The sequence below is a fragment of the Vibrio sp. Vb0304 genome (assembly GCF_033338995.1).
GTDB lineage: Bacteria > Pseudomonadota > Gammaproteobacteria > Enterobacterales > Vibrionaceae > Vibrio > Vibrio alginolyticus.
In genome coordinates this window covers 1-86,125 of the sequence record NZ_JAWOTT010000016.1, presented here as the reverse complement: position 1 = coordinate 86,125, position 86,125 = coordinate 1, and the positions used below count along the sequence as shown (strand labels likewise).

General features: G+C 44.0%; 77 protein-coding genes, 5 pseudogenes and 1 riboswitch. Of the genes and pseudogenes, 50 read left to right on the top strand and 32 right to left on the bottom strand.

Annotated features, from left to right (window positions below):
- Positions 1 to 763: 763 nt before the first annotated feature.
- The 4 genes from R7P35_RS17600 to hemC are packed head-to-tail and all read right to left on the bottom strand — an operon-like array spanning position 764 to position 4,843.
- Positions 764 to 1,945, bottom strand: a complete 1,182-nt coding sequence (locus tag R7P35_RS17600; RefSeq protein ID WP_042523916.1) for a heme biosynthesis protein HemY — start codon at positions 1,943 to 1,945, stop codon at positions 764 to 766.
- Positions 1,945 to 3,156, bottom strand: a complete 1,212-nt coding sequence (locus R7P35_RS17595; protein WP_005378751.1) for a uroporphyrinogen-III C-methyltransferase — start codon at positions 3,154 to 3,156, stop codon at positions 1,945 to 1,947. The genes R7P35_RS17600 and R7P35_RS17595 overlap by 1 nt, the downstream gene beginning before the upstream one ends.
- 17 nt (positions 3,157 to 3,173) lie before the next feature.
- Positions 3,174 to 3,902 carry a uroporphyrinogen-III synthase gene (locus R7P35_RS17590; protein ID WP_042523918.1) on the bottom strand — a complete coding sequence of 243 codons (729 nt, stop codon included), beginning with the start codon at positions 3,900 to 3,902 and terminating at the stop codon, positions 3,174 to 3,176.
- Positions 3,903 to 3,904: 2 nt separating this feature from the next.
- Positions 3,905 to 4,843, bottom strand: a complete 939-nt coding sequence (gene hemC / locus R7P35_RS17585) for a hydroxymethylbilane synthase (RefSeq protein ID WP_033907277.1) — start codon at positions 4,841 to 4,843, stop codon at positions 3,905 to 3,907.
- 346 nt (positions 4,844 to 5,189) lie between these two features.
- Between hemC and R7P35_RS17580 the strand changes: the two genes are divergently transcribed.
- Entirely contained in the window at positions 5,190 to 7,718 is a 2,529-nt protein-coding gene (locus R7P35_RS17580; protein ID WP_042523920.1) for a class I adenylate cyclase, read from the top strand.
- 69 nt (positions 7,719 to 7,787) lie between these two features.
- On the opposite strand, the gene cyaY is transcribed toward R7P35_RS17580, so the two are convergent.
- A complete protein-coding gene (gene cyaY / locus R7P35_RS17575) occupies positions 7,788 to 8,102 on the bottom strand; it encodes an iron donor protein CyaY (RefSeq protein ID WP_042523922.1) in 315 nt (104 codons plus the stop codon).
- A gap of 74 nt (positions 8,103 to 8,176) precedes the next feature.
- On the opposite strand from cyaY, the gene lptM reads away from it, so the two are divergent.
- The 7 genes from lptM to R7P35_RS17540 all read left to right on the top strand — a co-directional run bounded on the left by lptM (position 8,177) and on the right by R7P35_RS17540 (position 15,422).
- On the top strand, positions 8,177 to 8,293 hold the full coding sequence (lptM, locus tag R7P35_RS26590; RefSeq protein WP_005378746.1) for an LPS translocon maturation chaperone LptM: 117 nt from the start codon (positions 8,177 to 8,179) through the stop codon (positions 8,291 to 8,293).
- A 61-nt stretch (positions 8,294 to 8,354) separates the two neighbouring features.
- Entirely contained in the window at positions 8,355 to 9,608 is a 1,254-nt protein-coding gene (gene lysA / locus R7P35_RS17565) for a diaminopimelate decarboxylase (RefSeq protein WP_005378745.1), read from the top strand.
- Positions 9,609 to 9,618: 10 nt separating this feature from the next.
- Positions 9,619 to 10,449: a diaminopimelate epimerase gene (dapF, locus tag R7P35_RS17560; RefSeq protein WP_005378744.1), complete on the top strand. Its 831-nt coding sequence runs from the start codon at positions 9,619 to 9,621 to the stop codon at positions 10,447 to 10,449.
- Positions 10,443 to 11,174, top strand: a complete 732-nt coding sequence (locus R7P35_RS17555) for a DUF484 family protein (RefSeq protein WP_025768160.1) — start codon at positions 10,443 to 10,445, stop codon at positions 11,172 to 11,174. Before dapF ends, R7P35_RS17555 begins: the two co-directional genes overlap by 7 nt.
- Positions 11,140 to 12,072, top strand: a complete 933-nt coding sequence (gene xerC / locus R7P35_RS17550; protein WP_005378742.1) for a tyrosine recombinase XerC — start codon at positions 11,140 to 11,142, stop codon at positions 12,070 to 12,072. Before R7P35_RS17555 ends, xerC begins: the two co-directional genes overlap by 35 nt.
- A gap of 8 nt (positions 12,073 to 12,080) precedes the next feature.
- A complete protein-coding gene (gene yigB / locus R7P35_RS17545; RefSeq protein ID WP_005378741.1) occupies positions 12,081 to 12,797 on the top strand; it encodes a 5-amino-6-(5-phospho-D-ribitylamino)uracil phosphatase YigB in 717 nt (238 codons plus the stop codon).
- Between the two features lie 138 nt (positions 12,798 to 12,935).
- A complete protein-coding gene (locus R7P35_RS17540; RefSeq protein ID WP_042523924.1) occupies positions 12,936 to 15,422 on the top strand; it encodes an EAL domain-containing protein in 2,487 nt (828 codons plus the stop codon).
- An 83-nt stretch (positions 15,423 to 15,505) separates the two neighbouring features.
- Here the strand turns inward: R7P35_RS17540 and R7P35_RS17535 are convergent, their stop codons facing one another.
- Together R7P35_RS17535 and R7P35_RS17530 are read right to left on the bottom strand one after the other, a co-directional pair.
- Positions 15,506 to 16,102, bottom strand: a complete 597-nt coding sequence (locus tag R7P35_RS17535; protein ID WP_042523926.1) for a tRNA-uridine aminocarboxypropyltransferase — start codon at positions 16,100 to 16,102, stop codon at positions 15,506 to 15,508.
- A complete protein-coding gene (locus R7P35_RS17530) occupies positions 16,102 to 17,652 on the bottom strand; it encodes a hypothetical protein (protein WP_318092412.1) in 1,551 nt (516 codons plus the stop codon). Before R7P35_RS17530 ends, R7P35_RS17535 begins: the two co-directional genes overlap by 1 nt.
- A 47-nt stretch (positions 17,653 to 17,699) precedes the next feature.
- Between R7P35_RS17530 and R7P35_RS17525 the strand changes: the two genes are divergently transcribed.
- Positions 17,700 to 18,170, top strand: coding sequence for an EVE domain-containing protein (locus R7P35_RS17525; RefSeq protein WP_318092410.1), 471 nt, complete (start codon positions 17,700 to 17,702; stop codon positions 18,168 to 18,170).
- A gap of 50 nt (positions 18,171 to 18,220) precedes the next feature.
- Here R7P35_RS17525 and R7P35_RS17520 read toward each other — a convergent pair whose 3' ends face one another.
- Together R7P35_RS17520 and R7P35_RS17515 are read right to left on the bottom strand one after the other, a co-directional pair.
- Complete coding sequence (locus R7P35_RS17520) at positions 18,221 to 19,045, bottom strand: Cof-type HAD-IIB family hydrolase (RefSeq protein WP_053350823.1); 825 nt, start codon at positions 19,043 to 19,045, stop codon at positions 18,221 to 18,223.
- 244 nt (positions 19,046 to 19,289) lie between these two features.
- Positions 19,290 to 20,300, bottom strand: a complete 1,011-nt coding sequence (locus tag R7P35_RS17515; protein WP_005378733.1) for an alpha/beta fold hydrolase — start codon at positions 20,298 to 20,300, stop codon at positions 19,290 to 19,292.
- A 65-nt stretch (positions 20,301 to 20,365) separates the two neighbouring features.
- Between R7P35_RS17515 and rhtB the strand changes: the two genes are divergently transcribed.
- The 7 genes from rhtB to R7P35_RS17480 all read left to right on the top strand — a co-directional run bounded on the left by rhtB (position 20,366) and on the right by R7P35_RS17480 (position 27,041).
- A complete protein-coding gene (gene rhtB, locus R7P35_RS17510; protein ID WP_222716965.1) occupies positions 20,366 to 20,983 on the top strand; it encodes a homoserine/homoserine lactone efflux protein in 618 nt (205 codons plus the stop codon).
- A 24-nt stretch (positions 20,984 to 21,007) separates the two neighbouring features.
- Complete coding sequence (locus R7P35_RS17505) at positions 21,008 to 22,231, top strand: EAL and HDOD domain-containing protein (protein ID WP_318092407.1); 1,224 nt, start codon at positions 21,008 to 21,010, stop codon at positions 22,229 to 22,231.
- A 154-nt stretch (positions 22,232 to 22,385) separates the two neighbouring features.
- Positions 22,386 to 22,721, top strand: coding sequence for a metalloregulator ArsR/SmtB family transcription factor (locus R7P35_RS17500; protein ID WP_005378730.1), 336 nt, complete (start codon positions 22,386 to 22,388; stop codon positions 22,719 to 22,721).
- Positions 22,722 to 22,763: 42 nt separating this feature from the next.
- Positions 22,764 to 23,765, top strand: a complete 1,002-nt coding sequence (locus tag R7P35_RS17495) for an ArsJ-associated glyceraldehyde-3-phosphate dehydrogenase (protein ID WP_005383630.1) — start codon at positions 22,764 to 22,766, stop codon at positions 23,763 to 23,765.
- 12 nt (positions 23,766 to 23,777) lie between these two features.
- Complete coding sequence (locus tag R7P35_RS17490) at positions 23,778 to 24,272, top strand: cyclin-dependent kinase inhibitor 3 family protein (protein WP_005383629.1); 495 nt, start codon at positions 23,778 to 23,780, stop codon at positions 24,270 to 24,272.
- A 254-nt stretch (positions 24,273 to 24,526) separates the two neighbouring features.
- A complete protein-coding gene (gene arsJ, locus R7P35_RS17485; RefSeq protein WP_054579686.1) occupies positions 24,527 to 25,744 on the top strand; it encodes an organoarsenical effux MFS transporter ArsJ in 1,218 nt (405 codons plus the stop codon).
- A gap of 283 nt (positions 25,745 to 26,027) precedes the next feature.
- Positions 26,028 to 27,041: an acyltransferase gene (locus R7P35_RS17480; RefSeq protein WP_017636080.1), complete on the top strand. Its 1,014-nt coding sequence runs from the start codon at positions 26,028 to 26,030 to the stop codon at positions 27,039 to 27,041.
- Here the strand turns inward: R7P35_RS17480 and R7P35_RS17475 are convergent.
- Entirely contained in the window at positions 27,038 to 27,367 is a 330-nt protein-coding gene (locus R7P35_RS17475; RefSeq protein ID WP_005389668.1) for a DUF2500 domain-containing protein, read from the bottom strand. The genes R7P35_RS17480 and R7P35_RS17475 overlap by 4 nt on opposite strands.
- Positions 27,368 to 27,694: 327 nt before the next feature.
- Between R7P35_RS17475 and R7P35_RS17470 the strand changes: the two genes are divergently transcribed.
- From R7P35_RS17470 to R7P35_RS17455, 4 genes are all read left to right on the top strand, one after another.
- Positions 27,695 to 28,063, top strand: a complete 369-nt coding sequence (locus R7P35_RS17470) for a hypothetical protein (RefSeq protein WP_005378717.1) — start codon at positions 27,695 to 27,697, stop codon at positions 28,061 to 28,063.
- Between the two features lie 1,081 nt (positions 28,064 to 29,144).
- Positions 29,145 to 29,765 (top strand): lysoplasmalogenase, encoded by a 621-nt coding sequence (locus R7P35_RS17465; RefSeq protein WP_005389670.1) that lies wholly within the window; start codon positions 29,145 to 29,147, stop codon positions 29,763 to 29,765.
- 69 nt (positions 29,766 to 29,834) lie between these two features.
- Positions 29,835 to 30,056, top strand: coding sequence for a YecH family metal-binding protein (locus R7P35_RS17460; protein ID WP_005378711.1), 222 nt, complete (start codon positions 29,835 to 29,837; stop codon positions 30,054 to 30,056).
- Between the two features lie 106 nt (positions 30,057 to 30,162).
- Positions 30,163 to 30,747, top strand: a complete 585-nt coding sequence (locus R7P35_RS17455) for a YhgN family NAAT transporter (RefSeq protein WP_005389671.1) — start codon at positions 30,163 to 30,165, stop codon at positions 30,745 to 30,747.
- A gap of 57 nt (positions 30,748 to 30,804) precedes the next feature.
- Here the strand turns inward: R7P35_RS17455 and R7P35_RS17450 are convergent, their stop codons facing one another.
- Both R7P35_RS17450 and rsmD read right to left on the bottom strand, forming a co-directional pair.
- The gene (locus tag R7P35_RS17450; protein WP_005378704.1) at positions 30,805 to 31,071 is read right to left on the bottom strand and encodes a DUF1145 domain-containing protein; all 267 of its coding nucleotides are present in this window, start codon (positions 31,069 to 31,071) and stop codon (positions 30,805 to 30,807) included.
- Positions 31,072 to 31,096: 25 nt separating this feature from the next.
- Positions 31,097 to 31,696 carry a 16S rRNA (guanine(966)-N(2))-methyltransferase RsmD gene (rsmD, locus tag R7P35_RS17445; RefSeq protein ID WP_005378702.1) on the bottom strand — a complete coding sequence of 200 codons (600 nt, stop codon included), beginning with the start codon at positions 31,694 to 31,696 and terminating at the stop codon, positions 31,097 to 31,099.
- A 230-nt stretch (positions 31,697 to 31,926) separates the two neighbouring features.
- Between rsmD and ftsY the strand changes: the two genes are divergently transcribed.
- The 6 genes from ftsY (at position 31,927) to glpG (ending at position 37,510) form a co-directional block, all read left to right on the top strand.
- Positions 31,927 to 33,165 (top strand): signal recognition particle-docking protein FtsY, encoded by a 1,239-nt coding sequence (gene ftsY, locus R7P35_RS17440; RefSeq protein WP_086047095.1) that lies wholly within the window; start codon positions 31,927 to 31,929, stop codon positions 33,163 to 33,165.
- 22 nt (positions 33,166 to 33,187) lie between these two features.
- A complete protein-coding gene (ftsE, locus tag R7P35_RS17435; protein WP_005378697.1) occupies positions 33,188 to 33,862 on the top strand; it encodes a cell division ATP-binding protein FtsE in 675 nt (224 codons plus the stop codon).
- Positions 33,852 to 34,820, top strand: a complete 969-nt coding sequence (gene ftsX / locus R7P35_RS17430; protein WP_005378695.1) for a permease-like cell division protein FtsX — start codon at positions 33,852 to 33,854, stop codon at positions 34,818 to 34,820. Before ftsE ends, ftsX begins: the two co-directional genes overlap by 11 nt.
- A 176-nt stretch (positions 34,821 to 34,996) precedes the next feature.
- Positions 34,997 to 35,854 carry an RNA polymerase sigma factor RpoH gene (gene rpoH / locus R7P35_RS17425; RefSeq protein WP_005378693.1) on the top strand — a complete coding sequence of 286 codons (858 nt, stop codon included), beginning with the start codon at positions 34,997 to 34,999 and terminating at the stop codon, positions 35,852 to 35,854.
- A 493-nt stretch (positions 35,855 to 36,347) separates the two neighbouring features.
- Positions 36,348 to 36,668: a thiosulfate sulfurtransferase GlpE gene (glpE, locus tag R7P35_RS17420; RefSeq protein WP_005378691.1), complete on the top strand. Its 321-nt coding sequence runs from the start codon at positions 36,348 to 36,350 to the stop codon at positions 36,666 to 36,668.
- On the top strand, positions 36,668 to 37,510 hold the full coding sequence (gene glpG, locus R7P35_RS17415; protein ID WP_025768168.1) for a rhomboid family intramembrane serine protease GlpG: 843 nt from the start codon (positions 36,668 to 36,670) through the stop codon (positions 37,508 to 37,510). The genes glpE and glpG overlap by 1 nt, the downstream gene beginning before the upstream one ends.
- Positions 37,511 to 37,573: 63 nt before the next feature.
- On the opposite strand, the gene R7P35_RS17410 is transcribed toward glpG, so the two are convergent.
- Entirely contained in the window at positions 37,574 to 37,984 is a 411-nt protein-coding gene (locus R7P35_RS17410) for a flagellar basal body-associated protein FliL (RefSeq protein ID WP_005378687.1), read from the bottom strand.
- A gap of 161 nt (positions 37,985 to 38,145) precedes the next feature.
- On the opposite strand from R7P35_RS17410, the gene R7P35_RS17405 reads away from it, so the two are divergent.
- Together R7P35_RS17405 and ubiA are read left to right on the top strand one after the other, a co-directional pair.
- Positions 38,146 to 38,685, top strand: coding sequence for a chorismate lyase (locus R7P35_RS17405; protein WP_005378686.1), 540 nt, complete (start codon positions 38,146 to 38,148; stop codon positions 38,683 to 38,685).
- Positions 38,686 to 39,540, top strand: a complete 855-nt coding sequence (ubiA, locus tag R7P35_RS17400) for a 4-hydroxybenzoate octaprenyltransferase (protein WP_005378684.1) — start codon at positions 38,686 to 38,688, stop codon at positions 39,538 to 39,540. It begins immediately after the preceding gene.
- 64 nt (positions 39,541 to 39,604) lie between these two features.
- On the opposite strand, the gene plsB is transcribed toward ubiA, so the two are convergent.
- Entirely contained in the window at positions 39,605 to 42,031 is a 2,427-nt protein-coding gene (gene plsB / locus R7P35_RS17395) for a glycerol-3-phosphate 1-O-acyltransferase PlsB (RefSeq protein ID WP_005389683.1), read from the bottom strand.
- Between the two features lie 368 nt (positions 42,032 to 42,399).
- On the opposite strand from plsB, the gene lexA reads away from it, so the two are divergent.
- The 3 genes from lexA (at position 42,400) to dinF (ending at position 45,414) form a co-directional block, all read left to right on the top strand.
- Positions 42,400 to 43,020 carry a transcriptional repressor LexA gene (gene lexA, locus R7P35_RS17390; protein WP_005378682.1) on the top strand — a complete coding sequence of 207 codons (621 nt, stop codon included), beginning with the start codon at positions 42,400 to 42,402 and terminating at the stop codon, positions 43,018 to 43,020.
- Positions 43,021 to 43,214: 194 nt separating this feature from the next.
- On the top strand, positions 43,215 to 44,009 hold the full coding sequence (locus tag R7P35_RS17385; protein WP_025768172.1) for a class I SAM-dependent methyltransferase: 795 nt from the start codon (positions 43,215 to 43,217) through the stop codon (positions 44,007 to 44,009).
- A gap of 55 nt (positions 44,010 to 44,064) precedes the next feature.
- The gene (dinF, locus tag R7P35_RS17380; RefSeq protein WP_031781357.1) at positions 44,065 to 45,414 is read left to right on the top strand and encodes an MATE family efflux transporter DinF; all 1,350 of its coding nucleotides are present in this window, start codon (positions 44,065 to 44,067) and stop codon (positions 45,412 to 45,414) included.
- Positions 45,415 to 45,471: 57 nt separating this feature from the next.
- Here the strand turns inward: dinF and sthA are convergent, their stop codons facing one another.
- Positions 45,472 to 46,902 carry a Si-specific NAD(P)(+) transhydrogenase gene (gene sthA, locus R7P35_RS17375; protein ID WP_005389689.1) on the bottom strand — a complete coding sequence of 477 codons (1,431 nt, stop codon included), beginning with the start codon at positions 46,900 to 46,902 and terminating at the stop codon, positions 45,472 to 45,474.
- A 263-nt stretch (positions 46,903 to 47,165) separates the two neighbouring features.
- On the opposite strand from sthA, the gene fabR reads away from it, so the two are divergent.
- The 4 genes from fabR to R7P35_RS17355 all read left to right on the top strand — a co-directional run bounded on the left by fabR (position 47,166) and on the right by R7P35_RS17355 (position 51,066).
- Entirely contained in the window at positions 47,166 to 47,807 is a 642-nt protein-coding gene (fabR, locus tag R7P35_RS17370; protein WP_005378632.1) for an HTH-type transcriptional repressor FabR, read from the top strand.
- Positions 47,807 to 48,172 carry a YijD family membrane protein gene (locus R7P35_RS17365; RefSeq protein ID WP_005378634.1) on the top strand — a complete coding sequence of 122 codons (366 nt, stop codon included), beginning with the start codon at positions 47,807 to 47,809 and terminating at the stop codon, positions 48,170 to 48,172. The genes fabR and R7P35_RS17365 overlap by 1 nt, the downstream gene beginning before the upstream one ends.
- A gap of 282 nt (positions 48,173 to 48,454) precedes the next feature.
- Positions 48,455 to 49,732: a tyrosine-type recombinase/integrase gene (locus R7P35_RS17360; protein WP_213905041.1), complete on the top strand. Its 1,278-nt coding sequence runs from the start codon at positions 48,455 to 48,457 to the stop codon at positions 49,730 to 49,732.
- Positions 49,733 to 50,160: 428 nt separating this feature from the next.
- Entirely contained in the window at positions 50,161 to 51,066 is a 906-nt protein-coding gene (locus tag R7P35_RS17355; RefSeq protein WP_213905042.1) for a GGDEF domain-containing protein, read from the top strand.
- A 469-nt stretch (positions 51,067 to 51,535) separates the two neighbouring features.
- On the opposite strand, the gene R7P35_RS17350 is transcribed toward R7P35_RS17355, so the two are convergent.
- Together R7P35_RS17350 and R7P35_RS17345 are read right to left on the bottom strand one after the other, a co-directional pair.
- Positions 51,536 to 53,071, bottom strand: coding sequence for a bifunctional diguanylate cyclase/phosphodiesterase (locus tag R7P35_RS17350; RefSeq protein ID WP_318092403.1), 1,536 nt, complete (start codon positions 53,069 to 53,071; stop codon positions 51,536 to 51,538).
- Positions 53,072 to 53,600: 529 nt separating this feature from the next.
- Positions 53,601 to 54,633, bottom strand: a pseudogene (locus R7P35_RS17345) (IS630 family transposase).
- A 474-nt stretch (positions 54,634 to 55,107) separates the two neighbouring features.
- Between R7P35_RS17345 and R7P35_RS17340 the strand changes: the two are divergent.
- The gene (locus R7P35_RS17340; RefSeq protein WP_318092401.1) at positions 55,108 to 57,408 is read left to right on the top strand and encodes a starch-binding protein; all 2,301 of its coding nucleotides are present in this window, start codon (positions 55,108 to 55,110) and stop codon (positions 57,406 to 57,408) included.
- A gap of 129 nt (positions 57,409 to 57,537) precedes the next feature.
- Here R7P35_RS17340 and R7P35_RS17335 read toward each other — a convergent pair.
- The 4 genes and pseudogenes from R7P35_RS17335 to R7P35_RS17320 form a co-directional block, all read right to left on the bottom strand.
- A pseudogene (locus R7P35_RS17335) lies at positions 57,538 to 58,248 on the bottom strand (IS1634 family transposase); the annotation flags it as partial.
- Positions 58,249 to 58,802: 554 nt separating this feature from the next.
- Positions 58,803 to 60,398, bottom strand: a complete 1,596-nt coding sequence (gene tnpC, locus R7P35_RS17330; protein ID WP_268206429.1) for an IS66 family transposase — start codon at positions 60,396 to 60,398, stop codon at positions 58,803 to 58,805.
- A 115-nt stretch (positions 60,399 to 60,513) separates the two neighbouring features.
- Positions 60,514 to 60,840, bottom strand: a complete 327-nt coding sequence (gene tnpB, locus R7P35_RS17325; RefSeq protein WP_188046902.1) for an IS66 family insertion sequence element accessory protein TnpB — start codon at positions 60,838 to 60,840, stop codon at positions 60,514 to 60,516.
- The gene (locus R7P35_RS17320; protein WP_213905044.1) at positions 60,837 to 61,214 is read right to left on the bottom strand and encodes a hypothetical protein; all 378 of its coding nucleotides are present in this window, start codon (positions 61,212 to 61,214) and stop codon (positions 60,837 to 60,839) included. The genes tnpB and R7P35_RS17320 overlap by 4 nt, the downstream gene beginning before the upstream one ends.
- A gap of 273 nt (positions 61,215 to 61,487) precedes the next feature.
- On the opposite strand from R7P35_RS17320, the gene R7P35_RS17315 reads away from it, so the two are divergent.
- Entirely contained in the window at positions 61,488 to 63,548 is a 2,061-nt protein-coding gene (locus R7P35_RS17315) for a BCCT family transporter (RefSeq protein WP_213905045.1), read from the top strand.
- A gap of 192 nt (positions 63,549 to 63,740) precedes the next feature.
- Here R7P35_RS17315 and R7P35_RS17310 read toward each other — a convergent pair.
- Positions 63,741 to 63,974 (bottom strand): annotated as a pseudogene (locus R7P35_RS17310) (hypothetical protein); the annotation flags it as partial.
- 845 nt (positions 63,975 to 64,819) lie between these two features.
- On the opposite strand from R7P35_RS17310, the gene R7P35_RS17305 reads away from it, so the two are divergent.
- On the top strand, positions 64,820 to 65,305 hold the full coding sequence (locus R7P35_RS17305; protein WP_213905046.1) for a hypothetical protein: 486 nt from the start codon (positions 64,820 to 64,822) through the stop codon (positions 65,303 to 65,305).
- 321 nt (positions 65,306 to 65,626) lie between these two features.
- Here R7P35_RS17305 and R7P35_RS17300 read toward each other — a convergent pair.
- Positions 65,627 to 66,493, bottom strand: a pseudogene (locus R7P35_RS17300) (IS1634 family transposase); the annotation flags it as partial.
- Positions 66,494 to 66,625: 132 nt separating this feature from the next.
- On the opposite strand from R7P35_RS17300, the pseudogene R7P35_RS17295 reads away from it, so the two are divergent.
- A pseudogene (locus R7P35_RS17295) lies at positions 66,626 to 66,967 on the top strand (type I restriction enzyme endonuclease domain-containing protein); the annotation flags it as partial.
- Between the two features lie 114 nt (positions 66,968 to 67,081).
- Here R7P35_RS17295 and R7P35_RS17290 read toward each other — a convergent pair.
- The 4 genes from R7P35_RS17290 to R7P35_RS17275 all read right to left on the bottom strand — a co-directional run bounded on the left by R7P35_RS17290 (position 67,082) and on the right by R7P35_RS17275 (position 71,701).
- Complete coding sequence (locus R7P35_RS17290) at positions 67,082 to 68,212, bottom strand: hypothetical protein (RefSeq protein ID WP_213905047.1); 1,131 nt, start codon at positions 68,210 to 68,212, stop codon at positions 67,082 to 67,084.
- Between the two features lies 1 nt (position 68,213).
- Positions 68,214 to 69,641, bottom strand: coding sequence for a DUF6844 domain-containing protein (locus tag R7P35_RS17285; RefSeq protein WP_213905048.1), 1,428 nt, complete (start codon positions 69,639 to 69,641; stop codon positions 68,214 to 68,216).
- Positions 69,642 to 69,707: 66 nt separating this feature from the next.
- Positions 69,708 to 70,310 carry a penicillin-binding protein activator LpoB gene (lpoB, locus tag R7P35_RS17280; protein WP_005393740.1) on the bottom strand — a complete coding sequence of 201 codons (603 nt, stop codon included), beginning with the start codon at positions 70,308 to 70,310 and terminating at the stop codon, positions 69,708 to 69,710.
- Positions 70,311 to 70,318: 8 nt separating this feature from the next.
- Positions 70,319 to 71,701 carry a COG3014 family protein gene (locus tag R7P35_RS17275; protein ID WP_250158402.1) on the bottom strand — a complete coding sequence of 461 codons (1,383 nt, stop codon included), beginning with the start codon at positions 71,699 to 71,701 and terminating at the stop codon, positions 70,319 to 70,321.
- A gap of 343 nt (positions 71,702 to 72,044) precedes the next feature.
- Here R7P35_RS17275 and radC point away from each other — a divergent pair, with 343 nt between their 5' ends.
- Genes radC through R7P35_RS17260 form a run of 3 tightly spaced genes read left to right on the top strand, consistent with a single transcriptional unit; the run spans position 72,045 to position 73,428 of the window.
- Positions 72,045 to 72,512 carry a RadC family protein gene (radC, locus tag R7P35_RS17270; protein ID WP_025575953.1) on the top strand — a complete coding sequence of 156 codons (468 nt, stop codon included), beginning with the start codon at positions 72,045 to 72,047 and terminating at the stop codon, positions 72,510 to 72,512.
- On the top strand, positions 72,509 to 72,958 hold the full coding sequence (locus tag R7P35_RS17265; RefSeq protein WP_213905049.1) for a DUF2787 family protein: 450 nt from the start codon (positions 72,509 to 72,511) through the stop codon (positions 72,956 to 72,958). Before radC ends, R7P35_RS17265 begins: the two co-directional genes overlap by 4 nt.
- A gap of 38 nt (positions 72,959 to 72,996) precedes the next feature.
- Positions 72,997 to 73,428 (top strand): DUF2787 domain-containing protein, encoded by a 432-nt coding sequence (locus R7P35_RS17260; RefSeq protein ID WP_140279178.1) that lies wholly within the window; start codon positions 72,997 to 72,999, stop codon positions 73,426 to 73,428.
- Positions 73,429 to 73,486: 58 nt separating this feature from the next.
- Here R7P35_RS17260 and R7P35_RS17255 read toward each other — a convergent pair whose 3' ends face one another.
- Entirely contained in the window at positions 73,487 to 73,696 is a 210-nt protein-coding gene (locus tag R7P35_RS17255; RefSeq protein WP_213905050.1) for a helix-turn-helix transcriptional regulator, read from the bottom strand.
- 77 nt (positions 73,697 to 73,773) lie between these two features.
- Between R7P35_RS17255 and R7P35_RS17250 the strand changes: the two genes are divergently transcribed.
- Both R7P35_RS17250 and R7P35_RS17245 read left to right on the top strand, forming a co-directional pair.
- Positions 73,774 to 74,763 carry a GTPase family protein gene (locus R7P35_RS17250; RefSeq protein WP_140089486.1) on the top strand — a complete coding sequence of 330 codons (990 nt, stop codon included), beginning with the start codon at positions 73,774 to 73,776 and terminating at the stop codon, positions 74,761 to 74,763.
- A gap of 110 nt (positions 74,764 to 74,873) precedes the next feature.
- Entirely contained in the window at positions 74,874 to 75,320 is a 447-nt protein-coding gene (locus tag R7P35_RS17245; RefSeq protein WP_213905051.1) for a hypothetical protein, read from the top strand.
- A 40-nt stretch (positions 75,321 to 75,360) separates the two neighbouring features.
- On the opposite strand, the gene R7P35_RS17240 is transcribed toward R7P35_RS17245, so the two are convergent.
- Positions 75,361 to 76,005, bottom strand: coding sequence for an inovirus Gp2 family protein (locus R7P35_RS17240; RefSeq protein ID WP_318092400.1), 645 nt, complete (start codon positions 76,003 to 76,005; stop codon positions 75,361 to 75,363).
- A gap of 182 nt (positions 76,006 to 76,187) precedes the next feature.
- Positions 76,188 to 77,204: a hypothetical protein gene (locus tag R7P35_RS17235; protein ID WP_318092398.1), complete on the bottom strand. Its 1,017-nt coding sequence runs from the start codon at positions 77,202 to 77,204 to the stop codon at positions 76,188 to 76,190.
- A 144-nt stretch (positions 77,205 to 77,348) separates the two neighbouring features.
- Here R7P35_RS17235 and R7P35_RS17230 point away from each other — a divergent pair, with 144 nt between their 5' ends.
- The 3 genes from R7P35_RS17230 to R7P35_RS17220 all read left to right on the top strand — a co-directional run bounded on the left by R7P35_RS17230 (position 77,349) and on the right by R7P35_RS17220 (position 80,036).
- Positions 77,349 to 78,020, top strand: coding sequence for a hypothetical protein (locus R7P35_RS17230; RefSeq protein WP_213905054.1), 672 nt, complete (start codon positions 77,349 to 77,351; stop codon positions 78,018 to 78,020).
- A 328-nt stretch (positions 78,021 to 78,348) separates the two neighbouring features.
- A complete protein-coding gene (locus R7P35_RS17225; protein ID WP_005378671.1) occupies positions 78,349 to 78,816 on the top strand; it encodes a Panacea domain-containing protein in 468 nt (155 codons plus the stop codon).
- Complete coding sequence (locus R7P35_RS17220) at positions 78,813 to 80,036, top strand: RelA/SpoT domain-containing protein (RefSeq protein WP_213905055.1); 1,224 nt, start codon at positions 78,813 to 78,815, stop codon at positions 80,034 to 80,036. Before R7P35_RS17225 ends, R7P35_RS17220 begins: the two co-directional genes overlap by 4 nt.
- A gap of 192 nt (positions 80,037 to 80,228) precedes the next feature.
- Here R7P35_RS17220 and trmA read toward each other — a convergent pair whose 3' ends face one another.
- Positions 80,229 to 81,338, bottom strand: coding sequence for a tRNA (uridine(54)-C5)-methyltransferase TrmA (gene trmA / locus R7P35_RS17215; RefSeq protein ID WP_213905056.1), 1,110 nt, complete (start codon positions 81,336 to 81,338; stop codon positions 80,229 to 80,231).
- A gap of 184 nt (positions 81,339 to 81,522) precedes the next feature.
- Positions 81,523 to 81,723, top strand: a riboswitch (cobalamin riboswitch).
- Between the two features lie 55 nt (positions 81,724 to 81,778).
- Here trmA and btuB point away from each other — a divergent pair.
- The 3 genes from btuB to murI are packed head-to-tail and all read left to right on the top strand — an operon-like array spanning position 81,779 to position 85,201.
- Entirely contained in the window at positions 81,779 to 83,614 is a 1,836-nt protein-coding gene (gene btuB / locus R7P35_RS17210) for a TonB-dependent vitamin B12 receptor (protein ID WP_213905057.1), read from the top strand.
- A gap of 59 nt (positions 83,615 to 83,673) precedes the next feature.
- Positions 83,674 to 84,366, top strand: a complete 693-nt coding sequence (locus R7P35_RS17205) for an ATPase (protein WP_005378675.1) — start codon at positions 83,674 to 83,676, stop codon at positions 84,364 to 84,366.
- Between the two features lie 31 nt (positions 84,367 to 84,397).
- Positions 84,398 to 85,201 carry a glutamate racemase gene (gene murI / locus R7P35_RS17200; protein WP_064354402.1) on the top strand — a complete coding sequence of 268 codons (804 nt, stop codon included), beginning with the start codon at positions 84,398 to 84,400 and terminating at the stop codon, positions 85,199 to 85,201.
- On the opposite strand, the gene R7P35_RS17195 is transcribed toward murI, so the two are convergent.
- Positions 85,164 to 85,619, bottom strand: a complete 456-nt coding sequence (locus R7P35_RS17195) for an RNA-binding protein (RefSeq protein ID WP_017636066.1) — start codon at positions 85,617 to 85,619, stop codon at positions 85,164 to 85,166. The two genes, murI and R7P35_RS17195, sit on opposite strands and share 38 nt — an antisense overlap.
- Positions 85,620 to 86,125 lie beyond the last annotated feature (506 nt).

Below are 86,125 nucleotides of genomic sequence, written 5' to 3'. Positions count from 1 at the left end.
GGTTGAAAGCACCGGTCTTGAAAACCGGCATACGTTAATAGCGTATCTAGGGTTCAAATCCCTATCTCTCCGCCACTATTAAGAAGCCTCGCTAGAAATAGCGAGGCTTTTTTCATTTCCGCACATCTTTATTACTCTATCTGTGCTTGCCAAAAATCAATTCCATATGCGATCTACTTTTGGACTAAGTAATATCGGTATCGGTATCGGTATCGGTATTGGTTGTGACGTTTTGATTTTTGCTAAGAAGTGCAGTTGCTTCTAAAGCTGTTCATCCTCATCACTGCATGCTGTCCCGATAAGGTTGTTGGAGATGCTTTGTTAAGGTGTTGAACCATCTATTGCCTTATCGTTCTCTTAAAGCACTACCATTGCTTCTCTAGCCCATTTTACCGGATAGACCGAACAAATAAGCATACTCAAATAGCCACTGTTTCACTGATGTATCTTTTTGTTTTACTCAGTCTAGCGACGCGTGTGCTCTATTGCCTAAATCTAGCTACGTCTTAAAACCATACATCAACAGGCTAAAGTTACGTATTCCTGCATCTTTTAAAATTGTTTTGGATTCTGCTGGAATGACAGGATCAGAGTAGTCAAAAGAGAAGAGGAAAGTGAAACGATAGTGAGTTGCTAGGAAGTTGAGAACTACTTGGGAGCCAATGAATTGGATAAACATATTGATGACTAAGGACTGAAGGGTTAATAGCAGGCAATAAAAAAGCCGACAGGTAAGCTGTCGGCTTGGTTAGGTCATCTTAAGTTAGTCATTCTGTACGAGCGTGAGAGCTTTACGAGAGACTTCGTGAGCAGCTTTGGTTAGATTTTGCTTCTCTAGTGTGTCTGCTAGGAATGCATAGTCAGAGACGTCAGAGCGAAGCTTTAAGGCGATCTCAAAGTGATCCTGGGCTTCTTGCCACTTCTCTTGACGGAAATAGAAGTGCGCTAATGCGCTATGGGCAGCGGCGTTATCCGGTTCTTTCTTCACTACTCCCTCTAAGAAGACCACGACAGGGTGGGTATCTGGCAGATTTAGATCTGGCAGTAGTTGATAAAGCTCTGGGGCTGGTTGTTTTTTTAATGCTTCTTTTAGCACGGTAAAGGCTTCTGCATCAGCTTTTCGTGTGATGAGTTCTCGAGCAAAACAGGCAACGAGGTGTGTGTCTTGTTTCACTTTACGTGAGAGACTATTCCAATGGGAGATTAGCCCTTCGCTACCTTGTTGTTGCGCTACTTCATGGAGTAAGCCGCACTGCGCCTTTTGAATCAGCTCTGCATGTTCTTCTTCCGTGATGAGTTTTGCTTTGGTTAGTTGTGGCAAGAGGTCAATAAGAGGTTGCCACAACTTTAGCTGCATGTACGTTGTTTTCAGCAAGTTCAATACAATAGAGTTACTCGCATACTGACTTTTTAACGATTGCAAGGTATCGAAAGCGGACTCGAACTCGTTGTCGCGGATAAATTGTTTCGCTCGAGTCAGTTCTACTGCGAGATGGGCGTTCTCTTGTTGGCTCGCTAGCTCTAGATAGTGATCTCGTTTTGCTTTATCACCTTGGCCTTGTGCGGCTTCAGACGCAACCAAGTAGCAAAGCAGCGGCATATCGTGATGATTTGCCCAGCGAGTTACTTTCTTCTCAGCACCTTTCCAGTCACCTTCTAGAAGTTTAATAATGCCTTCATTGGTGTATCGGCGGGAATGGCGCATTTTGCGAACACTGAAGTAGTTCCATGTTGTAGAACTAGCATAAACTAACTTCTTAATCAGGTACTCAAGCAGAAAAAGACCTGCGAGTGCAGCGATAACGAAAACCACTAATGTCGTTACGCTCATCTCGATCGTTTTCTCGGCAATGGAGATGAGTACATAGCCTTGCTGACCAGAAAACTGGGTGCCAACAAATAGTCCTGCGCCTAGTACAACAAATAGGAAAATAAGACGAAACATTACTTATCCTCCATGCCTGTCATCGTTGTGACTTCACGACGTAGGCGTTCACGGATGACATCTGATAGTTGAGACTGACTTTGCAGTTTTGTTGGGTATTCCACTTGAATATTTTGCTGACTTAGTAGGTTAACCGTTTTGTTGAACTCTTTAACAGAATTATCGTCTTGGTTGAAGAAAGCTAATGCCCATTTGTCTGCTGTTTTTAGAGACGTGGTGTAAATTTCACCTTGCTCTTGGTACACCGCTTTTATTGCCGTTTCCAATTTGGCTTTGATGTTTTCTTTCAGGTAAAAGTGTTGCTCAGGAGAAAGCAGTGGAATGACGTTACCATCGCGCGTGCGGAAGGTAATGAAGTTTTCTGAAAAGTCCTTCAAAGAGGTCATTAAGTTATCTTGCCAGTTTGCGATATCTTCAGACACTTCAGTGTTTTCTACGGCTTCAGCTTCAGGTAGCAGTGCATTGGCGAGAGGGAGCTTGTCTACTTGCTGTTGTAGGGCAGTTAAGCGTAGTACCAATCCATCACGGTCAATCAGCGGGATAGTGCGAAGTTTGGTGATATCGTTCGCCATTGCTTTACGTAGTTTGACGAGGCTAGGGTCATTCAGTGCTGCAATGCGTTGGTCTGCACTTTCCATCAGTTGAGTCGCGCTTTCTACATCGTGCTCTAAGAACAATTTACGACCAGCTAATTTGACAAGGTAATCGGCTTCCGCTAATAGCCAGTCGTTTGGTCGACGACCTTTCACATCGGCAACGGCGAGCTGTAAGCTTTCAATGCTCTTCTGTTGCTGTCCAAGTACCACTTCCGCTTTGTGTGTCACGGTTGTTGCTTTCTCGATGGTTTCTTCTTGTACCCGGCTGAGTTCTTGCTTCATGGAAGCTTGAGTGCTTTCTAGCTGACTTTTTAGTTGGGCGATCTGCGCTTGGTAATCGGCTTGCTGTTGATGCAGCTTGTACGCGAGGCCACCGCCAAAAATAATCGATAAGATGATAGCGACCGTGCCTAGTTTGACACCGCGTTTGCCTTGTTTTTCTTCAAACTCGACTTTGGTTGGTTCTGCTGTTTTTGGGGGCTCGGCCGCTTGTGGTTGCTCTTTTTTAAGGTCCGCATCCTGCTGCGATGTGGTTTTTTCGACTAGCGGTGCCGATGAGGTTTCTTCGGAAAGGTTTTTATCGTTATTTTTTTGGTCGTTATTTTTACTTGTCATGCCTATATCCTGTGTAGCTAGGGCTGGAGAGCCGCCAGTAATTCTTGGTTGGATGCGCTTCCCGTGCATCTCACGCGAGTGAACCCCCTTTGAATTGCGATGTCAGCGATACGCTGACTGGGGATATACAACTCTTGTTGATTAAGCCAAGTCAATTGCTCCGACGTCAATTGGCTGCACAAATAATCCAGTTGTTCACCACTGGTGACAACAATCTGGTTAATTTGTAGGTTTTTCCATAGTGAGACACAGCTTACTGGATCGAATGGGATGAATTCTCTCTTGTAAGTCTCACTATAGTGAACTTTTGCGCCACGTCTCACCAATGCATCTTTGATCAGCTCTCTTCCGCCGTTACCACGAAGGATAAGAACTTGTTGTTGTGCCACATTGTTGAGCTCTGGTAGTCGCAATAAGTGTTCACTATCACTGACTTGGGGATAGTGTACTTTCTGTTGGGTACATTTGCTTAAATAGTGTGCTGTTTTTTGACCAACGGCAAGGTAAATAGCTTGTTTCGACCATGACATCCCGTTGCTGGCTAAGATTTGCTGTGCACATTGCACTGCATGTCGACTAACAGCGATAACAATTTGAGCTTGATGTAGATGTTTAGAGAGGTGCGTGTCCGTGAGATCGGCGACAATGTCGATCAGAGGATGGTGATATGCGGAAATGCCGTGCCTTTCGAGCAGAGAGCAAAGCGCGTTGCCTTGCTCTCCCGGCCGAGTGACCAACACTGCCATGGTTATTCGTGATCTGCGTACAGCTTAGTTAGGATTTCACGAGCGCCGTTATCTAGCAGCTCATTGGCTAGCTGCACTCCTAATGCTTCGCCGTCTTTACGATGGCCACGAATTTCACCACGCACAATTTCGCTGCCATCTGGTTCGCCAACTAATGCGCGTAGCCAAATGTTGTCGCCGTCTAGCAGGGCATAGCTGCCGATAGGTACCTGACAGCCGCCTTCTAGCGTAAGGTTCATTGCGCGCTCACACAAAACGCGGTCTACGGTGTCTTGGTGGTTAAGTGGCTCAAGCAGCTTAAGCAGTCTTTCATCGTCAAGGCGGCACTCAATACCGACAGCACCTTGCCCTACCGCTGGTAGTGATTGCTCTGGTTCGATAAAGCTACGAATGCGCTCTTCAAGCTTCAATCGTTTGAGGCCAGCCGCAGCAAGAATGATTGCATCATACTCACCCGCATCTAACTTACCAAGGCGAGTGCCCACATTACCGCGAAGCTCTTTGATGATGATGTCCGGACGATATTCTTTCAGTTGGCATTGACGGCGCAAACTGCAAGTACCAACCACGGCACCTTGAGGGAGCTCATCAATGTGGCTATAGGTATTAGAGACGAAGGCATCACGAGGATCTTCACGCTCACAAATGGTCACGAGGCCAAGGCCTTCTGGGAAATCGACGGGTACGTCTTTCATTGAGTGAACGGCGAGGTCTGCACGTCCTTCTAGCATCGCGACTTCAAGCTCTTTTACGAACAAGCCTTTGCCGCCAACTTTTGCTAGTGGTGTATCTAAAATCACGTCACCTTTGGTCACCATGGTTACTAACTCGACTTCCAAGCCTGGGTGAGCGGCTTGAAGGGCGTCTTTAACAAAGTAAGCTTGCCATAAAGCAAGAGGGCTTTTTCGAGTTGCAATGCGAATCGGTGTGGATTGTGTCATGATTTTCTCAATGCTGTTTGGATTTGGGTTTATCCTACCATTCTCATCAAGAAATGCTTACTGTTAGTTCGTTATCTCTGAAGGCTATGAATGGAATTACATGACGTTATGAAAATAGTGTGACTGGATTCTCAATTAGACTAAGGACTATTATTAGTAATAGGTAATAAGAGCGACACTACCGCGCGATTAATTTTGTGACTAAAGTATGGTTTTGTATCCAGAGTGATACGCGGGCGTGAAGCTTTACCCGCACCAATAAAAGTGTTAAATTGATCACGTTTTTAAGCCATTTTGGTTTAAAACGTCAGCAGATTTTCGTGATTGTTCAACCAAGGAATTCCCCTTGCAGGCTTACACCCAAAAAATCATCCAGCGACTAGATAATTTGAATCAGCAGCGAGTTGATCGCGCGCTGGCGCTTATGGATTCGCAAAGCCAGCAAGTCTTCCATTTGATTCCTGCCTTGTTGAACTACAACCATCCTGTAATTCCTGGCTATTATGATGCCGATGTCCCGTTTGGTGTGCATGGGCTTGAACTAAATAGCATTCAGCAACAATTCATAGATGATATTCAACTTGCCATTGGTCAGCCGCTCAAGACGGTAGAAAAGCCCGCTATATTGGGTTTATACACCATGGGCAGTACCTCCTCGATTGGTCAAAGTACTTCCAGTGATTTGGATATTTGGGTGTGTATCTCGCCCGATATGGATTGTGACGAACGCGAGTTATTGACCAATAAATGCTTACTCATCACGGATTGGGCACAAAGCAAAGGCGTGGAAGCGAACTTTTTCTTAATGGATAAAGAGCGCTTTAGAAGCAATCATTCTGAGGAGATGACAGGTGATAACTGTGGTTCATCTCAGCACTTACTTTTGCTAGATGAATTCTATCGTAGTGCGGTGCGTATTGCCGGACAGCGTTTGTTATGGCAAATCGTGCCGCCAGAAATGGAAGAGTGTTACGACGAGTACGTTTCTCAACTGTGCAGTGATGGTTACATCGACTGTAGTGAATGGATCGACTTTGGTAAATTGAACTGCATTCCTGCTGAAGAATACTTCGGCTCGAACTTGTGGCAGTTATACAAAAGCATCGACTCTCCCTACAAATCGGTATTAAAAGCCATCTTGCTAGAAGCTTACTCGTGGGAATACCCGCATACTCAATTGTTAAGTATCGACACTAAGCGTCGTTTCTTTGCCCATGAGCCTGACCTCTATGGCATGGATGCGTACTACTTAATGTTGGAAAAAGTAACCCGTTACCTAGAGCGAATTCAAGACGATACACGTTTGGATTTGGTGCGTCGCTGTTTCTATCTCAAAACCCATGAAAAACTATCTCGTGAGCCGAATATTGGCTCAGTAGCTTGGCGTCGTGAAGCACTGAGCGATATGATTGCAAAATGGAATTGGGATGCCAGTGTCGTTGCAGAGCTCGATGACCGCCGTAATTGGAAGGTTGAACAAGTAAAGGTGGTACATCATGCATTGCTGGATGCGTTGATGCAAAGCTACCGTAACTTGATTCAATTTGCGCGTCGTAACGACATCACTTCTGCTATCAGTCCGCAAGACATCAGTATTTTGGCCCGTAAACTCTACGCGGCTTTTGAAGTATTGCCGGGCAAAGTAACGTTACTAAACCCACAGATTTCACCTGATCTGCACGAGCCTGACTTGAGCTTTATCGAAGTGAAAAAAGGGGGGGTAAACAAGTCTGGTTGGTACCTCTATAAACAACCGCTTATTGCGCACCGCATTTTGGGGCAACCATATCTAGAGCATCATGAATACTTGAGTAAGTTGGTTGCTTGGGCATTCTTCAATGGCTTGATCACTGAATCGACTCGTTTACATGCCGTGGTACGTGAAGCGCAGCTAGATATTGATAAGTTTTACCAAATGGTGAGTGACTTACGAAATACTTTTGCGTTGCGTAAGCGTCGTCCATCTATGCAGGCGCTAGCGAGTCCTTGTGAAATAAGCCAGCTTGCGATGTTCATCAACTTCGAAAATGATCCGACGTCTGAACTTTCTGGTCGTTCGCTGAAAGTGGATGTTAAGAACACCGATATTTTTAGCTTTGGTCCAGAACATAAAAATTTAGTCGGCAGTGTTGACCTTGTTTACCGTAACTCTTGGCATGAAGTGCGTACGCTGCATTTCAAAGGGGAAACGGCGATGCTGGATGCACTGAAAACCATTTTGGGCAAAATGCACCAAGATGCGTTGCCACCAGAATCAGTGGATGTGTTCTGCTATGCGAAGAACATGCGTGGTGTGATGCGTAATATGGTTTACCAGCTTTTAGCTGAATGTATCGACTTACGCTTGAAACCAGTAGAGCAAGAGAAACGTCGCCGCTTTAAAGCGATGCGTCTTGGTAACCAGACTTATGGGTTGTTCTTTGAACGTCGTGGTGTGTCGGTGCAGAAGCTAGAAAATTCCATCGATTTCTACCGCAGCATTTCCACTAACAAACTCAAAGGCTCGCCGCTGTTAATGCTCGATCGTGAGCAAGAATATCAAATGCCTGAGGCGGTGGATGGGTTTGCCAGTGAAGGTCTAGTGCAGTTCTTCTTTGAAGATAACGAAGATGGCTTCAATATTTATGTGTTGGATGAGTCAAATCAAGTGGAAGTGTATCACCAATTTAGTGGCTCCAAAGATGAAATGATTTCGTCTGTAAACAGTTTCTACACGTCGGTAAAAGACGATAGTCGCGTCGCGTCGAAGTTTATTAACTTTAACCTGCCTCAGTACTATCAAATTATTCACCCTGAAGAGGGGAATGCGTATATCATTCCTTACCGTAATGACGGTTGTTCACCGAGTCGCCCGACCAAAACTGTGAATGCGTAATTAAACCCGTATCAATAAACAAAAAGAGCACTTCGGTGCTCTTTTTGTTTTGGTGACGATTGACCAGAATTATGCCCAATCAATGGTTTCGCCTGCGTGCTTTTCACACTCTTGCTTCACCATTTCAAATAGCTCCATACCCGTTTTTGAGCAGGTCCATTTACCTTCAATAAGCTTGAAGTGGAAACCACCAGATTTGGACGCTAGCCAGATCTCATGCATCGGCTCTTGGCGATTAATGATGATTTGGCTGCGGTCTTCAAATTCCAATGTCATTACGTTGCCAGTGACTTCGTAATCAATGTCTGCGCCTGAATCATCGATGGATTCTTCGATGATTTGCATCTGCGCATCCACCAGTTGATGAAATTCAGTATCGTTCATCCGTCTATCCTATTGCTTTTCCTGAGTGTGGTGCGATTATAGGGGGCATTGATTCAATAATCACGATATGCGAAATGAAAAAATTAGTTACTGTGTTGTTTGTGATGGTTGCCGCGACCTTAGCGGGGTGTGGTCAGTCTGGCTCACTATACATTCCAGATGACACTCAACAGAATGAGCAATCACAATAAATAACCGCACCTTAGGGTGAAATTAGGGTTCAGCAGTCGAATAAAATAAGGGAAGCGAATTTTGGATTACTTCAACTATCAGGATGATGGCCAGCTTTGGGCCGAAGACGTCCCACTTCAAGCTCTTGCAGAGCAATATGGCACTCCTCTTTACGTATATTCTCGAGCCACGCTAGAGCGCCATTGGAAGGCGTTTGATAGTGCTGTGGGTCAGCATCCTCACCTGGTTTGCTACGCGGTGAAAGCCAACTCAAACTTAGGCGTATTGAACACGCTAGCGCGTTTGGGATCGGGTTTTGACATCGTGTCGGGTGGTGAACTTGAGCGTGTGATTGCCGCAGGCGGTGATCCGAAAAAAGTCGTTTTCTCTGGTGTTGGTAAAACACCGGCAGAGATGAAGCGCGCTCTTGAGCTAGGTATCAAATGTTTCAACGTTGAATCTGAGCCAGAGCTAGAACGTTTGAACAAGGTTGCGGGTGAGCTTGGTGTGATTGCGCCAATTTCTCTGCGTATCAATCCAGATGTCGACGCGAAAACACACCCTTACATTTCGACTGGTCTTCGCGACAATAAATTCGGCATTGCGTTTGATCGTGCGCCAGATGTTTATAAATTCGCGCAAAGCCTGCCGAACTTGAATGTGCAAGGCATCGACTGCCACATTGGTTCTCAGCTGACCAATATAGACCCATTTATCGACGCGACAGACCGTTTATTGGCCCTGATTGATGATTTAAAAGCGCAGGGCATTAACATTCGTCACCTTGACGTCGGCGGTGGTTTGGGTGTGGTCTATCGTGATGAATTACCACCTCAGCCTTCTGATTACGCCAAAGCGTTACTAGGCCGTCTTGAAAATCACCAAGACTTGGAGCTGATCTTTGAGCCAGGCCGTGCAATTGCTGCGAACGCAGGTATATTGCTAACGCGTGTTGAGTTTTTAAAACATACTGAGCATAAAAACTTTGCGATTATCGACGCTGCAATGAACGACTTGATGCGTCCTGCGCTATACCAAGCATGGCAAGATATTGTGCCAGTTTCACCGCGAAAGGGTGAAGCTCAGACTTACGACTTGGTTGGTCCTATTTGTGAAACCGGCGACTTCTTGGGTAAAGATCGCGCACTCGTTTTGCAAGAAGGTGATCTACTCGCGGTTCGTTCAGCAGGTGCCTATGGTTTTGTGATGTCTTCGAACTACAATACTCGTACCCGAGCAGCAGAAGTGATGGTGGACGGTAAACAAAGCCACTTAGTTCGCCAGCGTGAGGAGCTGACCAGTTTGTGGCAGCTGGAACAGATTCTACCGGAGTAACACACAACAAATGCATTTCCACTTTTCCAAAATGCACGGTTTGGGCAACGACTTCATGGTCGTCGACTGTATTACCCAGAACGTGTTTTTCTCGCAAGACCTGATCCGCCGCTTGGCGGATCGTCATACTGGCGTTGGTTTTGACCAATTGCTTGTGGTAGAGGCCCCTTACGACCCTGAAACCGACTTCCATTATCGGATTTTTAATGCCGATGGTAGTGAAGTTGAACAGTGTGGTAACGGTGCACGCTGTTTTGCCCGCTTTGTTCGCTTGAAGGGACTGACCAATAAATACAGCATCAGCGTGAGCACCAAGAAAGGAAAGATGATTCTCAACATCGAAGATGATGGGGAAGTGACGGTCAACATGGGCGTACCAGAGTTTGAACCGAACAAAATTCCTTTCAAAGCGAAGCAAAAAGAGAAAACTTACATCATGCGAGCAGGCGACAATACCTTGTTTTGTGGTGCTGTGAGCATGGGTAACCCGCACGTAGTGACCGTGGTCGACGATGTGGATACGGCAGAAGTGGAAACTCTCGGTCCGCTGCTCGAGTCGCATGAGCGTTTCCCAGAGCGCGTCAACGCTGGCTTTATGCAGGTGATGAGTCGTGACCATATTCGTCTTCGAGTTTACGAGCGAGGCGCAGGAGAGACACAAGCTTGTGGTAGTGGTGCATGCGCGGCAGTCGCGGTTGGGATTCTGCAGGGCTTGTTGGATGAAAACGTTAAGGTTTCTCTACCTGGTGGTGAATTGCGAATTGCATGGCAAGGCCCTGGCAAGCCGTTGTTTATGACCGGACCTACAACGCATGTATTTGATGGTCAATTATCTTGCTAGTTGAAGAAAAAGGAAACGGTTTGTCTCAAGTAGAAGCAGATGCCTTAACGGCTGAAGTAGTGGCAGAGTACCTCAAAGATCATCCAGACTTTTTTGTGCAACGTCCGGAGCTTGTGGATCGTTTATCTTTCCCACACTCAGACTTAGGCGCGGTATCTTTGGTACACATCCAAATGAATCGCCAACGTCAGCGCATTGAAGAGTTAGAGGAAGAGATCACTACACTAATGTCGCTTGCGGCGAACAATGATCGCACCTTTTACGAATTTATGGATTTGCAGGGGCAGATTCTAAAGTGTGGTGACTTTAAACAAGTCATTCATTCTATCGAAGAGAAAGCCAAAACATTGGGCTTACGTGCGTTTGTTCGATTGTTTAGTCAATGCGACGCATCGATTCAATTGAGTAAGGAAAGTTATCAACGCTTTGCGACCACTCACTTAAATGGCAAAGATGCGTACTTAGGACGTCTTCGCAAAGTGGATCGTGAAGCTTTGTTTGGCAACATGGAAGTGCCGGAAATGGGGTCCTATGTGGTACTGCCGCTCGTGAAACAGCAAACACTGGGCGTGCTTGCTTTTTCTAGTGAAGATGGCGGCCATTTTCAGCCAGATATGGATACCTTGTTTTTGCGTCACCTATCATTAGTAGTGGCACATCTCGCTCAAACACTGGTATGGCAAAGTTACGATGACGACAACTCCCAACACTCCTCTGCCAAATAGTCTGCAAAAGCCTCTTGAGCGCTTCTATGAATTCTTACGAAGCGAAAAGGGGCTTAGCCTACATACTCAGCGCAATTACAAACAGCAGCTAGAAACTATGGCGCAGCACTTAGCTGAAATGGGGCTCAAAGATTGGTCTCAAGTGGATGCTGGTTGGGTGCGCCAATTAGCAGGTAAGGGCATGCGAGAAGGCATGAAAGCCAGCAGTTTGGCAACGCGACTCTCATCGCTACGTAGCTTTTTCGATTTCCTTATTCTGCGTGGCGAGATGTCGGCTAACCCAGCCAAAGGGGTTTCAGCACCTCGCAAAAAACGCCCGTTGCCCAAAAACCTCGATGTTGACGAAGTGAGCCAATTACTTGAAGTCAACGAGGACGACCCGTTGGCTGTGCGCGATCGCGCCATGATGGAGCTGATGTACGGCGCCGGTTTACGTTTGGCTGAGTTGGTGGGTGTGGATGTACGTGATGTACAACTGCGTAGTGGTGAGCTTCGTGTTATTGGTAAAGGCGATAAAGAACGTAAAGTGCCGTTCTCTGGGATGGCAACCGAGTGGGTCGGGAAGTGGTTACGCGTTCGTGGTGATTTAGCCGCTCCAGGTGAGCCCGCCTTGTTTGTATCTAAGCTTGGAACGCGTATTTCGCATCGTAGCGTGCAAAAGCGCATGGCTGAATGGGGGCAGAAACAGTCTGTCGCAAGCCATATTAGTCCGCATAAATTGCGTCACTCATTTGCGACACATATGCTCGAATCAAGCAATAACTTACGTGCGGTGCAGGAGCTTTTAGGGCACGAGAACATTTCGACGACCCAAATCTACACGCACTTGGATTTCCAACATTTGGCGCAAGCCTACGACCAAGCCCATCCACGCGCACGTAAAAAGAACGGGGAGTGAGCCGAAGTATGAAATTTTATCGCCGTATCGAGCCTATTAAGGCAATGACCTTTGACCTAGATGATACCCTCTATGACAACTATCCTGTGATCGTTCGCATGGAGCGTGAGTTGCTATCTTGGCTCAAGCACCATCATCCAGCGGTTGCTCATATGAACAAAGCGGATTGGTTTGCTCTCAAGCAGCGTGTTGTGCAGCAACAACCCGAGCTGAAGAGCGATGTCACTTTATGGCGTTTAGTGCAACTTCAGCAAGCCTTCTCCCAAGTAGGCTACGACGAAGACGCAGCACATGCCGCCGCGAAAGCCGCAGTAGACGTTGCGTTGGACTGGCGTAGCCGTTTTGAAGTGCCGCAGCAAAGCCTCGATGTACTGGAGGAACTCGCGCAGCACATCCCGTTGGTAGCAATCACCAACGGTAATGTGGATTTAGACCGCATCGGTCTTACGCCTTATTTCCAACAGGTACTTAAAGCAGGACCAGATGGATTGGCGAAACCCGCAACCGATATGTTTACTAAAGCGAAGCGATTCTTGGATATTCCTGCGGAGAATATTCTGCATGTCGGTGATCATCTAACCACGGATGTGCATGGTGCAAAGTTGGCTGGTTTTGCAGCCTGTTGGTTTAATGATATGAATAAAAATGTCATTAACCATTCAAAAACACGTACTTTACCTGATATTGAAATCAATAGTTTGCAGCCGTTACTCACACTTTTTTAATTGCTTTCGCATTAATCCATTCTAATCTCATTTTGTGTCTAGAAAAGCAGCGCAAAGCCACGTAAATTATTCTCTATTAAATAAAAATAGTAACGCCACACGTCGTGGTGAAGATAGTGTTACGGCAGTGGTAGGTCCATGCGAGCTTTTTCAAAACTGGTTCACGATGTCAGTCAACTGAATGACTTTTTAGTCACTTTTCCGACTTCCTCAGATAAACAATATTTAGTACAAATATTGTCGACGCAATCGCGCGAAATTACGACCACACTTGCAGACGCCGTTTTGTCGTCGCTGCCGAATGCTCATGTTATGGGGCATAGTACGCGTAATGTGATTCTGGAAGGGGAGATATTTACCTCTGGTTGCCTAGTGAGTGTGATTGAATTTGAGCAAACCACGCTGACTTCTGCGGTACAAACATACTCTTACTCCCCTGACATTGATGGCGGGGAACTCAAGCGCTCTCTTCTAATGCAGCATAATTCACAGGTGATCCTCAGCTTTGCTGTGCAAATTGAACGACGTGACTATCCCTTGTTTCAAACCTTCGCCAGTGAAGAAGTAGTGATTTCTGGAGGGTTGGCGCAGAGTATTGACGATGGCTGCTGGGTGCTATATCAAAACCGAGTTTACGATAACGCTGTGGTTGCCGTAGCTTTGCACAGTGATACTTTGAAGCTATGGACTGATGCGTATTCGGAATGGAACCCGATTGGCATGCCACACAAAGTCACTCATGCAAAAGGAACGCGCTTGTATTGTTTAGGTGAGAAGAAAGCGCTGGACGTATACAAGCGTTACTTGGCGGATGGCCATGACGTGACGCTGAGTCAACTGCTCAGCTTTCCATTGTATCGAGAAAGCTTAGGGCGAAAGGAAGTTTGTACGGTAACGGAGCTACACGCTGATGGCAGTATGAGCTTCGACAGGCCCTGGTGTCTTGGTGACGAAGTGCAATTTTGCTATAACCATCCCTCGTTAACGCTCGAGCAAGTGCGGCATGGTGTGGTTGAGTTAGCCATGCACCAACCTGAAGTCGTGATGATTTTTAACTGCGCGTCACGGTTAGACTTTATTGACAGCAGCGACGAAGTCCAAGCCTTCAAAGATATTGCGACGACGTTTGGTAGTTACTGTATGGGGGAACTGCATGGTGGTATTGGTCAGCCCGAAATTCTCCATCACAGCCTGACGTATTTAGCGATGCGAGAGGGAGACGAAGTGCAAACATTGAACTTGCCTAAGTCGCCCGTTAGCTCCTCTATTTCACCGCTGTTTAGCTTGATTCGAAATGCGATCGGCGATCTCAACCATATGAACGCGCATATGGGATATCAACTCGATCGCCAAACGCGCAAGTTACAAGAAAGCTATCGACGCGACAGTCGCACGGGATTACAAAACCGGGTCGCATTGCAAGAGCGGCTGAGTAACATCGATTTGGATGAGCATTTGTTGACTCTAAAGCTACTTAACTTTAGTCATATCAACGAAAAATACGGCTACCGAGTGGGAGATCAATTACTCAAAGATCTCTCAATGCACTTTACGAATCGACTACGAAAGCGTTTCGGCATGCCAACGGCTTTGCAGCTTTATAGTATTGGGGTTGGTGAATGGGCGTTCATATTTAAAGCTGATCAAAGCAGCGAGACCATCAAACAGCACTTTACGCGTTTTGCTGACGCGGTAGAACAAACTAATTTTGAGCCAATTGGCCTACGTGAAATAGATTATCTTTCTATCTCGCTATGCGGCGGCTTAGTGAGTCGTCGAGACTTTCCATCCGCTTCAGTAGATGAGCTCTTACTCAAAGGCATCGAAGCGAGGCGCTCCGGTGTACGCAGTAATACCCATATCTGTAATGCGAAAGATATTGAAGTCAGTGAGGATGTGCGTAAAGAGCAACTTGGATGGCTAAGTTGCGTCAGTAGAGCCATTCTCAAACAGAATATCATCACTTATAGCCAACCTATTGTGCATGCGAGTAGCCACAAATTGGCAAGCCAAGAATGTTTGGTTCGTATTCTGGAAGCCGATGGAACGGTGATTGCGCCAGGACGTTTTCTGCCAATTATCTCTGATACGCATCTTTACACTCGACTAAGTCGGCACATGATTCATTCTACGTTGCATTATATGCGAGATAAGCAAGGTGACTTTTCTATAAACTTATCGCCGCAAGATTTGCTCAGTGATAAAACTTTAATGCTTTTAGAGCATGAAATTAGCCAGCTAAATGACCCAAGGCGAATTGGTTTAGAAGTGCTGGAATCTGAGCAGATCAAAGACTACGGCCGAATGATAGAAGTGTGCAGTCATTTTAGAAGCTTAGGGGCGCGTATCATTGTTGATGACTTTGGGTCCGGTTATTCGAATATCGATGAAATCCTAAAGTTGGAGCCAGAAGTCATAAAGCTCGATGGCAGCTTGATTCGTGATATTGATAAAGACTTAAAACAGCGCAAGATCGCTTCCCAGTTGGTGCGTTTGTGCCAGGTGTTTAACGCGGAGACGGTGGCGGAGTTCGTCCACAATCAGGAGGTGTGTACCATTGCACAAGACATGGGGGTGGACTATTTGCAGGGTTACTATCTTGGCAAGCCGACTCGACTGTTTTAATGATGTTTCACGTGAAACTTCTTGTCGTAAAAAACGCAGCGTAGGCTGCGTTTTTTGTTTGGTTCTTCTACTGAGCTTAATGGTTAACGCTTAAGAGCGTGTCCACTCTTTTCAGCTTGGAACAGAGCGAGGTAATGGGCAAAAAAGCGCTGCATTTGTTGTTGGTTGTTTTGTTCTCCAAGTTGCCCGAGCAAATGTGCAGCGACTTCAAACGTACACAAATTACCTTGTTGTTGGTTGCGTCGCAGCTGATATTGTGAGTCCGCCGACGCAGACAATCCCATAGTAGGGATACCTTCTAACCAACGGCTCTTATTGATCATCTTGCGCGCCTCTTGCCAGGTGGCATCTAAAATAATAAACAGCGGAGTTTTGGTTTGTTGCTGGCTTTGGAGTACCACATGTTCGAGTGTGATACTTTCTTCACAGGGGAAGAGCAACACCGGATACCGCGACGGATCAGCTAATAGAGTGAGCAATTCTGCTGGTGGCTGTTTGCGATCCCAGATTACTCGCTCAATGTTGAGTTGGCACTGCTCTAGTAGCTGGCCGGTATTAGTATCACGCTTCAGTTCATTCGGATGCATTAACAGCAGGATGTTGTGCTCACTGGTAAGTTTCGGCATTAGCGAGCACATACAATTGAATTGAAAACCGCAGGTTGGACACGGTTGTGACATTACAGACGAACTCCTTCGCGCACCGGGCTTATCCCATCAGAGAACAGACGCACACCACTGACTTGGTTCGGCGTTGCCGTTGGTGCCATGCTTGGGTTGAGTGGGTAGCTAACCCCAGTGTATTGCATCACGTGTTGAGCCGCTTTAGCTCCGCCACCGCTGACATTAAAAATCAGATCTCGCCAACCATGAGAGGTTTGTTGGCCGAGCATAATCGGGCTTTGCACTAGTGTAATGCGGCTATTAAATCGCCATTCCTTTTCGTGATGTTCAAATATCAGCAATGTACAGCCTCCGGAACCACACCAATCCAACTGTACCAATAGCTCTTCGTTACCATCGCTGTTGAGGTCGTAAGTTAGCCAACGGTATTGGTTATTGTTGGGGGTGGTTTGATGGATAAAGAAGTAGTTGCGCACCGCGGCATCTACTTTTGAATCAAACTCTGCACTAGAAGGGACGTCAGCACTACCGATGGGGTTGTTGGTGCGTTTTTCGGCTGGTTGCATGATGCCTTCATCACGAACGGTGGCAGGATAAAGGACTAAACCACCATCGGCGATTGGGTATACTAAGTTACCGACTTTTTCTTTGGTCGCTTTGAGCTGATTGCCTTCTCGAGTAAACAGTCGCTCTGACATTAGCCTTTGCTGTTGATGATGCGTCATGACAACTTGAACCTGAGACGGACTTAACTGTTGCCAGTAACCACGCTCGATTAATGGTGCTTGTCCATTGGCGTAACGGTATTTTGTTGTGGCGCTGTGGTCTGGGTTTAAGGTCATTTGTACTTCAAAGCCTTGTGATTGGGTTGAGGTCGCGACATAGGTATTAGCCCAGCCAAGCGTTGCATCGACGTTTGCAGCCATACCACAACCTTGATACGTCTCGCCATCATGTTTTAGTGTTGCTTTCCAGCCATATAAAGAATCGCTCATTGTGTCTGAGCAGAGGTTTTCTGTTAAGCGAAGCTCACCACCTTGCAGTTGATAAGTGCGCTGGCGAGGTTGAAGCTGACTGCTGTTAATCGCTAATTTTGTGGTTTGTTTGCCGATTTGCTGGAATGTTAGTCCATTAGCCTCAAAGCTTGCCGACCAAGAAGGCTCATTACCAAACACGCGAGTTGGTTTGTTTGGTTGCTGACAACGGTATGGGTTTTCCGTTGTGAGGAAGTTCACTTGTTCCACTACAAAGTTAGCATCGAAATCAGCAGAAAACCCATCGATGCCCGGTGGGTTGAGGTGGCCGATAACCTCGCCATACATAGTCTGGTAAGGCTCGTTATTTAACTGAATTGCTCGTTGCATTTGCTGTGGTGATAGTTGCAACCAATATTGCTTGTCGCTGCCACAAGGCATGATGTATTGGCTCTCGTGACCGACGATCACTTTTCCGCGTAGCATAAAAGTTTGAGGTTGAATGGTTTCAGGCTTATCTAAGGTTGCTGGTGGAGAGGTTGGGTCAGCAGCACCAGATTGTGGCGGCTGTGAACTACATGCTTGCAGAACCAGCAGGGTGGCAAGCGCCACTGGGTTTTTCAAAGCCTTCATGTTATATCTTCCTCATTATTGTTACTCAATCGGCATCGGATGGCATTATGGCATATTGGTTATTTAAAACTGAACCAGATACCTTTTCTATTGACACGCTTCGAACCCAAAAGGTTTCATGTTGGGAGGGAGTTCGTAATTATCAGGCGCGCAATATGATGCGTGACCAAGTGAAGGTGGGCGATTTAGTCCTGATTTACCACTCTTCTTGTAAACATGTTGGCGTGGCAGGTATTGCTAAAGTTGTGAGAGAAGCCTATCCCGATCATTTCCAACTCGATCCCGAAAGCGATTATTACGATCCAAAGTCAGACCCAGACAACCCGCGTTGGATTATGGTGGATGTAGAGTTTGTACGTAAAACGGCGCGAGTGATTCCGTTGTCGGTGATGAAAGCGATGCCAGAACTTGAGAACATGCCGTTGGTGAAACGTGGAAATCGCTTGTCGATTATGCCCGTGACAGAAGAAGAATGGGACGCGATTCTTGGCAAAGAGAAGCTGCCAAGTCAGCGATAAAAGAGAAGGGCTGCGAATGTGCAGCCCTTCATTAATTAGAGTATTGAAGCTTACAGCAAGTGTTCTTGTAGGTAGTGTGCAACCGCATCTTCTGCATTGCTGCCAATTACTTCATTATTTGGTAGAGCTTTCATCACTTTTTCGTGTGATGTACCCATAACTAGCCCTTTACCTGCCATCGACAGCATTTCTACGTCATTCATGCCATCACCAAATGCTACGCAGTTTTCTAACGTGAGGTCGAGCTTTTTCGCTACCGCTTCAAGAGCATGACCTTTAGACACGCCAGCGCTCATTACTTCCAAACACCAAGGCGTTGAAAATGCGATGTTCAGCTGATCACCAAACTGCTCACGTAGTTTGTTTTCAAATACGACCAAACGTTCGTGGTCTTCTCCTGGATGAGTAAAGAAAACTTTCGCAATACCGTCAGTTGGGGCTTGGTCTTCATCAAATAAGACGTAAGTGAATTCATCGTGGAAGTCACGTAACGTTTCATCATCCTTGTTCATCAACCAGCTATCATTTTGATACATGTGAATAAGTATTTCTTGATCATGTTTGATCGTGTCGATCACGCCTTGTACCAGTTCCGCAGGGACATTCTCGCTGTACATTAGCTGATCTTCCTGGTCATGCACTCGGGCACCATTCGACGTGATCATATAAGCTGGAATGCCAACTTGGCGACGGATGCTCGCAACGTCTACGTGGTGACGGCCGGTTGCAAAGACAAAGGTATAACCCTTTTCATGCAGCGCTTTTAGCGTCTCTTTTGAGTAAGCACTGAGCTGATGGTTAGGTGCGAGTAACGTGCCATCCAGATCAGAGGCAACGATTTTGGTGATCTCTTTGCAAGGTAGCGATGTGCTCATGAAGTCCTCGTAAACGGTTTGGATAGTGTGGAACAGGTGAATTGCAAACGGAGTACAGCAGACTGACTAGATCGTACTGCTCCGAATGCGGGGGAACTTGGGCTCGTAGCACTATGCGGTTAAACACAGTGTCAAAGTAGCCAAGTTCAAGCAGTGTACGCCAAAATGAGGATGAAAAAGAGGGTAAATCGATGTGCAGACATTTCCTCTTTAATGATAGTCGTGAAATGGTCGCCTAGAGTTCTTATTGTGCTTGTTCGTTTGATGGCGATTTAGGGTCATTCATAAAGCGGAAAATCGCATCGAGAGCTTGATTACGATACTTGTCGGTCTCGAACAAGATTTCATGCTGTGCGCCTTCGATAGAAAGCAGCTCCGCGTGCGGGTTGGTTTTCCGCAATTTATCAATAAAACGCTTTTGCGCGAGATTGCTAACAATCCGATCGTTTCCGGCTTGGATTAGGATGACTGGTATTTTGACTTGGCGAGTTAATAAAAAGCACTGCTTAGCGGCCATGAGCCCTTGCCAAACCCAGCGAGTGCTTGGCCCACCGACTTGCAGTTCCGGTTTTTCCGTATATAGGTTTCGGAACCATTGGTAGCGGCCGTAACTTTGGCTAAGTGGGTTATCTTCAAAGGGCTTAGGGAAGTAGGCCTGATGTCCTGGTGCATAGCGTGGCAAAGTCGATACCGCTGACATAATTTGTGTGACCGGAATCGCTATTGGTGATAGGTACCATGGCAGGTTAATGCCAAACATGGGCGCACTTAGAATCAAACCAGTAAAAGGGTGTTCTGGGTGAGTTTGCAGGTAACGTGTGGCGATCGCGCCGCCCATAGAGTGCGCGATGATGAAGCATTGTTGATATTCGCTAAGGTCGTGTTTTTTTACGACGATGTCCATATCATCAATATAATCAGTAAAGTCATAGACGTGACCCATATCTGAGTCAGATAATAAACGATCTGATAAACCTTGACCGCGGTGGTCAAAGGAATAGACATCGAAACCTTGGCGGTAGAGATCGTAAAACAGCTCTTGGTATTTCCAGGAAGACTCAATGCGTCCATTTACGATGAGCACGGCTTTTTTATGCTCTGGGTTGGTTAGCTTGCACCAGTAAATGTTCTTTTTCTCAGTCCCTTTAACAAAGCCCTCTTGGCGAGTTTGCCAAAGTGCTGCGATCGGACCACCAATTGCTTGCTCAAATAATGTCTCTTGAGTATAAGTCAAAGGTGAATGGTTAGTCGCCATTAGTTGATTACCTGAAGATACGTTGTTTACGCGATGTATCATCGAAGAATTAGTGAGGAAATGCAATGGATACCCATGTCTGGTTAGCTTATGTAGTAACAGCAATCGTTTTTAGTTTGGCTCCGGGCTCTGGCACGGTGAACTCAATCAGTAATGGTTTGAGTTACGGTACCCGTAAATCACTGGGTGCCATTATTGGCTTACAAATTGGTTTAGTTATCCACATCACGCTGGTGGGTGCGGGTATTGGTGCGCTTGTCGCGCAGTCAGCAACCGCATTTTCTGTCATTAAATGGGGTGGTGCCGCTTATCTGGTTTGGTTGGGGATTCAGAAATGGCGCGACACAGCAAGCTTAGTTGCAGCTGAAAACCACAACGAGATGTCAGGCACGGCGCTGTTGTACAAGGCAGTGTTAATTAACCTCACCAACCCTAAATCGATTGTTTTTCTGGTGGCGTTGTTCCCGCAGTTTATTGACCCGGCAAAAGACCAAATCACGCAACTGTTGGTGCTTGGCGTCACTACGGTCGTGATTGATGCGTGTGTAATGTTGGGTTACACGAGCTTGGCAGCACAAATGGGACGCTTTATTCGCTCCGATAAAATCATGGGAAAAATAAACAAAGTATTCGGTTCAATGTTCATGGGTTGTGGTGCATTATTAGCAGCTGCAAAGTCATAAGCCATTTATAGGTCCTTCTTTAGCATGAATACAACGTATGTCGCTCGCCAGCCGATCTTTAACCAAAAAAGACAGACGCTGGGTTATGAATTGTTGTTTCGAGACGGGGAGAGTAACGCATACCCTTCACATATTGATTCAAATCGAGCGACATACCGACTGATCGTCGAAAACTTCCTATCGCTGGGTACTAACCCAGTGATTGCCTCTTCAAGATGCTTTATTAACTTTCCTCATCAAAGCTTGGTGCGACGTTTGCCGCGCAGTTTGCCGAAAAACAAAATTGTCATCGAAGTGTTGGAAACGTGCCAACCTACGGATGAGCTTCTTGATGCGATTCGTGAGTTTTATCGAGAAGGTTACTTGATCGCTTTGGATGACTTCACCCTAACACCAGAATGGCGTCGTTTTTTGCCATATGTGCATATTGTGAAGCTCGACATTATGGCGATGGGGCTCGAAAAGGCCTGTGAACTGGTCAAAACACACCTTGCCAAACGCGTCAAATACCACTTTTTAGCAGAACGTGTTGAAACCGCAGAAGAGTTTGAGCAAGCGAAAGCGGCTGGCTTTAAATTTTTCCAAGGTTATTTTTTTAGCAAGCCACTCGTCTCGCAGACTAAATACGTCAGTCCTGAGCAAGTGTTGGCATTGCAACTGTTTCGTGAAGTTTGTGCTCCTGAGCCTGACTTTACTCGTATCGAGTCCATCATTACGCAAGATGTCGCGTTGTCATATAAATTATTGCGTTTTGTAAATACGCAAGCGCCGAATTTGGCTGTCGAAATCAGCTCTTTTCGTCAGGCATTGATTTATCTTGGCCAGGATAACCTTAAGCAGTTTGTCTCTTTGGTTGTGGCATCGTATATCTCCAGTAACAAGCCTCGAGAGCTGTATCACCTTTCATTGCAACGAGCTCAATTTTGCCAATTGATGTCGCGCTATCAGCCATTCTCTCACCTCAACGAGCAAGGTTTCATGGTTGGTTTGCTGTCGATTCTAGATGCGCTGCTGGATCTTTCGGTGGAATCTTTAGTTAGGCAGTTACCGCTTAGTCATTCAGTACAACAAGCGCTATTACATCGCAAAGGGGTTTATGGTGCACTTATTTCCCTCGAAGAGTGCTATGAGCGTGCCGATTGGTCAGGGGTTGAAAAAATCACGATGCAATTGGGGTTGCCTTTAGAGGAAGTGAAGCTCTCCTTAGGTGAAGCGGCTCGCTGGAGTCAAAGCATCGCGACTGCATAATTTCTTGTCTTATCTTTTATCTCTTTGAATCTCTCTCTTTACAATCAAGCTGTTCGTTAGATGTGAAACTTTTATGACGATGGACGGTTTCCTCTTGACGATATATCTTAATTAAATAAACATATACGCATATCCATATATAGGTATGTTCATTATGCTTCCACATCAGTTTTTTAAGCTGTTATCCGATGAAACACGCGTACGTTGTTTAATGCTCGTGGCCCGTGAAGGTGAAACTTGCGTTGGCGATTTGGCGTTTGCTCTACAAGAGAGCCAGCCGAAAGTTTCTCGTCATCTTGCTCAGTTACGATCCAGTGGCATCTTGGTGGATAAACGCCAAGGGCAATGGGTGTATTACGAGTTATCACAGCAATTACCAGGTTGGATGCGAAAGTTAATTGAAGACTTAGTGGCATCAAACTGTTTGAAGCAGGAATACCAAGACGACATCACACGCTTACACGATAAAAGTCGTGAGGCTTGCTGTTAACAGCGAATAGAGATTCAAGGTAGAAGATTAGAGGGTAAAACTATGACAATTAAAGTAGGAATTAATGGCTTTGGCCGAATTGGTCGCTTAGCGCTGCGAGCGGCATTTGATTGGCCAGAATTGGAGTTTGTGTTAATCAACGATGTCGCAGGTGACGCCGCTACGCTTGGTCACTTATTAGAATTCGATTCAGTGCAAGGTCGTTGGCATCATGGAGTTCAGGTCGAAGGCAGTGAGCTCGTCATCAACGGCAAGCGTGTCGCCACGACTCAACAACGCGATATCGATGCGGTGAACTGGTCTGATTGTGATGTTGTGATTGAAGCGACAGGCGTACATCGCAAAACATCATTCCTGAATAAATACCTAGAGCAAGGCGTGAAACGTGTCGTGGTAAGCGCACCTGTGAAAGAAGAAGGTATCGCGAACATTGTGGTGGGCGTGAACGACCATATTTTCGACCCTGAAAAACATCGTATCGTGACAGCGGCTTCGTGTACGACTAACTGTATCGCACCTGTGGTTAAAGTCATTCATGAGAAATTGGGTATCGAACAATCTTCTTTTACGACCATTCACGACCTGACGAATACGCAAACTATTTTGGATGCGCCACACAAAGATCTACGCCGTGCAAGAGCATGCGGCATGAGCCTTATCCCAACCACTACGGGTAGCGCGAAGGCGATTGTCGAAATTTTCCCAGAATTAAAAGACAAAATTAATGGTCATGCGGTTCGCGTACCTCTAGCAAACGCATCGTTAACAGACATCATTTTTGATGTGAAGCGTGATACCACGGCAGAAGAAGTGAATGCACTGTTAAAAGAAGCATCTGAAGGTGATTTGAAAGGCATCCTTGGCTTCGAAGAGCGTCCTTTAGTTTCTATCGATTATAAAGGCGACCAACGTTCAACCATCGTTGATGCGCAATCAACCATGGTTGTGGGTTCTCGTATGGTTAAGATTTACGCTTGGTACGATAACGAAATGGGTTATGCAACGCGCACAGCAGAGCTGGTTCGTAACGTTGGTTTGGCTTAAAAGGGGGTCACAATGTCTCATCCTACATGGCAATTAGATTTGGACTCCGGTGCTTTAATCTTAACACCGTGCCCAGGAACGAAAGGTGTCGATTTGCATGCGTCGTTAGAACAGTTGAAAGAGCAGGGTGTTCAAGCGGTCGTTACTGCATTAGATGATAGTGAATTAGCTGCGAAGAATGTCTCTGCATTGGGTGAAGCCACTCAGCAACTGGGAATGAAATGGTTCCAGATCGAGATTGAAGACGACTGCGCACCAAATGAAGAGTTTGCGACGAAGTGGCAACAAGCCAGTCCGGAACTGCACGCGATTCTTGCTCAAGGTGGCAAAGTTGCGATGCATTGCATGGGTGGTTCGGGGCGCACAGGTTTGTTCGCTGCTCACCTACTCCTAGAAAAGGAATGGCAGTTAGAAGATATCGTGCGAGAAGTGCAGGCATTGCGCCCTGGTGCATTTACAAAACCTGTGCAAGTTGAGTACATCGAACGCGTGGCTCAAGACGCTTGATCAGCTTAAATAGCTTTTGGTTCATTATGATCCAAAAGCTAAATTCGAGCTTCTTCAGGATACGACTGTTTACAAAAAAAGCCATTAATATTAACTAATGCATTGTTTTTAAGTTGTATTTTGCTTTTTATTGATGTTGGGGCATTTTTTGAAAATCACAGCAACATTGTATTGGTCAATGTTGCTGTACAGGTTAGGAAGTATTTAGAACATGATGATCTAAATGCTTCTATCGCTGTACATATGAGGTCAATATGATTTCTCAATTAAGCAAAAGTATTCGTCAGTACATGTTAGTGACGTTTAACTATTGGAACTTTACGGTGACCGATGGCGCACTGCGTATGCTGGTGGTGCTCTATTTTCATGACTTAGGTTATTCCACGTTAGCTATTGCCTCACTGTTCCTTTTCTATGAATTTTTTGGTGTGGTGACAAACCTAGTTGGTGGTTGGCTGGGCGCAAGGTTAGGCCTTAATAAAACCATGAACATTGGTTTAGCGATGCAAGTGTTTGCGTTGTTGATGCTCGCAGTACCAAATGCATGGCTGACCATTCCTTGGGTGATGGCAGCGCAAGCTCTGTCGGGGATTGCCAAAGATCTGAACAAAATGAGTGCTAAGAGCGCGATTAAAACGCTAGTACCAGACGAGCAGCAAGGGGCGCTCTACAAATGGGTAGCGATTTTGACTGGCTCGAAGAATGCACTCAAAGGAGCGGGCTTTTTTGTTGGTGGCTTGCTGCTGTCTTGGGTGGGTTTTCAAAACTCGATGTTTATTATGGCGGGTGTACTTACATTAGTGTTTATTTGCAGCATGATCTGGCTAGAAGCGGACATGGGTAAAGCAAAGAGTAAACCTAAGTTTCGCCAAATATTCTCCAAGTCTGAATCGATAAACATTTTATCCGCAGCTCGCATGTTCTTGTTTGGGGCGCGTGATGTGTGGTTTGTGGTCGCTCTGCCTATTTATCTTGGTAGCGTGTTTGGCTGGGATCACTTGTGGGTTGGTAGCTTTCTCGCAGCGTGGGTTATTGCTTATGGGTTTGTGCAAGGCTTTGCGCCGCGTATTACTGGCAAAGCGCAAGGTCGTGTGCCTGATGGTAGTGCAGCATTGGTGTGGGCAGGAATCCTAGCGTTAATTACGGCTGGTATTGCTTATGGTGTGCAAATCGGTTGGCAGCCTGAATTGGTGATTGTGGTAGGTTTGATGATTTTTGGCGCTGTGTTTGCCATTAACTCTTCGCTGCACTCGTACTTGATAGTGAGCTACGCTAAAGGCGATGGCGTCTCGTTGGATGTCGGTTTTTACTACATGGCCAATGCGATGGGACGTTTGATTGGCACGGTATTATCGGGTTGGATCTACCAAGAGGCTGGTCTTGCGGCGTGCTTATGGGTTTCTTTTGCTTTCTTGGCACTGACGACGCTGATTTCAATTAAGTTGCCAAAAGCTGATGTTGCTACTGCGTAACTATCCCCAGTATCGCTATCTGTAGATGGTATAAATGGCTCCAAATCGGAGCCATTTTTGTTTCTTATGCGCCGTTTGCTGTAATCAGATTGTGTCGGTTTGGCATGGAGAGTGAATACTGATGCTTGGTTTTTGGTTCTCGTTAAGTGATTAGAGTGGTGATGAAATCCCCGTTGTAGGTCATTGTTGAGTTAAAAATAAGCAAAAACAGATTGTTAACCATTTCACTGGTTGAGATTTACCCTATGCTATAAACGATAAGCGACTCAAAGTAGGGAAAGGTATGAGAGAAAGGGTTCTGTTTTTTGATTTATTGCGCTGCTTCGCAGCGGTAGCAGTGATCGCCATTCACGTCTTGGCACCGTATCGAAATGAGTTAGGAGTGATTCCATTTGACCAATGGCTGACAGCGGTAGGCGTGAATAGCGTAACCCGCTGGGCAGTGCCAGTTTTTATTTTGATCACCGGAGCGCTAATGCTCAGTGACACTCGACCATTTGACGGTAAGTATTATATCAAAAGGCGTTTGGGCAAAGTTTTAGTTCCATTTCTTATTTGGTCGATGTTTTATGCATACCTTTCAGGTTGGACTTCTCAAGGCTTTGATTTTGAAACCGTAAAAGAGGTATTAAGCAATAGCCCATTCCACGCAACGTATTACCATCTCGGCTTTTTCTATTACTTTATACCACTGTATTTTGTGATTCCGCTGTTTCAATGGATGGTACGCAACGTGGATGACAATGTCTTGTATACCTATCTCGCATTTTGGCTTTTCACCAGCACACTGTTCTTGTTCAAGATTGATGGCCCTTGGAGTAATCAGATGTGGCTTTATATGGGTTACCTTCCACTGGGGTATGTTTTATTTCAAAAGGTACCTTTGAATCGCTCTATGGTGACCTTATTTGTTGGGCTAGGGCTCGTGGCGTTGGCAGTGACCTTTACGATGGTTGTGACAAATAGCTTAGAGGCGGAGAAGTATACGGTTGGGCGCTGGCTCTCTTATAAAACACTGAATGTGATTCTAGCGGCTTCGATGATTTTTATGATCGGGCGTTACTTTGGTGAAGGCTTATCACCAAAAGTACAAAAAGTGGTTAGTGTGATCAGTCAGCACAGCTTAGGGATTTACTTACTTCACCCTATTTTCTTATGGCCGATGAAAGAGTTCGGTTGGTACACAGGACATCCTGCGTGGGTGATTCCAGTCTGGATCGTTCTAAGTGGAGCTGGAGCCTTGGCGATGAGCTATCTCTTTTCTCGTTCTGCCAAGACTCGTTGGTTACTGCCTTAACGTTTGATAGCGAAGTGAAGGAACTTGTTGCCGCGATAGGTCAGTGTTCCCTTATCTCCAGGGTTGAGTGCATGGTAGTAATGCACTCCAATTTGGAATTCACGCTTTGGACCGATAGAACCACGTTGAACGTAAATCCAATACTCTTGATCGTCTTGACCTGGTGGTGCGTTTGGTATGTCTATCGCTTGTTTATCTAAAACCGTTACCTGCGCGCTTTGCTCTGGAGCGTCTTCGCCCACATAGTGCTTACTATAAAAACGGAAAAACACCCACGCGCCCAAGGCAATAAGGGCGAATAGGGCGACAATAAGTGAGATTGGCATATTAACCTCCAATGTTTTATCGGGTCCCATTCTACAGAACTCGCTGACGAAACGATGAGTTGAGGTAGCTTATTCATAATCTAATGAAAGGGATATGGAGATTATTCGGCGCACTTCACGATTTATCTTAATGATGCACGATGAAATCGTCGCTTCATCTGCAAGCGAAGTCACTAAAGCTGAACGAAGCGGCTTTCACTTGTTAGGCTATATGAGCTCAAGGGCACAAATTGAAAGTAAAATTGCACTTAACGGCTCGAAAAAGCTCTAAATTTATAGAAGAATAAAAATAATGAACATAGGAAGGGTCTGGTAAGGAGGGTTACGATGTCAGATATTGAAAAAGTAGTCATGCGTACCCGAACGATCGAAAAACTTTTGCGTACTCAGTACCATGCAGAAGGGAAAGGGTTGCACCAACTTATTAATAGTTGTGAAGAACGTTTACCGCATGACGTGATAGCAAAGCTTCGATTCATCGCAACCGTGCGTAACAAAGTGGTGCACGAAGACGATTACAAGCTGGATGATCGTAAAGGCTTTATGGCGGCATGTGATGCTTGTGAAAAAGAGCTGACACCAAGAAGCTCTCGCTTTATTTGGCGTACAGCAATTTTGCTAATGACGTTGATTACGCTGGCCGCTCTTGGTTTCTACTATATGCACTGGGATATTTTGTCTAAGCACATTCAGTAGAGCTATACAGATAAATAAAAAAGGACGCATTTGCGTCCTTTTTTATTTTAAATCATTGGGTTAGTACATCATTGGCAGTGTCATTAAACCCACAACCACTGCAATCATAACCAGCCCTTGTTTTTGAGAAGATGAAATCATAACACTACCCCTTAATCTTTGATGAACTCGATGAATTTAATATAGCACTGTTTTTGGGGTTTGATCAACATATGCTCGTTAATCTTTTCAAAAACCACACTTAACTTGTCTGGTTTTACGTGATTCTGACTAATGAAACTATGTTTTTTGTGCTGTATTTAAAGTGTTCACATTGTTTTATTTCTATCCTTTTTTGTTTTAAGTGTATGATTTTATAATGTTAAATGGTTTGTGATGTTGGCTTTGTAATTGTTTTTTGTTTCGAGTGGTATGTTGGGTGTTTATTTTGTCTGTATTTCTCAAAAATTGAGAAAATTAAAAAATGTGCTATGAGGTTGCATCGTCAAATCGAAAGCATGGAGTGAGATTTTCTTACCTTATGAGAAAATATGGGCTTCAAAAGTGTTTAGTGATTCTATGGTTTATGAAGTCCGCACTTTTATCTGTTATTGAAATTATGGTTTTATTTATCATTGACTTACTTTTCTTGTCTGATGTTTTTTTTACTGAATTAAGGTCGGTTTTCTTAGTTTTTACCCCTAGTCATCAGTGGTTTCTCCTCTCTTAGAGCGCTACTAAGACTATTTTCTATTTTGTGTCTGTTATTTATTCTTGTTGCCTGCATTACATACATCCTGGTGGTTTAATCGTCAGTTTGTGAAATGGCGGCTTACCTGGAGCACTTATCTGTTTTTCAGTTAAATAGTTTTAGAAAGCGTTGGTTATTGTGTCGTGTGATTTGATGGGTTCGGCTGATGAGCAAAGCTTGGCCCCAATGTTTAGTGGCATCATTCAGGCTCATCGGCTTTATTATTACGTAGGCTGAGGGTTACAAAATGTTTCGAATCGCTAGCGAGATCCAACTTTCGTAGATTGTGTCTTTACATCAAAACTGGTCTACCTAGACTAGCGGCGAGTTTAAGTAAAAGGTGTATACTGCATGTGGAGTTGGCTGGCGATAGGGCTATCAGGTGTGTATTCCGTGTTGGGAGCAAAGCAAGCTAACCCGACACAATCCCTCGTGTTTAAAATCTTTACTCTGCTACTTCTTCTTGTGTTGGTGTTAACTCAAGGTGCATCCGCAACATATACCTACTGGATTGCGGGTGGGCTGATTGTGTCTATGGTGGCAGATACGCTGCACTCGTTTAAAACTCGTAAGCTAATCTATTTTACGGCTTATCTGGTTGCCCAGGTATGCTACAGCAAGTCATTTTGGGTGCAGCTTAATGGTGAGATTGTCTGGTGGCTGTTGGCCCTGCTGCTTGCAGCGAGTATCGTGGCGTTCTTTTTGTTGCTGCCTCAACTCGACTCTCTGGTATTCCCTGTTGTGATCATGGGGATGATGCTGGTTCAACTTGCTTGGGCAGCCGGTGAAGTTTGGTTACAAGTGCCGAGTTACGCCAATGCTATCGGCTTTAGCGGAACCTTAGTTTTGATCTATTCGGCGCTGGCATACGCGATACACGGTTATCGAAAACCGATGAAACACGCCTATTTGTGGGTGAGTGGCAGTTACTTTTTTGCTCATGCCCTCATTGTTGCCTCAATCATTTACTAATTTAAGTCAAAGCAGCTCTTGAGGATTTCAGTAGACTGAACGCATTGTTCTTAATAACTGGAGTCAATAATGAGTGAAATCCATGCTCACGAGCTGCTAAACCTACTTAGAGAAACACCAATGGATCGCGAAGCCCTCACACAGCACTTTGGTGCTAGCGTTCGCTTTCACACCTGTAAACTGAATGATCTAGACTTAGATGCATTACTAGCATTTTTGCTCAAGCGCGACAAAATTCGTGAGCTTGAAGGTAAGTTTGTGGTCAATATGGCGCGAGTTTGCAATCACTAAACGGCGGCTAAGATCGAGGGTGACTATGGTGTTTTCGCCCTCAGTCATATACTCATGTTGTCAGTTTGCTATACACTGGCCGCCATTTTTTAGGTGAGGCCAGAATATGGACATTCTTTCTGCAGCGACCATGCTGTTTCTAATCATGGACCCTCTCGGTAACTTGCCGATTGTGTTGTCTATTCTCAAACATATCGATCCCAAGCGTCGTCGTAAGGTATTGATTCGTGAACTACTGTTTGCCTTACTGATTTTGATGTTGTTTCTGTTTGCAGGACAAAGCATCTTAAGTTTTTTGCATGTCCAGCCAGAAACGCTCAGCATTTCAGGTGGCATTATTCTCTTCATTATTGCGATTAAGATGATTTTCCCGAGTGCTGGCAGCATCACTGGACTGGCAGCAGGCGAGGAGCCCTTTATTGTTCCGATGGCCATTCCTATGATCGCGGGCCCTTCAGTGATTGCAGCCTTGCTTTTACTGTCTTCGCAACATCCAGAGAAAATGTTGGAAATGTCAGCATCAGTCGTAATTGCGTGGGGCGCAACATTTTTTATACTGATGTTTTATGGCTTCTTTAATCGCTTGTTGGGTGAACGTGGCTTGAAGGCGGTAGAACGCTTAATGGGCTTGTTACTGGTGATGATCTCCACTCAAATGTTCTTGGATGGTGTAAAAAGTTACATTGGGTGACGAACGAAACGCAGAAAAAAAGCCGCTCACAAGAGCGGCTTTTTCGTATCTGAGCGATTACATCATGTGTTTACGACGAATATCGAGTAGGGCAAAAATACCAAAAATCAGGATTGAATATTTTTCCCAACTGCTCATTTTTATTTTGTCGCCAAATGCACCAATGAAGATGGCCATTTGTAAACCGTGCATGATGAACAAAAAAGCGGTCATGATGTATAGCGCAATCGCGGCATTGCCGGGAAAGGGCATAAAAATATTTAGGATTAATACTAACCAAACAAAGGCGATAGCCGCTTTGGCCAGCATAATTAGTGCTTTCATTTAAGTATCCTTTTAAATCGAGGCGTTATGCGGAGGTACGTTCGTACAGACGATAGCTCACTTGGCCTGCTGTTTTTTCTCGATGTAATTGCCAGTTTTCTGGTAAGTCGGCAATATTGAGTTCTTTTTCTGTTTCAATATAAATCATCGCATCTTCCGCGAGCCAGCCATTTTGTTCTAGCAGAGCCACGGTCTCATCCAATAGACCTTTGCGAAACGGTGGGTCAATAAACACCACATGGTGAGCAGAACCCGGTTGCTTCAAAAAACTCAGTGCGTCGGTATTTACCACTTGGATGTTGTTCGCGTTAAGAGAGGCAACATTCTTTTGTAACTGTTGGAAAGCTTGTGGGTTTAGCTCAACCATGGTCACTTGCTCTGCTTGGCGCGAAGCTGACTCAAATCCCAAGCCGCCAGAGCCAGCAAACAAGTCGAGACATTTTGCCTGTGGTACATCTTGAGCTAACCAGTTAAACAGCGTTTCTTTGACGCGATCTGTCGTGGGGCGTAAGCCTTCAGCATCGTGTACAGGAAGTTTTCTGCCTCTCCATAAGCCACTAATAATGCGAACAAAGCCCGTTGTTGGCTTTTTTTGTGATGAGTTTTGCTGGCGACGTCTTACCATAGATTTTTTGACCGCTAATAAAGTGATACTATATCTAATCGCCCAAGCAATGAGCTTGGAGCTTGGATACAGCCCAGAATATTCAAGATGACAGAGTGTAACACTAATAAGATTAGAATTACCTAATCGGAAAGTTTTCAGAACTTTGTCATTAGCCTTTTTTAGACAGATAATAATCTTGTCAAAAAAGAGTCATTAATAGATAAAAGAACAATCTAGGATAGCCCCAGATGACGGAAAAAAAGAAGCGCGGATTACTTTCGTGGCTAGGTTTTGGTGACGAAGAGCAAAGCCCAAAACCAAAAACTGAAGAAACAGTAAAAGAAGAAGCAGTGGAAGCGCCTTCTGAAGAGCAGCAAACCGAAGCGGTTGCTGAGCAAGCGGAAGCAACGCCAGAACTTGAAGAAGAAGCGAAACAATCAGAGGCTGCCCCAGCAGAAGCAGAAGCAGAAGCAGAAGCAGAAGCAGAAGCAGAAGCAGAAGCAGAAGCAGAAGAGCCAGAAGTCGTATCGGCCGCGCCTCGTGTTCAAGAACAAGAAAAGCCAACAGAAAGCTTTTTTGCTCGTCTTAAACGCAGCCTAAGCCGAACAAAAGCAAATATTGGTGCTGGCTTCTTCGGTTTGTTCAGCGGTAAGAAAATCGATGAAGACTTATTTGAAGAGCTAGAAGAGCAACTGCTTATTGCTGATGTGGGCATGAATACCACAACAAAAATTATCAACAACCTGACAGAAAAAGCCACACGTGGCGATCTGAAAGACGGCGAAGCCCTTTATGGTTTGTTGAAAGAAGAAATGGCTGAGATTCTTTCTAAAGTCGAACAGCCACTAGAAATCGATAGCAACAAAACGCCTTACGTCATCTTGATGGTGGGTGTAAATGGCGTGGGTAAAACCACGACCATCGGTAAGCTAGCGAAGCAGTTCCAAACTCAAGGCAAAAAAGTGATGCTTGCAGCGGGAGATACTTTCCGTGCCGCAGCGGTTGAGCAGCTACAAGTGTGGGGTGAACGTAATAATGTTCCTGTGATTGCTCAACATACTGGCGCAGACAGTGCCTCTGTTATCTATGATGCGATTGAAGCGGCAAAAGCACGTGGTGTGGATGTGGTGATTGCTGATACAGCAGGTCGTCTACAGAACAAAGCGAACCTAATGGAAGAGCTGCGTAAGATTGTACGTGTGATGAAGAAAATTGATGACTCTGCACCACATGAGATCATGCTAACGCTTGATGCAGGTACAGGACAAAATGCCATTAGCCAAGCGAAACTTTTCAGTGATGTTGCCCCTCTAACCGGGATTACTTTGACTAAGTTGGATGGTACAGCCAAGGGCGGCGTAATTTTCGCTATTGCTGATCAGTTCGGTATTCCAATTCGTTACATTGGTGTGGGTGAAGGTATCGAAGACTTGCGTCCATTTGAAACTCAAGAGTTTATTGACGCACTGTTTAGTCGTGAAGAATAAAAAGAGTTAGAGGAAATCAACGGTGATCAAATTTCAGCAAGTAAGCAAAGCTTACCGAGGTGGTCGACAAGCACTGCAAAAAGTCGATTTTCACCTGAGGCGCGGTGAAATGGCGTTTTTAGGCGGACATTCCGGGGCTGGTAAAAGTACCTTGCTGAAATTGATCTGCGCGATAGAGCGACCAACCGATGGCAAAATCCATTTTAATGGCCACGACATCACGCGTATTCCAGGCAAAGACATCCCTTTTTTGCGCCGCAATATTGGGATTGTTTTTCAAGATCATCGCCTATTGATGGATCGCAGTGTGTACGACAATGTCGCTCTGCCAATGCGTATCGAATCGATTTCTGAAAACGAAATCAAACGCCGTGTTTCTGCGGCGTTAGATAAAACGGGCTTACTCGATAAAGCTCGTTGTCTACCTAGTCAACTTTCTGGTGGTGAACAACAGCGCGTCGGTATTGCCCGTGCTGTGGTTAATCGACCAACGTTGCTGGTGGCTGATGAGCCTACGGGTAACCTTGACCCAGAATTATCCAACCGTGTGTTGCGTCTATTCGAAGAATTTAACCGTGCGGGCGTGACTATCCTACTTGCCACGCACGATGTGGGGTTAGTAAACACTCGCCCACAGTATCGTCATTTTGAATTGAACCAAGGCTTCCTAAGTGAGGTAGAAGACTATGGCAGGTAACAAGCACTCCCAAAAGAAGGGGAAAGGCCGCAGTGCCAAGCGTGCGAATACCGATGGTTTTTTCTCTGTCCATGCAAAACAAGCTAAATCCTCTTTTAGCGCCTTATGGCAACGACCACTAGGCAACATTCTGACCCTAGCGGTCATCTCCATGGCACTTGCCATGCCAGCTTGTTTGTATCTATTGGGGAAAAACGTTGCGGGGGCAGCGGAAGATGTCGCTTCTCCTTCACAAGTTAGTGCTTACTTAGTTGAAGGCATGCCGGATGCACGAGTGATGGTTCTCAAAGATCAAATTGAAACTTGGCCTTTGGTAAAAGAGGTAGAATATATTTCACCGCAACAAGGTCTATCTGATTTAAGCCAATATGCAGGGTTCGACCAAGCTATCAGCCTTTTAAGTGGCTATGCGCTACCTGGTGTGTTGGTGATTACGCCAGATTCGGAGCTAAAAAGTGATATTCAGTCATTAGCCAAAGACGTTCGAGAGCAACAAGATGTGACCGACGTGAGACTTGACGAAGACTGGCTGGCGCGTCTTGATGCCATCAAAACTCTCGCGAGTATTATTGTCATTACCCTGACAGTGCTGATGCTCGGTGCGGTATTTTTAATCGTTGGCAATACATTGCGATTTAATGTGCTGGCGAATAAAGAAGAGATTCAAACCATGAAACTGATCGGTGCGACGGACAGTTTTATTCTGCGCCCTTACTTGTACACAGGTATGTGGTTTGGCGTGTTAGGTGCCACTATTGCGTGGTTGGTAACGGCTTTAGTGACCATTGTCATGAATAGTGCGGTGGAAGACCTTGCTGCGTTGTACGATAGCCAGTTCCGCCTGATTGGTCTAAGTTGGGATGAATCTTTGTTATTAATCATCATTGGGAGTCTTTTGGGATGTATTGCGGCGCGTTTTTCTGCGCAACGACATTTAAAAGAAATTGAACCAGTTTAAGTGATGGCGGTCTTATTACTTGGATTTCATTAGCACTAGCTAATTTTGAACCCTTGCTTAGACCAAATGTTTATGGATAATTGCTTCCCCTTCTTGAAACTTGTTCATTTTGAGTTCAAGATATCGAAGCTAAATTGCAATGTAATGCTCCAGATCAGAGATTGATGAGGAATTGAATGACAAAAGAAGCGTATCCGATGGCTCTAGTCACGCAAGATAGCCTTGATAGCTATATTCGCTCAGTAAACAGCTACCCAATGCTGACTGCAGACGAAGAGCGTGAGCTGGCAGAACGATTACACTATAAAGGTGAGATTGAGGCTGCAAAAGGTCTAATTCTTTCGCACCTACGATTCGTTGTTCACGTTGCTCGTGGTTACTCTGGCTACGGTTTGCCAATGGCGGATCTTGTGCAAGAGGGTAACATCGGTCTAATGAAAGCCGTTAAGCGTTTTAACCCAGAAGTAGGGGTTCGCTTGGTTTCTTTTGCTGTCCACTGGATCAAAGCAGAGATCCACGAATACGTGCTACGTAACTGGCGTATCGTGAAAATTGCGACCACTAAAGCGCAACGTAAATTGTTCTTCAACCTGCGTAAGTCGAAAAAGCGCTTGGGTTGGTTTAACAACGGTGAAGTGGAAACCGTTGCGCGCGAGTTAGGTGTTGAGCCTTCTGAAGTTCGCGAGATGGAATCACGCTTAGCGGCGGTGGATTCAACCTTTGATATGCCAACTGATGAAGACGACAGCTCAAACGCTTACACAGCGCCGATGCTATACCTAGAAGACAAATCGTCTGATGTGGCCGACAACATTGAAGCCGCCAACTGGGAAATGCATACCAACAATCGCTTGGGTCATGCATTAGCGAGTTTGGATGAGCGTAGTCAGCGCATCGTGCGTTCTCGTTGGTTAGATGATGAGAAAGCAACATTGCAAGACTTAGCTGATGAGTTCGGTGTTTCTGCCGAGCGTATTCGCCAGCTAGAAAAAAATGCAATGAAGAAACTAAAATTGGCTGTGGGTGAATTTTAATTTCCACTGCTAATTGAAAGTAAGATTTTCATAGAAAGCCGAGATCATGTGATCTCGGCTTTTTTATTGTCGATCGAAAATCGATAGCGTTTGCGATCCGGATTTTATGTGCTACCTGTGTATAACTCTGTGAAGTAATTATTTATCAACTGTTCGAAACCCGGACAAAATAAGGGATTCAAGCACTTTTCCATCTGGGGATAGTTATAGATATACACACAGTTAGATCAGGATCATCACTACATATTGTGGATCAAAAGATCCAAATACACTTTATCAACGCAATTCACAGCTTTATCCACAAATGGTTGGAATGTGTACACTTTTGAAAAGCCTGATTATCCATGTGTCTAAGTTTGCCGTTGGATAGGTTACAATAGCGGCAGTATACCCAAGCAGCTTCAAATATGGATTTTATGCTGTACCACGGGTGCTGATTAGTACGTTAGGTTCGAGGTTGCTTGGGTATATTAATAAGACAATGAGAAAGTAAATGGATCAGTTTAAGCATATCGATGTACAAGGTGCGCAAGCGCTGCTCGAGCAGGGTGATGCGAAGCTTGTAGATATCCGTGACCCTCAATCGTTTGCCGTTGCGCATGCGGAGTCCGCGTATCACTTAACTAACGATACGATCGTTGCGTTTATGGATGAAGTGGAGTTCGAACAACCTATTCTAGTGATGTGTTACCACGGTATTAGTAGCCAAGGTGCGGCGCAATATTTGGTTAACCAAGGCTTTGAACAGGTGTACAGTGTAGATGGTGGCTTTGAAGCCTGGCATCGAGCAGAACTACCGATAGTGAGAAGTTAATGAAGAGATTGGTAACGTTAAATAATCCGCGTATGGCGCAAGCCTTTATTGATTATATGGCCTCTCGCCAAATTGACATCGAAATGATGCCAGAAGGGGATGGGCAATTTGCGCTGTGGCTGACTGATAGCCAGCATGAAATAGAAGCGGAAGCCGAACTTAAGCTGTTCCTTGCTAACCCGTCTGATTCAAAATACAGCGCCGCCTCGTGGGACGTTGCCGATACTCGTAAGAGCACATTTCATTATTCCAGCCCGAGTATCATGAGCATGGTCAAAGCGAAAGCTGGCCCCATGACTTTGCTGATCATGACAGTCTGTATCATCATCTACTTGTTACAAATGTTTGGCTTTGGCAATGGCGTGTTTAAGTTGTTGCACTTCCCGGCTTTTGAGGGGCAACAATGGCAAGTGTGGCGATGGCTAAGTCATGCGTTACTGCACTTTTCAGTAACTCACATCGTGTTTAACTTACTATGGTGGTGGCAGTTGGGTGGCGACATCGAACGTCGTCTCGGTTCCGGTAAGCTATTGCAACTCTTTGTGGTGTCGGCAGCGTTTTCAGGGGCAGGCCAGTTCTATGTTGAAGGGGCTAACTTCGGCGGCTTGTCTGGCGTGGTCTATGCACTGCTTGGTTATTTGTGGATACTGGGTTACCGCTTGCCACATTTAGGCCTTACGTTACCCAAGCCAATTATCGTCTTTATGTTGGTATGGTTAGTTCTTGGTTTTGTGCAGCCATTTATGGCGATTGCAAACACCGCTCACTTAGTTGGGCTACTGTCGGGGATGGCGATTGCGCTGTTTGATTCAGGCAAGATGAAATACCAACAGCAAGCCTAAAGCAGATGAAATGAAAAGACCGCTCAAGAGCGGTCTTTTTTTATGTTCAAAACGGATTTGGGTTTATTGATAAAGGTATTTTGTAAACAACAAATCGGCAATGATGGTTTTACCTGTTTCAGGCAAAAGCGTTTCGTTGAGGGTCGTCACTAAGGTTTTGCGCAGATCTTCTCGGCCAGACAGGGACTTAATCGTATCTTCTGTTTGCTTACCCAATAATTCAATCACTGCATCGCGAATCAAAGGTTGGTGATGCTCAACAACTGATAAATCTTGTTGACTCATTACCATGATGTCGATGCGCACTTGCACATAACCTAACTTTTTGCCTTTGGTGTAAAAGTTAGTAGTGAGGTCAGGCTCTAGGGTAAAGTATGCCAACTTAGGTCCAGCTTCTTCCGTTTCAGCCCAACTTGGTGCGGCGAATAGTATGGTTAACGCAAAAATAATTTGGGCTATATAACGTTTGTACATATTTCTAACTTTTCTTTCTCTGGATCGCGATATTCGAATCGCTTCAGTCTTGATACAATGGGCCGTCTATAACAAATAACGGAACTTACGGTTACATACATTACTATGGACGGTAAGTTGTTGCTTTATTGTACGCATAAAGCCTCCAATTGAATACTAGTATGAATCAGCCAACATCACTCTATCTTGCTTCTTTATTGGAAGTAGAGTGGCAAAACCCCGAAGAATTCGAATTTCCAAATGAATTTGCCAAGCACTGGCTTGAAGAGCAAGGGTCTTTGTCACGTCGTTTAAAACAGCACTGCCAAGCGTTAACGGTAGAATTGCTACAAAATCAGATCGTCACTGCAGCGACATTAAAACAGGATGAAAGCCAGTTATTGTCCGAACAAGATTGCTTACTGAGAGAGGTAATTTTGTGCGGTGACAATAATAACTGGGTTATTGGGCGGACATTGATTCCTCGCTCAACCTTAGTTGATCAGCAGTATGATTTGGCTCAACAAGGGGATATCCCATTAGGATTAACAGTGTTCAGCGCAGATAACGTTGAGCGGGACTCTTTACAAATGGGATGGGTAGCCGTACCAGAAGGACGTTTGTTAGCGCGACGCTCAAGGTTGTGGATGAATCACAAACCGATGCTAGTCGCCGAGTTATTCTTATCTAATTCACCAGTTTACGCTAAGGAGACAGTGTAAATGTCCGCAGAAAAAGCCAAAGCATATTGGCAACTGATGCGCATGGATCGCCCGATTGGTTCACTGTTACTGATGTGGCCAACGATTTGGGCGCTAATTATCTCAGCCCAAGGGATGCCAAGTTGGGATGTATTCATCGTGTTTGTATTGGGGGTATTCCTAATGCGTAGTGCGGGGTGCGTGATCAATGATTTTGCAGATCGCAAAGTCGACGGCCATGTAAAGCGTACTAAGCAACGTCCACTGCCATCAGGGAAAGTGACAGCAAAAGAAGCGATTGGATTATTTTTGGTTTTGGGTATCAGCTCGTTTTTGTTAGTGCTGACCATGAACCCGCTGACGATTCAGCTATCCTTCGCTGGCATTGTGTTGGCGTTCATCTATCCATTTATGAAGCGTTACACTCATATTCCACAGCTATTTTTAGGCTTGGCTTTTAGCTGGGCGATTCCAATGGCGTGGGCTGCACAAACTGGGGAATTACCATTAATTGTTTGGTTTTTGTTCCTCATTAATGCTTTGTGGACCATTGCGTACGACACTCAATATGCGATGGTAGACCGAGATGATGATCTAAAGATTGGCATTAAATCGACGGCAATTCTGTTTGGTCGTCATGACAAGCTTATTATTGGTGTGTTGCAACTGATTACACTCGCGATGTTGGTTTGGTTAGGGCAGTTCTACCAATTGGGACAAAGTTACTACTGGACCCTTTTGATTGCAGCGTCGTTGTTTGTTTATCAGCAGCACTTAATTCGTCACCGTGAGCGTGAGTTGTGCTTTAAGGCTTTCCTTAACAACAATTATGTTGGCATGGTGATAGCGATAGGGTTACTGGTCGCATTTTGGTAAGCGAAGAAATAGAAAAAGGCATCCGATTGGATGCCTTTTTTCTTATTGGACGAAGGTAAAACGGTTACGACCGAAGTTGGTGAATACTCTCTTCGATCGTCAGTTTCACTTCTGGATAAAGCAGAGTGAACAGTAGCCGTGCAAATTGCTGCGTTTTCTTCGTGTCACAGTTACCATCGTTATCGAGGTATTTTTGCTGTTTGAGCGTATTGAACATCGCGGTAAACACACCTTTATCGAAGAATTCTGGCGCATTAATACCGTGCAAACGCCCTAGGCGCTGAGCAATATCTTGGCTCTTCTGCTCTAGGTCCGATTTACCCAGCTCAGGGTAAGCAACAAGCAAGTTCATCGCGATAGAGTAGCGTTGCAGCGTTTCAGTTATCGTACGACCTAGCAGAACCAAAGGCTGGTTGTTCGATTGATTGATCTCTAGCTTATCACCATCAAGACTAATCATTTTCTGATCGGCAAATTCATGCAGCGTTTTAACGACCAATTCATCTAACTCGTCTTCCTGGTAACTTAAGAACAGCTCTTTCTTCAAGAATGGGTAGATTTGCGCGACATTCGCTTGAATCTTGGCTACCGAAAGGTTGCGCTGACGAATGAGCATTTGGGCAATTAATGACGGCAGAGCGAACAAGTGAATGATGTTGTTGCGATAGTAGGTCATCAGGATCGATTGGCTACGGTCCAGCGAAATGATGTCACCCATGCTATCGGTTTCAATCACGAACTTATCAAGCGAAATTGCATGATCAACCAACTCCTCAGCACTTTCGGTAGGGATAGTGGAGGTGCTTGAGTACGGATTATTTTTGAGTAGCTTTAAGTAACACTCGATCTGATTGATCAGCGAGTCACGAGAAAGTGCACGTTGACGAGAAGCAAGCAGTGCGGTTGCACACAAGGTCAACGCGTTTGCTGCCGCCGCATCATTGATGTGCGTCATCATCTTATTAGCAAGGTCGTTGACCACAGGATTCATCCATTGTGGTTTGTTACCACCCATGCTGTCGATGTCTTTCGTCCACTCAGGAGCATGCTCGTTCAAGTATTGGTTGAGCTGAATTGGCTCACCGAAGTTCACATAGCCCAAACCAAAGTTACGCAGTTTACGCAGAGTACGCAGTACAAGCCCTGCGTTTTCTTTCTCTTTGCGTTTGCCACGCAGCTCTTTCGCGTAAGTGCCCACTTCCATTACGTGCTCGTAGCCGATGTAGACCGGCACTAGTGTTACTGGGCGGTTTAGACCACGTAGCATTGCTTGGATGGTCATAGCCAGCATACCCGTTTTCGCTTGCAGTAAGCGACCTGTACGTGAACGACCACCCTCACTGAAGTACTCGACTGAATAGCCTTTGGCAAACAGCTCAGCTAGATACTCACGGAAAATGGTTGAGTACAGTTTGTTGCCTTTAAAACTACGACGAATAAAGAACGCCCCACCACGACGGAAAAGCGGACCGGCCGGGAAGAAGTTCAAGTTAATGCCTGCCGCAATGTGCGGAGGCACCATGCCTTCATGGTATAAAACATAAGACAACAGCAGGTAGTCCATGTGACTACGGTGACACGGAACGTACACAATTTCGTGGCCGTCTTGCGCTAAACGACGCACAGTCGAGGCGTTATTGATGTGCAAACCTTGGTATAGTTTTGTCCATAACCAACTCAGGATGCGGTCGCCGTTTTTCACTAGACTGTAGGAGAAGTCGGCGGCGATTTCATCCATGATGTCGTGGGCTTCTTTACGTGCCTTATCAATCGAGATGTTTTTGATCTTGGCTTCGTCAGCAATCGCCAGTTCAATAGCTGGAGATTTTAGTAAACGAGCAAACAACACTTGGCGTTGTGGCAAGTTTGGGCCTGAAGCAGCCAGTTTCTGGCGTGAGAAGTGGATACGCGCCACGCGAGCCAGTTTGTGCGCAATTGCGCTGTCGGTACCGTGAGAGTCTGCCATATAACGCAGAGATACCACGGGACTAAAGCGAACTAAGCAGTCGCGTCCCGCCGCCATTACTGCTTTGGCTTTTTGCGGACCATTCATCGGTTGAAGGTAAGGCTTTTGGTTCTCTTCTTTACCTGGCTTACGACCCCAAAGCACGGTTGCAGGGATCATTTGAACATCCAACTCACTATCCAGCTTGTGCAGTTCCAGTAAGTCAGTGAACAGAGAGACAGAATCGGTTGGGACATCATTATCGTTGTTCATCACAGTTGGACGCGCAGCGATAAAGACGAAACGGTTCAGCGTTTTGCCATTGATTTCCAGCGGGCTGAGCGGGTCGGGTAGACCAAGGCTCATGGCTTGTTTTTGCAGTGTCAGCAAATCCACGTTCGAGCGGAAAGGCAGGGCATATACAATCGGTTTAGTTAGGTCGATGTTCAGATCTTCAATCGGGTTCGACGGGATTGTGGTGCCCTTTACCAGTACCGATAAAGGTAGTTTTAGTAATGAACGTGAAAATGATTGTCCAGAAGACATAAAGTTCACAGCCTCAATAGGTATTCAAACAGGCCTAACCTTATTTCAGTTTCCGCTTTGCATGTCTTCTCTATAAAAAGAGATGAGTACGGCAATAGAAATAAGCCTAGGCGATAAAATTTAAGCGCTGCAAGGATACCAGAAACTGGTCAAACCTTTTAATTTTATTGGCTGTAAATTAGTCGAACCCCTAAGTTATTGCTTTGACTTGATTAACTGAAAAGTCGGTGTTTTAAACGAATAAAGAATGAACTTAATCGGTAAGCTGAAAGCTCTCCACAAATAAATTAAAAAACAACCAATTGGGTTTTCATTTGAGCATTTACTGGATATACTCACAGTTAACTGTATAAAAAGACAGGTGAGACATGAAGCCGTTAACGCCACGCCAACAACAAGTCTTCGATTTGATTAAAAGTAAAATCGATGACACCGGAATGCCACCAACTCGTGCAGAGATTGCGCGTGAGCTTGGCTTCCGCTCTGCGAATGCCGCAGAGGAACACCTAAAAGCGCTTGCTCGTAAGCAAGCAATTGAAATTATTCCAGGCGCTTCTCGTGGGATTCGTATCCTGCTTGAAGACGCAGCCAATGATGAGCAGGGTTTGCCATTGATTGGTCAAGTTGCAGCGGGTGAGCCAATTCTGGCTCAAGAGCACGTAGAGGCGCACTACCAAGTCGATCCTGCGATGTTCAAACCGCAAGCGGATTTCTTACTTCGTGTAAATGGCGAGAGTATGAAAGACATCGGGATTATGGATGGCGATTTGCTCGCGGTGCATAAAACCCAAGACGTGAGAGACGGTCAAGTTGTCGTTGCGCGTGTTGATGATGATGTGACTGTGAAGCGTTTGGAGCGCAAAGGCTCAACCATATTACTGCATGCTGAGAATGAAGAGTTTGCCCCAATCCAAGTGGACTTAACGTCTCAGCACCTTACGATTGAAGGCTTAGCCGTTGGTATTATTCGTAATACCGATTGGATGTAAGTGTATTTAAGCAGCCCAGTTGACCTGGGCTGTTTTGTCTTTTCTCTTCTTTTCTCTTTTTCTACTTCCTCCAAAAGCTTGCTCATCATCTTGACCTTGTTTGTTTTGACCAATTTATAAGCTTGATAATGTAATTGATATTCATTATCATCTTTATTAATGTCTATGTTTTCTCTCTGGCGCAGGAAATGCCCATGTCTCAGTCTAAACATCAAGTTCCTAACCATCTATTGAAGCCACTGTTATTGCGTAGCCGTGAAAGCATGGTCGACAATGGCTTGGTGTACGATCCGATAGCTGCTAAAGCGTGTTTGAGCTGTAAGATGGCGCCGGATTGTTTGAGTGGTGATATTGCGCAGAAGCAATTGCTGCACGTGACGCTGACTCAGCTTTGTGACCAGCAGGTTAGCCACTTCTTACAGCAGTATCCCGATGCCTGGATAATCAATGTCGGAGCGGGGCTGGATACCCGCTTTTATCGTTTGGATAATGGACGCTGCCATTGGATAGAGCTGGATGTGACGGAAAATTTGGTATGGCGTCAGCGCTTGTTCCACAAAAATGAACGCTATGAACATCGCTGTGGCAGTGTGGATGAAATGTCGTGGCTAGAGACGTTAGCCATTCCAGAGCAAGCACCGGTACTCATTTTATGTGAAATGGCACTGCTCGATTGCACAGAGCGTCAAGTCGCGAAATTTATTCAAACCTTAGGTCGACATTTTGTTTCTGCTGAACTGTGTATGGTGCTGGCAGGAGATTTAACGGAAACCAAGTGGGGGAAAAAGCTTGGATCTGATCGTTATGCTCATGGCTTTGAAGCGCCTGCAGCACAGATATTGCAATGGTTACCATGGGCACAATGGGCGAAAGCTTTCTCGCCATTCGATAGATTCTGTTCTCGTTGGAAAGCTTGGCAGCGTTGGCTTAATAAGATTCCAATGTTGAAGCATCGCCTCACGCCAGTCCTCGTTCACATCAAGTGGTAATTGGCTAGTCGTTAAGCGCTCAGGTACACTCGTCGATCTTACTGATGAGGTGCCTGTGACAAATTCAATCTTCTCTCCTTTATCTAACCCAAAAGTTCATCGCCAAGTCTTAGCTTTAGCGATACCTATGGTGCTGTCGAATATTACTGTCCCATTGCTCGGTTTGGTCGATGCTGCGGTGATTGGTCATCTAGACCACGCTTGGTATTTGGGTGGTGTTGCGTTGGGCAGCACCATGATCAGCGTGACGTTTTGGCTGCTTGGTTTTTTGCGTATGTCGACTACTGGGTTGGCGGCGCAGTCCTATGGCGGTGAAGACCGAAAGCAACTTGCCTTGGTGTTTATGCAAGGCTCACTTATGGCGCTGCTGTTTGCGTTAGTCTTCCTTATTGCCCATAACCCGATTGCTGATTTGATCTTTGGCTGGAGTGACGCCAGCGCAGAGGTAAAACACTACGGCATGCAATATTTCTCTATCCGTGTGTGGAGTGCCCCCGCTGCGCTAATGAACTTTGTGTTGTTGGGGTGGCTGCTCGGGACGCAAAATTCCAAAGCACCAATGTGGATGGTGATCATCACCAACGTGACTAATATCGCCCTCGATTTGTTGTTTGTGATTGGTTTGGGGTGGAAAGTAGAAGGCGCTGCGCTGGCATCGGTGATTGCTGACTACTCAGGCATGGGTTTTGGTCTCATGTGTGTTTGGAAAACCTGGCGAGAGAGGCAATTACCATCACCTCAAAAGTTGCTAACCAGCACTCAACACGGTTTAGGGCGCTTCGTGAAATTGAATCGTGATATTTTCTTACGCTCTTTGTGTCTGCAAGCGGCTTTTAGCTTTATGACGTTCCAAGGCGCGAGCTTTGGTGATGAGGTTGTCGCTGCAAATGCGGTTCTGATGAGCTTCCTGATGATTATCTCGTATGGCATGGATGGCTTTGCTTACGCAATGGAGGCCATGGTCGGGAAGGCGATTGGTGCCAAAGATAGGCAACAATTGAGTGCATCGCTTGTCGGCACTTTCTTTTGGAGTTTGGTTATTTGCTTAGGACTGACCGCGCTCTTTGGTTTGGCGGGATCGCAGTTGATCGCCATGATCACTTCAATTGAGGCGGTACAAAAGCAAGCAGCGGTGTATCTACCTTGGCTGGTGGTGATGCCACTTGCGTCGATGTGGTGCTTTCTATTGGATGGCATTTTTGTCGGTGCAACCAAAGGCAAAGACATGCGCAATAGTATGTTTGTCGCGACCAGCAGCTTCTTCGTTGTCTTTTACTTATTCGCCGAGTGGGAAAATCACGCGCTGTGGTTTGCAATGACGAGCTTTATGTTGATGCGGGGTATTGGTTTAGGGGTTATCTTTCTCTACCAATGGCACAAGGATACCTTCCTAGCACAATGTTGATATAAAAACAGCAGGTCCAAGCCTGCTGTTTTTCTGTCTGCTATCAAGAAGCATAGATTAGAACAAGCGGTTCAAACCATTCAACGCAGCGACACGATACGCTTCGGCCATTGTTGGATAGTTGAAGGTGGTATTGACGAAATACTCGATGGTATTCGCTGAGCCTTTTTGCTCCATAATGGCTTGACCGATGTGGATAATTTCCGCGGCACGTTCGCCAAAACAGTGAATCCCTAAAATTTCTTTGGTTTCACGATGGAACAATATCTTCAAGCTACCGATGTCTTTCCCTGCGATCTGTGCACGAGCTAGATGCTTGAACGAAGAGCGTCCTACTTCATACGGTACTTTCGCAGCTGTTAGCTCTTGCTCGGTTTTACCCACAGAGCTAATCTCTGGGATGGTGTAGATACCCGTTGGAATATCATCAATCAGATAGTTTTCTGCCTGACCTTTCGTAATGGCTTGTGCGACAAATCGCCCTTGGTCGTAAGCGGCGCTTGCAAGGCTAGGGTAACCGATGACATCGCCTACAGCGTAAATGTGCTCAATATCGGTTTGGTAGTTACGGTTTACTTTTAGTTGTCCGCGAGAGTCCGCTTCCAGACCCACAGCACCCAAATTCAACTTATCGGTGTTACCTGTTCGACCATTCGCATACAACAAGCAGTCCGCCTTCATCTTCTTGCCAGATTGTAGGTGAATAATCACGCCATCTTCTGTGCCTTCGATTTTTTCATAGGTCTCATCATTACGAATTACCACACCGCTGTTCCAGAAGTGGTAAGACAGCGCATCTGACACTTCGTTATCCAAAAACTCCAACAAGCGGTCTCGGGTATTGATAAGGTCGGTTTTCACTCCAAGGCCGCGGAAGATAGAAGCGTATTCACAACCGATAACGCCCGCACCGTAAATGATGATATGGCGAGGGTCGTGTTTCAGGCTCAAAATGGAATCACTGTCGTAGATGCGCTCATGCAAGAAATCTACGTCGTTAGGCTGATACGGACGAGAACCCGTCGCGATGACAAACTTATCTGCAGAATAGATTTCTTCTGTACCGTCGCTTTGCATCACTGCAATTGAGTAGTTATCGATAAATCGCGCGGTTCCGAACAAAAGTGTGCATGAGTTACGGTCATAAAAGCCCTGACGAAGTCGAGTTTGCTTATCAATGACCGATTTAGCATGACCTAAAATGTCAGAAAATGTTGCATGAACGCTGGTGTTGTTTCGACAAAATAGCGGGTTGCTATTAAATTCGATGATGCGGCTAACGGCATGACGCAGTGCTTTAGATGGAATAGTTCCCCAGTGAGTACAACCGCCGCCGACACTGCTTTCTTTCTCGACAATGGCAACATTCAGTCCCGCTTTGGTTAATCCCATTGCAGCCCCCTCTCCGCCAGGGCCACTACCGATTACGATCACGTCATAGTGATTAACATGCGCCATGATGCCTTCCTTGTTATATTTGCTTAACATTGCTTTAGCGCGATTTTAACTCATTTACTCTATTGGTACACGTCATGCCTGTTAGAGAGTGGAAGTGATCACGCAGAATCGACCAAAAGGGTGATTTGGTATGTTGTATGTCTATAAATTGCATCGAGAACATTGCAATTAGATGCATGCCAATAGTAACGTTCTCGGCGCTCAGAGCGAGCGAAGCAACATATCTTTCTCCGTAGGAGCAAATTGCGTTATATTGAGGCTCTTGTACCCTACAGAAAAAGAGCAAGTTAAGAATGAAATCGATGGGAATCCGCGCACAGCAAAAAGAGAAGACACGTCGATCATTGATCGATGCGGCATTTAGTCAATTAAGTGCGGATCGCAGCTTTTCCAGCCTTAGCTTGCGAGAAGTCGCCCGAGAGGCAGGGATTGCACCGACTTCTTTTTACCGCCACTTCAAAGATATGGATGAGCTAGGCTTAACCATGGTCGATGAAGGCGGTTTGCTACTACGTCAACTGATGCGTCAGGCGCGTCAACGTATTGTGAAAGAAGGTAGCGTAATTCGTACCTCGGTCGAAACCTTTATGGAATTCATTGAAAGTAGTCCGAACGTTTTTCGTTTGTTGTTGCGTGAGCGCTCCGGCACTTCTGCTGAATTTCGTACCGCTGTTGCTCGAGAAATCCAGCATTTTGCGGCAGAATTAACCGAGTATTTAATGAGCACCGGCGTGACCAGAGAAGAGGCGTATACTCAAGCAGAAGCGTCTGTGACTTTGGTTTTCAGTTCGGGGGCTGAAGCTTTAGATTTAGATCGACGTGAGCGCGATGAACTCGCCGAGCGATTGATCATGCAATTGCGAATGATAGCCAAAGGGGCCTATTGGTATCGCAAAGAACGTGAACGTAACCGATTAAAAGGCGGGATAGAATAATGTCGAATGGAAATAAATCTGAAAAGAAAACGCTGATTTTGGCACTGGTTGCAGGTATGTGTGGTGATGCTTTGTTGTCATGGTTGACCATGAGTGAAGTGTCTTTTTCAATCTTCCCATTGATTGCACTCGTACTGGCTGTACAAGCTCTTTACCAAGAGTACCTAAATAATCCGGTATCAGAAGATATCCCATTAGTTGGCTTGGCGTGTTTCTTCGTAGGTGCGTTTGGTCACTCTGCGTTTATTAAAGCGCAATACCCAGAAGCAGGCTCAAACTTCTTTGCGATCATGGTTTCAATGATTTTACTCGCATGGATTGGTAAGAAGTTAGGTTTTGTCAGCAAGAAGACTTCTGCGGAATAAGCAAAACGAATCAAATTAAAAAGCGAGCCATTGAGCTCGCTTTTTTTGTATTTGACGCCGTGGGTTACACTTTGCGTTCCAAAAGCACACCCGCTTCCATGTGGTGGGTAAATCGAACTCTGAATCTTGTAATGTCTTCCAAAATCCAGGTTTGAATTTTAATTTATTGTTTTTATTTGTTTTTTAATTGCTCGTTGTCCAAGAGTGTCTTTAGCCGTACAATGAAAACTCGTCTTTTCCCGTACCCCACGCCGTACCCAGAAATACAGAGGTTTTTCAGTCATGATCAAGCCAGTCGATAAAATTAGTACGAACGCCACACTGAAAGCATTGAAGCCACAAAACAAGGAATATTTAATCCCAGATAAGAAAATAGAAGGATTGAATATTCGCGTTCGACCAACGGGCACGATGACTTGGATCTTTCGCTTTCAGGCTGGTAACAAGCACGAAAAAATAACCATGGGGCGGTATGTTAAGTTAAAACCGGAAACGGGGATGACGCTTGAACAGGCTCGAACAGAAGCGGGGCGTTACCGTAGCTGGCTGGAAAACAATAAAAATCCGAAGCAGGAACTGGCACGTGAACAGCGCGAACAAGAGGAAGCAAAAACTTTTGATGATGCTTTTGTCAGTTTTGATGAAAAGCGTTTATCTAAGCAGCTGCGGGGAGAACAGGCGAGGGCAATCTACACCCGCGATATCAAACCGTTTCTAGGTCACATCAAACTAGAAGAGTTGAGAATTCATGATCTTAATAAAGTATTTGACGCAAAGGTTGATGATAGTGGAAAAAGAAAGGCGGGTGCGATTAGTGCATGCCATAGAATAATCAATCAGGTGCTCAACCATGCACTAGCTTTGAATATGATTGGTGCACACCCTGCACCACATTTGAAATCCAAGGATGTCGGTGGTGGTTCTAAGGTCACAAAACGCAATTTGAGCTTTTCAGAATTGAAAACATTGCTAACAAGCTTGCCTTCTTGGCGTACAGAGCACTCAAACGTCCGTCTAATGCAGTTTTTGCTCGGGTGTGGGCAACGTATTAGTGCTGTGCTTGAAATGCGTTGGAATGAGGTAGATTTGCAAGAGAAGGTATGGTTGTTGCCAGCCAGTTCAAAAGAACGTCACACCAAGAGTCAGGAGAGCCGAAAAGTACCATTAAGTGATTACCTACTGAAACTTCTTAAAGAGCAGCGTGAGAATGTACCAAGCAAATGGAAACTTGTTTGGCCGCAGCTTATGGATGACAAACTTCAAGAACCCGCAGCAGTACGTGCTCTAATCAAACGCAATTTACCGGAAGATTTTGAGCGTTTTTCGCCACACGATCTACGCCGCACCTTTATCAGCCGTTGTAGCGAAATGGGGCTGGATATCGTGGCGATTGAAAAGACGGTTGGTCACCAGTTACCAGGTATGTTGCGGGTATATAACCATCACGACTATCTTGAAGAGCAGTTAGTGGTACTGCAAGCATGGGGAGAAAAGTTGCAAGCGTTAGATACAAGCAATGTCATTCCTTTAGAGTCGATGAAGTTGCCTAAGCATTTGTAAAATTCTTAGAGATTATTCTTACTAGTTAGGGGGTGTTACTCTTTATCTGAGCGAAATTTAATCGTGGCTCTTTGACTATGTGGGCTTCATGAATGGGGAAGTCTTTTGGAAGACGATAGAGAGAATACATAACTCGCTGAGATTTTTCGTATGCTCCCTTCTCTTGTCCATCGGCAGCATCCACTATCATCTCTCCAACTAAACGAGCTTAGGGTTAACCTTCATCAAAACGTTGACTGTTATATAGATCAAATAACTACTCCAAAAAGTCCCTCACATTGACGGTGCTTTAGTACTATTGAGTGGGATGTTTAATACCTCTTTAGTATTGCTAAAATCAATATTTTCAAATGTAATGCAGTACACCAATAAACATAACAAAAAATTATCATATACATAAAATATTTTGCTGCATGCTGGAGGCCATAATGTATCTTCAAGTAGGAAGGTTGGGAGTTAATCTTAATGATCTTATTGAATCTCTTGATCATCTCGAGACATATGTGTTCATCAAAGATACGCAATCCAGATATATCTATGCAAATAACCTAAGCCTGCAGTTAATGAGAATTGATAAGAAAAAACTGGGTCAAATAAGAGATTCGGATTTTTTACCAGAGGATACCGTTGAGTTCATAAAGCATATTGATGCTAAGGTCATCAAGGGAGAAACGACTAGGGAAGAGGTTTTCATTAATGATGCAAATGGTAAGCAACGGATTTATCTTGAGATGAAATCACCAATTTATAGCTCCGAATCCTCTAATGAGGTTGTAGCTATCTTAGGTATTGCGACTGATATTACAAAGCAAAAGGAACTCGAAAAGAAGGCATGCCAGAAAGCTCAAATGGATGAATTAACTAAAGTTCTCAACAGGCGTGGACTCATCGAAAGCGTACAACGGTACCTAAAAAAGAGGATAAGTGAAAACACTTTTTCTGCTTTTCTATTTATTGACTTGAACGATTTCAAAAAAATTAATGATGATCATGGCCATACAGTAGGCGATCACATATTACGTGAAGTAAGTGAACGTATGAAAAGTAGTGTGAGGGCTTCCGGCCTAGTATCAAGGTATGGCGGAGATGAGTTTGTCGTATTTTTAGGGAGCGTTGGGAGTAGCAATAGAGAAGCGGAACACTACACGGAAGAGGTGATGTCGAGAATTGAGAGTGCACTCGCTGGTCCAATAAATATCGGCAAAGGTAAGGTGCAGGTAGGTACGTCAATAGGTAAGTATATTATTGAAGGAGCAGACTTTTCCCTAGAGTCAGCGATAACTAAAGCCGATGAGAATATGTACTACGAGAAAACGCGAGTAAAGAAGATTTAGACTGAACTACAGTGTCTCAACTCATGCTTGACCTTACAAACCCACAGGTTAGTACAACTAGGTCGTACTGCGAATGTGCTGGTGTCGTAACTCACAATGGGACAAAGCGATTTGCAAAGAGTATGGTATCTACTCGAAAGTTTTAGTAGTTTGACTGATGAACTAAGATACCGTAGGTGATTTGAGTTGTGGTCAGTCATATAGAGAGAAAACTAGAGAAGTTGCTTAAAAATGAACCTCACTTGACTAGGGCTGAAGCAGTTAAGCTACTAGCAAAATTGAAGCAGAAAAAAACAAAAAGCAAAAGTAAACATCAAGCACTGAAAACCGTTTCAGGGGGAGTTGTTTCTCCTCGATAGAACAAGTTGTCTAGCATCACACCAGTATTGAGTAACGCGCTCAATTAATGATGCTTGTCGTCGGCAGTTCAGCAAGCCTCCACAGCATGCTGTTTGGGACAAACGCTCCTTCAGTTTTTGGGCCTGCTAGACATTGCAATGAAATCAACTTTATTGTCTTGCGAAGTTATATTTAATTTCTCTTTTAATTCTTCAACAGGTATTGGGTGGCTTAGATAGAAACCCTGGGCTTGTTCACAGCCTAACTCTTCAAGAATTCGTAACTGTTGATCGGTTTCTACTCCTTCTGCAACGACTTGAATTCCGCACTCTTTTGCAATGTTGATAATGCCTGAAGTGATCGCTCTTGAACGATAATCAACCGCAATATCTTTGATGAAGCTACGATCTATTTTGATTTCATCGATGTCTAGTCTATTGAAAATTCCAAATGAGGTATAACCGACTCCAAAGTCATCGATAGAGAACGCTACACCAGACCTTTTCATTTTTTTTACTAGGCTTGCACATTTTTCTATATTCTTAAGTGTAGCTGTCTCTGTGATTTCAAGGCATAGGTATTTTGAAAGTTCAGTGTCTTGATTTAGCTGATACTCAATTTGATGAATATCCTCAGTGCTATTTAGCTCAGTCGCTGAAATATTTACAGATACGCTTTGGATGACACGGCCTAGGAGCTGAGCTTCTTTAAGTTGCTTTGATGCTTGCTTGATTACTAGCTTCGTTAAAGCGCTACTAAGATTATTTTCTTCTGCCAGCGTGACAAATACTGATGGAGGTATATCTCCGTATTGAGAGTGAGTCCAGCGAGATAGCACTTCAACTCCCATCATTCTCTTGTCTTTTAGGCGATATTTTGGTTGAAAGACTATCTGTATTTGCTCTTCTTGAATCGCATGACGCAACTCTATAATCATACGTTGTTTTTGGAAATCTTTTTCAGCGAGTTTTTTGTCGTGGTATCGGATAGTATTTTTTGTTTTTTTTGCCTGAGCTAGAGCATCTTTTGCCGACGACATGAGTTGCTTGACACTCTCTCCATCATACGGGTAGAAGGCCACACCAATAGAGCATGTCACATCAATTTCATGACTTTTTGCATGTTGATTAAACTGCTTTTGAACGCGAGCTAAGTGCAGAGCTATTTGATTTTCATCATGCATTCGTACCAAACAAGCAAACCCATCAGAGTGTATTCGTGATGAGAGAAGAGGAAAGACCGTATGAGAGTCAATAGATTGTGCGATATCCTTTAGAAACTGACTACTTTTCGTAAAACCGAGGCGATCGGCTATGGGTTTAAAGTTATCAATATCAAGAAGAAAAAGAACGTAGTGCTCATCTTCTTTGGCATTTTGGATTTTTTGTTCTAGGCAGCGAAAAAATACCAAAGGGCTGTGTAAACCTGTTACAGAGTCAATGTCATTCGCTTGTTCAAGTTCTCGATTGTTCTTTTTTACCAGTCCCCACAGCAATAAAGATGTGACCACTATAAATAACATTCCCTTCAGTGATTGAACCAAGGTATAGACTTGTGTATTGCTCGATAGGAGTTCTACTGCTTTATCTGAGAACCAAACCCATAGCGACGCAAACACAAAGTAGGTAAAAACGAACTTAGTGGAGGATTTTATATCTCTTTTCATATTGACCACAGTATTATTTTTTTACTGCCCATGAGTAAGTTTATAAGTAAATAAGTAAATTATCATTACATTGCATATCAATCTAGTGACACATCACTAAAGTGTTTAAAATGTTACATCGAGCATCAATCACAGACCGTTAGGGCTATTCTGGCGTTTTAACGTATGTTGGTTAGTCACGTCTTGGAGTTACTCTCTATGGGGTTTTGCTCAAGATAACTCTAAGTAAGGAGTAATGTTTCATACAGAGTATTCAAAGGTCTGATTAAGTCTTTGAGTTAGTATAGATCTGTGAGTGGCAATGTCTTTTATATCTAATGAAAAAATGGATGATTTAACTTATGGAGTATATGGAGGAAATGAAACAGATGAGGGATAAGTTAAATCTGAGAAAGTTAATTCTGTGCCTGAGTGTGTTCAGTGTACTAGTCACTCTTCTTAATACTTTTCACTCCATATATAGAGTTCAGCATGAGCTGCTAGTTAACAATACCATAGAGTCCAACCGTATATATGCCGTTATACCGAATCAACTTGAAGATGCTGGCTTGAGAACCTGAAAATTATCATTAATTCGAGATGTCAAAGAGCCTGCGATCTCTGGAAGAGTCACTGCAAAAAATTGGTCTATTGCCGCCTTGAAGTCCCGTTTTCTTTTGAAGTAAACGTTGTTCCTCGCCTTCTCTCATTCATTACTTTCCATAGCCGCTCGATTGGGTTGAGGTTTGGACTGTAAGGTGGAAGATAATGCAGTTCAATATTCAGGACAAACGCCGCATCTTTGACTAAGTCACTGCGGTGATATCCCGCACCATCCAAGATGATATGAAGCTTATGGGCTAAGGGATAACTCTTTCTTAACTCACAGAAAAAGCGAACAATCGATTCACTGTTAATGCTCTCATAGTTGTGAACAATGGTTGCTCCAATATCCGACAAGTTCAGTGCGCCAATAATGTTCAATCGGCTACGATTACCCGTTGTTTCAATCACTTTATCCTGACCAGTTCGTATCCAGCCATGAGATATTTTTGTTGATAGTGTTGGGTGAACTGCGTCGATAAAGACTATCGATTCATCCTTGCCACAGCTTGCCTTTAACGCTTCATAAGCCTCTATAAATGCTTGCTGTTGTGCTTCATCAAACTTGTGTGGTACGCCTTTCGGTTGCTTGTAGCTAAAACTATTGTGGTGAAGCCATTTATTCATACCAGAAACCGTGTAATCCAGTCCAAATGTCTCTTTAACGTAAGTGACAATTTGATGCGTGTGAGAATAGGTTTTCTCAGTCAAATGCTCGATTAGGTGCATGGTTTGAGTAGCAGAAAGCTTGCTTTGGCTTCCGCCATTTTCAGGCTTAAGTTTTTCAGAAAGAACGTAGTCGCTGAGATGACGAGCAACGGTCGATTCATGAATACGAAGAGCTTGTGAAATCATAGTCTGATCCAGCCTTCAGAAGCCAGCAAAACAGCCTTAATACGGTCGCAAACTCGACTATCACGTTCAATGTCGTGCATTTGTTCGAGTTGCAGTTTCTGTTGAGGAGTCAGTGTAATTTTCATGGTTCGTAGCATGATCCTGATTCTATCGAAAATCAAGCATCTTCAATGATCACGGGTATATCACAGATTAATGAATCTCTATCTTCTCACCAACACCAAAAACATTAACACAATATTATTCCTCTCTTGGAAAGGAGGAAAAATCATAAATTAACCAATCTCCTCTAATTTCACGATTTTGCCAAATGCATCACATTATGCATCAATAAAAAGCCATCAAATTCAATAAAAATCAGATAGTTAAATGATAGCTTAATCTCTATTCCAATTTTTATTTTTTATTTCATGCTTGATGTGTACATTTAGTGACTGTATTTAAATCTATCAAAACAAACACCGTGCAAATAATGACCATTCTCACAATCACCTTTCTTTAAAGATGTATTCCTTTTTATCTGTCCTAAAGTTCTGCTGTCTTTTTAGACATAATACATTTTTTCTTACATTTTAAGATTTCAAACTTAAGGAAAGAATATGAAATTCAACAAGAGTTTGTCTGCCGGGCTCATGTTATTCGGGAGTTTAATCGGGGGGGCACCAAGTTATGCCCAAGACGTTCCCAAAACCGCCTTCGTCCATTTATTTGAATGGGGTTGGCAAGATATTGCTCAAGAATGTGAAGAATTCCTGGGCCCAAAAGGATTTGCTGCCGTACAAATCTCACCCCCTCAAAAAAGTGTTGATAACCCCGCTTGGTGGGCTCGCTATCAACCTGTCAGCTATTCTTTTGAAGGGCGCAGCGGTAACCGAGCGCAATTTGCAGATATGGTTCAACGCTGTAAAACAGCGGGCGTGGATATTTATCTCGATGCTGTCATCAACCATATGGCAGCATGGAATCGGAATTTCCCAGAAGTTCCTTATGGAACGAATGACTTTAATAGCTGCACCAGTGATATTAATTATTCCAATCGTTGGTCCGTACAAAACTGTGATTTAGTCGGGCTTAACGATCTGAAAACCAGCTCCGAATATGTGCGGCAAAAAATTGCGGACTACATGAATGAGGCCATCAGCATGGGCGTTGCCGGATTCCGTATTGATGCAGCCAAACATATCCCTGCTGAAGATATTGCCGCGATAAAAAGTAAGTTACACGGCACCCCTTATATTTTCCAAGAAGTGATCGGAGCGGAAAATGAGCCAGTAAAACCGGGGGAATACACTTATATTGGTGATGTGACTGAATTCTTCTTTGCTCGAACCCTTGGCCCTAAATTTAAACACGGAGGAATCAAAGATTTACAAGGGATTGGTTCATGGAGTGGCTGGTTAGGCAACAGTGATGCGGTGACTTTTGTAACGAACCATGATGAAGAACGTCACAACCCAGAACAAGTACTCAGCCACCAAGATTTTGGTAACCTCTACTTCCTCGGTAATGTCTTTACGTTGGCCTATCCCTATGGATACCCCAAAGTCATGTCAGGCTACTACTTCAATGATTTTGATGCAGGCCCCCCCGCAACTGGCATACATACGGGTAACGCCTGTGGTTTTGATGGAGGAGACTGGGTTTGTGAACATCGCTGGCGCGGCGTAGCCAATATGGTGGCTTTTCGTAATCACACTGCAGCAGAATGGCGCGTGACCAACTGGTGGGATGATGGCTATAACCAAGTGGCCTTTGGCCGTGGTGGGCTAGGTTTTGTTGTCATTAACCGAGACGACAACAAAGGCATCAACCAAGGTTTTGCTACCGGAATGCCAGCGGGTGAATATTGCGACATCATCAGTGGTGACTTTAACTCACAAACGGGAACATGCAGTGGCACCACCATCAGTGTAGACAGTTCAGGTTATGCCCATTTCACCGTGGCTTCTCATAATGCGGCGGCCATTCATGTCGGAGCAAAAGTAGGACAAACCTGCACCGATTGTGATAGTGATAGCGATAAAAAACCAGCAACTCCTGTCACAGCAACCAACCTCTGCTACGACAATGCCGCTAATCACACTTCACCAACACTCTACTACTGGGGAGCACAACCAGCAGGCTCACTCACAAACGCCACTTGGCCTGGCGTTACCATGACGGCAAATGGTGATTTCTATTGCCATGATGTTGAAACTGAGCTTTCAAGTGTGAATGTGATTTTTTCAAATCAAGGTGCCAATAAGAGTAACGATCTCACCACCACTACAGGAACGTGTTATAGCGATGGTAGCTGGAAATCTTTAGCCGACTGTGGGTTTACCCTAATCACAGAAGAGGATAATGATAACGATAATGCCACCCAAATCTGTTATGACAATCAGCAAGGTTTCTCTCAACCTTACCTCTACTTCTGGAATGTGGATGCAGCAACGCCTATTGCTAACGCAACTTGGCCAGGGCAAGCAATGACTCAACAAAATGGTCAATATTGCTATGACTTTGGTACTAACCTCACTAGCTTGAAAGTCATTTTCAGTGATCAAGGCAGCCGCCAAACACTCGATATGAATGTTTCAGCACCAAACCTTTGTTATGCCAATGGTGAATGGAAAGATCTCTCCCAGTGCACCAGCAACACAAATGGTGGAAATGAAACTTGGTACTTCCGAGGAACAGCAAACGGATGGGGATTAGCCGCATTGGATTACAATGAGCAAACCGGCCTTTACACAACAACCCAAACCTTCAATGGTGAAGAGTCACCCGCAAGGTTTAAAATTGATGATGGTTCGTGGACAGAATCCTACCCAAGTACGGATTATCAAGTCGGCGACTACGCCACCTATCAGATTCATTTCAATAGCAGTACAAAAGCCATCAGTGTGACACAACACTAATAACCTTATCGGTACAGTCTGAAGACTGTACCGATTTTCACCTCTTACAACCAATCCTTCGGATAAGCATTGAATTTATTTGCGGGGCTGCTACATTCATGAGGTTCAATCCGAGATTCCGCAGCCAATTTAGGAATAAACCGCTTCATACAGTACACCAAGAAGCCTAAGGAGCCGAGTCTGATGCTCTTGAACACCCGTTATGAAGCTTTGGCCGCCAAATTCGAGCGTGTCGATACCTTCGAATTTTAAGAATACCCAACGTGCCGTCGGTTTAGTTGTCGTCTTGTTCTTTACCATGCTAGGAAAGAATTCCTCGGTCTTAGTGAGACTCTCTCGGATTTTGTGCTCTAAGCTCGCGTAAACGAGTAGGCTAAGCGTCATGATCATCAGTAGTGCCTCGATTCGCTGAGGTTTCTTCAGGAAAATTGATGATGTTAAGAACTCAGGGCTTTTCAAAAAGCGAAAGCCGCGCTCAACCTTTTGCTGAGACTTGTAATGCTCAAGCAATGCAGCCATTGTGAGATCGGCGTAGTCAGTATCGTTGGTGGCGAGAATAAACATACCCACTTTAAGCTTGGCCAGTTTCACTTTTTCTAGATCGGTATAAGGCGTAGCATCTATCAAATAGTGGTATCCCCTTGGCTTTTCGTCTTTCTTTGGCCGACCACGACCTGAATAGATTGGCTCTTTAACGATGGTTGATTGTGCAAAACCAAGCAAATGACACTGGCTGGCGAAGTCGCCCATTGCTTGCTCGGCATCCACTGCGCAGGCAAACCTCTTTTTCATTAGTTGGCCCAGCGCTCTCTGCTCTTTGGTGATATTTTTGTCTAAGTTGTGAGAGAGTAATAAAGTCTCATACCAAGTAATAAAGATTCATACTGAGTATTAAAGTATCATATTAAAATGGCAGCGCAGTCGATACGCTGCCATTTCTAAATCGAATCTGCCCCAAAATCGTTTTCAGCTATAACATACATGTTAGAAGATAACCGGAATTTGCCCAAATCCTGCTCATGTGACGGCAACAACAATCATGCAGTAAAAATGATTTTTTATGTTGGCAAGGTCACTTCGGGACAAAAGCGCCTTACAAAAAGATCATCAAACTCAGATTTCAAGACTGGTTTAATCAAGTTCGAAAAGCAAAGGTTCTTGCTTCCACTCCGCAGGAAAGCCCATTGCAGATATAAAACGATTGGCTATCGGATATTTATCAAATAAGTGGGCTAACGCAGGTCCAAGCTTTTCGTCGAATTTAAGCCCTGAGTATATTCGTTGTAACGCAATTACCGAAGTATATAAGCGGTTCAACTGATCGTGAGCTTACGGGAAGATAGCTTACATCGGTGCGCAGAGTTGGCTCCAGACGAAGCAGGAGCATTTCTTGGTTAGATATTAGATAGGTAATTCCAAGGTAGGAACTGCTGTGGGGTCGCCTTTACTTCACCTTGTTTACGCTGCAGCGTATTGAAGTAATCCAAGACGTTGATACCGGCTTCGGCTGACGTCGCTATCATTCCCATCACCACATCAGCAATACTGGCGCCAGCTTGAGTTTTATGGAACATCGCATTCTTACGGTTTCTGGCGACCAGTTTGAGGGCTTGCTCCGCTTTGTTATTGTCTATCGGAGCCCCTTCGATGTGGCAGAACGCGCTAAGCCCGTCATAGTGTTTATTGAAGTATCCAATCGCTTTGCCAAGACCACTATTTTCTTCAACACGCCCTCTATTAAGTTCTGTCTCTCCCCATTCACGGATCTGCTCCATCACCGGCAGAGATACTTTCTTATGCCACGCAAGTCGCTGCTTACTGCTGAGTCTCAAGACTTTGGCCTCATGATCGTTATCCCAGATCATTCCATACCACGTTAATACCTGTTCAACTTCGGTTGGGAATGAGTGAAGCACTTCCGCGAACTGCCGCCGCCCGTGACTATTGCACAGACAGTGTTGGACTTCATAACCAAGAGATGGGCGATTGCTGGATAAGGCATCGCTCATCAATATGGGAGTAGATAGCGTTTTACCGCGCTCGCTCAGCAACTCGTCAATGAACTCGCCCGCATGCCCAATGTTCGTTTTGTATAACACCACATTGTGCCCGCCTTTTAACCCAGCGACTAAACCCGTACTGTAAACGCCGGTGCGCTCTCGCATTTTGGTGCCATTGCGTTGCGGTTTTTCGATTGGGACTTTGTCTAAGATTCGATTACTCGTGTCGTCTAAGTAGTAATGCTCGGCGTTGGCTGCAAAAATTCTAAGCAGGTTATAAACGGGTTGTAAGCTATTGGCTACCAACTCAACTTGGTCAAAAATGGTTGACGCTGTAAGCTTTACTCCCATCAGAGCCTGCATGCTTTCTTGGCAATAATAAGGCGCACCAGCACAAAACTTATGCAGAGCCATTAAAGTGCGAGCACTGTAACCGTATTTCTGACTCGGCCCTCCATCCTCAACGACATCATCAGGCAATGTCGCCTTGAAGTACTGACCGCACGCATTGCAGCGCAAGCGTTCCATAACATGCTGCTCAGCTACGAATGGGCTTTGCCCCGTGATACGCAGCAAGGTAGCCGGCTCATACTTATACAGCTTGCCTTGATGGCACTCCGGGCATGCATCGCCTTTCCTTAGGTCGGTTAATTTGTGCTGAGTAACTTTTGTTTTTACCGGCACATCAGGTTGAGTCGCTTTAGGTTTGGACCGTTTTTGACCACGTTTTTTGTTCTTCTTGGCTTTCTGGCCAAGCAGGGTATCCATGGTCTCTGACGATCTGACCATTCCCACCAGTTTACGCAGTTTATGCAAGGTAATATCGTTATCAGATAAGCGCTCTTGTAAGGCCGCCAGCGTTTTTAATGCTTTCAACAGGATATGACAATCTTCCGCGCTCAGTGCCAGGTCATGCTCTTTCGCCTCCTGCACTCGCTGGATAAGTCCATCCAACTCTTCGCTATCTATGTCGGTAAACTCTTGCGCCACTTTCTATCCTGTCGGCTAATGTGCTCTGATGATGTATCTCATTATTTCAGCTCAGCATGATCGGTCAACTCGATCGAAACGATCGTTTGTTTGAACCCGTAGACTGTGCGTTTGTTCACACTCTTTGCCAGCCTGGCAGCCCTGTCAGCAGGGCTTTCAATTGCCTAGCGACTAAAGGCGTGATCGTCTCTTGAGATTTCCTCGGCCAATCTTGAAAGCGCCCTTTGGTCAGGCGCTTACTCATCAACCAGTATCCGGAACCATCGTAGCATAGCGCCCTTAACATGGTTCGGCGTCGATTGGTGAACACAAACAGGGTACCGCTACGTGGCTCTTGTTTGAGCTGATGACGACAGAGGGCGACAAAGCCATCAATTCCACAACGAAAATCGGCAGGCTTAATGGCCAGAAGGATTTGGGTCTGCGCAGTTAGATGGATCATGCTAATGCCCCCACATCTTGCAGCAAGGTTTGGAGCAGATGAAGTGACAGCTCTCCGCTAATACGAATTTGACTTGAGTTTGGTAGCGTCATTTCAATGCTCAAACGATGCTCTGTATTAGGCTCAAATTCGTGCTCGATAGGCAATGACATAAAGTCAGAGGGGGCGGTGGAACTGACAGCAGCATGGTCACACCAAATCTTGAGTTGTCGAGCGTTAATCCTCAACGCAGTAGCAATGTGATTATGGGAGTGACTGTCTGCTAATTCAACGGCCAATTGTCGAAGTTCGTTAGGAGTGTGAGTGCGTTTAGTTCGGTTTTGGCACCAGTGATCAAACGCGGCAATGGCTTGTTCTAGTTTATGTTGTGGCACGGTGTCGATCCTCTTAATGGACAGACACTCAGTAAATCACGACTTGTTGCTAAAAGTTGAGCTATACTGCCGTAAGCTCACGGTTTATTTGCGCAAAAGTAGATTTAGATATCATTAATTCAGTCTCATTGTAGATATTAATCCTTCAGATTTGTACTTTAATATTTTAGTTATCACTTTGTTCTTATTGTTTTTGTAAGATTGAATTTTAATATGCTTTTAATATGCTTTTAATTACATAATAGGTAAGTTAAACGAATAGAGGAGAAACGCATGGATGTTTCAGATAATAGGCGGAGATCGACCGTTCTTATCCCCGTTTTTATACCTGCAGTTGTCGTTATTGTATTATTGGTAGTCGGTACCATTTCTAACCCAGAGAGAGCTGGGGACTTTTTTTCTCAATTATTATCAGAAGTAACCACTAATTTTGGCTGGTTTTATATGCTAGCTGTTGCGATATTTTTGGTTTTTATAGTAGCAGTGGCAGTCAGTAAATGGGGAGAGATTAAGTTAGGTCCCGATCATGCGGAACCTGAATACAGCTTCATGGAATGGTTTGCTATGTTGTTTTCGGCAGGGTACGGCATCGCACTTTTATTCTTTGGTGTAGCAGAGCCAGTTCTACACTATGCTTCACCACCAACCGCAGCACCCGAAACGGTTGAATCCGCCCGAGAAGCGATGCAAATTGCATTTTTCCACTGGGGTTTTCATATCTGGGCTATCTATGGTTTAGTCGGTTTAGCACTGGCGTATTTTGCTTTCCGCCATGGCCTGCCTCTTTCAATGCGCTCGACGCTTTATCCGTTAATTGGGGATAAAATTCACGGCCCGATTGGTCATGCGGTTGATGTGTTTGCGATTTTAGGTACGTTATTTGGTATCGCGACCACATTAGGATTGTCGGTTACCCAAATTAACACAGGCTTGCATTACTTATGGCCTGATATTCCAATTAATAGCACCGTGCAAATCATTGCTATTACGCTAATCACATTGTGTGCACTGGTTTCCGTTCTTGCAGGTATGGATAAAGGGGTAAAAAACTTATCGTTATTAAATATTGCTCTCGCAATATTGCTGATGGTCTTTGTATTTGCAGCAGGTCCAACTCTCTTTATTCTTAATACCTTTATGCAAAATACAGGTAGTTATTTAAGTAATATTGTTGAACGCACATTTAATCTACAAGCATATGTCGCCAGTGATTGGATCGGGAACTGGACACTGTTTATCTTTGGCTGGACCATCGCTTGGGCACCATTTGTAGGTTTGTTCATCGCGAAAATTAGTCGTGGTCGTACCATTCGGCAGTTTGTTGTGGGTGTGATGGTAGTACCTACTACCTTTACTTTTCTATGGTTCTCCGTGTTTGGTGATACGGCCTTGCACATGATCATGACAGATGGTTATCACCACATCATTCAAGAAGTGCAAAACAATAACGCTATCGCCTTATTTAAGCTGTTTGAACGCTTGCCGATGACTTCGATTATCTCGTTTCTTACGGTTATCTTAATCATTACCTTCTTTGTGACTTCATCTGACTCCGGTTCACTTGTGATTGATTCACTGGCTTCAGGTGGTGTGCACGATACGCCTGCATGGCAACGCACTTTCTGGGTTGCAACGGAAGGGATTGTCGCTTCTGTTCTACTCTTAGCGGGTGGTCTGGGTGCTTTACAAACGGCGAGTGTGGTGAGTGCTTTGCCTTTTGCCATCATTATGTTAGTTGCTATGGTGGGTATGATCAAAGCTCTCCGTATTGAAGGCCACCATGAAGACAGTCAGCAACAATATATGCAGTCTCAACAGTCTAGCTCTACGGGGGTAGGGAAAGGATTATGGAAAAAACGCTTAGCTAATTTAGTTGATTTCCCAGATCGCTCTGATGTTGAAAAATTCATTAGTGTTACTGTTCTCAATAGTATGAAGCGTGTTGAGCAAGAGCTGGAAGAGCAGGATTGGGAAGCGGAAGTGAGATTTGACGAAGAGCTGTGTCGCGCACACTTTGAAGTGTTCAAAGAAGGGCAAGTTGAGTTCATCTATGAAATTCGCTTACGTGGTTATGACTTGCCTGAATTTGCTTATAATGAAGGTGAAGTGCCAGAGGATAAGTACTACTACCGTGCAGAAGTCTTTTTACGCCGCGGTGGTCAAGCGTATGATGTTTATAACTATGAACAACAAGATATTATTAACGACATCTTGAACCAGTTCGAACGTTATTTACACTTCCTACATATTTCGCCGGGCATCTTACCGTGGAATATGCAAGAGCATGATATTGATGTGCCACCGGAAGATCCATCGAACCTTGAATTAACATAATCTCCACTCAAAGCCTCATCAATCTGCTGAGGCTTTTTTAGATTGGTATAAAACAAAGCAGAGCCACATTAATTTTGCAGTAGCTGAGATAATTCCGGTGTTGCCCTGTGGCGTCGATATCGCAATTAGAGTGTAAAATTAATTGAAATAACAGCGCAAATATGACAATAAGAGAGAAGTTTCTCTCTTTGCTTGGTGGATCACCAAGGTGCGGTCGAAATCCTTCTGGTTATAGATACGGTCTTCAATCAGGTTACCCTGTTTGTCGAGCTGCCCTTTGGTTGGGCGCCAACCCTGCAGATCAACGTCTATATCGACCCGCACCACCTTGTAGGGGGCAAGAAAACCATCTTCGATCCCCTCTTTGAGGGAGTAGGTATAAACAGGGTCACCGAAGTAATCGGTACTGGAGACGGTTGCGGTCTCATTTAAAACGGTACAAACAGGGTTACTTGACTGCTTAGTATGAAACTTTATTCCTCTCCTACACATATCGTTGCCTTCGACTTTAAATAGTAGCTAATACATATATATATTAGCTACTATAAGTAAAAAACAAAGCCTCCCCTGGTACTATTTATTCAGTCCGCACTTGAAAAGTAATTTTTAACAAAATCATATTTAACGTTTGTGCTAGCCATATTTTATGGCTAGCAATTTTTGCGTTTGGTGACGTTGTCGTTAGCACTTATTTGGTGCATCTCGTCTTTCATCATGGGCGGCTCAAAATAGATCGCTTCAATAGGCGAAATTTGTCTAGGAGATCGGTGGCGGTCCACTTTTTCGCTTACAAATTCTCATCCATTTCACTCAAATCTTGCCATTCCATGCGCGTTTTCGCATTACACAATGAATAAATATCTTTATAATTATGTAATTATTGTCAGAAGACAATATAGTTTCATCGAGTCCAATAAAGTCTGATCACTTACAATAAAGTTTGTCACTTTTCCTCTGTCAGTTCACTTGGCAGAGGTGATGCGAACCGACTATAGCAAACACGCCTTTGCCCCAAAACAACTCAGAGAAAAAGTTATTGCACATTTCGTTCCTAGTGTTTTTCCTTATCAACATTTATCCGAAGGAGTTTGGAAATCAGCCTTTGAGAAATTATAAGGCATCGTGCAATCGAAAGCGGGGTTAACTTTCATTAACCATTTGATTACACATTGAAGTGATATTAAAAAAGTTGCATAATCACGGAATGAAAAACGGCTTTTAGCCGACTAATAAGCGTTATGCTGCTTTAAATTAACTTTAGGATGAGTGAAATGAAATATGTAAAATCGATTTTATTATCAATGTTGTTTCTAGCTGGTTGTGGTGAAAGCAAAGATAATTATATTGGTAGTTATTTATATAAATCTCCATTTACTGGTTCGGAAATCTTAGCTGAGATAAAAAAAGATGGGGATTCTTATATTTTTATTGAAAATTTGAAATATCCATCAAAAGTTTTTCCTCTAAGTATTGAAGATGATGGTTTGTCCTACAACGGTAAGTTGCTGAAAATATCAGAGGACCAATCTAAGTTATACTTCGCGGGGATAACAGCAGATAGAATGAGCCAATCTATGCTAGTTGAGCGTGAAGAAGATCAAAGAAAATTGCGTGAGACATGTAATAAGATTCAGGCTGAAATTGATCATGAAACATCATTAGGGCGGAGTACGAAAGATTGGAATACATATGTTAGAAGTGTTCAAAACACTGCTCCAGAAGGTTGCGATCTTAAAGGCTTGAATCTCAAGTGGTAGTCCAGCAGCATAACAAGTTGTTCAAGAGGAATTCGCAACGCGGCGTCACTTCTCAATACGTAAAGTTATCCGCACTTTTCTAATTTAGGTGATTACTCTAAGAAAGTTTTGTCCAGAAGTGAGTTACAACGAGTATGATACTTTAATACTCATTTGTAGCTTGATTCGGACATGGTGGTAGCAATTAGTATGAATCTTTATTTTTGGTTATGTTTAATCTTAAACGGTTCGATCAAGGGTGCTTGACTGTTTAGTATGAAACTTTATTCCTCTCTTACATAAGTTCTTATAGAACGTTACCTCTTCTCGCTTGGTTGCTTATTCACTATGAATCAACAGCCACTTCTGAGATACCGAGCCATAATCAGCGTCAACCCAGCAACCCGAGTAGCCATTACCGATACGGCTCAACTGCTCTGACTCAAGGTTCATTAAGGCTTCTTTGGCTGACTTAATGGTCATTGGAACACGCGTAATAAACTTCTGTTGTTGCTCATCCAGTGAACGAATGCTTTCTTCGGTGTATAGAGCGGCATCGGCGATGAAGTAGCGACTGTTTTGAGCTGCCTTCAGGCAATGAATATGCCGTTTAGTGACCTCTGAGAATGCCTTAGAATCGTTGGTGTTGCCACTAAGCGCTTGCATGTAAACAGGTAGGCCTGCTTGGTTTTCACAAATCAGCTCAAGGACCACTTGATTTAGCTCTGGACGGTGGTCTCGGCTGTAGCCTTTTACCAGCTTGATGGCATTAAGATCTTCGTCTTGGGCGTATTCACCATCGACATGGAAGCTAGTGATATCAAGGTGGACAGAGTCTGTTTTAAGTCCTAGCTTATCAACGACATGCTCTGCAATCGCTTGATAAAGTGCGGCGACATCAGCTTCATATAAAGCATCTAAAGTACGTCCGAGTACATCGTCAGTTAAATGGTGCGCTTCAATGTCTTTAGCGAGCAACTTGGCAACAGGCTTTGTCTCGAAGAAGTCAGAGAACATATGCAGCGTTCTACTGTGAAAGCCAAGGCCATTAAGAATCATTGCTAAGACTGCATCGCCATGTGAAACATTGTGATCCGAGTACTTAGGAATGATGCAATCAATAATGCCTGGTAAACCGATTTCATGACAGAAAGCAGCGATTAGCCCTAAGTGGTCTAGGCGTTTAATGACAGGTTGAGCAGCAGAAATAATAAAGTGACCGTTAAATAACAGTAATAGATCAAAACTGGGGATCGCGGTCAAGATGTCTGTCGCACTAACACCTGTAAACGCTCACTGGATCACATTGTTTTAATTCTGAAATTGGCTGCGGAATGACGGATACAGTGGGCTAAAGAGATGCAAGCTGACGCTGAGATGATGGAAAAGCTGGGGCTTTCCACTGATGAAATTGCGTTTTACCGTGCATTGGTCACCAACGAGGCATCTGTGCGCACCTTGGGCGATGACAACCTGCGCCAACTCGCCATTGAACTCACGCACCAACTGCGTAAATCCGCTACTGTAGATTGGCAGAAACGAGAAAGCGTGCGAGCAAGGATGCGTAACCTTGTACGCCGTTTATTGCGTCGCTGGAAATATCCACCTGATGCGGCTGAAGAGGCGATTAAGCTGGTACTGGATCAAGCAGAAGTGCTGGCTGACGGGTGGTATGCGGCATGATTAAATGAAAGGCAAGGCCTGAGAGCCTTGCCTTTCTATTAGTTATTAGTGTTGACATTGGTCGTGTCTTATCATCTCACTTTCAGCTGAATATTATTTATAGTGTGTTTGTATTTAGAGAATGATCCCAGTAGTTTTCTTTTCCTCTTTAGGCTTAACGACTTTTGGCTTCGCATGTTCTGTATGCTTTCGTTTTGACTTCGTATAAGCGGACTTACGTGCAATACTATGATTTTCGATTTCTGCAATATTTCCTTTTACTACTTTTGCATAGGCAAACTTAGGTAATACTTTGGTCACTTCAATGGTCGCAACTTTGATTTCATCGTGGCCTAAACTCTCTTTTGTCACTGGATCGATAAATTTTTCACCCAAATTGAAGACATCAAAGTATTGTCCTTGCTTAACTGTATTGCCGCCCGAGTTCAAAACTAAAGAGCCATTATCGCCAACTAAAACCACTAACGGATAAATATTATCTTTTAGTTGGTTAAATATTTTTTTCGACGCAATATCAACCAGAAGATTCAAATTGTTTCTACTTGAAGTGGTTGGAATAGTTGCTGACCATTTCACTTGATTATTGACAACATCGAGAATTTGAAATTTTACCAAAACTTTAGAGCTATAGTAGGTTTTCACATCTTTAATGCTTTCCCCTGTGAGCTCTACGGTACGTGAGTTATCGACGACACTTTTGTTAGTGTTAGCAGTAACAACCTGACCAGTTACAAAATACTGTAACGTTGGGTCGAGTCTGTCATATAGTACTTTGAACTTTCGGTCTTGCACCAAAAGTTCTTCGACTTTTTTGCCGATAATAGTGCCTTTTGGGCCAGAAAAACTACCAACAGCGATTGTTCTTCTTTTGGCATTTTGATCTTTTATTTTCTCTCTAGGGTCAACCTCAACCTTAACCTCTAACTTTACCTCACAGCCATAACTTGAACACTTTTCATGTAGCACTTTGTACTTAACGTTCCCTCGCGAGTATGTTGCAGTGCCATCTGCCATAGAGTCGTTTAACTGTTTTGTCTTTCCGTCGTTAATTGATGTAAGGAGTGAAGTGCGGGCACTTTCAATAGATACACCTGAGACCTGTTCTACCGCACGCCTTAAACTGACATCAATAGCCTGATCTAATGTTTCTCCTTGCCCATTTGTTATAACTTTCTCATAACTTGCAGCACTAGATAAACATGAGAATAAGCTTGCTGCGCAAAGTAGTATAAGCCTTTTATTCATGTTAAAAATCCGCCACATCAAACATATCTTCCGATTCAGCCGAGTTAATGTTATCAGAGAGAGTTTCTGCTCCCAGGGCTTCTTGCGCCAGCTTTTCAGCACTCATTCCACTTGCCATATTTTTTGCACTCACAATCTTCTTGGGATGCCAAACGAGTACCGTCCCCACCATTTCATGCCCCATCACAGGGTGTTTACGACGCCATTCAAACTCAGTACTTACACCAGTCATATTTTGTACACTTGATGTCATTGAAGCACTTTGTTGAACGGATTTGATTAATTCATTAGTTAAGCCTGGGGACTTTTTGCGAACAGCACCTGTTATCAAATCGAACTGCTCAGCTTTACTGACACGGTTTTCTTCTGAAGTTGACTCTTGGAAATCGCCATTCAGATTATAGGTTTGTGCCAAGCTCGCCCAAGCGTTGTTCGTTGCAAAGCTCTTAGCTGCTTTACGTTCAATTTTTCTTTCCGTTGGTGAGGATGTATAAGTAACGCCTGCTTGACCGTATGAAATCAACATGGGATAGCCGTCGGAGTCATAGCTAACTTGAGTTCCTACCTTCAGATATAGACTGTCTTTTTGGTTATAAAACATATCGTAGATAGATGTCATTTTAGGGTTAGCTTTATCTTTCTGTGGTGTAATTTGACCGCCGGAATCGATCATTGCACGAACTTGATCTCGTTTATTTGCAGACAAAGCAAGTACAACCCCAACTGTTCCTTGACCAGAATCTCTGATTTCCTCATAGGTTTTGATAATCATCATTCCAGCCAAATCACCGTATGAAGACCTTATAGTTTGCTTGATCACTGATTCTTTAAATAGATCGCGCTTGATCGATGGTGGGGCTGCTTCAAACTCTTTTGGATCAATCCCCATTTCTTGTAATTCTGCATCAAGTTTACCTTCCAGCACCGCAACCACTTTATCTAAGAAGCTTGCCATCTGAGAGTCACTCTTAAAATCCTCTTCAGTCGGGGTCGGCAAGCCGCTATTTTTTGTCATGGAGTAAAGCATGTTATTTTCGACACTGGTATTTAGTGTTTGTAAGTATTCTTTTTGCGCCTCTAATACGGCCTTATCTAATGCTGCTACTCGAAACTCTGCCCATCGAGGGTCATTGCGATCTGCCATGATTTCAGCAGAACCAGAATAAATAAATACACTATGTTGCTTACCCTGTTTATATAAGGTGCGTTTTACGTTTGACACATAAGCATCAAGCTTTTCATCAATGGCATCAGTGGTATCAACATCGTTTTGAACTTGGACCACATCTTTATCGGTTTGTTTGCCCGCAGCCTCTTCTGTTATTTCTGCTACCGTTGTTGTATCTACTAAATTACCTTCTTGAGATGCATGTGTTGGTAATGACAAGCCAGCGATTACCATTGCTGTAAGTAATTGGTTTAATTTCATTTTTAATCACCTAACCCTCTAACTAAAAGTAATGGGCAGCTTTCACTGCCCATCATTTGACGCTACCTACCAGCTCACACTTGAGCCATCCGCTACCTTGCCGACTACTCGCTCTCCTTCCCAATACGCTAAACCATTTTCTATATTGGTTAGTGACATTTGGAAATAGTACTCAATTCGTGTATCTCCGTTATCTAGAGTTGAGTCTCGCTGAAGGATTTTGCCTGATAGGCTAAAGTCTGGGGCTAGTACTTGGTTATCTCCTTTGACACTTGCCTGTTTGACCATTTTGGAATTTTTTAAATCACGCATTTTTTTTGTGGCATCGTCCTCACCGAATGCAGTTGTTACTAAGAACTTGCCTGATTGAAGTAACTTAACTCTTAAAGATTTGGTTAGCTGATCAGTGTCTAAGCGCTGCATAGTGTCATTCTCAATGCCACTTACATAAATAATGTATCGACCACCAACATCTGCTTGAGGGTGAGTCATCAATTTATTAGAAATAATGTCATCGGCCATTTCATTTGCTGCTTTCGAGAAATCAGCGTAAGAGAGGGCTGCTACCACATTTGTCGTTGTATCAGCAGCATCAATATAAGATGTGGTTGTTTTACAACCAACCAAGCTCATCGCAGCTACAACAGCTGCAATTGTCAATTTTTTCATGTTTATCCTTAAATATTTACGACTTTTACGGATGGTTCTATTAATGGAGAGACCGCTTTCACGTAGATGATGTGTTTGTTGGATTCTGTACTAAGCTCAACTGGAATAGTGAAAGATCCTGCCTTTATTTCAACTTTATTGTGTTTGGCTTTGATTCGGGTTGCTTGATATTCACTCGGTAGGGCTGAGAAAGTTCGAATATCAGCACCAGTAGTCACCATTTGTAAAATGGCTAATGCATCACCAAGTAAAGCGTTTTCATCTTTAACTTGTTTTTGAGCGATGGTTTTTAATGTTACTCGGGTGATTTCACGAGCTAAAATATATGGAAACTCCTGATCGAATTCGGCACTAATTATCTTGTCCATATCTGCAATAGTGCTGGTCTTTGAACCATTAATTGTAATGCTGTCAAATGTTGTACCGCGTTTTTTCAAGGTAGGAATTGCGATACCAGCATAAGATACATTGTTAGACAGTAAGAAAATTGGCAGATCAATTCGACGCTCTTCTTTCACTGGCGATTTGCCATTTTCAAAAATCACCCAAACTTGATTTTTTAGCTTAGATTGGCTTGGATTTTTAACCATACTACGTGCCAATTGATAGTCCGCTTTGGCAGCAGGTGAACCAGTAAGAGAATGTACACGCTTGAAAGAGTTAGCAGCTTTTTCAAAGTCTGACTTAGATTTACCTGTGATGAGTAAATGAAGACCGTAAGAGTATGTAGTAAAAGGGTTTACGTAGCCTTCATAAGGTTTCCATTGACCTTGCTCAATACCTGCTTTTTTTAGTGTGTTTTGTGTCAAATCCGATTCTATGGTCTGCTTTACCAAAGCGCTTGACTCACCAGCTTCAGACTCTAGTTCTTCACTTCGCTCCTTAATGATATCTGCAAAATGTTGAGCTGCTCTACGCTGTCGCTCTTCTGCTCTATTAAGTTCAACGCGAGCATTTTGATAGTCATGAAGTGATATAAAATTCCATGCTTTAATGGTATTTGTCATAATGCCGTCGTAATGCGCTTGTTCGTAAGCCAACATGGCGTCATTTCCAACCATTGAACCAATAAGCTCAACTCCCTCAGAAGCAGTACTTTCCGTATCTTCTTCTTTCATCATTGTTTCTGTTTCATCAAGCAGCTTGGTGGATAATTCGTATTCACCTGCATAGTTCAAGCTTGCACCAGCTTGCAATGTCCATAGTAGGTCGCTTGTTTCACCTGAATCGTTATCGTAGCCAGCATGTTCTAAGGCTACTTGAGATGCTCCTGAAAAGTCACCAGAATCAAGTTTTGAATTGAAGCTATCGAAGTCGTTTCTCTGCATCATACTTGTACAGCCTGACAACATAACCACACTGATCGCACTGCTAATTAGTTTTATATTCATTGATTTTATTGTTATCTAAATGATTGATTTTTTGAACTAGAATCACCTTATACTCACAAATAGCACTGCAATCAAGCTCTTAATGTGTGGTTAATTAACACTTTTAGTATTATCCGATTATTGAATGCTATTTATTTGATTTATGTCATTAGGCTCACATGCGTCTCTTGTCTTTGAAAGTTGAGTGTATCTACTAAACGTAAGCGAATATCGATTGTTATCAGTAGGGAAGCTCTTCTTATCTCAATTGGACCATTTCATTATGTGTAGTAGTAATGAAAGGAATTTCAGATAGATATTATCTTCGTGTATATCCCAACGGTTTCATTTTTAGGAGCTTTTTATGCACGAAAACAACTACTATTTTGATGGTCCTGTTACAGCAGATAAGGTGCTCGACGCTGCCGCTGAAATCCTTGCTACACGGGCCCTCCGAGGCGAACAATATTGCAATCCCGAAGCAACAAAAACCTATTTATCTTGCAAATTAAAACACCATGAAAGAGAGGTGTTTGCGGTGATGTTTCTAGATAATCAGCATCGCCTTATTGCTTTTGAAGAGCTCTTCTTTGGCACAATTGATTCGGCAAGTGTTTATCCCCGAGAAGTCCTCAAAGCAGCTTTAAAAGTCAATGCCGCCGCACTCATCTTTGCTCACAATCACCCTTCTGGCGATGCCACACCTTCCCAAGCCGATAAACAAATTACGCAAAGGCTCAAAGAGGCTTTAGCGCTGGTGGACATTCGAGTTCTTGATCATATCGTGGTTGGCGATAGCGCCATCTCTTTTGCAGAAAGGGGGCTACTATGATCCAGAAAACATCGGGTGAACTGGAACTGTTGGATGGCTTTCGTCGAGCATTGCTTTTGGTAATCCAACGTTATTCGATTCCTCCACAAGCTCAACGTATGGTCCTGAACTGTCGACAAAGACGCTATTACCAGACGGGGCAGGGGCTTCATCCCATTGAAATTCAATTTCGTCGGACATCGGCCAGTGAAGATTGGCAGGTCGTCTGTTTAGCGAGTTTTTCTTATTCGGAAAATAAACCGAGTGAGATGGAGCCTGAACTCTACTTTCATCTCTTCAATCTTTGGTGTTATCAACCAGATAGCGGTACTGCAAGTCTCGCACACCCACAAGTGAAAGCGCTGTTAGATACTTGGCTGAATGTGCTCTCTCGACACCTTACTCAGTCCCTCTTTGATGATATTCAGTTATCGATGATCCAAACCTTCGATGAACACCATTCATGATCACATTCTAACCTCGGTCACTTTTAGGAGATCTAACCATGTCTATACTGCATTTTACGCCGTCAGCTCTTGCTGTTTCTAATAAGCTTTTGACGTTATTAAACCAACATTGTCATGCCTCGATGAAATCAACACAGTCCACCAGCCATGCCCTCTCTATCCATTTTCGAGACAAAAGCTATAGCGCGGAAGAGGGGGGATATCATCCGGTTGAGATTGGCCTCAACATTGTGAATGGTAAAACGGTTGATATTCTCTACATTACCGATTTTGCGTATATGGGGAACTATTATCCGGAGCTAGAGCGATGCATTGATTTTGATTTTGGCAATCAAGTCGCTTTTACCGTCGCCACTGGATGGCAAAGCATTCGCTCTCCAGGCATCGATGAGCTGTATCAAATGTGGGAGCAAAACTTTCTTCAGTACGTCGAATGGGAGTGTTACGACGACATTCAGATTTCTCATTAACTTTTATCAATCTAGCTAAGCTTTAACCTGCTGCTTTATATCTCCACCAAAGAATCAATCAAACTCCTGGTTGTGGTAATCCCAACTGTTCATCTCGCTCTGTCACTCTTTCTAATATCCAGTCTTGGACCTCGCTTTCTACCCAAGCCACGCTGCGAAAGCCCAGTGATACCGATTTAGGGAACTTACCCTCAGCCATGAGCTTGTACATGTACGCACGGCTCAAACCTGTATTATCCAGCACTTCTTTTAGTCGAATTAGTCTCATTTTTCTGTCCTCATGATTTGTTCGTCATAAGGAGGTAGCTAGTTGTAATTTTTCCGGACGCTAACTAAGGAGCGCCTATGTCCGAACAGCACGATCTTTTCACTACGCTTGAAAGCGAGATACGCCAGGCATCCCTCAATGAACGTACTCGCACCAAGTTACTCGATAACCTCAAACAAATGAGAGCCACCGAGCTCAACATTCTCATTACAGGAGCCACCGGAGCAGGAAAAAGCTCAACGATTAACGCTCTCTTTGACATGAGTGTTGCAGAGGTGGGCATCAGTTGTGAGCCGCACACGCAGGGTGTTACGCAATATCGTCTGAACAACCTCATTCTTTGGGATAGTCCTGGTCTGGGGGATGGCATCGAAGAAGACAAGCGCCATGCTCGCTTATTGAAAAATACGCTGAGAGCGAGAGATGAGCAGAACCGTTTCGTGATTGACCTGGTACTTGTGATTCTTGATGGTGGCTCACGCGATTTAGGCACACCTATCACCTTGATTAATGATGTGCTTATTCCAGCATTAGGCGAAGACGCACAGCACCGTTTAATTATCGCCATTAATCAAGCCGATAATGCGTTAAAAGGAAATCAATCCTGGGACTACGAAAACAATACACCGACACCTGTGTCGAAAACTTATCTTGAAACCATGGTGCGATCGGTTCATCGACGCGTATTACGCGCAACAGGGGTGTATCTAAAGCCCGTCTACTACGTTGCGGGGCACTGTGATGGATTGGCCAAGCAACGGCCCTATAACCTTTCCAAGTTGCTGTATTTGATTGTTGAACGTTTACCAAAAAATAAACGGCTCTTACTGGCGAATCGCACGCTTTCCCCTCGACATGAGAATTGGAAAGACAACGATGCCAGTGATTACAACAAAAAAACCAGCCTTAGTTTGTGGGAGGCAATCTTCGACACGACGACTCAAGGTGCGCAATACGGCGAAGAAATAGGAAGTGTGTTTGGCACGACAGGCAAGCACCTGGGCAAAATTATAGGCGGTGCGCTAGGGGCATGCTTAGGCGGTTTACGCTATCTCTTTGGCTGGTAGATAAGCGCCGCTACGGTTACATATCTCAAAGCCAACCTCTCTTCGACATAAGTTGTCGCAACTACCTTTTAATATCAACTCATTGAATAACTGTTCAAAGGATACTTCTCATGAAACCAATTGTGCTTACAACAGCACTGTCAGTGCTATTGGCCTTTAATGCGTCTGCTGAAGGCTACAAAGTGGAATATAAAGACATCAATACTCAATGGGGTATGAAAACGAAAATATTTGTAACGGCCCTTTTTGACTTCTCTACCATCTTCGGTATTGAAGTAAACCGAGGTAATTGTGAGGTCGCTTGGCCAGAGATGCCCAAGGTGACGGTAAACAAGAGTAAATACAGTCAATCCGATGATTTACTCAATAATCTGAGTAATCCCGATTACAAAAAGCCATCTAGCGATAGCAAAGCGAATGGTGTTATATGGCACCGTTATCCTGAAGTGGACTTGAAGTACGGTGATTCAACCGGATACGTCACCACAACGCGCTGTCGAGTCTTAGAGATAACGGTCTTCTCCAGTGAAGGGGAGTTCCGCTATACGACGGATTAGGTGACAGAAAGGCCACAGGGGCCTTTCTTTTTTTGTAAACTCAATAGCGACTGTAACCGAAGCTTCTTCCGTTCCCAGATAGTTTGCTTTCTTTTTTAGCAAAGTAACTAACACGGTAAAAGGCTTGATTGTATTGATTCTCATAGAGCTCTTTATCGCCCCTCTTATTGATTTCACACGTGCTGCTCTTAGCGAAATAAACTGCACGATTTGCCTGTTCAACCGAAAGACCTGTTGCACTTGCCCAAGCCTTAGCAATCATTCCAGAAACGTATTCTCCCGTAACATCATCGTAAGGTCCCATTCCTTGAAAAACATCACCATTTAGCAATACGGCAACGTGATAGTGAGGGTTCTCTGAAGTGACGGCCTCTTTGCACCAAATAAATCGTGGCTTAGAGTGGCGGTTGTGCGTCTTACGTTTTAGGTAAGCACACATCATCGCTTTGAAGGACTCTTGAAATTTTGTGATTTGCTTACTTGATACTTTCTCGCTTGAAAAACTTTTGGGGTATCTTAAATCGATACGAAGTAGCAACGTTCGAGAGTATTGCTCTAGAGCCCTATCAAAAGTGCTTTTAATAGCTAAAAGGCAGGAAGGTATTAGAGGTCCTTTCTTGGAGTATACCGGTAAGTCCATATCATCGATGGTGAGTATTTCTGCATGTTCAAGATAATTGTTCATTTCTATCATTCCTATTGGTTAGTGTTCTCAATAGGTAGATAGGTTGTTGTAATTAATTAGATAAGATTCATATAAATACTATTATTACCGACAGTTTTTCACTCCCTTCCTCCAGCCACGTATCTTTGCTCGACAAGGCGTCCTGTAGCTTCAAAACTTGCAAAAGTTACTCTGATAAAAAGTTAGGCCCCCCGTTTGAGAAGGAGTCTCTGATTTTTCTCATTGATACCAATCGCAAATTGCTTTCCATCAACAACATCAAGGGCTTTGATTGTACGTGCTAGGTCCAATGCACGATAAGCAAGAAATTCGATTAACTTATTGACTTTCTCTTTCTCAAGCTTAAGTGTTGCCCAGGCAAAATGTTCACGTATAACACGCTCATACCACTCAATGTCTGTACAAACCTTTCCTTCGACATTGATGAACTTAATGATTTCACTTTCAATAAAGTAATCTATGTGTTCTGCAAACTCTTTATTGCATTTTACGTCAGCAACTTTTTGAAATAATAAAGGTATTGTGAGGTTGTAAACGGGATTCAGCGCACCAGACGATTTTAAATGGGCGATAAAGCTGTAGTAGCTTTTGTGATCGTACATGGATAAGTTCAGAAAAATTATTGACTTCCTTTTCTTTAGAACAGAGTGGCTGAGACCTTTGATATATCCCCTGATATAACCAAGTCTTCTAAGCTTGCTGAGCATTGCTTGAGCTTTACGTTCAGTACATCCCATAAATCTGCATAAATCTCTAAGGCTTATACTATCAACAATCCCAGATTCCGTAGCCTCACTTAAAAGATGGGTAAGCATTAAGCGATTTGACAGCGTCAACTCTTTAGCATGCTGATTACTATACCAAAGATGATTCATCCACCTCCTCATATAGATGGGGCGTTGTTCAAACTGACTATTCAACTCATCAAAATCAATGCCTGTAAGTTGATAGCGTGTGACTGGTCTTCCTCGTTTTCTAGGTGCTTCTTTCTCAGGTATCAAGAGAATAACTTTTGCCTCTATCAATAAGCGTAGACAGCGCCTTATAAGGCGTTCTGAGGCTTGGTATTTTGGGGCCATATATAGAACAGGTTTTCTGTAAAAATTGTCCGATTCGGCATCCAAATACATAAGCAGCAGTAGCATTCTAGCTTCAGCGTTTAGTTTGTCGTTCTCTTGGAAAGTCCAGTTTACAATCATAAAATCACATTTAGATTTATTTATAAGGCGTTTTAGTATGTATATTACATGGTTTTTCTTCCTATGTCTTTGGACTACGTCTAAAGACATAGGTATAGTATGAAGGATGCCAACTATATTGAAAACGCTGGAAGCTAGAGTGATATGAGTGAGAAAAAAATACGTCCATTAGAAGGTTTTAGCTTCAACAATGAATCTCATGTGAAATGGTTAAATACGTATCTAGCAAAAGCCAAAACTAATCCAATTGTCGAAAAGCATTACTTTGGGCTGTTTCAGTTATCAGTATCACCTAAAAAACGACTTCAAAATTTTTTTATAGATTGTAAAAATTCAGCTGATGGTAGAGAGATCTGGTTACTTATGCATGGAGCTTGGGTGAAAAGGTCGAGAAGAGAAAAGCAAAAGCGGAAGGGGAAAAAACAGTATAATTTTGAACTCACTATAGAATTTGGTCAAAATCTTCAAGCTTTAGCCACAAAGAGGGGGCAGACTCAGCAGAAGGTTCTTGAAGAGCTTGTAAATGGTTCATTAACATCAATGCTCGAAGTTCGAAAGTTACAAGAAACTGATAGAATTCTATCACTAGAAGCTACAGCCAATACCACGTTAGAAAAGGAGTTAGGCTCTGCTCGAAAAAAAATTTTAGAGTTGGAGTCAAAAATTGCGACTCTTAAAAAAGAGAACCTTCACAAGCCCTCTCAAAGCGACAATGTTTCTACTAACCATCATGCAGATGAACCGTTACAACTGACTCTAGAAAGAAAAGGTCGTTCAATTATTCACATGCAGCCAAAGGACAGTGACCAAGACTAAGCATCTTTACACTATAAATACCACTAGTAGAGCTGGTGGCTAGGCGCTTGGTGTGAGTATTAACATGAAGGAGATCGGGTTATTGAGTGATCAGCTTGGGGGAAAATACACACTTGGTGTGCTTAATGTAAGGAAATTGTCTGCTTACTGCATGTGAGCATATAACGCGCTGTCAGCGCTGACTATTCACATGAACATGTTGCTTATTTTTGCGAACTAGCATCTAACAGTGAATAAAATCACTGTCTTTAAATACAGCGATGGTTTACACTTTTTGCGTTATATCAACCGGATTATGTAAACTATTTGGACGAAATTGGAATAAAAAATGAAAGCATATCACACATACAGTGCTGTAGACGTTGCATGGAGCTTGCTCAAGCATGCGAAAGAGCAAGGTAAATGCTTCTCCAATTTGCAGCTACAAAAACTTACCTATGTTTGTCATGGTTTATCATTGGCACACTTCCAGCGTCCTCTCGTCGTAGATGATGTATTTGCTTGGAAGTTTGGTCCAGTGGTGCCATCTGTTTACTTTCGCTTTAAATCCTACGGTAGTAGTGTGATCACTGAACAATGTGATGTAGCACTAGACCAAGAAAGTGAGTCTATTGTTAAAGATGTAGTCTCTAAGCTGGGCCATTTGACGGGGCCTCAACTTGTAGATTTAACTCACCGCGAAGGAAGTCCATGGCATCAGGTATGGGATGGCACACACCAAAAAGTGATTCCGGACCATTTGATTCAAGCCCATTACACTCAAATCAAACAATCCGGACGAACAGCTAGCCTGTGAGTAACAAAGAAAATAGTGTCGTCAGTTTTTACATTGACGACACCCCCACAGCTGAACAAGCTTCAAAAACCTTCCAAGACGACTACGAACTGGACTTTCAAGATTTTATAGAAAGAACGGTAAATGAAAGTGCTGCTGAAGACTTCTCGTACTCAAATAATGGAGTAAAGAAAGCTGGAAGACGGCTTCGCAAGAGAGAGGGCGACCTCAAGTCAGCTACTGCTACAATCCAACAGTTTCGAGCCGCACACGAAAAGCCATTAAACACTATCGCATATCTTGTTGGTCGCTGTTGCCGTGAGCTGGGTATAGATGTTAAACCAGTTACACGGTTAAAGCGCTTAGAAACAATCGTAGATAAGTTGCAGCGTAAATCTCTTGATGGTGAAACGGCAAATGCTACTTGTGTAACCAATATGAATGATATTGGCGGCTGCAGGGCGATTTTTCCGGATTTAATTTCATTGGAGAAGGTGAAATCTCAACTGCAACTTACAGTTGAGAAGGTAGGCCGAGTTAGAATTAAAGATATTGATGACTATATTACTAGTCCTAAACCTAATGATTGTGGTTACCGAAGCTTGCATGTGATTTATCGCTATGACCATGCTAGTGGTAAAAGTTTTAACATTGAGGCTCAGCTACGTACTCGACTTCAACATCTTTGGGCTACTACAGTGGAAATTGTCGACATCCTAGAAGGTACCAAGATTAAGACTCACTCTCACAGTTCAAATGAAGGCAAGAGCAGTTTACAGGTTCAATGGGAAGAATTGCTTTCGATAATGAGCCAATACATTGCTGATGCTGAAGGGGCTATAGAGCTAAGTGATATCGATAAAGCAGACTTTTCAAAGCGTTTGGTCGTCTTGGACCGCGAAATCAATGCGCTAAATCGCTTGAGTAGTTTTAAAATTTTATCTGAAAAGGTTAATTCTTACTGTGATAGTTCCATTGAGCACGTATTGCTAGTTATTAACGAAACTTCACGAGAATTGATCTTTAGTGAAGAGTTTGAAAATTACAGCCAAGCAATTTCAGTTTATAACGCAGCTGAGAAAGTCACTCGTAGCTACTCACGAGCAACCTCGAGACTCAATACCCTTCTCATATCCACAAAAAATATGGGCCAACTTTCGGAAGCCTACCCTAACTATCTAGGCGATTGTGCCTCATTCATCACTCTGCTTGAAGACGGAATGCTGTCTGGTGAAAGTTAAATACAAACCTTTCTTGTTGTTATTGACCCTTGTATCTAATCCTGCTTGTTAAAACGTGCTCCAATCTGTCATCGAATTTGGTATGTGTAAAATATGGCTTCCTGTGATGGCTTGAGGGTTAGACTTTATTGTCCCCGTACCCCAAGCCGTACCCAGGGTGTTTTTTGCTAAAGATAAAAGCCGTTCAGGTCCTTATTTTATGCGCTCTAGAAGCACTCCAGACTCCATATGGTGGGTATAAGGGAATTGGTCAAACAGAGCAAAACGCGTCACGTTGTGTGTTTCGCATAGAATGTCCAAGTTCTCTTTTAGAGTCTCAGGGTTACAAGAGATGTACATGATGCGCTCGTAACCTTGCACCATCTTACAAGTATCGACATCCATCCCAGCACGTGGTGGGTCGACAAAAATCGTATTGCAGTTGTAGCTCTTCAGATCTACACCTGCATCTTGTAGACGACGGAATTCACGCTTACCTTCGATCGCTTGAGTAAATTCCTCGGCTGATAGACGTAAGATTTGTACGTTATCAATCTTATTGGCGGCGATGTTGTACTGTGCAGATACAACCGATGGCTTCGCTAGCTCAGTTGCAAGAACGCGGTCGAAATTCTGTGCCAACGCCAGCGAGAAGTTACCGTTACCACAGTAAAGTTCTAGTAGGTCACCAGTGCTTTCTTGGGTACAGTCGACAGCCCATTCCAGCATCTTCTCTGCGACTTTGCCGTTCGGCTGAGTGAAGCTGTTCTCTACTTGTTGGTAGATGTAGCTTTGACCATTTACATCGAGCTTCTCGATCACGTAGTCGCGGTCTAGGACAATCTTCATCTTACGAGCACGACCAATGATGTTTAGATTGAAGCCTTCATCATTTAAACGCTGTTTAAGGGCTTTCGCGTTTTCAATCCACTCTTCATCAAGTTGGCGATGGTAAAGGAGTGAAACCAGAATCTCACCGCTTAGCGTCGACAGGAAATCCACCTGGAACAGTTTACGACGTAGTGAGTCGTTGTCTTTCATCGCTTCAACCAATAGCGGCATCAGGTCGTTGATCAGACGGCTTGCTGCAGGGAATTGGTCAACACGGTATTTCTCACGAGTTTCTTGGTTGAACATGATGTAGTAAAGATCTTCGCCTTCATGCCAAACACGGAACTCAGCACGCATACGGTAGTGCTGCTCTGGTGATTCAAACACTTCCAGTTCTGGCACGTTGTATGGCGCGAACATATCAGTGAGACGTTCGACTTTTTCAGCCAGTTGTTCTTGGTAGCGTTGTGGGTTTACATCAAGAGTAGCCATGATCTTACCTTTTATGGTGCATTCAATTTAAGAGCGCAGATTTTATTCAATCTCAATAGGATGTCCAGTTTTGTACTGGAATTGATTTAAAGATAGTGCGTACAGGCAGAGTAGAAAGCAAAATCAATAAAGACGTTACAACTTCTAAGGGCAATATTGGCTGGACAAATAATCAATAGCTGAATAATATTTGCCTCAAGTTGGTGCTATCTAGCAATCTAGATGGCTGAAATGGGAATCTGGTGTGAATCCAGAACTGACGCGCAGCGGTAAAAGAGAACGAACGCTCATCAGACACTGCATTAGTTTATGTGGGAAGTCGAGCAAGTAGGCGGTAAACCCGTGCTCTTGAGTCCGAATACCTGCCAACAACTGAGCCACAGCACTGGACTGTCATGATGACAGGGCTCGGAAGGAATTACGCGATTTAGGACAATACAATGAGAAAATCCGCACTGGCGATCACTTTGGCATCGCTGCTTTCACCTGTCTCTTATCTACAGGCCCAAGAAACCTCCACTGACCAAACCATCGTTGTTACGGCAAACCGTTTTGAGCAAGCCGAAAGCCGTACGTTGGCAGATGTCGAAGTAGTTACTCGACAAGACATCGATCGCATTCAAGCGAAAACCCTACCAGATGTATTGCGTCGCCTTACCGGGATTCAAGTTTCACAAAATGGTGGTCGTGGTCAGTTAGCGTCTTTATTTGTTCGTGGAACCAGTTCCGACCAAGTTTTAGTACTGGTTGATGGCGTACGTTTTGCACGAGCAGCGAAGGGCGCTGTGGACTTTAACCAAATCCCACTTACTTACGTTCAACGTATTGAGTACGTGCGTGGTGCGCGTGCGTCACTTTATGGCTCGGAAGCGATTGGTGGCGTGATCAATATCATCACCATTGCGCGTGCTGACGAAGAAGGAACGAAGTTAAGTGCGGGTTTAGGTAGTTTAGATTATCAAGAATTGAGTGTGGCATCTGGTATTAAAGTCACAGAGAGCGGCCAGCTAAATATCGCGCTTGGTAGTGAAAGTGATGATGGTTATAACGTTCGTCCTGTACCGGGAGTTAATGACGGTGATCGCCATGGCTTTGATACAAAGAATGGTCTGCTAGGTTACGTGCATAACTTCAATGACCAGTGGTCTGCATTTGGTAACCTACGTGCTTACGAAAATGTTTATCAATATGACAGCAGCTACGGTAGTCGCGGTTACTACGAAGCAGAAAAAGACGATCTTTCTGTCACTCTGGGCGGTAAGTATCAGTCTGATAATGTGATGTCAGAACTACAAGTAACAGCACAGAAACAGAAGTCTTGGAACTATGAGCAAGCAAAAGGCAAACACTCAGGTACTGAAGATGAACTTGAGCAGCAAAATGTCCAGTGGACCAACAGTTACTTGCTAAACAACAATACGACGTTGGCTGGTGGTATTGATTGGCGCAACGAGTCTTATAAAGACAAGAGTGCGAATAAAACGTTTGATCGTACCAATGGCGCTCTGTTTGGTATGGCAACCACTAGTATTGATAAAGCAATGCTCGAGGGCAGTGCTCGCCTTGATGATAATGAAGAATACGGTAGTGAGTTCACTTACAGTTTAGCGGCTGGTTACCAGTTTGTACCAGAGTTTGGGGTTAAAGCCTCTTTTGGTACTGCGTTTAAGGCTCCAAACCTATATCAGCAGTATGACCCGACATACGGTGAGAAAGATCTGAAGCCGGAAGAGTCAGATGCTTGGGAGCTAGCATTCAGCGGTGATGTCCAAGGCGTTTTTTGGTCCGTCACGGGTTATGACTATAAAATCACGAATCTTATCGATTACCATCCAACCACGTACAAATATTTGAATGTCGATGGTGAAACACATATCCAAGGTGTGGAGCTTGTTGCTGAGTTTGATACAGGGATTGTGCAGCACCAGTTGAGTGCAGATTACAAAGATGCTGAAGACGATAAAGGGCATCAGTTGCAGCGTCGCGCTAAAGAAATGTATAAGTGGAATGCTTTAGTGAGCTTCGATAAAGTGGACTGGTCGGTTAGCTATCAGTACGTCGGTAAGCGTCCAGATGTGGATTACAGCACTTGGCCTTCACAAGATATCACGCTTTCTTCTTACTCGTTGGTTGATACGGCAGTGACTTACTATCCGAATGAGTCGACCTCTATTAGCGCTCGTATCGATAATCTACTTGATGAAGAGTATGAGATGGCAAAAGGTTACCCCGCTGCAGAGCGAGCGTACTATATCAACGTTGGCTACGAATTCTAATCGTGAATGAGCACAAACCGCCTTCGGGCGGTTTTTAATATTTTGTGGTGGAAAATCGAATGAAGAAACCCAAGCGAGTGGTGATCAGTTGGTCCAGTGGTAAAGATTCGACATTAACGCTTGAGCGCCTTAACGAGAATCCAAATTATCAAGTTGTCGGTTTGTACACGACTTACGTAGGGAAAGAAGTCCCTTTCCAAGCAACTCCGCTTGAAGTCGTACAAATGCAAGCAGACTTACTTGCGCTTCCGCTCATTACTATCGAGCTACCTGAAATCTTTCCAAGTAACGACATTTATCAATCGACCATCGTTAATGCATTACAAAGTAGTGGTCTGAACATAGAAGCTGTCGCATTTGGTGATATGTTTTGTAATGGCATTGCCGATTACCGACGCAGCTATATTGAACCTGTTGGCTGGGAATGCGTCTTTCCTCTATTAGGGGAGAGCAGCGAAAAACTAGCGATGGAAATCATAGAGCGTGGTATTCAAACTATGTTAATCACCATCGACGGAAGAGTTCTCCCTCCAGAATGGTGTGGTCGCTGGTATGACAAAGCCCTAATAGAGTCATTACCAAGTCAAATTGATCCCTGTGGGGAAAATGGTGAATTTCACACATTGGTCACGTCTTCGCCATCTTTTCAAGGACATATCGAGTTGACGAAGCGAGATGTAGAATCTGGAGATAGATTCAGCCATCAAAGATACCATGCTAAAGCATTGCCAAAACAAATCTACGCAGTATGATCGCAACGTTTCTGTTCTTTAGGTAAGACTCGTGCGAGTAGCAAGTAAGAAAAAAGTCCTAGTTTTTGACTCTGGTGTTGGTGGTCTTTCTGTATTCCAAGAGATACATCGCCTATTGCCCCAGCTAGACTACTTATACTTATTCGATAATCAGGCTTACCCTTATGGTGAACTCGATCAGGCTGTACTCGTTTCACGAGTTAACCAACTGGTCTCTTCTTTAGTCGAAGAACACCAAGTCGACATTGTCGTCATTGCTTGCAACACGGCGAGCACCATAGTGCTTCCTTCCTTACGCGAAAATTTATCGATTCCCGTTGTTGGTGTTGTCCCTGCGATTAAACCCGCATCGCTTTTAGCATCAAAAGGGGTAGGGCTGATCGCCACTCCGGCGACAGTAACACGCCAATATACTCACGAGTTAATACGAGACTTTGCGCAAGGCAAACCAGTTGAGCTGTTGGGATCAACTCGCTTGGTGGATATGGCCGAAGAGAAGTTGCGAGGCAACAGCGTTTCTCTAGACGAACTGACAAAAATCCTGCTTCCGCTTCGCGATAAAGTAGACGTTGCGGTGCTCGGTTGTACTCACTTCCCTTTAATCAAAGAGGAAATTCATCAAGCTTTGGGTGGGGACGTTACTTTAATTGATTCGGGTGCAGCCATTGCACGTCGAGTAAAAGCATTACTATTAAGTGATGAAATTGAGGATACGGAAGAGGGAAGTAAGTCGATTTATGCCAGTGCAACTCCTTGGCAGGAAGATGCACTGAACATTTGTTTAAAGAAGCTAGGTTTTAATCCTGTTCTGGTTTACCACCATCCGGGTGTTTAGGATCGTTCGCAATTCTAACTTTTAGCGTTCTTTCCATATATTCCTTTTCATTAAGTTTAGCGATAGCTGGCTTGGCATCTGCCGCAGCCATCACGACAAAACCAAACCCTCTTCTTTTTCCAGTGCGCTTATCTTTCATTAAGCGTACTGCATAGACCTGTCCATATTCAGCAAACAAATCGCGAACGTGACTCTCATTGGCCTTATAAGGAAGGTTGCCGACATACAGCGTTTTAGTTGAAGGATCAGGATCCGAAGATTGAAGAACAGGTGTTTTGCTAGAAAATGAAAAAAGAAAAGCAGTAGCGATAACACCAATGAGGAAGCTCAAGGCTGGTGGGATGATGAATTGAGAGAAGATGATTCCCCCAACGATGGCCAGCCCAACACATAAAATCAGATTTTTTTTAGACGTCATTTTAATTACTACACATAGTGATAAAGAGATCGATTGCCCATTAACAGAATAGACACATGAATCTTACGTATATGGTTGGTGTTTTTCCAACCAATTGCTGTGATATGTCTCAAATGTGACGAAGAAATATGCAAATATCGCACTTTTGGCTAATTTGTGACCGGTTGGTTTTTTATTTGCAAAAAACACTTGTACTAATTTCTCAACTCCCTATACTGCGCATCCACCGACACGGAGTGAGACGAAAGTCACACAGCGAGTCGGGAAGAGAGAAAAAAGAATTTGAAAAAATGCTTGACTCTCTCACGGTGTGAAGTAAGATACGCACCCCTAACGACGAGCAACTAAGTTGCTGAAAATGTTAGAAAAGCTCTTTAAAAATAAGAACCTATCAATCTGTGTGGGCACTCGTTGATGATAATCCAATTAGATACTTCGGTATCAAATTAGGTTTCAATGAAACGAAGTGACCATTGAATCGAAAGATTCAGCACAGTCAATTCAAA

Coding starts and splice junctions, on each gene's coding strand:
- R7P35_RS17275 (WP_250158402.1), bottom strand. CDS start 71,701: ATGAATATAAAACTAATTAGCAGTGCGATCAGTGTGGTTATGTTGTCA.
- R7P35_RS17595 (WP_005378751.1), bottom strand. CDS start 3,156: ATGACAAGTAAAAATAACGACCAAAAAAATAACGATAAAAACCTTTCC.
- R7P35_RS17470 (WP_005378717.1), top strand. CDS start 27,695: ATGTCAGATATTGAAAAAGTAGTCATGCGTACCCGAACGATCGAAAAA.
- ubiA (WP_005378684.1), top strand. CDS start 38,686: ATGTCCGCAGAAAAAGCCAAAGCATATTGGCAACTGATGCGCATGGAT.
- R7P35_RS17205 (WP_005378675.1), top strand. CDS start 83,674: ATGAAGAAACCCAAGCGAGTGGTGATCAGTTGGTCCAGTGGTAAAGAT.
- R7P35_RS17540 (WP_042523924.1), top strand. CDS start 12,936: ATGCGAGCTTTTTCAAAACTGGTTCACGATGTCAGTCAACTGAATGAC.
- sthA (WP_005389689.1), bottom strand. CDS start 46,902: ATGTTAAGCAAATATAACAAGGAAGGCATCATGGCGCATGTTAATCAC.
- R7P35_RS17265 (WP_213905049.1), top strand. CDS start 72,509: ATGATCCAGAAAACATCGGGTGAACTGGAACTGTTGGATGGCTTTCGT.
- R7P35_RS17305 (WP_213905046.1), top strand. CDS start 64,820: ATGAAATATGTAAAATCGATTTTATTATCAATGTTGTTTCTAGCTGGT.
- R7P35_RS17600 (WP_042523916.1), bottom strand. CDS start 1,945: ATGTTTCGTCTTATTTTCCTATTTGTTGTACTAGGCGCAGGACTATTT.
- R7P35_RS17245 (WP_213905051.1), top strand. CDS start 74,874: ATGAAACCAATTGTGCTTACAACAGCACTGTCAGTGCTATTGGCCTTT.
- R7P35_RS17285 (WP_213905048.1), bottom strand. CDS start 69,641: ATGAAATTAAACCAATTACTTACAGCAATGGTAATCGCTGGCTTGTCA.
- R7P35_RS17475 (WP_005389668.1), bottom strand. CDS start 27,367: ATGCCAATCTCACTTATTGTCGCCCTATTCGCCCTTATTGCCTTGGGC.
- R7P35_RS17530 (WP_318092412.1), bottom strand. CDS start 17,652: ATGAAGGCTTTGAAAAACCCAGTGGCGCTTGCCACCCTGCTGGTTCTG.
- R7P35_RS17360 (WP_213905041.1), top strand. CDS start 48,455: ATGATCAAGCCAGTCGATAAAATTAGTACGAACGCCACACTGAAAGCA.
- R7P35_RS17290 (WP_213905047.1), bottom strand. CDS start 68,212: ATGAATAAAAGGCTTATACTACTTTGCGCAGCAAGCTTATTCTCATGT.
- R7P35_RS17195 (WP_017636066.1), bottom strand. CDS start 85,619: ATGACGTCTAAAAAAAATCTGATTTTATGTGTTGGGCTGGCCATCGTT.
- arsJ (WP_054579686.1), top strand. CDS start 24,527: ATGATTTCTCAATTAAGCAAAAGTATTCGTCAGTACATGTTAGTGACG.
- R7P35_RS17255 (WP_213905050.1), bottom strand. CDS start 73,696: ATGAGACTAATTCGACTAAAAGAAGTGCTGGATAATACAGGTTTGAGC.
- R7P35_RS17450 (WP_005378704.1), bottom strand. CDS start 31,071: ATGAAAGCACTAATTATGCTGGCCAAAGCGGCTATCGCCTTTGTTTGG.
- yigB (WP_005378741.1), top strand. CDS start 12,081: ATGAAATTTTATCGCCGTATCGAGCCTATTAAGGCAATGACCTTTGAC.
- R7P35_RS17405 (WP_005378686.1), top strand. CDS start 38,146: ATGAATCAGCCAACATCACTCTATCTTGCTTCTTTATTGGAAGTAGAG.
- R7P35_RS17315 (WP_213905045.1), top strand. CDS start 61,488: ATGGATGTTTCAGATAATAGGCGGAGATCGACCGTTCTTATCCCCGTT.
- R7P35_RS17515 (WP_005378733.1), bottom strand. CDS start 20,300: ATGGCGACTAACCATTCACCTTTGACTTATACTCAAGAGACATTATTT.
- R7P35_RS17230 (WP_213905054.1), top strand. CDS start 77,349: ATGAGTGAGAAAAAAATACGTCCATTAGAAGGTTTTAGCTTCAACAAT.
- lpoB (WP_005393740.1), bottom strand. CDS start 70,310: ATGAAAAAATTGACAATTGCAGCTGTTGTAGCTGCGATGAGCTTGGTT.
- ftsX (WP_005378695.1), top strand. CDS start 33,852: ATGGCAGGTAACAAGCACTCCCAAAAGAAGGGGAAAGGCCGCAGTGCC.
- trmA (WP_213905056.1), bottom strand. CDS start 81,338: ATGGCTACTCTTGATGTAAACCCACAACGCTACCAAGAACAACTGGCT.
- R7P35_RS17480 (WP_017636080.1), top strand. CDS start 26,028: ATGAGAGAAAGGGTTCTGTTTTTTGATTTATTGCGCTGCTTCGCAGCG.
- R7P35_RS17505 (WP_318092407.1), top strand. CDS start 21,008: ATGAATACAACGTATGTCGCTCGCCAGCCGATCTTTAACCAAAAAAGA.
- rsmD (WP_005378702.1), bottom strand. CDS start 31,696: ATGGTAAGACGTCGCCAGCAAAACTCATCACAAAAAAAGCCAACAACG.
- R7P35_RS17500 (WP_005378730.1), top strand. CDS start 22,386: ATGCTTCCACATCAGTTTTTTAAGCTGTTATCCGATGAAACACGCGTA.
- btuB (WP_213905057.1), top strand. CDS start 81,779: ATGAGAAAATCCGCACTGGCGATCACTTTGGCATCGCTGCTTTCACCT.
- R7P35_RS17525 (WP_318092410.1), top strand. CDS start 17,700: ATGGCATATTGGTTATTTAAAACTGAACCAGATACCTTTTCTATTGAC.
- glpG (WP_025768168.1), top strand. CDS start 36,668: ATGAAGAGATTGGTAACGTTAAATAATCCGCGTATGGCGCAAGCCTTT.
- R7P35_RS17250 (WP_140089486.1), top strand. CDS start 73,774: ATGTCCGAACAGCACGATCTTTTCACTACGCTTGAAAGCGAGATACGC.
- R7P35_RS17410 (WP_005378687.1), bottom strand. CDS start 37,984: ATGTACAAACGTTATATAGCCCAAATTATTTTTGCGTTAACCATACTA.
- R7P35_RS17240 (WP_318092400.1), bottom strand. CDS start 76,005: ATGAACAATTATCTTGAACATGCAGAAATACTCACCATCGATGATATG.
- R7P35_RS17590 (WP_042523918.1), bottom strand. CDS start 3,902: ATGGCAGTGTTGGTCACTCGGCCGGGAGAGCAAGGCAACGCGCTTTGC.
- rpoH (WP_005378693.1), top strand. CDS start 34,997: ATGACAAAAGAAGCGTATCCGATGGCTCTAGTCACGCAAGATAGCCTT.
- R7P35_RS17225 (WP_005378671.1), top strand. CDS start 78,349: ATGAAAGCATATCACACATACAGTGCTGTAGACGTTGCATGGAGCTTG.
- fabR (WP_005378632.1), top strand. CDS start 47,166: ATGAAATCGATGGGAATCCGCGCACAGCAAAAAGAGAAGACACGTCGA.
- lptM (WP_005378746.1), top strand. CDS start 8,177: ATGAAAAAATTAGTTACTGTGTTGTTTGTGATGGTTGCCGCGACCTTA.
- R7P35_RS17520 (WP_053350823.1), bottom strand. CDS start 19,045: ATGAGCACATCGCTACCTTGCAAAGAGATCACCAAAATCGTTGCCTCT.
- R7P35_RS17235 (WP_318092398.1), bottom strand. CDS start 77,204: ATGATTGTAAACTGGACTTTCCAAGAGAACGACAAACTAAACGCTGAA.
- ftsY (WP_086047095.1), top strand. CDS start 31,927: ATGACGGAAAAAAAGAAGCGCGGATTACTTTCGTGGCTAGGTTTTGGT.
- R7P35_RS17385 (WP_025768172.1), top strand. CDS start 43,215: ATGTCTCAGTCTAAACATCAAGTTCCTAACCATCTATTGAAGCCACTG.
- R7P35_RS17460 (WP_005378711.1), top strand. CDS start 29,835: ATGAGTGAAATCCATGCTCACGAGCTGCTAAACCTACTTAGAGAAACA.
- R7P35_RS17350 (WP_318092403.1), bottom strand. CDS start 53,071: ATGAAAAGAGATATAAAATCCTCCACTAAGTTCGTTTTTACCTACTTT.
- cyaY (WP_042523922.1), bottom strand. CDS start 8,102: ATGAACGATACTGAATTTCATCAACTGGTGGATGCGCAGATGCAAATC.
- R7P35_RS17365 (WP_005378634.1), top strand. CDS start 47,807: ATGTCGAATGGAAATAAATCTGAAAAGAAAACGCTGATTTTGGCACTG.
- radC (WP_025575953.1), top strand. CDS start 72,045: ATGCACGAAAACAACTACTATTTTGATGGTCCTGTTACAGCAGATAAG.
- dapF (WP_005378744.1), top strand. CDS start 9,619: ATGCATTTCCACTTTTCCAAAATGCACGGTTTGGGCAACGACTTCATG.
- plsB (WP_005389683.1), bottom strand. CDS start 42,031: ATGTCTTCTGGACAATCATTTTCACGTTCATTACTAAAACTACCTTTA.
- R7P35_RS17260 (WP_140279178.1), top strand. CDS start 72,997: ATGTCTATACTGCATTTTACGCCGTCAGCTCTTGCTGTTTCTAATAAG.
- rhtB (WP_222716965.1), top strand. CDS start 20,366: ATGGATACCCATGTCTGGTTAGCTTATGTAGTAACAGCAATCGTTTTT.
- R7P35_RS17355 (WP_213905042.1), top strand. CDS start 50,161: ATGTATCTTCAAGTAGGAAGGTTGGGAGTTAATCTTAATGATCTTATT.
- R7P35_RS17495 (WP_005383630.1), top strand. CDS start 22,764: ATGACAATTAAAGTAGGAATTAATGGCTTTGGCCGAATTGGTCGCTTA.
- R7P35_RS17490 (WP_005383629.1), top strand. CDS start 23,778: ATGTCTCATCCTACATGGCAATTAGATTTGGACTCCGGTGCTTTAATC.
- glpE (WP_005378691.1), top strand. CDS start 36,348: ATGGATCAGTTTAAGCATATCGATGTACAAGGTGCGCAAGCGCTGCTC.
- lexA (WP_005378682.1), top strand. CDS start 42,400: ATGAAGCCGTTAACGCCACGCCAACAACAAGTCTTCGATTTGATTAAA.
- R7P35_RS17455 (WP_005389671.1), top strand. CDS start 30,163: ATGGACATTCTTTCTGCAGCGACCATGCTGTTTCTAATCATGGACCCT.
- R7P35_RS17340 (WP_318092401.1), top strand. CDS start 55,108: ATGAAATTCAACAAGAGTTTGTCTGCCGGGCTCATGTTATTCGGGAGT.
- xerC (WP_005378742.1), top strand. CDS start 11,140: ATGACGACAACTCCCAACACTCCTCTGCCAAATAGTCTGCAAAAGCCT.
- R7P35_RS17465 (WP_005389670.1), top strand. CDS start 29,145: ATGTGGAGTTGGCTGGCGATAGGGCTATCAGGTGTGTATTCCGTGTTG.
- tnpB (WP_188046902.1), bottom strand. CDS start 60,840: ATGATCCATCTAACTGCGCAGACCCAAATCCTTCTGGCCATTAAGCCT.
- R7P35_RS17535 (WP_042523926.1), bottom strand. CDS start 16,102: ATGTCACAACCGTGTCCAACCTGCGGTTTTCAATTCAATTGTATGTGC.
- hemC (WP_033907277.1), bottom strand. CDS start 4,843: ATGACACAATCCACACCGATTCGCATTGCAACTCGAAAAAGCCCTCTT.